Source organism: Bacillus sp. TH30, assembly GCF_016650875.1.
GTDB lineage: Bacteria > Bacillota > Bacilli > Bacillales > Bacillaceae_G > Bacillus_A > Bacillus_A mycoides.
Window position 1 is genome coordinate 3,147,672 of sequence record NZ_JAEKEY010000002.1, and the last position, 114,711, is coordinate 3,262,382.

At 36.3% G+C, this 114,711-nt stretch carries 125 protein-coding genes, 2 pseudogenes, 2 riboswitches and 1 other annotated feature (2 of these 130 running past the window's edge); of the genes and pseudogenes, 79 read left to right on the forward strand and 48 right to left on the reverse strand.

The genetic code is table 11. The features are described from left to right. Positions 1–393 carry the 5' portion of an AraC family transcriptional regulator gene (locus JFU20_RS18285; RefSeq protein WP_201038806.1) on the reverse strand. The gene continues 480 nt to the left of window position 1, outside the view, so the window shows 393 of its 873 coding nt (coding positions 1–393); its start codon is at positions 391–393; its stop codon lies beyond the left edge, outside the window. Between the two features lie 306 nt (positions 394–699). On the opposite strand from JFU20_RS18285, the gene JFU20_RS18290 reads away from it, so the two are divergent. Together JFU20_RS18290 and JFU20_RS18295 are read left to right on the forward strand one after the other, a co-directional pair. Next, entirely contained in the window at positions 700–1,470 is a 771-nt protein-coding gene (locus JFU20_RS18290; protein ID WP_002015790.1) for an ABC transporter ATP-binding protein, read from the forward strand. Next, on the forward strand, positions 1,457–3,406 hold the full coding sequence (locus tag JFU20_RS18295; RefSeq protein WP_033715964.1) for an ABC transporter permease: 1,950 nt from the start codon (positions 1,457–1,459) through the stop codon (positions 3,404–3,406). The genes JFU20_RS18290 and JFU20_RS18295 overlap by 14 nt, the downstream gene beginning before the upstream one ends. 65 nt (positions 3,407–3,471) lie before the next feature. Here the strand turns inward: JFU20_RS18295 and JFU20_RS18300 are convergent, their stop codons facing one another. Then, a complete protein-coding gene (locus JFU20_RS18300; RefSeq protein WP_002015788.1) occupies positions 3,472–4,038 on the reverse strand; it encodes a hypothetical protein in 567 nt (188 codons plus the stop codon). A gap of 199 nt (positions 4,039–4,237) precedes the next feature. Between JFU20_RS18300 and JFU20_RS18305 the strand changes: the two genes are divergently transcribed. The 8 genes from JFU20_RS18305 to JFU20_RS18340 all read left to right on the forward strand — a co-directional run bounded on the left by JFU20_RS18305 (position 4,238) and on the right by JFU20_RS18340 (position 12,117). After that, on the forward strand, positions 4,238–4,816 hold the full coding sequence (locus JFU20_RS18305) for a class I SAM-dependent methyltransferase (protein ID WP_002129619.1): 579 nt from the start codon (positions 4,238–4,240) through the stop codon (positions 4,814–4,816). Beyond that, positions 4,816–5,430, forward strand: coding sequence for a DedA family protein (locus tag JFU20_RS18310; RefSeq protein WP_002015786.1), 615 nt, complete (start codon positions 4,816–4,818; stop codon positions 5,428–5,430). Before JFU20_RS18305 ends, JFU20_RS18310 begins: the two co-directional genes overlap by 1 nt. 28 nt (positions 5,431–5,458) lie before the next feature. Then, complete coding sequence (locus tag JFU20_RS18315; RefSeq protein ID WP_002164891.1) at positions 5,459–6,160, forward strand: response regulator transcription factor; 702 nt, start codon at positions 5,459–5,461, stop codon at positions 6,158–6,160. Further along, positions 6,144–7,652 carry a sensor histidine kinase gene (locus JFU20_RS18320; protein ID WP_002164892.1) on the forward strand — a complete coding sequence of 503 codons (1,509 nt, stop codon included), beginning with the start codon at positions 6,144–6,146 and terminating at the stop codon, positions 7,650–7,652. Before JFU20_RS18315 ends, JFU20_RS18320 begins: the two co-directional genes overlap by 17 nt. A gap of 143 nt (positions 7,653–7,795) precedes the next feature. Beyond that, positions 7,796–8,158, forward strand: a complete 363-nt coding sequence (locus JFU20_RS18325; RefSeq protein WP_002164893.1) for a YxeA family protein — start codon at positions 7,796–7,798, stop codon at positions 8,156–8,158. A gap of 141 nt (positions 8,159–8,299) precedes the next feature. After that, on the forward strand, positions 8,300–9,070 hold the full coding sequence (gene mreC / locus JFU20_RS18330; RefSeq protein WP_002015782.1) for a rod shape-determining protein MreC: 771 nt from the start codon (positions 8,300–8,302) through the stop codon (positions 9,068–9,070). A 422-nt stretch (positions 9,071–9,492) separates the two neighbouring features. Continuing rightward, positions 9,493–10,254 carry an ABC transporter ATP-binding protein gene (locus JFU20_RS18335; protein ID WP_002015781.1) on the forward strand — a complete coding sequence of 254 codons (762 nt, stop codon included), beginning with the start codon at positions 9,493–9,495 and terminating at the stop codon, positions 10,252–10,254. A gap of 15 nt (positions 10,255–10,269) precedes the next feature. Further along, a complete protein-coding gene (locus tag JFU20_RS18340) occupies positions 10,270–12,117 on the forward strand; it encodes an FtsX-like permease family protein (protein ID WP_201038807.1) in 1,848 nt (615 codons plus the stop codon). A 217-nt stretch (positions 12,118–12,334) separates the two neighbouring features. On the opposite strand, the gene JFU20_RS18345 is transcribed toward JFU20_RS18340, so the two are convergent. Then, positions 12,335–12,514 (reverse strand): cold-inducible protein YdjO-related protein, encoded by a 180-nt coding sequence (locus JFU20_RS18345; protein WP_002015777.1) that lies wholly within the window; start codon positions 12,512–12,514, stop codon positions 12,335–12,337. 371 nt (positions 12,515–12,885) lie between these two features. Here JFU20_RS18345 and JFU20_RS18350 point away from each other — a divergent pair. From JFU20_RS18350 to JFU20_RS18360, 3 genes and pseudogenes are all read left to right on the forward strand, one after another. Further along, positions 12,886–13,056: pseudogene (locus JFU20_RS18350) on the forward strand (FtsX-like permease family protein); the annotation flags it as partial. A gap of 121 nt (positions 13,057–13,177) precedes the next feature. Beyond that, the gene (locus JFU20_RS18355; protein ID WP_002164894.1) at positions 13,178–13,432 is read left to right on the forward strand and encodes a hypothetical protein; all 255 of its coding nucleotides are present in this window, start codon (positions 13,178–13,180) and stop codon (positions 13,430–13,432) included. Positions 13,433–13,484: 52 nt separating this feature from the next. Next, the gene (locus tag JFU20_RS18360) at positions 13,485–14,249 is read left to right on the forward strand and encodes a hypothetical protein (protein ID WP_002015773.1); all 765 of its coding nucleotides are present in this window, start codon (positions 13,485–13,487) and stop codon (positions 14,247–14,249) included. Between the two features lie 39 nt (positions 14,250–14,288). Here the strand turns inward: JFU20_RS18360 and JFU20_RS18365 are convergent, their stop codons facing one another. Continuing rightward, on the reverse strand, positions 14,289–15,224 hold the full coding sequence (locus JFU20_RS18365) for an Rpn family recombination-promoting nuclease/putative transposase (protein ID WP_201038808.1): 936 nt from the start codon (positions 15,222–15,224) through the stop codon (positions 14,289–14,291). Between the two features lie 194 nt (positions 15,225–15,418). On the opposite strand from JFU20_RS18365, the gene JFU20_RS18370 reads away from it, so the two are divergent. Continuing rightward, positions 15,419–16,099, forward strand: coding sequence for a DUF7003 family protein (locus JFU20_RS18370; RefSeq protein WP_002015769.1), 681 nt, complete (start codon positions 15,419–15,421; stop codon positions 16,097–16,099). A gap of 78 nt (positions 16,100–16,177) precedes the next feature. Here the strand turns inward: JFU20_RS18370 and JFU20_RS18375 are convergent, their stop codons facing one another. Continuing rightward, positions 16,178–17,080: a diacylglycerol/lipid kinase family protein gene (locus tag JFU20_RS18375; RefSeq protein ID WP_201038809.1), complete on the reverse strand. Its 903-nt coding sequence runs from the start codon at positions 17,078–17,080 to the stop codon at positions 16,178–16,180. An 82-nt stretch (positions 17,081–17,162) separates the two neighbouring features. Further along, positions 17,163–17,690 (reverse strand): hypoxanthine phosphoribosyltransferase, encoded by a 528-nt coding sequence (gene hpt / locus JFU20_RS18380; RefSeq protein WP_201038810.1) that lies wholly within the window; start codon positions 17,688–17,690, stop codon positions 17,163–17,165. Positions 17,691–17,851: 161 nt separating this feature from the next. Here hpt and JFU20_RS18385 point away from each other — a divergent pair, with 161 nt between their 5' ends. From JFU20_RS18385 to JFU20_RS18410, 6 genes are all read left to right on the forward strand, one after another. Then, on the forward strand, positions 17,852–18,067 hold the full coding sequence (locus JFU20_RS18385; protein WP_000976189.1) for a hypothetical protein: 216 nt from the start codon (positions 17,852–17,854) through the stop codon (positions 18,065–18,067). Between the two features lie 184 nt (positions 18,068–18,251). Next, positions 18,252–18,584: a hypothetical protein gene (locus JFU20_RS18390; protein ID WP_000410949.1), complete on the forward strand. Its 333-nt coding sequence runs from the start codon at positions 18,252–18,254 to the stop codon at positions 18,582–18,584. A 186-nt stretch (positions 18,585–18,770) separates the two neighbouring features. Further along, positions 18,771–19,265, forward strand: coding sequence for an LPXTG cell wall anchor domain-containing protein (locus JFU20_RS18395; RefSeq protein WP_201038811.1), 495 nt, complete (start codon positions 18,771–18,773; stop codon positions 19,263–19,265). An 89-nt stretch (positions 19,266–19,354) separates the two neighbouring features. Then, a complete protein-coding gene (locus tag JFU20_RS18400; RefSeq protein WP_113938178.1) occupies positions 19,355–19,975 on the forward strand; it encodes a class D sortase in 621 nt (206 codons plus the stop codon). Positions 19,976–20,029: 54 nt separating this feature from the next. After that, positions 20,030–20,719, forward strand: coding sequence for a response regulator transcription factor (locus JFU20_RS18405; RefSeq protein ID WP_201038812.1), 690 nt, complete (start codon positions 20,030–20,032; stop codon positions 20,717–20,719). Continuing rightward, positions 20,716–22,569 (forward strand): sensor histidine kinase, encoded by a 1,854-nt coding sequence (locus JFU20_RS18410; RefSeq protein ID WP_201038813.1) that lies wholly within the window; start codon positions 20,716–20,718, stop codon positions 22,567–22,569. The genes JFU20_RS18405 and JFU20_RS18410 overlap by 4 nt, the downstream gene beginning before the upstream one ends. A 216-nt stretch (positions 22,570–22,785) precedes the next feature. On the opposite strand, the pseudogene thiT reads toward JFU20_RS18410, so the two are convergent. Beyond that, positions 22,786–23,445 (reverse strand): annotated as a pseudogene (gene thiT, locus JFU20_RS18415) (energy-coupled thiamine transporter ThiT); the annotation flags it as partial. 85 nt (positions 23,446–23,530) lie between these two features. Then, a riboswitch (TPP riboswitch) is annotated at positions 23,531–23,632 on the reverse strand. A gap of 194 nt (positions 23,633–23,826) precedes the next feature. On the opposite strand from thiT, the gene JFU20_RS18420 reads away from it, so the two are divergent. From JFU20_RS18420 to JFU20_RS18430, 3 genes are read left to right on the forward strand one after another with little or no spacing between them, the layout of a single operon-like run. Further along, the gene (locus JFU20_RS18420) at positions 23,827–24,054 is read left to right on the forward strand and encodes a FeoA family protein (protein ID WP_000060510.1); all 228 of its coding nucleotides are present in this window, start codon (positions 23,827–23,829) and stop codon (positions 24,052–24,054) included. Next, complete coding sequence (gene feoB, locus JFU20_RS18425; RefSeq protein ID WP_201038814.1) at positions 24,051–26,039, forward strand: ferrous iron transport protein B; 1,989 nt, start codon at positions 24,051–24,053, stop codon at positions 26,037–26,039. Before JFU20_RS18420 ends, feoB begins: the two co-directional genes overlap by 4 nt. 16 nt (positions 26,040–26,055) lie before the next feature. Beyond that, on the forward strand, positions 26,056–26,223 hold the full coding sequence (locus tag JFU20_RS18430; protein WP_033708410.1) for a FeoB-associated Cys-rich membrane protein: 168 nt from the start codon (positions 26,056–26,058) through the stop codon (positions 26,221–26,223). A gap of 34 nt (positions 26,224–26,257) precedes the next feature. Here the strand turns inward: JFU20_RS18430 and JFU20_RS18435 are convergent, their stop codons facing one another. Continuing rightward, positions 26,258–26,836 carry a lipoprotein BA_5634 family protein gene (locus JFU20_RS18435; protein WP_016095927.1) on the reverse strand — a complete coding sequence of 193 codons (579 nt, stop codon included), beginning with the start codon at positions 26,834–26,836 and terminating at the stop codon, positions 26,258–26,260. A 412-nt stretch (positions 26,837–27,248) separates the two neighbouring features. Here JFU20_RS18435 and JFU20_RS18440 point away from each other — a divergent pair, with 412 nt between their 5' ends. The 5 genes from JFU20_RS18440 to JFU20_RS18460 all read left to right on the forward strand — a co-directional run bounded on the left by JFU20_RS18440 (position 27,249) and on the right by JFU20_RS18460 (position 30,225). Continuing rightward, positions 27,249–27,914, forward strand: coding sequence for a PspA/IM30 family protein (locus JFU20_RS18440; RefSeq protein WP_002015754.1), 666 nt, complete (start codon positions 27,249–27,251; stop codon positions 27,912–27,914). Between the two features lie 230 nt (positions 27,915–28,144). Further along, complete coding sequence (locus JFU20_RS18445; protein ID WP_193662766.1) at positions 28,145–28,549, forward strand: DUF350 domain-containing protein; 405 nt, start codon at positions 28,145–28,147, stop codon at positions 28,547–28,549. Positions 28,550–28,570: 21 nt separating this feature from the next. Continuing rightward, the gene (locus JFU20_RS18450) at positions 28,571–29,077 is read left to right on the forward strand and encodes a DUF4178 domain-containing protein (protein ID WP_002015752.1); all 507 of its coding nucleotides are present in this window, start codon (positions 28,571–28,573) and stop codon (positions 29,075–29,077) included. A gap of 13 nt (positions 29,078–29,090) precedes the next feature. Beyond that, positions 29,091–29,909, forward strand: a complete 819-nt coding sequence (locus JFU20_RS18455; protein WP_002129590.1) for a DUF4247 domain-containing protein — start codon at positions 29,091–29,093, stop codon at positions 29,907–29,909. Positions 29,910–30,006: 97 nt separating this feature from the next. Then, complete coding sequence (locus JFU20_RS18460; RefSeq protein ID WP_002167505.1) at positions 30,007–30,225, forward strand: hypothetical protein; 219 nt, start codon at positions 30,007–30,009, stop codon at positions 30,223–30,225. Between the two features lie 138 nt (positions 30,226–30,363). Here the strand turns inward: JFU20_RS18460 and JFU20_RS18465 are convergent, their stop codons facing one another. Continuing rightward, positions 30,364–31,236: a YitT family protein gene (locus JFU20_RS18465; RefSeq protein ID WP_000738210.1), complete on the reverse strand. Its 873-nt coding sequence runs from the start codon at positions 31,234–31,236 to the stop codon at positions 30,364–30,366. A 202-nt stretch (positions 31,237–31,438) separates the two neighbouring features. Then, positions 31,439–32,473 (reverse strand): YdcF family protein, encoded by a 1,035-nt coding sequence (locus JFU20_RS18470; protein ID WP_002164908.1) that lies wholly within the window; start codon positions 32,471–32,473, stop codon positions 31,439–31,441. Positions 32,474–33,184: 711 nt separating this feature from the next. On the opposite strand from JFU20_RS18470, the gene JFU20_RS18475 reads away from it, so the two are divergent. Further along, on the forward strand, positions 33,185–33,418 hold the full coding sequence (locus JFU20_RS18475) for a spore germination protein (protein WP_002015747.1): 234 nt from the start codon (positions 33,185–33,187) through the stop codon (positions 33,416–33,418). A gap of 169 nt (positions 33,419–33,587) precedes the next feature. On the opposite strand, the gene cydB is transcribed toward JFU20_RS18475, so the two are convergent. Together cydB and cydA are read right to left on the reverse strand one after the other, a co-directional pair. Beyond that, entirely contained in the window at positions 33,588–34,616 is a 1,029-nt protein-coding gene (cydB, locus tag JFU20_RS18480; protein ID WP_002164909.1) for a cytochrome d ubiquinol oxidase subunit II, read from the reverse strand. Continuing rightward, on the reverse strand, positions 34,606–35,955 hold the full coding sequence (gene cydA, locus JFU20_RS18485; protein WP_002164910.1) for a cytochrome ubiquinol oxidase subunit I: 1,350 nt from the start codon (positions 35,953–35,955) through the stop codon (positions 34,606–34,608). Before cydA ends, cydB begins: the two co-directional genes overlap by 11 nt. 224 nt (positions 35,956–36,179) lie before the next feature. Here cydA and JFU20_RS18490 point away from each other — a divergent pair, with 224 nt between their 5' ends. Further along, a complete protein-coding gene (locus tag JFU20_RS18490; protein ID WP_002015742.1) occupies positions 36,180–36,743 on the forward strand; it encodes a beta-class carbonic anhydrase in 564 nt (187 codons plus the stop codon). Here JFU20_RS18490 and yidD read toward each other — a convergent pair. Further along, positions 36,740–36,976 (reverse strand): membrane protein insertion efficiency factor YidD, encoded by a 237-nt coding sequence (gene yidD, locus JFU20_RS18495; protein ID WP_002112460.1) that lies wholly within the window; start codon positions 36,974–36,976, stop codon positions 36,740–36,742. The two genes, JFU20_RS18490 and yidD, sit on opposite strands and share 4 nt — an antisense overlap. A gap of 128 nt (positions 36,977–37,104) precedes the next feature. On the opposite strand from yidD, the gene luxS reads away from it, so the two are divergent. Beyond that, positions 37,105–37,578, forward strand: a complete 474-nt coding sequence (luxS, locus tag JFU20_RS18500) for an S-ribosylhomocysteine lyase LuxS (RefSeq protein ID WP_001141371.1) — start codon at positions 37,105–37,107, stop codon at positions 37,576–37,578. 63 nt (positions 37,579–37,641) lie between these two features. Here the strand turns inward: luxS and JFU20_RS18505 are convergent, their stop codons facing one another. From JFU20_RS18505 to ytzI, 5 genes are all read right to left on the reverse strand, one after another. Next, a complete protein-coding gene (locus JFU20_RS18505) occupies positions 37,642–37,872 on the reverse strand; it encodes a YczI family protein (protein ID WP_002164911.1) in 231 nt (76 codons plus the stop codon). A gap of 25 nt (positions 37,873–37,897) precedes the next feature. Then, positions 37,898–38,131, reverse strand: a complete 234-nt coding sequence (locus tag JFU20_RS18510) for a hypothetical protein (protein ID WP_002138769.1) — start codon at positions 38,129–38,131, stop codon at positions 37,898–37,900. A gap of 367 nt (positions 38,132–38,498) precedes the next feature. Then, positions 38,499–38,729 carry a DUF3953 domain-containing protein gene (locus JFU20_RS18520; protein ID WP_002089156.1) on the reverse strand — a complete coding sequence of 77 codons (231 nt, stop codon included), beginning with the start codon at positions 38,727–38,729 and terminating at the stop codon, positions 38,499–38,501. A gap of 13 nt (positions 38,730–38,742) precedes the next feature. Beyond that, positions 38,743–38,973, reverse strand: a complete 231-nt coding sequence (locus tag JFU20_RS18525) for a DUF3953 domain-containing protein (RefSeq protein WP_048517047.1) — start codon at positions 38,971–38,973, stop codon at positions 38,743–38,745. After that, positions 38,966–39,115, reverse strand: coding sequence for a YtzI protein (gene ytzI, locus JFU20_RS18530; protein ID WP_002164912.1), 150 nt, complete (start codon positions 39,113–39,115; stop codon positions 38,966–38,968). Before ytzI ends, JFU20_RS18525 begins: the two co-directional genes overlap by 8 nt. A gap of 83 nt (positions 39,116–39,198) precedes the next feature. On the opposite strand from ytzI, the gene JFU20_RS18535 reads away from it, so the two are divergent. The 3 genes from JFU20_RS18535 (at position 39,199) to JFU20_RS18545 (ending at position 40,729) form a co-directional block, all read left to right on the forward strand. Continuing rightward, on the forward strand, positions 39,199–39,516 hold the full coding sequence (locus JFU20_RS18535) for a hypothetical protein (protein ID WP_002089150.1): 318 nt from the start codon (positions 39,199–39,201) through the stop codon (positions 39,514–39,516). Between the two features lie 84 nt (positions 39,517–39,600). Then, positions 39,601–40,080 carry an antimutator 8-oxo-(dGTP/GTP)ase gene (gene mutTA / locus JFU20_RS18540; protein WP_002015736.1) on the forward strand — a complete coding sequence of 160 codons (480 nt, stop codon included), beginning with the start codon at positions 39,601–39,603 and terminating at the stop codon, positions 40,078–40,080. A gap of 112 nt (positions 40,081–40,192) precedes the next feature. After that, positions 40,193–40,729: a DUF3267 domain-containing protein gene (locus JFU20_RS18545; RefSeq protein WP_002164913.1), complete on the forward strand. Its 537-nt coding sequence runs from the start codon at positions 40,193–40,195 to the stop codon at positions 40,727–40,729. A 69-nt stretch (positions 40,730–40,798) separates the two neighbouring features. Here JFU20_RS18545 and JFU20_RS18550 read toward each other — a convergent pair whose 3' ends face one another. Next, on the reverse strand, positions 40,799–41,476 hold the full coding sequence (locus tag JFU20_RS18550) for an HAD family hydrolase (protein WP_201038815.1): 678 nt from the start codon (positions 41,474–41,476) through the stop codon (positions 40,799–40,801). A 93-nt stretch (positions 41,477–41,569) separates the two neighbouring features. Here JFU20_RS18550 and JFU20_RS18555 point away from each other — a divergent pair, with 93 nt between their 5' ends. Together JFU20_RS18555 and JFU20_RS18560 are read left to right on the forward strand one after the other, a co-directional pair. Further along, positions 41,570–42,688 (forward strand): hypothetical protein, encoded by a 1,119-nt coding sequence (locus JFU20_RS18555; RefSeq protein WP_002129569.1) that lies wholly within the window; start codon positions 41,570–41,572, stop codon positions 42,686–42,688. A gap of 226 nt (positions 42,689–42,914) precedes the next feature. Further along, positions 42,915–43,142: a hypothetical protein gene (locus JFU20_RS18560; RefSeq protein WP_002129567.1), complete on the forward strand. Its 228-nt coding sequence runs from the start codon at positions 42,915–42,917 to the stop codon at positions 43,140–43,142. 34 nt (positions 43,143–43,176) lie between these two features. Here the strand turns inward: JFU20_RS18560 and JFU20_RS18565 are convergent, their stop codons facing one another. Genes JFU20_RS18565 through JFU20_RS18575 form a run of 3 tightly spaced genes read right to left on the reverse strand, consistent with a single transcriptional unit; the run spans position 43,177 to position 45,759 of the window. Beyond that, positions 43,177–43,983 (reverse strand): ABC transporter permease, encoded by an 807-nt coding sequence (locus tag JFU20_RS18565; RefSeq protein WP_002138764.1) that lies wholly within the window; start codon positions 43,981–43,983, stop codon positions 43,177–43,179. Then, positions 43,976–44,740 (reverse strand): ABC transporter ATP-binding protein, encoded by a 765-nt coding sequence (locus JFU20_RS18570; protein ID WP_002015726.1) that lies wholly within the window; start codon positions 44,738–44,740, stop codon positions 43,976–43,978. Before JFU20_RS18570 ends, JFU20_RS18565 begins: the two co-directional genes overlap by 8 nt. Positions 44,741–44,751: 11 nt before the next feature. After that, complete coding sequence (locus tag JFU20_RS18575; protein ID WP_002089139.1) at positions 44,752–45,759, reverse strand: ABC transporter substrate-binding protein; 1,008 nt, start codon at positions 45,757–45,759, stop codon at positions 44,752–44,754. Between the two features lie 120 nt (positions 45,760–45,879). Between JFU20_RS18575 and JFU20_RS18580 the strand changes: the two genes are divergently transcribed. The 3 genes from JFU20_RS18580 (at position 45,880) to JFU20_RS18590 (ending at position 47,195) form a co-directional block, all read left to right on the forward strand. Further along, a complete protein-coding gene (locus JFU20_RS18580) occupies positions 45,880–46,176 on the forward strand; it encodes a DUF3986 family protein (RefSeq protein WP_002129563.1) in 297 nt (98 codons plus the stop codon). Then, positions 46,131–46,418: a hypothetical protein gene (locus JFU20_RS18585; RefSeq protein WP_048517045.1), complete on the forward strand. Its 288-nt coding sequence runs from the start codon at positions 46,131–46,133 to the stop codon at positions 46,416–46,418. Before JFU20_RS18580 ends, JFU20_RS18585 begins: the two co-directional genes overlap by 46 nt. A gap of 198 nt (positions 46,419–46,616) precedes the next feature. Next, entirely contained in the window at positions 46,617–47,195 is a 579-nt protein-coding gene (locus JFU20_RS18590) for a YwbE family protein (RefSeq protein ID WP_002164915.1), read from the forward strand. A 43-nt stretch (positions 47,196–47,238) separates the two neighbouring features. Here JFU20_RS18590 and JFU20_RS18595 read toward each other — a convergent pair whose 3' ends face one another. Next, a complete protein-coding gene (locus tag JFU20_RS18595; protein WP_002015720.1) occupies positions 47,239–48,492 on the reverse strand; it encodes a glycosyltransferase family 39 protein in 1,254 nt (417 codons plus the stop codon). Between the two features lie 291 nt (positions 48,493–48,783). Here JFU20_RS18595 and JFU20_RS18600 point away from each other — a divergent pair, with 291 nt between their 5' ends. Further along, positions 48,784–50,850, forward strand: coding sequence for an LTA synthase family protein (locus tag JFU20_RS18600; protein ID WP_201038816.1), 2,067 nt, complete (start codon positions 48,784–48,786; stop codon positions 50,848–50,850). Positions 50,851–51,038: 188 nt separating this feature from the next. Further along, complete coding sequence (locus JFU20_RS18605; protein WP_265324911.1) at positions 51,039–51,287, forward strand: hypothetical protein; 249 nt, start codon at positions 51,039–51,041, stop codon at positions 51,285–51,287. Positions 51,288–51,336: 49 nt separating this feature from the next. On the opposite strand, the gene JFU20_RS18610 is transcribed toward JFU20_RS18605, so the two are convergent. Then, positions 51,337–52,146, reverse strand: a complete 810-nt coding sequence (locus JFU20_RS18610) for an alpha/beta fold hydrolase (RefSeq protein WP_002129555.1) — start codon at positions 52,144–52,146, stop codon at positions 51,337–51,339. A gap of 21 nt (positions 52,147–52,167) precedes the next feature. Continuing rightward, positions 52,168–54,195, reverse strand: coding sequence for a catalase (locus JFU20_RS18615; protein WP_201038817.1), 2,028 nt, complete (start codon positions 54,193–54,195; stop codon positions 52,168–52,170). Positions 54,196–54,367: 172 nt separating this feature from the next. Here JFU20_RS18615 and JFU20_RS18620 point away from each other — a divergent pair, with 172 nt between their 5' ends. From JFU20_RS18620 to JFU20_RS18635, 4 genes are all read left to right on the forward strand, one after another. Continuing rightward, complete coding sequence (locus JFU20_RS18620; RefSeq protein ID WP_201038818.1) at positions 54,368–55,597, forward strand: ATP-binding protein; 1,230 nt, start codon at positions 54,368–54,370, stop codon at positions 55,595–55,597. A 25-nt stretch (positions 55,598–55,622) separates the two neighbouring features. Further along, positions 55,623–56,840, forward strand: a complete 1,218-nt coding sequence (locus JFU20_RS18625) for an ATP-binding protein (protein ID WP_002015714.1) — start codon at positions 55,623–55,625, stop codon at positions 56,838–56,840. A 318-nt stretch (positions 56,841–57,158) separates the two neighbouring features. Then, the gene (locus JFU20_RS18630; RefSeq protein WP_002089124.1) at positions 57,159–57,482 is read left to right on the forward strand and encodes an iron-sulfur cluster biosynthesis family protein; all 324 of its coding nucleotides are present in this window, start codon (positions 57,159–57,161) and stop codon (positions 57,480–57,482) included. A 113-nt stretch (positions 57,483–57,595) separates the two neighbouring features. Continuing rightward, a complete protein-coding gene (locus JFU20_RS18635) occupies positions 57,596–58,501 on the forward strand; it encodes a DMT family transporter (RefSeq protein ID WP_002015711.1) in 906 nt (301 codons plus the stop codon). A 28-nt stretch (positions 58,502–58,529) separates the two neighbouring features. Here the strand turns inward: JFU20_RS18635 and JFU20_RS18640 are convergent, their stop codons facing one another. Next, the gene (locus tag JFU20_RS18640) at positions 58,530–58,751 is read right to left on the reverse strand and encodes a hypothetical protein (RefSeq protein WP_002015710.1); all 222 of its coding nucleotides are present in this window, start codon (positions 58,749–58,751) and stop codon (positions 58,530–58,532) included. Positions 58,752–59,040: 289 nt separating this feature from the next. On the opposite strand from JFU20_RS18640, the gene JFU20_RS18645 reads away from it, so the two are divergent. After that, entirely contained in the window at positions 59,041–59,424 is a 384-nt protein-coding gene (locus tag JFU20_RS18645; protein WP_002089121.1) for an ATP synthase subunit I, read from the forward strand. 279 nt (positions 59,425–59,703) lie between these two features. Here JFU20_RS18645 and JFU20_RS18650 read toward each other — a convergent pair whose 3' ends face one another. Both JFU20_RS18650 and pckA read right to left on the reverse strand, forming a co-directional pair. Then, entirely contained in the window at positions 59,704–59,901 is a 198-nt protein-coding gene (locus JFU20_RS18650) for a hypothetical protein (RefSeq protein WP_201038819.1), read from the reverse strand. Positions 59,902–60,197: 296 nt separating this feature from the next. After that, positions 60,198–61,784: a phosphoenolpyruvate carboxykinase (ATP) gene (pckA, locus tag JFU20_RS18655; RefSeq protein WP_002164920.1), complete on the reverse strand. Its 1,587-nt coding sequence runs from the start codon at positions 61,782–61,784 to the stop codon at positions 60,198–60,200. 228 nt (positions 61,785–62,012) lie between these two features. Then, positions 62,013–62,134: riboswitch (SAM riboswitch) on the forward strand. A 169-nt stretch (positions 62,135–62,303) separates the two neighbouring features. On the opposite strand from pckA, the gene metK reads away from it, so the two are divergent. Beyond that, positions 62,304–63,503, forward strand: coding sequence for a methionine adenosyltransferase (gene metK / locus JFU20_RS18660; protein ID WP_002015707.1), 1,200 nt, complete (start codon positions 62,304–62,306; stop codon positions 63,501–63,503). 192 nt (positions 63,504–63,695) lie between these two features. On the opposite strand, the gene JFU20_RS18665 is transcribed toward metK, so the two are convergent. Further along, a complete protein-coding gene (locus tag JFU20_RS18665) occupies positions 63,696–63,878 on the reverse strand; it encodes a hypothetical protein (protein WP_002015666.1) in 183 nt (60 codons plus the stop codon). Positions 63,879–63,884: 6 nt separating this feature from the next. Further along, positions 63,885–64,064, reverse strand: coding sequence for a hypothetical protein (locus tag JFU20_RS18670; protein ID WP_002015667.1), 180 nt, complete (start codon positions 64,062–64,064; stop codon positions 63,885–63,887). A gap of 238 nt (positions 64,065–64,302) precedes the next feature. Between JFU20_RS18670 and JFU20_RS18675 the strand changes: the two genes are divergently transcribed. From JFU20_RS18675 to JFU20_RS18700, 6 genes are all read left to right on the forward strand, one after another. Further along, positions 64,303–64,812 carry a MogA/MoaB family molybdenum cofactor biosynthesis protein gene (locus tag JFU20_RS18675; protein ID WP_002015669.1) on the forward strand — a complete coding sequence of 170 codons (510 nt, stop codon included), beginning with the start codon at positions 64,303–64,305 and terminating at the stop codon, positions 64,810–64,812. Further along, positions 64,809–65,411, forward strand: coding sequence for a molybdenum cofactor guanylyltransferase (locus tag JFU20_RS18680; RefSeq protein WP_002164922.1), 603 nt, complete (start codon positions 64,809–64,811; stop codon positions 65,409–65,411). Before JFU20_RS18675 ends, JFU20_RS18680 begins: the two co-directional genes overlap by 4 nt. Before the next feature lie 687 nt (positions 65,412–66,098). Beyond that, positions 66,099–67,958, forward strand: a complete 1,860-nt coding sequence (locus tag JFU20_RS18685; protein ID WP_201038820.1) for a GAF domain-containing sensor histidine kinase — start codon at positions 66,099–66,101, stop codon at positions 67,956–67,958. Then, on the forward strand, positions 67,933–68,571 hold the full coding sequence (locus JFU20_RS18690; protein ID WP_033715955.1) for a response regulator: 639 nt from the start codon (positions 67,933–67,935) through the stop codon (positions 68,569–68,571). The genes JFU20_RS18685 and JFU20_RS18690 overlap by 26 nt, the downstream gene beginning before the upstream one ends. A gap of 243 nt (positions 68,572–68,814) precedes the next feature. Then, positions 68,815–72,951 (forward strand): S8 family serine peptidase, encoded by a 4,137-nt coding sequence (locus JFU20_RS18695; protein ID WP_201038821.1) that lies wholly within the window; start codon positions 68,815–68,817, stop codon positions 72,949–72,951. A 217-nt stretch (positions 72,952–73,168) separates the two neighbouring features. Then, positions 73,169–73,768 (forward strand): TasA family protein, encoded by a 600-nt coding sequence (locus JFU20_RS18700; protein WP_201038822.1) that lies wholly within the window; start codon positions 73,169–73,171, stop codon positions 73,766–73,768. A 153-nt stretch (positions 73,769–73,921) separates the two neighbouring features. On the opposite strand, the gene JFU20_RS18705 is transcribed toward JFU20_RS18700, so the two are convergent. The 3 genes from JFU20_RS18705 to JFU20_RS18715 form a co-directional block, all read right to left on the reverse strand. Further along, entirely contained in the window at positions 73,922–75,064 is a 1,143-nt protein-coding gene (locus JFU20_RS18705; protein ID WP_033715956.1) for a glycosyltransferase family 4 protein, read from the reverse strand. A gap of 12 nt (positions 75,065–75,076) precedes the next feature. Next, positions 75,077–75,607, reverse strand: coding sequence for a phosphatase PAP2 family protein (locus tag JFU20_RS18710; RefSeq protein ID WP_002015677.1), 531 nt, complete (start codon positions 75,605–75,607; stop codon positions 75,077–75,079). Positions 75,608–75,752: 145 nt separating this feature from the next. After that, the gene (locus tag JFU20_RS18715) at positions 75,753–76,265 is read right to left on the reverse strand and encodes a gamma carbonic anhydrase (RefSeq protein WP_002015678.1); all 513 of its coding nucleotides are present in this window, start codon (positions 76,263–76,265) and stop codon (positions 75,753–75,755) included. A 74-nt stretch (positions 76,266–76,339) separates the two neighbouring features. Between JFU20_RS18715 and JFU20_RS18720 the strand changes: the two genes are divergently transcribed. Further along, entirely contained in the window at positions 76,340–77,143 is an 804-nt protein-coding gene (locus JFU20_RS18720) for an alpha/beta hydrolase (protein ID WP_002164927.1), read from the forward strand. Between the two features lie 40 nt (positions 77,144–77,183). Beyond that, positions 77,184–78,248 (forward strand): tetraprenyl-beta-curcumene synthase family protein, encoded by a 1,065-nt coding sequence (locus JFU20_RS18725; protein WP_002164929.1) that lies wholly within the window; start codon positions 77,184–77,186, stop codon positions 78,246–78,248. 153 nt (positions 78,249–78,401) lie between these two features. Here JFU20_RS18725 and JFU20_RS18730 read toward each other — a convergent pair whose 3' ends face one another. The 6 genes from JFU20_RS18730 to mnmL form a co-directional block, all read right to left on the reverse strand. Next, a complete protein-coding gene (locus tag JFU20_RS18730) occupies positions 78,402–79,703 on the reverse strand; it encodes a PepSY-associated TM helix domain-containing protein (RefSeq protein WP_002164930.1) in 1,302 nt (433 codons plus the stop codon). A 155-nt stretch (positions 79,704–79,858) separates the two neighbouring features. Continuing rightward, a complete protein-coding gene (locus tag JFU20_RS18735; protein ID WP_201038823.1) occupies positions 79,859–80,533 on the reverse strand; it encodes an aspartate/glutamate racemase family protein in 675 nt (224 codons plus the stop codon). Positions 80,534–80,557: 24 nt separating this feature from the next. Further along, positions 80,558–81,238: a hypothetical protein gene (locus JFU20_RS18740; RefSeq protein WP_002015687.1), complete on the reverse strand. Its 681-nt coding sequence runs from the start codon at positions 81,236–81,238 to the stop codon at positions 80,558–80,560. Positions 81,239–81,256: 18 nt separating this feature from the next. Beyond that, positions 81,257–82,090 (reverse strand): ABC transporter ATP-binding protein, encoded by an 834-nt coding sequence (locus tag JFU20_RS18745; RefSeq protein WP_002015688.1) that lies wholly within the window; start codon positions 82,088–82,090, stop codon positions 81,257–81,259. A 185-nt stretch (positions 82,091–82,275) separates the two neighbouring features. Beyond that, positions 82,276–82,848, reverse strand: a complete 573-nt coding sequence (gene mnmM / locus JFU20_RS18750) for a tRNA 5-(aminomethyl)-2-thiouridylate-methyltransferase MnmM (protein ID WP_002164931.1) — start codon at positions 82,846–82,848, stop codon at positions 82,276–82,278. Then, positions 82,845–83,804 (reverse strand): tRNA modification radical SAM protein MnmL/YtqA, encoded by a 960-nt coding sequence (mnmL, locus tag JFU20_RS18755; protein ID WP_002015690.1) that lies wholly within the window; start codon positions 83,802–83,804, stop codon positions 82,845–82,847. The genes mnmM and mnmL overlap by 4 nt, the downstream gene beginning before the upstream one ends. Before the next feature lie 261 nt (positions 83,805–84,065). Between mnmL and JFU20_RS18760 the strand changes: the two genes are divergently transcribed. From JFU20_RS18760 to leuS, 9 genes are all read left to right on the forward strand, one after another. Then, on the forward strand, positions 84,066–84,329 hold the full coding sequence (locus JFU20_RS18760) for a YtzC family protein (RefSeq protein WP_002089099.1): 264 nt from the start codon (positions 84,066–84,068) through the stop codon (positions 84,327–84,329). A 15-nt stretch (positions 84,330–84,344) separates the two neighbouring features. Then, positions 84,345–84,494 carry a hypothetical protein gene (locus JFU20_RS18765; RefSeq protein ID WP_001129345.1) on the forward strand — a complete coding sequence of 50 codons (150 nt, stop codon included), beginning with the start codon at positions 84,345–84,347 and terminating at the stop codon, positions 84,492–84,494. A 129-nt stretch (positions 84,495–84,623) separates the two neighbouring features. Continuing rightward, positions 84,624–85,385, forward strand: a complete 762-nt coding sequence (locus tag JFU20_RS18770; RefSeq protein ID WP_002015692.1) for an ABC transporter ATP-binding protein — start codon at positions 84,624–84,626, stop codon at positions 85,383–85,385. A gap of 17 nt (positions 85,386–85,402) precedes the next feature. Further along, positions 85,403–87,262: an FtsX-like permease family protein gene (locus tag JFU20_RS18775; protein WP_002164933.1), complete on the forward strand. Its 1,860-nt coding sequence runs from the start codon at positions 85,403–85,405 to the stop codon at positions 87,260–87,262. Positions 87,263–87,605: 343 nt separating this feature from the next. After that, the gene (locus JFU20_RS18780) at positions 87,606–88,172 is read left to right on the forward strand and encodes a tyrosine-type recombinase/integrase (RefSeq protein WP_002015694.1); all 567 of its coding nucleotides are present in this window, start codon (positions 87,606–87,608) and stop codon (positions 88,170–88,172) included. Between the two features lie 39 nt (positions 88,173–88,211). Continuing rightward, entirely contained in the window at positions 88,212–88,709 is a 498-nt protein-coding gene (locus JFU20_RS18785) for a cation:proton antiporter regulatory subunit (RefSeq protein ID WP_001026048.1), read from the forward strand. Between the two features lie 3 nt (positions 88,710–88,712). Next, the gene (locus JFU20_RS18790; protein WP_002015696.1) at positions 88,713–89,936 is read left to right on the forward strand and encodes a cation:proton antiporter; all 1,224 of its coding nucleotides are present in this window, start codon (positions 88,713–88,715) and stop codon (positions 89,934–89,936) included. Positions 89,937–90,126: 190 nt separating this feature from the next. Then, positions 90,127–91,320, forward strand: a complete 1,194-nt coding sequence (locus tag JFU20_RS18795; RefSeq protein ID WP_002089089.1) for an MDR family MFS transporter — start codon at positions 90,127–90,129, stop codon at positions 91,318–91,320. Between the two features lie 198 nt (positions 91,321–91,518). Further along, positions 91,519–91,737, forward strand: a binding site (T-box leader). 65 nt (positions 91,738–91,802) lie between these two features. Beyond that, positions 91,803–94,211 carry a leucine--tRNA ligase gene (gene leuS / locus JFU20_RS18800; protein ID WP_201038824.1) on the forward strand — a complete coding sequence of 803 codons (2,409 nt, stop codon included), beginning with the start codon at positions 91,803–91,805 and terminating at the stop codon, positions 94,209–94,211. A gap of 27 nt (positions 94,212–94,238) precedes the next feature. Here the strand turns inward: leuS and JFU20_RS18805 are convergent, their stop codons facing one another. Beyond that, on the reverse strand, positions 94,239–94,667 hold the full coding sequence (locus JFU20_RS18805) for a GNAT family N-acetyltransferase (RefSeq protein ID WP_002015699.1): 429 nt from the start codon (positions 94,665–94,667) through the stop codon (positions 94,239–94,241). Positions 94,668–94,825: 158 nt separating this feature from the next. On the opposite strand from JFU20_RS18805, the gene JFU20_RS30595 reads away from it, so the two are divergent. Beyond that, on the forward strand, positions 94,826–95,884 hold the full coding sequence (locus JFU20_RS30595) for a VrrB protein (protein WP_307838388.1): 1,059 nt from the start codon (positions 94,826–94,828) through the stop codon (positions 95,882–95,884). Between the two features lie 44 nt (positions 95,885–95,928). Here JFU20_RS30595 and JFU20_RS18815 read toward each other — a convergent pair whose 3' ends face one another. The 5 genes from JFU20_RS18815 to JFU20_RS18835 form a co-directional block, all read right to left on the reverse strand. Continuing rightward, complete coding sequence (locus tag JFU20_RS18815) at positions 95,929–96,351, reverse strand: pyrophosphohydrolase domain-containing protein (RefSeq protein WP_002015702.1); 423 nt, start codon at positions 96,349–96,351, stop codon at positions 95,929–95,931. Between the two features lie 97 nt (positions 96,352–96,448). Next, positions 96,449–96,634 carry a hypothetical protein gene (locus JFU20_RS18820; RefSeq protein WP_000038778.1) on the reverse strand — a complete coding sequence of 62 codons (186 nt, stop codon included), beginning with the start codon at positions 96,632–96,634 and terminating at the stop codon, positions 96,449–96,451. A 92-nt stretch (positions 96,635–96,726) separates the two neighbouring features. Further along, positions 96,727–97,806, reverse strand: coding sequence for a Ger(x)C family spore germination protein (locus JFU20_RS18825; RefSeq protein ID WP_002164936.1), 1,080 nt, complete (start codon positions 97,804–97,806; stop codon positions 96,727–96,729). Beyond that, positions 97,782–98,876 (reverse strand): spore germination protein, encoded by a 1,095-nt coding sequence (locus JFU20_RS18830; RefSeq protein ID WP_002015704.1) that lies wholly within the window; start codon positions 98,874–98,876, stop codon positions 97,782–97,784. Before JFU20_RS18830 ends, JFU20_RS18825 begins: the two co-directional genes overlap by 25 nt. A 16-nt stretch (positions 98,877–98,892) precedes the next feature. After that, complete coding sequence (locus JFU20_RS18835) at positions 98,893–101,076, reverse strand: spore germination protein (RefSeq protein WP_201038826.1); 2,184 nt, start codon at positions 101,074–101,076, stop codon at positions 98,893–98,895. 152 nt (positions 101,077–101,228) lie between these two features. Here JFU20_RS18835 and JFU20_RS18840 point away from each other — a divergent pair, with 152 nt between their 5' ends. Further along, entirely contained in the window at positions 101,229–102,353 is a 1,125-nt protein-coding gene (locus tag JFU20_RS18840; RefSeq protein WP_201038827.1) for a homoserine O-acetyltransferase family protein, read from the forward strand. 48 nt (positions 102,354–102,401) lie between these two features. Here JFU20_RS18840 and JFU20_RS18845 read toward each other — a convergent pair whose 3' ends face one another. Continuing rightward, positions 102,402–102,584 carry a hypothetical protein gene (locus JFU20_RS18845; RefSeq protein WP_002015640.1) on the reverse strand — a complete coding sequence of 61 codons (183 nt, stop codon included), beginning with the start codon at positions 102,582–102,584 and terminating at the stop codon, positions 102,402–102,404. 199 nt (positions 102,585–102,783) lie between these two features. Between JFU20_RS18845 and JFU20_RS18850 the strand changes: the two genes are divergently transcribed. The 6 genes from JFU20_RS18850 to JFU20_RS18875 all read left to right on the forward strand — a co-directional run bounded on the left by JFU20_RS18850 (position 102,784) and on the right by JFU20_RS18875 (position 108,911). Next, positions 102,784–103,089, forward strand: coding sequence for a rhodanese-like domain-containing protein (locus JFU20_RS18850; protein WP_000141214.1), 306 nt, complete (start codon positions 102,784–102,786; stop codon positions 103,087–103,089). A 77-nt stretch (positions 103,090–103,166) separates the two neighbouring features. Continuing rightward, positions 103,167–103,391 carry a spore germination protein gene (locus JFU20_RS18855; protein WP_000512595.1) on the forward strand — a complete coding sequence of 75 codons (225 nt, stop codon included), beginning with the start codon at positions 103,167–103,169 and terminating at the stop codon, positions 103,389–103,391. Positions 103,392–103,411: 20 nt separating this feature from the next. Then, positions 103,412–103,735 (forward strand): hypothetical protein, encoded by a 324-nt coding sequence (locus JFU20_RS18860; RefSeq protein WP_002015643.1) that lies wholly within the window; start codon positions 103,412–103,414, stop codon positions 103,733–103,735. Positions 103,736–103,856: 121 nt separating this feature from the next. Further along, positions 103,857–106,670, forward strand: coding sequence for a BclA-related collagen-like exosporium protein (locus tag JFU20_RS18865; protein WP_201038828.1), 2,814 nt, complete (start codon positions 103,857–103,859; stop codon positions 106,668–106,670). Between the two features lie 197 nt (positions 106,671–106,867). Further along, entirely contained in the window at positions 106,868–107,881 is a 1,014-nt protein-coding gene (gene moaA / locus JFU20_RS18870; protein ID WP_201038829.1) for a GTP 3',8-cyclase MoaA, read from the forward strand. Positions 107,882–107,897: 16 nt separating this feature from the next. Then, the gene (locus JFU20_RS18875; RefSeq protein WP_201038830.1) at positions 107,898–108,911 is read left to right on the forward strand and encodes a molybdopterin-synthase adenylyltransferase MoeB; all 1,014 of its coding nucleotides are present in this window, start codon (positions 107,898–107,900) and stop codon (positions 108,909–108,911) included. A gap of 42 nt (positions 108,912–108,953) precedes the next feature. Here JFU20_RS18875 and moaC read toward each other — a convergent pair whose 3' ends face one another. Beyond that, the gene (gene moaC / locus JFU20_RS18880; RefSeq protein ID WP_002129484.1) at positions 108,954–109,439 is read right to left on the reverse strand and encodes a cyclic pyranopterin monophosphate synthase MoaC; all 486 of its coding nucleotides are present in this window, start codon (positions 109,437–109,439) and stop codon (positions 108,954–108,956) included. An 83-nt stretch (positions 109,440–109,522) separates the two neighbouring features. Here moaC and JFU20_RS18885 point away from each other — a divergent pair, with 83 nt between their 5' ends. The 7 genes from JFU20_RS18885 (at position 109,523) to JFU20_RS18915 (ending at position 114,205) form a co-directional block, all read left to right on the forward strand. After that, the gene (locus JFU20_RS18885) at positions 109,523–110,812 is read left to right on the forward strand and encodes a molybdopterin molybdotransferase MoeA (RefSeq protein ID WP_201038831.1); all 1,290 of its coding nucleotides are present in this window, start codon (positions 109,523–109,525) and stop codon (positions 110,810–110,812) included. Continuing rightward, the gene (gene mobB, locus JFU20_RS18890; protein ID WP_002143449.1) at positions 110,776–111,297 is read left to right on the forward strand and encodes a molybdopterin-guanine dinucleotide biosynthesis protein B; all 522 of its coding nucleotides are present in this window, start codon (positions 110,776–110,778) and stop codon (positions 111,295–111,297) included. The genes JFU20_RS18885 and mobB overlap by 37 nt, the downstream gene beginning before the upstream one ends. Continuing rightward, positions 111,294–111,758 carry a molybdopterin synthase catalytic subunit MoaE gene (moaE, locus tag JFU20_RS18895; protein WP_002164944.1) on the forward strand — a complete coding sequence of 155 codons (465 nt, stop codon included), beginning with the start codon at positions 111,294–111,296 and terminating at the stop codon, positions 111,756–111,758. Before mobB ends, moaE begins: the two co-directional genes overlap by 4 nt. A gap of 2 nt (positions 111,759–111,760) precedes the next feature. Further along, complete coding sequence (moaD, locus tag JFU20_RS18900) at positions 111,761–111,994, forward strand: molybdopterin converting factor subunit 1 (RefSeq protein ID WP_201038832.1); 234 nt, start codon at positions 111,761–111,763, stop codon at positions 111,992–111,994. A gap of 99 nt (positions 111,995–112,093) precedes the next feature. Further along, positions 112,094–112,516, forward strand: coding sequence for a DUF3888 domain-containing protein (locus JFU20_RS18905; RefSeq protein WP_002089063.1), 423 nt, complete (start codon positions 112,094–112,096; stop codon positions 112,514–112,516). Between the two features lie 33 nt (positions 112,517–112,549). After that, positions 112,550–113,407 carry a glucose uptake protein GlcU gene (glcU, locus tag JFU20_RS18910; RefSeq protein WP_002015656.1) on the forward strand — a complete coding sequence of 286 codons (858 nt, stop codon included), beginning with the start codon at positions 112,550–112,552 and terminating at the stop codon, positions 113,405–113,407. A gap of 12 nt (positions 113,408–113,419) precedes the next feature. Next, complete coding sequence (locus tag JFU20_RS18915; RefSeq protein ID WP_002015659.1) at positions 113,420–114,205, forward strand: glucose 1-dehydrogenase; 786 nt, start codon at positions 113,420–113,422, stop codon at positions 114,203–114,205. Between the two features lie 74 nt (positions 114,206–114,279). Here JFU20_RS18915 and JFU20_RS18920 read toward each other — a convergent pair whose 3' ends face one another. Next, positions 114,280–114,711, reverse strand: partial view of a CarD family transcriptional regulator gene (locus tag JFU20_RS18920; protein WP_002143447.1) — the 3' portion only. It continues 48 nt past the right edge of the window; the window shows 432 of its 480 coding nt (coding positions 49–480); the start codon falls outside the window, past its right edge; its stop codon occupies positions 114,280–114,282.

Below are 114,711 nucleotides of genomic sequence, written 5' to 3' on the forward strand. Positions count from 1 at the left end.
TCGATAGTTCATTTCACTTCCTCCTTGAATAGATAATTGGAAGGTCATTGGTGAATAAGCCTTCAAAGAACGAATTGTACTTCGAGCTTCTGAAGGCGTTATTCCGTGCAAATTTTGAAATGCACGTGTAAATGAATCTGGTGAGTTGTATCCATATTTTATAGCGACATCAATGACTTTTGCATTGCTATCTTTTAGTTCAAAGGCAGCAAGGGTAAGACGTCTACAGCGAATATATTCTGATAGTGATATGCCAGCTAGAAAAGAAAACATTCTTTTGAAATGATATTCGGAGCAGAAAGCTATTTTTGCGACTTCTTTAAAATCAATTTCGTGTGTAAGGTTGTCTTCAATATATCGCATTGCCGCATTCATATTTTTAAGTGAATCCATACTATGACCTCCTTTGTATATAGAATAGCAAGAATGAAATAGCTCCATCCGACATTTCATGCACAACTTTGTAGGGGGCATTTTTAACCTTACAAAATTGTAATGTTCCTGTAAGGAGAATGAATGGATGGCATGATATCCCAATGTTATAGTAACAAAGTACTTTAGTACATTAGGTTAAATTCTGATGTCTTTACTTATGTGCCTTACATAACTGTCATGTTTGTGTAAGAAACATCGATAGTGGCAAGAGTAGAGAGTGTATATAGTTGAAAATAGAGAATAGAAGAAATGAGGGATGTCGAGATGAAAACAGTGTTAGAAGCAAAAAATATTGAAAAAGTATATGACACAGGTGGGAATAAATTTGCAGCTTTAAAAGGTATTAACTTACAAGTAAAAGAAGGGGAGTTCGTTGGAATTATGGGGCCTTCTGGTTCTGGGAAGACGACTCTTTTAAATGTCCTTTCTACAATTGATAATGCGACGGACGGTGAAATTTTAATTGATGGAAAAGATATCGTGAAGATGAACGATGATAAGCTAGCGTTATTCCGCCGCGATCATTTAGGTTTCATTTTCCAAGATTATAACTTATTAGATACGTTAACGGTAAAAGAGAACATTGCGTTACCTCTTGCGTTATCAAAGGTGAAAGCAAGTGAGATTGATCGCCGCGTTCTTGAAATCTCAAAGAAATTCGGTATTGATCATATTTTAAGTCAGTTCCCATATCAAGTGTCGGGCGGACAGAAGCAGCGCTGTGCAGCATCGCGCGCGATCGTTACAAGTCCTAGTATGATTTTCGGGGACGAGCCGACTGGAGCGCTTGATTCTAAATCAGCGACAGATTTACTTGAAAGTATGAAGTCGTTAAATGAATATGATAATTCTACAATTTTAATGGTAACGCACGATGCGTTTGCGGCGAGTTACTGTAAACGAGTTATTTTCATTAAAGATGGTGAGTTATATAAAGAATTGCACCGCGGTGAATCAACACGTAAACAGTTCTTCCAAAAAGTCGTTGACGTAATGTCTTCCATTTCTGGAGGTATGGCTGATGACCTTATCTAGCATTGCCCTCCGCAACATACAGCGGAACTTTAAAGACTACTTTGTATATTTTGCATCTATGATATTTAGTATCGTAATTTACTTTACATTTAAAGCACTGCAATATAATTCACAAATGGAAAAAGCAGCGGAAGCATCAAAAAAGATTAGCGGTGCATTCCAAGTTTCCAGTGTAATGCTAATCATTTTCGTAGCAGTGTTTATTATATATTCGAACGGTTTCTTTACAAGAAAACGTAAAAAAGAAGTTGGGCTATATTCGTTACTTGGTATCCGAAAAAGGCAGATCGGTAAAATGCTCTTTTATGAAAATATGTTAATGGGATTAATGTCTTTAATTATCGGGATTGCGATCGGTAGCGTCCTTTCGAAACTATTCCTTGAACTACTAGTAAGTATGATGGGATTAAACTTAAATGTTCATTTTGAAGTACCGATGGCTGCGATTATTGATACAGCAATTATTTTCTTTGTGATTATTTTATATACATCACTTCAAGGGTATCGTTTAATTTACCGCTTTAAGTTAATTGAACTTTTCCGCGCAGAACGTGAAGGAGAAGCAATGCCAAAAGGATCCGTAATTATGGCGTTAATTTCAATTTTCTTAATCGGTTCAGGTTATTTCTTAGCATTAATGTTTATGAAGGCAGTTATGTATGCAAACTTTATGGCAGTCGCACTTTATATATTACTTGCGACAGTATTAGGTACGTATTTACTATTTATGTTCTTTACAGTATTCGTATTGAAACGTGCAAGAAATAATAAATCATCGTTTTATAACGGTATGAATATGATAACGACGTCACAGTTACTATATCGTATTAAAGGAAATGCAAAGTCACTTGCGACAATTTCTATTTTAAGTGCAGTAACATTAACGGCGGTTGGTACGTCAGTTACGATGTATTACAACACATTTACACAATCAAAAGCAGTTGCACCATACAGCTACTCTTATGAGAAGAAAGATGCAGAACTAGATAAGAAAGTAAATGCGATTTTTGCTGAAGAGAAAGAGAATCACCCTGTAAAAGATCAATTTGAAGTTGAGATGGTTCCTGTAAAAGGAAAGTTTGAAGGAGCTAAAGTCGATTTCATCTTTAATATGAACTACAGTATCTCAGAGAAATATCAATTTATATCTCAATCTGAATTCAACAAACTTGCGAAAAAAATCGATGCGGAAACAGTGAATGTAGCTGCTGGTGAAGCATTTATATATGATAGTTCTTATATTGAAGGGTATGAGTTTAGCCCTGAATATAAAGGAAATAAAGCGGTATTCCAAATTGGAAATGAAACGAAGACATTGACGATCCAAGGTGCAAATAATAATGCAATTACGAACTTAGGTGAATTAGTTGTTGTCGTTCCAGATGAAATGTATGAACAGGCGAAGCAAGCATTTGGAACACGTGTTGTAAAAAATATTGATGTAAAAGATGAAAGAAACAGTAAAGTATTAACAGAAAAATTAACAAAAGTGATGCCAGCTAGTGAATCAGAAATGGCACCACCATTTAGAGACTTCTATACTGGTTTCCATATGGGACTTGAAGCAACTGGACTAATGATGTTCATCGGAATGTTCTTAGGACTTGTATTCTTACTAGCAACAGGTTCTATTATTTACTTCAAACAGCTAACAGAAGCAAGTGCAGATCGTGAGCGTTACGTTGTCCTTCATAAAGTCGGTGTAACGAAACAAGAAATGAAAAAAGCTATTGCAAAACAAGTGAGCTTTATCTTTGCAATTCCACTAGTAATCGGAATTCTACACAGTTTGTTTGCATTAAAAGGTTTAGGGAACATACTACCATTTGAAATTATGATTCCGCTTCTAATTAGTATCGGAGTATACAGCGTTATTTATATCGGATATTACTTCTTAACAGTTCGCTCTTATTATAAGATTGTGAGCGCGAAGTAATGAAAGAGTTGTTTTATCTTAGTAAAGAAGCATCCGACTAACATGTTAGTCGAATGCTTTTTTGTCTATACGTGAGCTTTATTTTCGTCCGAACTATCAAACATGTCCATTACTTTAAAAATACCTTCCAATAGCAAGGTACATAAAATAGCGAAAATTAATACGGCATGAGGTGATAATTCAACTGATGTGAAGTTAAGGTCTGCCAACCAAAAGTAACCTACATAAAAACTTAGAAATGTGCTAACAGCCGAAAGTGTACATCCTAAAAATCCTAATTCCTTTAATTTTTCCTCAGATAATTTACATAAACGTAAAACAATAGAGAAAAGAATTCCTACTATGAAAAATCCCATACATAATGCGAACAATGATATTATGCTTGGATACTTAACTTCATCGGGCATCCACTTTTTCATTCCCACTATTAAAAATGTAGGGACAAGAATAGGTAATAAAAGTGGTAGCACTATTTGTATAGCTGCAAATAATGCATTTGATTTATTATCGTTTTGATTATTCATAAAGCCTCCAAAAATGATTTCTATACTAATTTCAAATATCTTAGAGGATTCTAACATAAAAATAGTAACTTCGCTATACAAAATCGGAGTAGGATCATGATCATTCATGGTAAATAAACAAGATGCCTTATTCGTATATGTTCGAGTCGTTTATCCTTGTAATTCAATTTTCATATCTGCTTATAGTAAATAAGGAGATTTCCTTCATCTTCATAAAATCTTAAGAAATCTCCTCAATTTTTGTTAAGAAACGATAGTTATACTTAAACACAAGTTGAAAACTATTGAACGAATGGAGAGAAGTTACATGCAGCTCATAACATTCTTAAATGAATTTATTAAACATCCGAAACATACTGGTGCGATTGCGCCAAGTTCAAAGATATTAGCAAAGAAAATGGTAGATGTAATTGATTTTAATAGAGCGAAATGCATTGTAGAGCTAGGGCCTGGTACAGGAGCCTTTACGAAAGAAATTATAAAGAGAAAGAAGAAGGAGACAATATTTCTTCTTATTGAAATTAATGAAGTATTTTTCAAAGAGTTAAAGAGAAAATTTAAAGATGAGCAGAACGTGATTGTTATACACGGCTCAGCGGAAAATATAAAGAAGTATATGGAACAATTGAATATAGAATGTATTGATTACGTCTTATCGGGATTGCCTTTCACTTCTTTACCAGAAGAGGTTTCAAAGCGCATTTTAAACAGTGTAATGGAAACGATACATGAGAATGGAGAATTTATTACATTTCAATATTCACTTGTGAAAAAAGGATTTATACAGCATTTCTTCCCTGAAATTACACTAGAAAAAGTGTGGTTCAATTTCCCGCCAGCTTACGTCTTTAGCTGTAAAAAAGAGCTAAGGGGAGCATATGCATAATGGAGCTACATGAATTAATGTCATACATTGAGCAGTATGGTTATTGGGCACTATTTTTTTGTTTATGGCTTGGTATTATCGGTATGCCGATTCCAGATGAAATGATTGTAATGAGTGGTGGATTTGTATCATCGATGGGTATATTAAATTTGATTCCCGCCTTTCTATTAACGTATTTAGGCGTTGTATCCGGCCTTTCTTTAGGGTATATACTCGGGAAAATCTTTGGCATAAAAGTGCTTAATAAATTGATGAAAAAGAAAAAGATGAAGTATCTTCTAAAATCGCAAGAGATGATAGGGAAATATGGTCATTATGCATTAGTTATAAGTTATTTTATACCTGTTGTGAGGCATATTGTACCGTATTTAGTAGGAATGAATAACATGTCTTTTAAGACATATGCGATTTATTCATATGTAACAGGATTTGTCTGGACGTTAGTTTATTTTGTACTAGGTTCTATATTTGGAAAGCATATAGAAGTGATAGTAACCCTTGCGACCGAGTACGGTATATATTTTGGTGGCATCGTTATCATAGTTTCTAGTATTTCTTATGTGTATATGCATAAGAAGAATGCAGTAGTGAGTGAAATAAAGCAACATTCATAGTTTGGTAAATGATGCTGGAGGAGATTTTGTGAGTAAAGGAACGATACTTATCGTGGACGATGAGAAGGAAATTAGAAAACTTATCGCCATCTATTTGAAGAATGAAGGTTACGAAGTATTACAAGCTGGAGATGGTGAAGAGGGGTTAGAAATAGTAAGGAAAAGAGACGTGCATCTAATTGTACTTGATATTATGATGCCGAAAATAGATGGTATTCATATGTGTATGAAAGTGAGAGAAATAGCGGAAATGCCCATTATTATGCTGTCGGCAAAAACGCAAGATATGGACAAGATTTTAGGGTTAACAACTGGAGCAGACGATTACGTAGCAAAACCATTTAATCCACTTGAACTCATTGCTCGTATTAAATCACAACTTCGGAGATATATGAAAATGAGCGGGGCAAGTGTAAAAGATGAAAATGTATTTGAAGTTGGAGATATAAAGATAAATATAGCAACGCGGCAGGTCATTATTGCAAATGAAGAGGTGAAATTGACACCGAGAGAGTTTGAGGTATTAGAATTGCTTGCACGAAATCAAGGAATGGTATTAAATGCAGAGCAAATTTATGAAAGAGTATGGAAAGAGCAAGCTTTCCAATCCGATAATACTGTGATGGTACATATTCGGAAAATACGTGAAAAGATAGAGGCAATTCCAAGGAAGCCTCGTTACATTAAAACAATATGGGGAGTTGGCTACAAGATTGAGAAAGATATTTGAACCGATAATATGGATGAATCAAGTTTTAAAAAAAATGATAGGTAAAACAGGTAGTTATTTGCAAAAGAGTATACGTGTACAGCTAATTACTACATTTACTTTCTGTACATTACTTGGTGTATTAGTAGGGTGGTCTTCATCTTCCTTTTTCGAGGATGCGAATAAAATTTCTATCATTGATTATGCATCAGGTATGGAAGCCATTGATGGACAGACACAAAGGCTTGTTGAAAGTATGACAGAAGAGGGTAAGGAAATTAATATACAAGAACTGCTTGATCAATTGAATCATCAAAATCAATTGAAGGTTTTAATAATAGATGAGAATGGGAAAGTGGTTTATAAAACAAAGGGAGCACCGGAAGAACAGATTAATCTTCATGAGACGATGCGTAATGTAATGGATTTTAAAATGGATCAAGTACGATATGTAGAGGCACAGAATTTAATTCAAGATAGAGCTGAACAAAAGCGTAAGGAGTTTACAACCTTTTATCCAGTTACTGTTAATACGAAAAATATGTATATCATTGCAAGTGGTATACCACAAGGAAATGTAAAGTATGTAGTGAACGGTAGTAGTCCATTCCCATCTTTACTAGGTTTTATTACTTTTCTACTTTCTTTCTTTTATATAACGAAAAGGAAGATGAATCAGATTGAAGCAATGGCAGAAGGAGTAAGAGAGTTTTCGAAAGGGAACTTACAATACAAAATCAAACAGGCAGGTCAAGATGAAATAGGTGTATTAACTTCAAATATTAATCAAATGGCAGAAAAGCTTTTGGCTAATATAGAAAAAGAAAAACAAATAGAGAAACAAAAAAGTGAATTGATTACAAATGTATCACATGATTTAAGAACACCACTTACTTCTATTATGGGGTATTTACGCTTACTAGGTGATGCGAAATATGAAAATAAAGAACAGCATGATGAGTATATAAAAATTGCTTTTTCAAAATCAGAGCAGTTGAAGATGTTAATAGAAGATTTGTTTGAGTATACAAAACTAACAGATGAAAATATGTCGTTAGATTCGCAAGAAGTATGTATGAATGAACTACTTGATCAATTAATAGAAGAGCTAGTACCACAAGCGGAGGAGCATAATCTTTCTTTTGTGAAAGAATTTCAGGAAGATCGTATATATGCCGTTGTGGACTCGGAAAAAATGGTACGTGTGTTTGAAAACCTCTTAATAAATGCAATTAAATACAGTATAGATAAAGCAGAAATTCAAGTTTCACTTCAAAGAGAAGAACAGCATATCAAAATTTCTATAGCGAATCATAGTGAAGAATTTACAAAAACAGAATTGGAGAATTTGTTTGAGCGTTTTTATAAAAAAGATCAATCGAGAAGTAGAGCTGTAGAAGGTTCAGGCTTGGGGCTTGCAATTGCAAAAAGCATTGTTGAATTGCACAAAGGAGAAATTCGAGCAGAATATGAAAATGGGGTTATTCAATTTATTATCTTATTGCCAATTTAATTAGAAGAACATTAGAAATATCGGTTACCTTCTAATTAGGGAAGAATGAGTGATAGTGTTGCTATTGATTTAGAGAGAGTCTTATTCCATCATTCAGGTGGACGTTGATTAATAAAACAGAGAAGTGGAGAATCGAAAGTTATATGAAAAAATTAAGCGCGTTTATCGTATTGATTATAGTTGGAGTTACATTACTTGTAGTGAAAGGTGGACCGATTGTAGATCAACTCAATCCATTTATTAAAGAAGATGTTTATTATGCTGTTGTCGACAGTGATGGGGAATATGAAGTGAAAAGTAAAGGTTTTGGTAGATGGAGTTATAAATTTAAAGGGTATGATGAATCTGGAAAGGAACAAAAGATTATGCTGACTACTGCAAAACATTTAAGAATAGGAGCATATTTAAAGATTAAATCTAAAAGGACTTATGGTATGCAGTGGGAAGAAGAACAGCGTGAGGAAATACCGCCCAAAGCAAAAGAAAAAGTAACAATCAAGCCCTGAATATAGTAGCAGTATATGATAATTTCTAAAATTTTTATAAAGAAGATAAAGATTATCTGAACTTTATCTAAACTGCATTTCTTCTGTATACAACTACTAGTATTCTATATTGTGTAGATAAGAATGGTAAGGAGTAACAGGATGATTATGCAGGTTTCTAATAAGAAAATATTATTATTTCTTTCAATTATTCTTTTTGTTTTATTGATGATGTATGTATGCACGAATAATAGGCATGTACAAAATATTGTTCACAATATAGAAGACATTTATAAAGTATATAAAGAGAATCAAGTATTGAAAGAAAAAATCGAGCACCAAGAATCGTTAAAGAGTAAAGTACACATATTAAGTGAGGAGAAAGAAAACCTTACTAAGCTTATCAACAAGACGAGAGAATTAAAGGAACAAGGAAAATACAATTTAATTCAAGCTACAGTAGTAAGGCGCGTAGCAGAAGAGTGGTATGGAAAAATCACTCTTGATAGAGGGGCACAACATGGTGTAAAGGTTGATATGGCTGTTATTACAGTGAATGGTCTTATTGGAAAGATAGAGAGTGTAGATCAATTTACATCTGTTGTGAAATTAATTACGAAAGATGAACGAACAAATCGTTTAACAATCACCTTCCAAAATAATTCATCCATTTTAGGATTTGTTACAGGGTATGATAAGGAAAAACAAGCCCTTCGAATTGATAATATTCCATCAGATAAAGCGAAAGAAATAAAAATAGGTGATAGCATTATTACCTCTGAATTGAGCCAGAAAATACCACCTGGTCTTGAAGTAGCAGAGGTAATAGATCAAGAGCCGGATAAATATGGTCTTGCACATATTATTTATGCAAAACCAAAGGCGAATTTATATGATTTAGAAGATGTCATTTTAGTAGAACCTAAAGGGTAGCAAAGAATAGTGTCTATTAAAAGTGAAGAAGAGATGAATATCATTTTTTTTAGGTAGAGTAAGATTAAGAGGAATAAGAAAAAGTATGGAACAAAGAAAAAGAAGTTTTTGAAAAAGCACGAGAAGAAGTAAAATCAGTTCATAAATCTATAGATAAAATGGAAGATGCGGCTCTTCAGAAACAAGCAAAAATTAAGATTAAAGAGGAGAAATAAAGTCTTTATTTCTTACTCAAAAATAGAATATAGAAACCAAAAGTCCCAAGTACTAGCTTTGGGGCTTTTTCATATTCTTAAAGAAATATTAAGAATATCCACTGCTATTTATTAAGAAATGCTATCTATACTTAGAAATGGGTTAAGAGGTGCTCGGGAAATATGTAAGGAAAATAAAAGTAGGAAAAGAAGTGTAGGAGGATATATATGAAAACATCAGTTGTAGAGGTAAAGAATGTACAAAAGGTATACGGTAAAAAAGGTGAGAGCCAATCACATGCATTAAAGAATGTATCGTTCTCAATCCAAGAGGGTGAATTCGTTGGGATTATGGGACCATCTGGTTCAGGGAAAACAACATTATTGAATGTGATTTCTACATTAGATAAAGCGACAGGTGGAATTGTTGAAATTGCTGGAACAGATATTACGAAAATGAAGCAAGGGGAATTATCTGATTTTCGTTCAGAGAAACTAGGGTTTATCTTTCAAGATTTTAACTTACTTGAAAATTTATCAATCTATGAAAACATTGCATTACCGCTTTCTCTGCAAGGTGTTCATTCGAAAAGAATTGGATCAAAGGTGAAGAAGGTAGCAGAAATGTTAGGAATTTCAGAGATTCTTCAAAAATATCCGTCCGAAGTATCTGGTGGACAAAAACAACGTTCGGCGGCGGCTCGTGCACTTGTACATGAGCCAGCAATAATTTTAGGAGATGAGCCAACAGGAGCGCTTGATTCTAAAAATGCGAAAAGTTTATTAGAGGCGATGACCAACTTAAATGAAGAACAGGATGTTTCAATTATGATGGTTACACACGATCCATTAAGCGCAAGTTATTGCCGACGTATTTTATTCATCCAAGATGGAGAATTGTATAAAGAAATTCATCGCAGAGGTACTCGTGAAGAGTTTTATAAAGAAATTTTAGATGTGCTTGCAGATTTAGGCACACAAAAAGCATAAGAAAGAAGGTTCAACATGTTATTCAAACTTTCCATGTCGGGACTAAAAAGTAAACGAAAAGACTATATGGTCTTATTAGTTGGGCTTATTATGTCTATTTCAATTTTTTATATGTTTCAAACGTTAGCGTTAAATAAAACGTTTATCGAAGGGAATTCCATGGATGGAATTTTTTCAGTCTTCCAAACAGGATCATTTTTATTAGGTTTCATTACATTATTTTATATTTTATACGCCAATTCATTTTTATTATCACTTCGGCAAAAAGAATTTGGTATGTATATGGTATTAGGGGCAAAAAAGCATAAAATTACATTGCTTATGTTTATTGAAACAATTGTATTAGGAATAGTATCTCTTATAGTAGGTGTGATAGTCGGTATAATCTTGGCGCAAGGCGTTGGACATTTACTGATGAAGGAACTAGAATTTACTGGCGGTGGTTATCATGCATTTTATGTACCATCAATTATTGTTACTTTCATCTTTTTCATTGCATTATTTATGTTGTCCGCAATTATGAATGGTATGAAACTAGTGCGTAATTCGCTATTACAACTCGTTCACTCCAATAGTCACACAGAGCGTACGCCTACTAAAGGAAAACTAACGAATATAGTAGTACTTTTATCAATTATTTTATTAGCAGTTGGTTATGCTTCGATGATTTATATGAAAGAGTTAAAGGAATCAGGATTTATCATTGCTACAATTACAGTAACACTAGGAACTTATATGCTATTTGCATCATTCCTTCCCATTATTATTAACAAACTAAAAGCGAATAAAAATCGTAGTGAAAAAGGAATCAATGCGTTTACGTTTGCACAGTTAAGTTTTTCTATTAATAGTTTAACGAAAGTATTAGCGACAGTTGCTATGTTAGTGGCTCTCGGTGCGGGTGCAATTTCTAGTGGGATGGCGTTAAAAAATAATGTCACAAATATGGTGGAGAGTGCAGAATACTATGATGTCGAAATTAAAAATCCCACAGCAGAAGAAAAGAAAATATTAGATAGCATTACATTTAAAGAAAAGAATGAATATCGATACAAAGTAGATGAGCAGTTTATTTATCAATTGAAAGAAGATTTAGAAAGAAATCGTCCGCTAACACGTACTAGAAAAGACGAGAATAGTAGCCGATTTGTGCCTGTTTCGAGGGAGCTAATTGTGGGAGCCGTTTTAAGTCATAGGCAAGAAAAAAATGAGGATAATACCAATGTAATTCCAGAAGAGTGGGGAAATGTTTTAAGGTCTCTTCAAAAGACATATATGAATCCTAGTCAAAAGATACAAATTGTAGATCAAAAGATGTATGACGGGATACAAGGTAAAGAAGAAATTATAATACTGGGGAAAACGGACAATTTTATAACGTATAAAGAAGAATGGAAAAAAATTGATGAATTAGAGCTAGCTAAATATAAAGATATGAAGGACGTACATCTTTTGAGTAAATATATGCTGTATGAAGGATATTACAGTACTTACAGTGGAACAGTATTTATGGGATTTTTCTTAGGCATAGCTTTCTTAGCGATGCTGGCAAGCTGTTTAATGTTTAAAATTCTTTCTGGTGCTTCAAAAGATATTATTCGCTATCAAATGCTTCGTAAAATTGGTGTGCGTTATGAGCTATTAACGAAATCAATTTATAAAGAGTTACTTTTAGTTTTCTTGTTCCCAGCGATCGTAGGTATAATGCACGTATTAGTCGGAATGAGCATGTTCTCGTTCTTAATAGATAATCCATATTTCCGTATTTGGCTGCCGATTATTATTTTCTTAGTCATTTATGTGCTTTATTATTTCATTACAGTTCAATTGTATAAAAAAATTGTTCTTCCGAAAGAAGTGTAGTATGTAGTGAGTAAGGGGGATGATGAATAGAGATAAATTTAGGGGAATATCATATGGAATTTATAGCGATGAAGAAGTTATAGATTGAAAGAAGCAGCTATTCTACGTAATAGCTGCTTCTTTCATTATTTATAATTAGGAAGCAACTTGTACTGTAGATAAGGAGAAATAAAATCCTCTATCTTTTCAGTATATAAAAGATAAAGAGGGAAAGGTATTATAACTTCTGTAGTAATCGTTCGCCGCTTTTCATGTCGCCTTTACACAACGGACATTGTGGCTTATCTTCTAAAGAAAAGTTTTTACGCATCCATCCAAGGCAGTCGTCTGCTTCGCATTCCCACACAGCAATTGCTTCTGGTTCTTCTACAGGTTTATCATTTTTTCTCCAATACATGTGATCGCTCCTTTAAATTGAAAAGTTTTTTAGAAAAAACAAAAAAGGCTGTTAACGTTTTTGTTAACAACCTTTTATTTATTCATTATACTGTATTTTTTAAAAAATGCGAAGGTTAGTAATTGTTAAAGTATAGCGAAATAGCGATTATACAAGCTCAGGATTATAAATCATCGTTGAACGCCTTAGTAATAATTCAATTTGACACGGTGTATGCCGTCAACCTTCTCCGCATGTTTCTACCTCTTTTTCTTCTCTTATTTCAATTCAGATAAGCCTAAAGAACTATAAAGGAAAATGAGTATACTATCAAAAAAATTTTAAGAGAACTGAATTAAAATAGATTTAATATGAGTAATTGAGGAATATATCCATTAGTAGTTAGAGTTTCACATAGTTTATTTGTGCTAAAAGGCTTATCGGCAGTACTTCCGTATGAAATTGCAGTCCCGTTATTAATTAGTATTGGTCTGTATAGCACCATGTATATTGGCTATTATTTCTTAACGGTTCGTTCTTATTTTCGGATTGTTAAGGAATAAAAATAGTGATGAAATTTCTCGTGAAACGAAAGGAAACATAGTGGGAATTATGTTCTCTTTCGCTTTTTTATTAGTTAAAATGAAGTGTGTATGACAATGGTATTTAAATGGAGTGTTATAATTGGGGATTTTAATTATAGTAGGATGCCTATTAATAGGCATCATTTTGATTGGCCTAAGCATTTATAGATTTGTAAAAGAAATAAAAGAAAAAGATTCAAAGAAAGATAAATGGACAGTAGTGGCACAAAATATTCTAGAGCTATTTAGTGATCCGCTGCACGGAGCACCGTTCTACTTTTTAATTGGTGCGCTCTTTTTTGTAGTGGGGCTTTTATTTCTCTCTATGGGAATGGGCTGGGTTGAAATTAATTAGTTGGTACTAGAGAATTAATTATATAGTCGTAGCGTTAAGAAGGAGAGAGTAAATGCCAATTATAAGAGATATCCAATTAAGTTTTCTAAAAAGAAAAGAGAATATAAGTAGCCTAGAAGTATTACAATTAACATCCTCAAGCAATTATGAGGAAGAGATATCTTTTTTACAAGAAACGAGCTGTATTACTTCTTTATACGAGCGACATATGCCAAAGCTAAGAACAGACTATGAAAAAGGTATTTTGATTTACTGTGTGGATGATATTTCATTATTAAATCAGTGGGAGAAGAAATATCGAATTTTCCCTGAATATATGAATGCTTTTGTAGAGTATGGGAGTGAAAAGGATTTTTCGTATTTATTAGAGCGAGAGAAAAAAGAATTAGCTCTTCGTATTGTACACTCTGAAATGAAGAATTTAGCTGTGAAATATGATTGGGATATAGAGGCGTTAGAAAAAGCATACAATCAGATACTGGATTTGGATTATAAAAATGAACTTGCATATATAAAGAAGAGTAGTCCAAATAAAAAATATGTATGTAGTATAATTTGTCAGCATGAAGTGGCTTATGCTGATATTTACTTAGAAATAAGGGAGTATAGAACTAGAAGGTTAATTAGAAAAGACAAACTTATTAGAGAAGAAGACATGTATAAAATGTTTAATCATGTTAGTGACGTGGCTTGGAAGTTAAACCATAAAGTGATGTTGATGAACGACAAAGGGAAAAATATATGGATGTTAACCTTTTTAGAGAAAAATGAGCCAGCTAATTTAGTTTGGAAGACTGAAAGAATTGAGGAAAGTTGATGAAAAAGAGCTTGAAACCATTCAAGCTCTTTTTCATTATTATTTATGTCTTAACATGCGTTCAACTTCATGTACACTTAATTTGCTTGCTTGAGAAATCGTTTCAAGAGGGATACCAAGTTCATACATACCTTTAATCATTTGTATTTTTCCTTGTTGAATCCCTTTTTTCATCCCTTTTTTCATCCCTTTTTCCATCCCCTTTTCTATGCCTCTTTTCATTCCTTCTTTCTCTGCGTGGGCAAATTTTGCAGCCTCATCCATTAAAACCTTTTCCCTCGCTTCATAGGCTTGGCGAAAAGAAGAATCTTGACTCATACGTTCCCAATTATTTATCGCTTTTTGTAAAATAGGATCTTGGTTCATAGCAATATCCTCCAATGTTTTAGTTAAATGTTCATCCTCATTTGCTGAAAGTAATAAAAGCCAACGAACAAATGGATCTTTCCATGGATTTACTTTTTCTTCATGCCATTGTTCTGTTAACTTTGGGATTTCTACAATGTGAATTTCTATGTCGTCACTTAGGAGTTTCTGTTGTTGTGTATTCCATAATGTGCCCATTGTATGAAATTCTTTGTGATCTAAAAACATTATGAAGTTCAATAAATTAATGGTGATGGTTTTACGAAGTGCACTGTATGGCATGCCTTTTTGTAATTGAGATGTGTATAATTTTCCCCAATAATATAAACTGCGTTTCATCATATCGTGATTATTATTGAGCTGTATTTCTACATTTACTTTTGTCCCTGTGTTTAACGTAGCTGAAATGTCTAGAATTGATAATTTATCATTTGCGTGTTCCCGGTGTAAATGCGGATATTCTAGTTGTAGAGAAGCGATGGGTGATTCTAAAGAATCTTGTAACATGGCATTTAAAAATGCAATTAGAATATCTTCACTACCATTCGTACCAAACAATTGTTTAAATGCAAAATCAATGCGTAAATTAACTAACTGTTGGTTGAACACAGCTTTTCCTCTCCCTTGTATATCAGGTTGCCTCTTTCCCTCATTGTACCTAAAAAGAACTAGGCCATGCAAACAGACCCTTCTGCTATTTTATTAGTAGTATTATTAGAAAATAAAAGGCAAGTATGTCTATGTTATACTCTAGTGAAATCAAAAAAAAAATTTTTGTTTATATTGAGGAAAAGGTGATACATATGCAAAAAGATATTTTGAAGCTATTAGATAGAAAGCAAAGTAACTATGACTTTCCTGCCTTTGATAATGAATATATGGATATTTCGCAAGTGAAATTTTCTCTTTTCTTTAAAGATACTAAGGATTGGTTAATGGTGTTTCAAATTGTCGGTGTAGGTTCATTAGGTGTATTTAATGATATTCAAGTATATGGCGATAGAATGAATCATTCAATTGGTGATGACGGTATTTTGCAAGTAAAAGATGGAGATTATGAATTATTTGATAATAAAGGTGAATTTATGCCGGATATTCATAACGGTAGTTTAAAAATTCGCGATCATCATTTTGAATATCAATTTACAGAAGAAGATTATGCGAATAATGGAATAGAAGTGAAAACGAAAGAGTATTATCCGACATATTTCATGCGTATGCTTGCTGCTAATGACGAAGCTAGAAAGTTATTATGGTGGGATAAAGAAGAAATTTTAGAAGAGTTCGGTTTAAAAGGTGATTGGGAAGTAGCTTATGAAACGGAAGAGTGGCAACATGTTGAAGAAGAGAAAGTAAGTGAAAATGAATTCTTCCAATCAGTAGCTGCAGCGATAGAGAAGCAAGATCCAAGTGTTATTGTAGATAAGGATGCTAATACGCATTGGAAAAATTGGGTGGAGTTTGATTACGAAAACTCATATTAAAAATGAAAGAGTAGATCAAAGCGCATTTTTACTAAAAAAGACTATCCGAAATGTTAAAAATCGGATAGTCTTTTTTCATTAAACAACCGCAGGATTATAAATCATCGTAAAGTGCGCTTGTAACAACTCAATATGACACGGTGTATGAAGAGAGCTTTCACCATCTGTATCTACTTCTTTTTCTTCTTCTGTTTCAATATGAATGGATTTAGCTTTGACGTGGAAGATGTCATTTTCATTTGAGTCTTCAAATAGTTTCTTTCCGATATAATCTTTAAACGCTTGAATGCCTGTTGATTTGACTACGAAAATATCAAGTGTTCCGTCATCACATTTTACGTTCGGAATAAAGGATGGGATACCCCCGAGATATTCACCGTTTCCAACCATAACAAGGACAGCTTCGTCTTCATATACTTGTCCGTCGTAAGTAATTTTTACTGGGAATGTTTCAGCGTTTTTGACAGTTCGAATGGTACTTAAGTAGTAACCGATTTTACCAAGCTTTGCTTTCTCTTCTGCATCGATATTGTTTGATACTTCAGATACGAGTCCAATACCCCAAAAGTTTAAGAAATGTTGTCCGTTTGCTTTTGCGACGTCAACTGGTTTTACATGTTCCTTTGTGATAAGCTTTGCTGCTTCTGCAATATTTTGAGGAACACCGAGTGTGCGAGAGAAGTCGTTGCAAGTTCCGCCGGGAATAATTGCAAGTGTAGGTCTAGTTTCAAGAGGTGCTAAGCCGTTTGTGCATTCAAATACAGTGCCGTCACCACCAAAGACGATAATTAAATCTACTTTACTAGCAAACTCTTGGCAATATTTTGTTGCATCACCTTGCTTTTTCGTATGAAGGATATGTAAGTCAGGAAAAGCTGCCGCAAGAGGTGGTACGATTTTCGTTAAGTTCGTATGTAAATCGCCTTGCCCTGCTTTTGGATTTACGATGAGGAGTACTTTTTCAAATTTTGTTTTTGTCATTTTATTCTCTCCCTTTGTCTTTTACGAATCGTGATAGAAAATAAACTTCCATCAGTAATTGATGAAAGTTCATTCTATTATATTATTCCGTTACAACTGAAGCGATAAATGGTAAGTTACGATATTTTTCTGCGCAGTCGATACCGTAGCCAACGATAAATTCGTCTGGAATTTGGAAGCCAACATATTCAGCTTTTAAGTCTACTTTACGACGCTCAGGTTTATCAAGTAACGTACAGAATTTCAACGCTTTCGGTTGATGCATAAAGAAGTGATCTTTTAAGAAGTGAAGTGTTAAACCAGAATCGATAATATCTTCTACGACAATTACGTTTTTTCCAGTAATGTTTACGTCGATATCTTTTAATAGTTTTACTTTGCCAGTTGTTTCTGTTTGATTTCCGTAGCTAGATGCAGAAATAAAGTCGATTGTTACATCGTTTTTAATGTGACGAATTAAATCAGCAGCGAATACGAAAGATCCTTTTAATACAGCGATTACTACGATTTCTTCTCCTTCAAAATCACGTTCGATTTGAAGAGCTAGTTCTTTTACTTTTTCTTGTAATTGTTCTTCAGAAATTAAAGTGTCTTTTATTTCAATTTTCATTTGAATCCTCCTACAGTGTAAAACTTGTGAACATTTCGACTGTAAAGGATAGAAAGAAAAAAGTCAAAGAAGATATAAGGTTTTTACAGAAACCCCCACAAAATAATCAGATGATATGATATACTGATTACATTAAGAAAACGCTTCCATGAAGGGTGATTATGATGAAAAAGAAACAGTATACAAGTGTAACATTTATAAAAGCATTGCTTTTAACAATTGTTCTTGGTATGTTGGCTTACATAATTGATGTACCTGCAATTCGCATTTCACTAATTGGAATGACTTTAGTATTGGGCGCAATTTCCCACGGTATGATGTCGCAGCTGCAAGAGGCTGGACTTGATGATATGAAAGATTCTATAGATAAGAAATGAGAAACCTTCACGTATATAGAGTGAAGGTTTTTCGTTTCTTACAAAAATGTAAGGTGATTTGTAAGACAAATCGATAGTTGCATAGTAGTGTTTTGGATAAACTATAAGTGTAAGGTAAAGGGCAAGCATATTTTAGGTAAATTAAGTTTTAGGCACTCTATATGTGAAAAAGGAGTAGGAGGGCATGGAGAAACATTGGACGACCTTTTCTTTTTTAGCAACTAGTAACACCGTAATGCTAGCTGGAGAAATGGATTTTTTGCATACGTTTGATCGAGAAGACGATCATTCTTCTTCTAAATTTACAATGAAATGGAGTAAGTGGAGCGATAGTTGTAAATTGGAAGAAGAGGCCCCTAACGAAAGGCAAAAAATTATTTTAACAAATCCTATTAAAGCATGGGTCGTTCAATGTCGTAAGTGTAACGTCAAAAATCACTTCAAGAAAACTGAGCCGAGACAATTAGTTATCACTCCGGCCCTTTCTACTTCTCAATCACGCGAAAGTAACAAATAAATATCGAGACACACACCCGAAAAAACATCGTATATATTACGGTGTTTTTTTATTTTTCTAAAATGAAATCTTTAACAGAATTCCATTTCATCTGCATCTTATATTTACATCTCTTGTTTATTCTAGTAATACATCCGGTGCGACGTGATGTGTTACTAGAATAAAGTATAAAAGGAGAGAAATAAAATGAAAAAAAAACTATTACCAATTTGTGCAATGGCACTTTTAACAGTAGGATATTCTTCAGTAGCAAGCGCTTCTACTGGAACATTAACAAAAGAAGAAACGGCGCAAGTACAGCAAGATGCAGCTAAAAAAGAAGAAGCAATTAAGGAACAGCAAAAAAATGATGTAGAGAAAAAGCAAGCGGCACAAGTACAAGAAAAAAGTGATATGGCTAAAAAAGAGGAAGCAATAAAAGCAGGGCAAAAGAATGATACAGCGAAAAAAGAAGTAACACCACAAGTTCAAGAAAAGGAAGCTCTTGCAAAAAAAGAAGAAGCAATTAAGGCCGGGCAAAAAAATGATGCAGTAAAAAAAGAAGAAGCAAAGCCAGTTGTACAAGGTGAAAAATTACCAAACACAGCATCAAACAATGTAGCAATGATGGCACTAAGCGCATGCCTTGTAGGGATAGGGACATTATTTGGTTTGAATCGTCGCAATAAAGTTAAGGCGTAAATAAAATATTTTTCTATAAAGAATGGGATAATTTCATATATTAAAAATGGTAGGTTATTCCTACCATTTTTTGCATGGAGGGATGGAACGTGAAGTTACTCAATTATATCGGTATCATATTGATGGCCATAGGGCTATTCATGGGATCGTATTACGCTGTGGAATGGTATAAAGGAAAAAGCTCTGCTCGAGAATTAACGAAAGAAGAAATAAAGAGCTTTAAAAATATACAAGATAATCAACTTTCACATGAAACACCTGTAACTTCCCAAGTACCTTCTTCTCAAACCGAGCATAAAGAAGGAGAAAAGGTAGCAATGTTAAATATACCGAAAATAAAGAAGAAGTTTTCTATATATTGGGGAGCAAATGATGCAACATTGAAAAAAGGAGTCGGTATGTTTGTCAGTGATTTAACGACAACACCATCTGGAGGGGGACATACTGTACTGAGTGGGCATCGAGATACTGTATTTACAGATTTAGGAGAGTTAAAAGAAAAGGATAACCTTATTTTGGAGTATGATAATAAAATGTACACATACGAAATTCAAAAGACATGGATTACACATGCGGATGATCGCACTGTTATTGTAAAAAAAGAAGAGCCGACATTAACACTGACGACTTGCTATCCATTTGATTATATAGGGGATGCACCGGATCGATATATTATCGAGGCAAAGTTAATTACGAGCAATTCAAAATAAAATTATCAAGTACAAAATGCTAGCTACTTAAAATGAGAGGGGGAGACATAGATTATGTCAAAAAACATTTTAATTGTTGAAGATGAAGATATTTTACGCGAAATATTAAAGGATTACTTTTTGAGTGAACAATATAAAGTGCTTGAAGCGAGAGACGGGAAAGAGGCTTTAGTTTTATTTGAAGAAGAAGAGGTCGATTTAGTTATACTTGATATTATGTTACCAGAACTAGATGGATGGTCTGTTTGCCGAAGAATTCGTAAGACATCCCAAATTCCTATCATTATGTTGACGGCACGTGTTGATGAAGATGATACGTTACTTGGGTTTGAGCTTGGGGCAGATGATTATGTTGCGAAACCATATAGTCCGCCTATTTTATTAGCGAGAGCGAAAAGGTTGTTGGAAAGTAGAAAAGCAACAAAGAAACCTTTAGAGAATGAAGATGATACGTTATCAATTCACGGCATTCATGTCCATTTCCCGTCACGTACTGTTACTGTTGATGAGGCAGACATTAGTTTAACACATACAGAATTTGAAATATTAGTGTATTTCATGAAAAACCAAGGAATTGTACTAACAAGAGAGCAATTAATTTCAAGAATTTGGGGATATGAGTTTGCTGGTGATGATCGAACGGTTAATAGCCATATTCGTAATTTACGAAATAAATTAGGAGAGAAATCAAAGCACATTACAACTGTAGTGCGAACCGGTTATAAATTCGAGGGGAACGTATGAGAAAAGGGATTGTACTTAAATTATTTACCCTTACAACAGCTCTATGTATGTTGATTTTAGCGACGATATTTATTGGTCAAACGATATTTTTTAAACAATATTATGCGAACCGAAAAGTAGAAGATATTAAAGTGAATTTAAATTCCTTTGAGAAGAATTATTTGAATTATGCAGGAAGTGCAGAAGAAGTTCAGAAACTGGAGCAAGATTTTTTAAGAGAAAATAATACGTGGATTACGACGTTAGATCAGAATGGGAATTTAAAACATGTGGATGATTTTTATTTTGAAGTAACGATAGACCGTAGGCAACAAAAGAGCTTTGGACAACAAATATTCAAGATTCCCTTAGGTAATCTCGTCAATATAGAGGAGATTGATAATAAATTATCAGAGAAGTTTTTAGGACAAGAAATTTATTTTTCTGGAGTGAGAAAAGAAGAAAGTTTTATTCCATTCTCTTTTTCGTTAGGTAAACAAAATTTAAGTGGATCTAATAAACCGTTAGAAAAAGCATTTAATGAGAAAATGATTAAATTAGATCAGGAGAAAAAGAAAGCAGCTGAGGAACAAGTTGTTAAGGAAAAGAAGCCGGCCGTTCAGGAGCAAGCTGCTCAGGAATTAGATGCTTTCATAGTAGGACGTGTTACGAAAGTACAGTTCCCCGATGTAAAAGGTCCTGTGAATCCAATTTATAAAAATAGTTTATTCTTAGATAGCATAAAGGAATTTCAAACTGATTTATTATTAAAAGAGAATGATCATATACAGTATTCAACACAAATAATGGACTATGAAAAAAATGATATAAAATATAAATTATTAATTAAACCAAAAAAAGAAAAAGACGGATCGGTAACATATATATACGCGATGGCTTCTTTGCAACCTGTCGATGAGGCTGTACAAATGGTGCAAGATTATTACATCTATATTGTTGCATTTGTAGTCGTTCTAATTTTTCTAGCTTCGTTTTATTACTCAAAACAAATTGCAAAACCGCTACTAAAAATAAATGATACAACGAAGAAAATAGCTCATTTGGATTTCACAGAAAAAATTCCGATTACTTCAAAAGATGAAATTGGTGATTTATCGCAAAATATTAATACATTATCTAATAAACTACATTCACATATTGGACAGTTAGAACAAGATATTGAAAAAGAAAGAAAGTTAGAAAACACAAGGAAAGAATTTATTGCGGGTGTATCGCATGAACTAAAAACGCCGCTGAGTATTATGAAAAGCTGTATTTCCATTTTAAAAGATGGGGTAGCTGAACATAAGAAAGACTACTATTTTCAGGCGATGGAAAAAGAAGTAGACAAGATGGATATACTAATTTTGGATATGCTTGAATTAGCTAAATTTGAGTCTGGCGCATATAACATGAAGATGGATTCTTTCTATATAGATGGAGTGATTGAAGAAATATGTGAACAGCTTTCAGCGGAGATAGAGAAAAAAGAACTGAGTGTGCACAAACATATATGTCCAGCAGAAGTGATAGGGAATCAAAATAGAATTGAACAAGTAATTGTGAATTTTATTACGAATGCAATACGTTATACACCAGAAAAAGAAGATATTATTATTTCCACAATAGACGGGAAGGATCATATAAAAGTATGTATTGAAAATAAAGGTGCTCACATTGAAGAAGAACAATTAGATAAAATTTGGGATCGTTTTTATCGCGTGGATGCGGCAAGGAAACGTTCACAAGGTGGAACAGGGCTTGGTCTTGCAATTTCAAAGAATATTTTAGAATTGCACGATGCTGAATATGGGGTGAAGAATACCGAAGATGGTGTGTTATTTTACTTCTATTTACCGAAAAAAGCGTAGACAATACTATCTACGCTTTTTTAATTTATTTTCATATTATCTTTACCTAATCTTTATTTTGGAGCAGTATACTTTGAATAGAAAATGAGGTTATGTAAGGAGTCGATGAACCGTGCATAGCAATTGGCTAAGTATAATGGTATTTATTTTCTTTTGTGCATTTATTGTATTTTTAATTGATATTACGATGTGAAAAAAGAGCGCTAAGTTAAGCGCCCTTTTTTGTGTATTTATTTGATAAGCACTCATGCTTTTGAATAATCTTGGTGAAGTGATAAATAAAAATATAAGTAAAACGGTACATAGAATATAGGAGCCAATCATTGTGCTACCGTTAAATATTAAAGAATATAGAATAGCTGATTGACCTTTCGGTGCATATTGTCCCCAGAAAATAATACCGGCAATAAAGTGACAGAAGTAACGAGCTAGACTACCGATAAAAGTAGCAATGATAATGTATCCAATTACTTTCTTTCCTTGGTTTTGTTTTGATGAAGGCTTATCTTTACGGCTACTTAAGTTTGATTGTTCGTTTCCATTCTTATTAGATGCTAGAAGTGCTTTTTGAATTGGACGATAGAATAAACCAGCAAATCCAATGAATGCGAAAGCAACGAAGTATTCAATGATTACTTGAATTGGTGTGACGATAATGGCATCGCCTACGACAATTTGTAATAATCCCCAAATTAAGCCTCCTAAGAAAGCCATTTTGAAACCCCAGCGGTATGCGATAATAAAAATAGGTATCATAGCAAATGAAATGGAACCGCCTGTTGGAAGTTTAAGTGATAATGGTAAAATATCGATAATCAAGGCGAAGGCTGCAAGAATAGCAGATTCGATCATCGCTTGTAAATTGGTGTTACGCATGTTGTCTCCCCCTATATCCAAGTTGCACAAAAAAGAACATTATCATAGGAGGATACGAAATACGTAAATAAGAAAGAGGTATGTATTTCGGACGTTTGCACAATCCCTGCGATAGCATTAACTAACAGGTTCTAAGGGTCGGAACGAAGTGTTCCCTCTCAGCGATAAGGCTCCCCCTGCGATAACGAGATTCTTTATTTGCTATTGTTTATTGTAAGCGAAATGGATGAGAATGGCAAATGAACCTAGTATGACAATGTTTGAAATAGAATTGTAGCGAAATGTTAATAAATATGAAGCGAAAGGGTATAGTACAAGAGAAATAGAGTATGATATAATTTTTTTGAAAATAATTATCATTCTCTTCTGAGGGGGAAGGTTATGAGCTTAGTAGATATTAAAATTGGTGAGAAAGTGTTAGTAAAAAGTATTCAGTCGTTAGATCAGTTATTAAAGCGTAGACTAGCTGCTTTTGGTCTTGCGGAAGGAAGCGAACTTCGCATAAAACAGAAAGCGATGTTTAAAGGTCCTTGTACATTGGAGTGTCGTGGGCAGTTAATTAGTATTCGTCATTGTGACGCGAAAATGATAAAGGTGGAATTAGCGTGAATAAAGTTGCTTTGCTAGGGAATCCGAATACAGGGAAAACATCATTATTTAATGCACTTACCGGTTCTTATGAGTATGTAGGAAACTGGAGCGGTGTAACAGTAGAAAAGAAGGTTGGTAAATTAAAAGATAAGCAAGGAACATTAATTGATTTACCAGGCGTCTATGATTTGAATCCAGTTTCACGTGATGAAGGTGTCGTTACGAATTTTCTACTAACAGACGAATTTCATCATATGTTAAATATAGTGGATTCCTCGCAATTTGAGCGAAATATGCATTTAACATTGCAATTACTTGAATTTGGTAAGCCCGTTTCAATTGGTTTAAATATGGTTGATGTGGCAAAGCAAAGAGGAATTGTGATTAATGTAAAACGGTTATCAGAAATATTAGGTGTAACAGTCGTTCCTGTCATCGCAAGGACCGGAAAAGGCTGTGAAGAATTACTTACTACTCTTCATGAAGAGAAACAAAAAGAGAAAAAGCCATTTGTTATTTCATATGGTGTACAAATGGATGAAGAGATTGGAGAGATAATTGCTCTTTTAGAGACAGCGAATTATGAGCATCCGAGGTGGTTAACCCTTCAATTTTTAAGCAATAACGAAGTAGTAGAAAAAGAAATGAAAGCATTACCAATTTATAAGGAACTTATAGCCATTCGATCTCGTTTAGATGGAAAACTTGATTGTACGTTGGAGGAGCACATTTACAAAACTCGTGAAGCGTATATTGAAAAGTTAAAAACAAATGTTATGCAGCATGAGAAAGAAGGAAAAATTCCTTTTTCGGAAAAAATCGATAGGTTAATTACACATAAAATTTTAGGACTTCCAATCTTTTTAGCAGTTATGTTTTTTATTTTTCAGGTTACGTTTACGTGGATTGGTACACCTTTATCGGATATGCTTGATGGATTTTTTGGCGGACAACTTACTGATTGGGTTACAGCTGGGCTCACAAGTGTTGGCGCTTCTGACTTTATTCAAGCGCTCGTTACAGAAGGTATTATTGCTGGCGTTGGTGCGGTATTAGTATTCGTTCCACAAATCTTTGCACTATTCTTCTTCATTTCATTATTAGAAGACTCAGGATATATGGCACGAATTGCAGTTGTTATGGATAGAATTATGGAGTTTTTCGGTTTAAACGGAAAGGCGTTCATTCCGATGATTATCGGCTTTGGATGTAACGTTCCAGGTATTATGGCAGCGAGAACGATTGAACAAGAGAAAGAACGTTTACTTACAGTTCTTGTAACACCATTTATGTCTTGTTCAGCACGTTTACCTGTATATGCACTATTTGCGGGAGTTTTCTTCCCTAATAGTCAGGCAACTGTTGTGTTTTCTTTATACGTTGCAGGTATTGTTCTTGCGTTACTTGTTACAAAAATTATGTCTCTTACTATTTTAAAAGCGGAAAAATCTATTTTTGTCATTGAACTACCACCTTACCGTGTGCCGCAAGCGAAAACGTTATGGCTGAGCACGTGGGAGAAAGGTAAAGGATTTGTTCGTAAAGCGGGTACATTCATCTTCGGTGGTTCTGTTGTCATTTGGTTATTAAACTATGCAGGTCCATCAGGATTTGGTGTTGATATGGGAGACAGTTTCTTAGCGATGATTGGTGGATTTATTGCACCACTTTTTGCACCGCTCGGTTTTGGAACGTGGCAAGCTGCGGCATCCCTTTTAACAGGATTTTTAGCGAAAGAAGTTGTCGTTTCTACGATGGCAATTATTTATGCGGTTAAAGAAGATGTGCTAGGAAATGTAATGGGAGCACATTATACTGCGCTATCAGCCTATGCATTTATGTTCTTTATTTTATTATATGTTCCGTGCTTAGCGACAGTAGCTGTTATTAAACGTGAAACAGGATCGATGAAATGGACAGTTTTCTCTGTCGTTTATCCGCTCGTTGTTGCTTATGTATTAACGCTCATTATATACCAAGTTGGGTCCTTACTCGGATTCTAGAAGGAGATGTATCGCGGTGATGGTCAATATTATAATTGGAGCTATCATTTTTGGTTATGCAGCATATACGTTAGTTAATTTTGTAAAGAGAAGTAAAAAGGGAAAATGCGCAGCATGCTCTTTAAGTAAGTCATGTCAGTCGCAAACTTGTAGTCCAGATATGGAGCAAATTGCTCAGAAATAGAAAAAAGCTTTGCGAATTTCGCAAAGCTTTTTTATTATTTCTTAATTTTTACAAGTTGTGCTCCTTCTACACCATTTTTTCCAGGGAATTCTTTACTAGGGTCTTTATCAAATTTTAATACACCCACAGATTTTTCTTCACCTTTTACATTGCCGTAAGTTGCATCATCAACAATCGCGAACATATCTGCATATGCACGGCCACTACCGATAATTGTGTTACCTTCATATTTTAATTTCGCGCCATCAATTGTAGCATTCTCTATTTTATTTTTTGCGAATAACACGCCTTGTTCTGCTGTTACAGCTGGTAATTTATCAAGTGATTTCGTGTCGTCTTTTTCATCAACTTTTTGTAGTAATTCTTTCTTAACAAGTTCTTCACCAGTTTTCTTATCCATTACAAGAACTTTTTTATCTTCTAGCGTTGTAAGTTTCATTTTGTATACATCTTTTTCTTTTACTTCTTTTTTATTTTTATCTGCAATTTGCTGAACTTGCTCTTCTGTTCCGTATAATACAAAGCCGTTCGCTTTTTCTCCTAATAAAGAACAACCTGATAATGCTCCAAATGAAATTGCTGCTGCTAATCCGATTCCTACTAATTTTTTCATGATGATTTCTCCTTTTTATATGTTTTATAGTAAATACAGTTTCTGTATTAGTCCTTACATTATGAGAAGCTTTTTTGTTATTTCGTTGCTTCTGGTATTAGTGTATAAGAAATGTTGAAACGTAACTATCGAGTTAGCTTACAGTAACATTACAATTATGTAATTTAGTGAAATCGCGCAAAAATAAGTTGATTTTGGAGACAGAAATAATAAGGATATAGTAGGAATACAATATTATATCTGGAATGTCATATTATATTGGCTGTATTTTGGAAATAACATGTAAGGACATCTTAGTTTTGTTATAATAAACACATAGGTTGTAAAAATGAATATTCTTACTGAAAAGGGAGATTTTTAATTTTCCAAGTAGTGAATTTGAAATATGAGGTATATCATAGGAGGAATTTGGATGTCTGTATTTAAACGATTAAGAGATTTAACAATGTCGAATGTATATTCATTAATTGAAAAAGCTGAAGATCCAGTTAAGATGACGGATCAATATTTACGCGATATGCAAGCGGATGTACAAGAAGCTGAGAAAAGTGTAGCAGCTCAAATCGCACTTGAGAAGAAATTCAAAATATTATTTGAAGAGCAAGAAGCACTTGTGAAAAAACGTGAAGAGCAAGCACATATGGCTGTTCAAGCTAGCAACTTAGATCTTGCGCGCCGTGCTCTAGAAGAAAAACAAAATGCAGAGCAAAAGATGAATGAGTATAAAGCAAGCTATGAGCAAAACAAAGCTGCTGCTGATAACCTTCGCCTTAAGCTAGAAGAAATGCGTAAACAATTAACAGAGCTGAAAAATAAGCGTGAAACACTTGTAGCACGTGTAAATGCAGCGAAAGCACAAAAGAATATTAATCAGGCGATGTCTGGATTCGATTCAAATTCAGCAAAAGCTGGTTTAAGCCGTATGGAAGAGAAAGCACTTCAATTAGAGGCTGAAGCAGAAGCAAGCGGTGAAATTTACAAGAAAGAAAAGTCGTTAGATGATGAATTTGCAAGCTTAAACAAAAATTCTGTTGTTGACGATGAATTAGCTCGTATTATGAAGCAGTACGAGAAATAATATAGAATAGACAAAGAAACCGACATGTCTGAAGAGGATTCATGTCGGTTTTCTATTACCCCGCATTAACGGGCAGTAAGACTCCCACCTCAACATTTTGTGAAAGCAGAGAGGTTGGTGGGAGATCGACTGCCCGTAAATGCCCGATTGGTTCAACTAATAATCAGTAGGGGATGGAAAACTCCCCACTGATTAAAGTTTCACTTTACTTTTTTAGAGGAGGTTTTGTAATGACGTGGATGAATGTTTTAGCTATGCTTGTATGGACTGGAGCGAGTGCGGTACTTTTATTTGCAATTATGTGGGTTGATTCGATTTTTACAAAATACAATGATTTAAAAGAAATAAAAAACGGGAATACAGCAGTGACAACGCGTTTCGTTATGAAATTATTTGCGCAAGGGTACATTTTATCTCAATCTATAACGAAAGCGAATGACTTATGGCAAGCGCTTCTTGCCTCAGCAGTTTCATTCGTTATTTTATTAATTGTAGAAATGTTCATTGAGTTCGTGTTAAAGAAAATGTCTGGTTTAGATTTAGAAGAAGGAACGAAAGAAGGCAGCGTAGCGCATGCGTTGTTAGCTGGTTCATTACATATCGTTGGTGCACTTATTTTAGGTGCTTGTTTATAAAGAGAAAAGGAGGGGTAGATTGTGAGTTTATTTAAACGTATTAAAAATATAATGAAGAGTCCGGAGCCGCCGAAGCCAGAAAAGAGTCTTTTAACGTTGGCTCCTGGCGATATGATTGAAGTCTCGTTAGTCATGTACGAATTAACTGGGAAAACGAGCATGCATTCTCGCAAGGAGATTATTTTAACTTTGCAGGATGGGAAAGATATTCGTTATTTGAAAATCGAAGACCGTGAAAATACGTATTACAAATTGTATACACCGATTGATGGTCGTTTAGATTCAATCGATGAAATTCCGACGACGATTGAAATGGATGATATAGAGTATCATATGGAAGAACAATATAATGGACGTGTTGTTGTTATGGGGAAAACACCATTCGCTGCTTCAGAAGAACAGTACGTATGGGAATTCCAATCTGATAACCGCAAATTATTACGTGTTGAATGGCAAAATGGTCGCACAATGATGTATGAGGGAGAAGTAATTATTCCTGCTGATGTACAAATCATAAGAGCAACATAAGGGGGGCGTAATCATGTCAAACCGATTGTTTACCATGATTAAATCGTTCGTGATCCCTATACTTGCTATCGTTACATTACTTGTTATTGCCGGTTATGCTTTATCGGGCTGTCAAAGTGGTCAGGCGAAGTCAATTCAGGACCGTTACCCACTAGAGTCTGTCGCAAAGGATGGTAAACAAGAATCTTACGTGTATAGGGCCGCCAATCGGTCAGTTCCTGAAGTTGCAAAGGAACTTATAGCCGAAAGGAAACCGAAGCAAGCATCTAAAGAAGACGAAAATCAAATGTTCCTCGTTTATTCTGATAAAATGTATAATTTACAAAAGGATAAAGAGAAACCATCTGATACGTTAATTGAAATAAGCAATGAAGAATTTGTCCGTCAAAATTACCAACCATCCTTCTTACAAGGATATATCATGGGGAGTATATTAAACGATATATTCGGTTCACGCAAATCATCATACGGTGATTATCGCGGATATAATGACAGACAAAATCATAAACCGGTGATCCCGGAAAGACCACCTACGAAAGAGGAAAAGAAAACCCCGCCTCCAATTACGAAGGAAGGGAAAGGATCTATTATTAAGCGAGGCGATAATGTAGATCCGAAATCATCTGTAGGTGATAAAGGAAGTATTACGGAAAAAGGAAGTAAAACGACGCCACCGCCTTCTACCGGAAGCAAAGGGAAAATTACGAAAAACCCGGGTGGCTCGAGTGGATCTGATGTGAAGCCGAAATCATCCATTAAAACCCCACCAAAGAATACGTCGCCCCCGAAAACAAGGGTTGGCGGTTCAGGGAAAATTATGAAGAGAAGATAGTATAGAGATCGAAAAGTGGAATTTGCTTTTCGGTCTTTTTATTATGGGAATTAATTCCTTATAGCTGGTACAATTAAGTTATAAGGAGGAGATTATTATGAGTATATATAAAAGGTTTAGTTTGATTATGTTCCTCGTCTTATTCCTCAGTTTGTTTATTAGCACAACGATGAAATTTCACTTTATAGTAGGTATTCTATGGATACTGTGTACATGTACTCTCTTTCTATATGTTCCGCTTCGCTTTCAGCATGAAGTGCCCGCCTTTCAAAAGTACGTCGATTGGATTAAAAGCGGGGGAAGATGGGGGGAGTAAAATATATCAACGGTTTTTCGATTATATCTATCGTAGCTCAAAATATATCAACGATTCGAAAAGGAATATCGATTTACCAACTTCATAATAAAAAGAGGCTGCACCAATATTTTGGCACACCCTCTTTTTTCATAATGATTAATGAATATCACGTTTCTTAAAGTTACCGCCTTTTACTTCAGCTACGTCATAAACTGTAATAAAGGCATTAGGATCGATTTCATTAATCAGGTCCTTCATTTTACTTTCTTCTAAACGGTTAATTACACAAGAAATTTCTTTGAATTTCTCTCTTGAATAACCACCATATACTTCGTTATACGTTGCGCTTCGGCCTAAACGATCGCGAATTGTTTCTACCATTAATTCAGGCTCTTTCGTGATGATTTTAAATGTTTTCGAACCACTTAAACCAACTTCAACGATATGAATCACTTTCGAAGCGATAAAGTAAGCAATTGCCGAAAGGATAGCCCCTTGAAGACCAAATACTGTTGAAACAAAAATAAAGACAAACATATTTAAGAATAAAATAAGGTCACTTGTTCCAAAAGGTAACTTACGAGAAAGTAATACAGCTAGCATATCGATTCCATCTAATGCGCCGCCGTTACGTAAGGCTAGTCCCATACCGAAACCGATAATAATACCACCAACAACTGTAACGAGTAGTGTATCGCCTTCAATAATAGTTGGTATTCCGTGCATGACAACGGTACCTATTGCTAATGAAGCAATCCCGATGATGGAATAAATTGCAAAGCTTTTACCGATTTGTTTATATCCTAACCAAACGAAAGGAATGTTAATAACTGCGATTAGAGCTCCTAATGGCAATCCAAATAATCTTGAACTAACGATACTTAAACCAGTCACACCACCGTCGGATACGTTATTTGGAATTAAGACAGCTTCTAATCCGTACGCTGTGATAAATGCCCCAATAATAATCATCAAAGCTTTTGAAGCAATTTTCAGCTTATTGGGCTTACTCTTGATCATTTTTTTCATATAATTTCCTCGTTTCAAACTAGTTTCTTTTTCTTACATGTTTGCTAATCAGTTCGATTCATGCCTAACAACCATTTTAACATTATATTTGAAAAAATTCTCCTTTAATGGATGTATGCAGGGAATATTATCACCATAGTACCATTAAAATATTTTTGAAATTCGTATAAGAAATCCCATCCTTTTAAAGGATGGGATGTTGTTAAGAAAGTATAAAACTAACGACTGTTAGGAATAAAGCGAAACCTAAAATAGTTCCACATATTTTCATATGGCGCTTACGCCCCATAACGACAATTGCGACATATTCGCGAATCATTGCATTAGGCCAGTAATAAAAGGCTGTTTTTGATCCGATTCCTTGGCTATTAAGGCCAGCTTGTCTTGCATATATGCCAGCACGGAAAAGATGGAAATTATTCGTTGTAAAAATACTTTTATACTTACCTTCTGGTTTTAAAGAATCCATAATTTCTTTAGAGAACGACATGTTTTGATATGTGTTTACAGAACGATTTTCTTGTACCGTATGTTCAAGCGGAATGCCTTTTTCAACAGCATAATTTTGCATCGCTTCTGCTTCCGGAAGACCTTCATCAGGCCCTTGCCCACCAGAGAAAATGATTGTTGGTGGTGTATTCACAGCGGATTGCTTCCAATAAAAGTCGATTGCTTTATTAATGCGACTTGCAAGTAAAGGTGGCACTTTGTCATTAATTAAGCCGCTACCAAGAACGATGATGAAATCTTGATTACGTCTCGGTCTATTGAATTGGTATAGAAAATAAGCGCTTAAGAAGTTAGATAAATGTATAAAGAAATACATAGTTATAAGAGAAATCGCAGCAAAAATAAATTGAAAATGTGCAGAGAATAAACTTGCTGGATTTATGATAGAGAGCATTATAAGGAATAAAATCCCTAAAGCTGCGATTAAAGTTAAAGAATTTGTGAAGCGTCGTCCTTCTCTCTGCATTAAAATTTTTGCATTAAGAAATAGTCCAAACATTAAAGCGACTATAGCAAAAGGTATCATTACAATTAACGCTAGTATAGGAATAAGAACGGTAAAATGTAAATTGTTATTACCAGACGCATATGAGGCTATAGCACAAAAGAATAGAAATGAACAGAAAAAGGCATTAAATAAAAAGCCATTTATTATTTTCCGTGGATCTTTTAAGTAAGAGATAAGAAAAATAATAAACAATATAAGAGGAATAATTCCAAAATACATAAATATAGTACACCTCAATTTTTATAATGTTTTATTGCATCCTTAATATTACATGATTTTGAAGATGTTGATAAAAAAATAACGATTTTGAATTTTCTCAACAACCGATATAGTTAAATATGGTAAAATATATTCAAAGTGATATGTTAAAAGTAAAATGGTTTAGAGGGCACTCTGTAGAGTGTCTTTTTCTTTGAAATATGTAATTTTGCATATTTTGTTCCTTTTTAATGAAAGAGGATTAAAATATAAATTGTGGATACATGCTATAAAGCAGAATTGTATACAAACATTAGCCTCTACTCTTTTTGTACCTAACAATCTTGTAACAATTCATGATTCTGTTTTCTAGTGTGTGTTTACGAAAAGCGGATGGGGTTTATATAAACAGGGGAAAGGGCGTCTTTTTAAAAGGCGCCTTTTTGTTGTTTAGTGTATATAGTTATCACTGTTGATATAGTGGAAAATATCTATACTAAACATTAGCAATCTTCCGTATAAACATTATCAATTTACTATATATTCCAGCGATGTTAAGCTACATATGAAAGGCTTTCTTTTTCAAAATATTACCCCTAATAAATTTTTGGAAAAGTCAACTGTCTCCAAACTTGCCATTAATGCTTAGAGAAAAAGCACTCAATTTGAGTGCTTTTTCTTATTGAAACATGCTATTTTTGTAGGCGATGTTCATAAAATAAAAGTAACGAAATGAAAGTAGGTGATAAAATGCCAGCTATTGTGGAAGGGGTTATTATTGAGAACTGTAATGGGACAATTAACTTAGGTGATAAATATAACGTACATCCGATTGAAAAAACGAAAGCCTATAACGGATCAGGATCTTCAAATACGGGACTAAATGTGAGGACATTCAGTGGTATTAGTACGGCAGATGTAACGGATAACGATGTGTATGACCAAGTAATTCAATCTACGTTATAATTTTTATATGTAAAAATGCATAAAATGATGTGCTTGCCCTGTGATACAATTTAGTTGTGAGCTGTTAGTGATTCTTCTTTATCATAGTTGTTAGATTAGAAATGTAACATCTTATCGAAAATCATACGTAAAATAAAAAAGACACTTCGCTCGAAGTGTCTTTTTTATTTTAGTGATATCCTTTAGCAGAGTCTTTATGAATTTTATTTTTAAATATGCTGTAGCTCCAAAGCTGATATCCAATAACGATTGGTACCATGACGATTGCAACGAAGAACATAATTTTTAAGTTTAATTGACTACCAGCTGCGTTGTATAACGTTGTACTATAAGCGTCGTTAATACGAGATGGTAACATTCTTGGGAACATACCTGCAAAACCAGTTGTCATAAACATTGCGATTGTTAAGCAAACGAATGTGAATGCAAGGCCAATTTTATGTTTGTACACCATAATAAGTGTGAGTACACTCATTAACATTGCAAGTACTGGAAGAATGAATAGTACAGGATATTCCGTGAAGTTTTGGAATAAATTTGTACGATTTGCAGTTGCGACATAGAAGATAGCTAAAATGATAGCAGCTGCCATTGAAAATGGTCTTGCGATTTTATAAGCACGATCAGATACTTCGCCAGTTGTTTTAATCATAATCCAAAGGGCACCAGATACGACGAATATAGCAGTGAAGAAAAGACCACCTAAAATACCATAATGGTTTAGTAAGCTAAGTAAAGTTCCTTCATAACCATCTTTTCCGATTTGCAGCCCGTAATACAGGTTAGCGAATGTAACACCGAATAAGAAGGCGATTAGGAAACTACCAATTGTAAATGCCCATTTACAAGTTTTTTGCCAAATTGGTGAATCGTCTTTATGCATAAATTCAAGTCCAGCGGCACGAGCAAATAGTGCAAGTAATACTAAAAACAGTGGTGTATATAGGTAACTAAACATATTTGCATATGTGATTGGGAAGGCAGCAAATGTTGCGCCACCAGCTGTAATTAACCATACTTCATTACCACCCCAGAATGGACCAATTGCTTCTTGTAATTGATTTCGTTCTTGTCGGTCTTTCGCAACGAATGGGAAAATCATCCCGTTACCGAGTGCGTAGCCATCAAGAATGAAGTAAACTGTCCAAATTACGCCCCATAAACCGAACCAGATAATTGCAAGCATATCATGAGACATGAGCTGTACCTCCTTCAGTAGCAGGTTCTTCTAATGCAGCGGGTCCTTTTTTCGCGAACTTCAGCATTAAGTATACGTCTGCAATTAAGAGTAAAGTGTAGAACAATATTAAACTAATTAATGAGAACCAAATTTGTGGAACTGATATAGGTGACACGGATTCTGCTGTACGCATTAGTTTATAAACTGTCCACGGTTGACGACCTACTTCAGCGACAATCCAGCCAGCGTTAATTGCGATATATGGAAGTAAAACAGACCACATTGTAATTTTTAAATAACGTTTTGAGTTTTCTAGTTTTCCTTTTCGGTTTAAATAGAAACCGTACCAAGTTAATGCCATAAAGAACATGCCAAGTGCAACCATTAAGCGGAAGCTATAGTACACGAGGTTAACATTTGGACGATCTTCTTTTGGAATATCTTTTAAACCAACAATTTCTCCATCAAATGAGTTTGTATAGAAGAAACTTCCGAGCTTTGGAATAGTAAGGAATTCAAAGTTCTTTTCATTTTTTACATCAGGAATTTGAATGATTGAGAAACCTTGTCCTTTTCCAGTGTCCCAAACAGCTTCCATTGCAGCTCCTTTTGCTGGTTGATACTTAGCCGCTGATACACCAGATTGATGGCCCATAAATGGTGTAATTGTTGCTGCGAATAACCCTAACATTAAGCCAAACTTAAATGATTTTTTGAAGAATTCCACTTCATTTTTACGTAGTAAGTGATATGCACTAATTGCCATAACGAAGAAAGCACCGACAATATAACAACCAATTACAGTATGGAAGAACATATTCCATGCATATGGATTTGTAACAAGAGCCCAGAAATCATTTAATTCAGCGCGGCCGTTACGTACTACATAGCCAACAGGATTTTGCATAAAGCCGTTTGCTGTAATAATCCAAAGGGCAGAAATATTTGTTCCAAGTGCAACCATCCACATACAGAAAGCACGGAACTTTGGTGAGATTTTGTCTTTACCGAATAACCATATTCCCATGAAAGTAGATTCTAAGAAGAAGGCAACGAGTGCTTCGATTGCGAGAGGTGATCCGAAAATATCTCCCATATATTTGGAGTACTCAGACCAGTTTGTTCCAAATTGGAATTCCATCGTAATCCCAGTTATAATCCCCATTACGAAGTTAATTGTAAAAAGTTTTCCCCAGAAATTTGCCATTTTGCGGTATGTTGGATTCAATGTGCGGGCGTATTGAGTTTCCATACATGCTACTAAAATAACAAGTCCGATTGTCAAAGGTACAAATAAAAAGTGATAAAAAATAGTAATTGCAAATTGAAAACGACTTAGTAACAGAACGTCGGACATAATAAATATTCACTCCTTTTTTACATTATCTACAATCAGTTTATAGTGAAAAAACGTTTAAAGTATGTGAGACTTGTTACAAAGGTGTGTGTATAGTTTGAAAGAATTATGTCGATTATCTGAAAACATCCTATTTTTACTATAAAGCAATATCCTTTTTGAGTTTTTCAAATTTTGGTACACTACATATGTAATGTAAATGAGAGAAAAGAGGGTTCTTTACTATGAAGTCATTAGAAGAGATTTTACAATACAATGAAAAATTTGTTGAAGAGAAAAAATACGAAGAGTATGAAACAGGGAAATTTCCAAACAAAAAGATGGTAATTATCTCTTGTATGGATACTCGTCTTGTTGAATTATTACCGAAAGCAATGAATATGCGTAACGGTGATGTGAAAATTATTAAAGTAGCAGGCGCTGTTATTTCACATCCATTCGGAAGTATTATGCGTAGTATTTTAGTCGCTGTATATGAGCTTGGAGCTGATGAAGTATGTGTTGTCGGTCATCATGATTGTGGTATGGCAAAAATTCAAGCAAGCAGTACAATTGAAAAAATGAAAGAGCGCGGCGTAACAGAAGAGAAATTAGATACACTTCGTTATTCTGGAATCGATTTAGAAAGATTCTTACAAGGGTTCTCTAGTGTAGAAGAAAGTGTAGAACATAGTGTGTCAATACTCCGCAACCATCCGTTACTTCCGGAAGAAGTACCTGTTCACGGTCTTGTTATAGATCCTGACACAGGAAAATTAGATTTAGTTGTAAATGGTTACGACAATTAAGAATTTACTTTGTCATCCTTTTTATCTGGGACAGGATCAAATCCTCCTGGATGGAAAGGGTGACATTTTAATATACGCTTACATGTAAGCCAAAATCCTTTGAAGGCACCGTGTTTTTGAAACGCTTCTAATCCATAATGAGAGCAAGTCGGATGAAAGCGGCACGTTGGCGGTGTCATCGGAGAAATGAACTTTTGATAAAAGCGTATAATACCGATAAAAATCTGTTTCATAATGGTCTCCTTTTCAGCATAGTCTTAAAGTATTATAGCACGACAGTACATAATTCTTTACTAATGTCGATTTCCGTTATATCATATTGGATATAACGGAATTAAATTAAAAGCGGGAGAGATGTTGTATGCCATCAGTAGAAAGCTTTGAATTAGACCATACGATTGTAAAGGCGCCTTATGTAAGACATTGCGGAGTCCACAATGTAGGTAGTGACGGTATTGTAAATAAATTTGATATTCGTTTCTGCCAACCGAATAAACAAGCAATGAAACCAGATGTTATTCATACGTTAGAACATTTATTAGCATTTAATTTACGTAAATATATTGATCGTTATCCGCATTTTGATATTATCGATATTTCACCAATGGGTTGCCAAACAGGATATTATCTTGTAGTAAGCGGAACACCGACGGTTCGAGAAATCATTGATTTATTAGAACTAACATTAAAAGATGCGGTTCAAATTACAGAAATTCCAGCTGCAAATGAAACACAATGTGGCCAAGCGAAGCTTCACGACTTAGAAGGAGCACAACGCTTAATGAACTTCTGGTTAAGCCAAGATAAAGATGAACTTGAGAAAGTATTTGGATAAAAAGGAAAACTGCCTGTGAAAGGGCAGTTTTTTATTTTGTTAAGAGAAAACTTGCTCTTCTTTTTATGAAAGTATACTAGATACTCCAACATATAAAATAAAGGCAGAACAGAGAAAATAAACAAATGCTTTTGCTTTTTGTTGCTCTTTTATTTCATCAATTCCAAAAAGGATAAACATAATACTTAAAAGGATAAATACGAATGGTAAAAGCATAGAGAAGTTTGCAAAGAGGCTAAATAGGGCGAGAATAAGAGCGATAGTCGCTATTATAATTCGAATGTTTTTTAACATGAAATCCTCCTTAGTAGAAGTATTGTTATCGAGAGACAAGAATAAGAATGACAATAATTAAAGTAAAGACGCCAGAAAAGAAAGAGATTGTACTATTTACTTTCTGTTGTTTCTGTTTTTCTTCTGCGCTCATGATGAAAGCCATGATAGATAAGGCAATAAGCATATAGGGCATAATAACAAGCGGGTTTGTAAACATTCCATATAGAGCGAGAGCGATGACGATCAGAGCGGATATAATACGAAATACTTTTAGCATACTATTCTCCACCTTTTTTTGTTTAGGTTATCCTCAAATTTATTACCTGTTCGACAAAGCCAAATTGGTGAAAGGGAATAGTCAGTAGGTGATTAAAATTACATGTTACATGTAACGAAGGTAGTTCGATATTACAATGAAGAGCATAAGAATAGAAACGAGAAAATGCGAGATACCCATTGATTTTCTTCCGGATTTCAGTTCATTAATTCCTAGAAGAATAAAGAAACAACTGAGAGCAAATTGCATGTATGGGAGAAGTGTGAAATTATCGGTAGCAAGAGAATAAGTGCAAAGAGAGATTGTGAGAAGCATGAAAAAATAGCGTATTCCAGTTAGCATCGAATTCCTCCTTTAAAGAGACTATTTATCGAAATATTTCTGAGAAGCCAAGAAATAAAGCAACAGCTCCTGCTAACAGAGCAAGTATGCTACCACCTTTTTGCTGTTTTAAGATTTCCTCTATACTAATAATGAAAGCCATCCCCCCTAAAAAGATAAACATATAAGGCATGATTTCCCTATTACCAGTAAAAAAGCTATAGATTGCTATAGATAAAGCAATAAGTGATAAAGTAATCCGTAATCCTTTCAGCATAAAAGACCCTCCTCTATTTTATGTAGGTAATGATAAAAACAAGCCAAATGAAAGCACCAGCAACAATGCAAATAAATCCGGTTCCTGAATCCTTCTTTTTTATTTGCTCAATTGCGATGAGAAACATTAAAGCTCCTAATAGAAATTGTGAAAGTGGTAGAAAGTTATTTTGACCTGTCAGTAAACTAATAGCGGATATGATGATGACACTGAGTGCGATTAAAATGCGTAGTATATTATGAATGCTCTTTACTGTTTTTTGTATAAGGGTTATCTTCGGGCTTATCAACAGAATGTTTATATGCGTAGCCTTTATTAATCGTCATAACGGAGAGTACTAATATGATCAGTACGATTATAATGCCGATAATTAATATTTTGAGCATGAAATCCCTCCTTTTCTTTATTTTACATAATTTTGTAATTGATGAAAACAATAGAAATTAAAAGGATGAAAGAAGGGTGTTACATGGAGAATAAAAAAACATATTATATATCAGTTGGAAATGGTCAAATTTCGCAAGTGAAGACGGCGGATACGTATAATTTTGAAATTTATGCAAATGACGAAGAGATTACGGAGTTAAGAGAGTATTTTGATCAAGCGTATGAAGAGGACTTAGGTTCGTATGTACGCTCCCACGTTCCATTCGTTGAGTATCATCACGATTCGAATAATGATCGATATGATGAACAACTACAAAAAGCATATAAAATGATTTATGATCTAGGGAATCATGAAACGAAAGAATTAGTCGCGCAAATGGGAATAATCAATGGATTGTAATTGGATAATATTATGCAGAAAAGCGAGAATATGCTACAATTTGTGGTAGGAAAAACTTGTAATCATCAATAGGGGAGTAATGGCATGTACAAATTTAAAGATTATTACCACAACACTGTACAATTATCGTTTGAACGTTACCCATTTTCTCCTGAGCCAAAGCATGTTTGGGTTGTATGCCGGTACGGGGATCAATGGTTATTAACGCATCATTTACGCCGTGGTCTTGAATTTCCAGGTGGTAAAGTAGAACTCGGGGAAACACCGGAAGAAGCGGCAGTTCGAGAAGTTCATGAGGAAACCGGCGGCATAGTTTCTGATTTAACTTACTTAGGGCAATACAAAGTATCCGGAAAAGACAAAATAATCATTAAAAACATTTATTTTGCAACAATTAGTGCGGTAGAGCAGCATACGCATTACGAAGAAACGAAAGGGTCTGTTTTATTAAAAGACATTCCTGATAATATTAAAACTGATAGAAAATTTAGCTTTATTATGCGCGACGATGTATTAGCGCGTACGATGAAACATATAGAAGAAATCGGCTGTTTTACGAAGTAAAGTGGCCGGTTTCTTTTTTATGTTCAAGAATAAATGTAAATATATCTTTACATTATTTTGGGTATATTATACAATTTTGTAAAGATATATTTACATTTTAGGAGGTGAAAAGGTGGATAACAGAAAAGAAACAACTGTCTCTGTTTCGATGGTTAAATTAAATGTTTATTCATTTTTTATAATATTCGCTCTGGCGATTGGAATTAGTTATTTACATGCGCTTTTTTCAGGCGAGTTTCAAATTGAAATTACATTGCCGATTATGTTTCTTTTGATTATTGGAATGATTATTCTCGTTTGTATTCATGAGGCAATACATTTAATTGGATTTCGTTATATCGGAGGTGTTCCGTGGAGCGAACTAAAATGGGGTGTCAATTGGAAATTAGGTGTAGCATACGCTCATTCTAAAAAAGAAATTACAGTAAAGCAAATGAAGAAAGTTTTAATGTTGCCATTTTTACCAACTGGAATTTTGCCAATTGTAATTGGGTTAGCCATGAATGTTCAATCGATCTCATTTTTAGGGATTCTACTAACAGCAGGTTGTATTGGTGACATTGCTCTATATCAAAAAGTTTCAAAGTTTCCAGATGATGCACTAGTAAAGGATCATCCGAGTAAACCACAGTTTACAGTTTATGAATAATAAAGGAAGAGGAGTCGTTTTTGAATAACGGCCTCCTCTTTTTGGCGGTAAATCGCTCATATAATTTATTTAGTAGTATCTTGTTTTTATCTCTACCTCTAAAAACGAAAGAACATCTAATAAATCATCTATCACACGTGAATGTTCAAAGTCACCCCAAAATGAATCTCTCTTCCAAACGCCAAGAATCCCTACTTGTTCAGAACCAAGCACATCATTTTCTGGATGGTCTCCAACATAAAGGCATTCTTCTGCTTTTACGTTTAGCTTTTGTAAAGCCCGTTCGAAAATCTCAGGGTGAGGCTTTTTAATTCCTTCCGCTTCTGAAACGAGAATTGTGTTTGTATACGTATGTATGTTTAGTGCTCGAAGGTTGTTCATTTGGAAATCAGTAAAGCCGTTTGTAATAATACCGATTTTTATATTTTGCTGAGTTAGTCGTTGAAGTAATTCATGCATGTTTGGGAAAGGGATACAATGATATTGAAAATTTGTAATGTAGTCATGCAGCAGTTGCTCTTGCGTTAAAGTGGTAATGTTGTATTCGCAAAGGAGAGTGGAATATACCTTATCTTTCCACGTGTAACCATTATTGTCGAGTTCGAGAAAACGAGAGCAATACTCGAATTTTTCTATGTTTATCAAATGAAAGGCGAAGCGATTATATTGATCACGAATAAATTGCTCTAAAGATTGACGACGATCTAATAGTGTTCCATCTAAGTCAAATAAGACTGCTCGAATCATGGGAAACCTCCATACAGTTTTTATAATTAATTATCGCATATTCGTTAAAAAATGATTATGATATTTTTGTAGAATGGAATAATGGAGGGGCGTATGAAGAAACTGTATGGCAAGTTAATGTGTTTTATGATTTCAATGGGCTTAGTAGCTGGATGTGATATGTCGGAGCAAACTTCGAAAAGAGAGAAAAAAGATGTGTGCGAAACGACAGAAGAATGCACACAAATAGGTGATAAAACACTTCAAAAAGTATATAAAAAGATAGATGGACTTTCAGAACTTGAAGTACTAGAGGATTATGATTTAGAAGGACATTCAAGTAACGATATGAAAGAAGCAGAAATGAAAAAAAAGGATGATGAAAATTATTTCTTTTTAGCTTCTTATTATATTGATGGTGATGAAATTGTAGATCCTTATTTCGATAAACTAGATCGCAAACGATTGAATAAGGCTTTTGCGGAGGATAAGGACGCGAAAGAAGAAGTATTAAAGCAACGTCAAGATAGGGATTATCATGAATCGTTATGGGAGATGTATAGCACGCTTATTCCTGCTAAGTATCGCACTGACATAAAAGAGTTTGATATGGTAACAGATGGATACGATGGAATTGTCGCTCATGTTATGCCGAGTATGGAGTATCCGAAAGAGTGGACCATTAGCTTAGATACGCTTGATTCTGCAGTAAATATCGATCAAGTGATGAAAACATTAATACATGAGACGGCTCACGTATTGACACTGGGACATAAACAAATACCAGTAAATGAAAAGTACTTAAAGGCTTTTGAAGAAGATAAAGATATTTCATCATACCAAAATAAATGTAAATCTCTTTTCTTACAAGAAGGATGTGCGAAGGAGAGCTCTTATATAAATCAATTTTATAATTCTTTCTGGAAACCAATTGACCAGGAGTGGACAGAAAAGAAAGTGGAAGAAAGCGAAGAAGCTCAAATTGAATTTTTTAAGGAAAAGCATGGTGAGTTTGTTTCACTGTATGGGACGACAAATGTAGCAGAGGATATTGCGGATACATTTACAGCGTTTATTTTACAAGATTCAAAAAAGGTGAAAGAAGGAACAGAATTAAAATATAAAAAAATTGCCTTCTTCTATCAATTCTCCGAGCTTGTAAAAATGAGAGCGGAAGTGTTAGCTGGGTTATATAATGTGTCGAAAACGATGGAACAACCAAGTGGACACTAATGCGAATTATGTGTTCGATATATTTTAGCCAAGGGAAAACGTGAAGAATTGTAGTTCTTTGCGTTTCTTCATGTTGATAAAATTGAAAATTCTGTCTTTTTTCAAAAAAGAAGAAGGAACTGAATCATTAAAATAGAATTAGTATAAAAACGTCACAAATTAGACACAATTATAATGCGCATAGTATAGGGGCTATAAGTTTACTCTCGAGGAGGTAATGAAACGTATGAAAACGATTCTTGCTGTTGCTGGTCTCATTTGGGTAATGTCTCACGGTTTTCCGATTTTTGAAGGGGAGCAAATTCGTAGTGCATTAAATAAAGAGTTTAATGATTATCATATTATTGATCGAAAAGATAATGTCGTTACGGTGCGTGTGAAAGATTGTTTCCATACAGTTACGGTTGCTAATGGGAATATTGCAGACGATTCGAAAATGTGTGATAAAAGGTAAGAGAAAGAAGCTGACTCTAGCATATCGCTCTAAGTCAGCTTTTTTTTCGTTTTCCAATAAGGAGTTTTTCAAATGCCTCGACAAATACATACATAAGAGTTGCGAGGACGCAAGTGAGCAATACACTGAGCAAGACGAGTGTGAAGTTAAAGACTTGGAATCCGTAGCTAATTAAATAGCCAAGTCCTTGTTTAGAAACGAGGAGTTCCCCGAAAATAACACCGACCCATGATAAGCCAACATTCACTTTTAACGTTGAAATAATTGCAGGGAAAGATGAAGGGAGAATAACGTGCTTATAGCATTGCCATTTATTTGCGCCGAATGTGTCCATGACCTTAATATAGTTGGAATCGACTTCTTGAAATGCGCTGTAAATAACGAGAATGGTAATGATGATAGAGATGATTACCCCCATTGCGATAGAGGAAGAAATATTTGGACCGAAAATAACAATGATGATTGGACCGAGTGCAACTTTTGGCATTGCATTTAGGACGACGAGATAAGGATCAAGTACGCGGGCCAAAAGTGGCATCCACCAAAGGAGAGTAGCAATAATAGCTCCAAGTACAGTTCCGAGAATAAAACCTACTCCTGTTTCAAGTAATGTCGTCCATATGTGGACCCAAAGTGAACCGTCAATCCATTTCGTTAAAAAGAGATCCCAAATACTTGAAGGAGAACTAAAGAGTAAAGGATCAATCCATTCTTTTTTACTAGCTATTTCCCATAGTGCAAAGAAAAGAACAAGAAGTACAAGTTGTAAAGAGCGAGCTAACCATGCATGTTGTCTTTCTTTTTTTCGAAACTGTTCATGTAGTTGTTTTATATTATCCAAGTCGTTCCAGCTCCTTCCATATTTCTTGGAAGAGGGATGGGAAGTCATGGTGGTGGCGTGCTTCTAACGGCGATAAGGAACGGATACTTTCTGGGACGATGAATGTTTTTGCGATTTTTCCAGGGTTCGCCTGCAGTAAATAAATACGATCACTCATCGCAATTGCTTCTTCAATATCATGTGTCACAAGTAGGGATGTTTTCTTATAGTTACGTAGTAATGTGAAGACGAGATCTTCTAGTTTTAATTTTGTTTGATAATCAAGAGCGGAAAATGGTTCATCTAACAATAAAATTTTTGGGTCGGTCGCTAATGTTCGAACGAGTGCAGCACGTTGGCGCATACCACCGGATAGTTCACGAGGGTATTGCTGTTCTATATCATATAGGCCGACTTGTTTTAAAAGCTTTAATGTATGTTCTTTCGTATTTTCATCATAAACCTTCCGAATATGAAGTCCGAGCATAATATTTTCTTCAATTGTTTTCCACGGAAACAAGTAATCTTGCTGGAGCATATAGCCCATAGAGGGGGTCTTACTTGTAATCGGTTCACCATCTAAAAATACGATACCTTCAATTGGATCGAGTAGACCTGCGATGATGGAGAGGAGCGTTGTTTTTCCGCAACCACTTGGACCAAGGATTGAAATAAATTCGCCTTCGTCTACTTGCAAACTCATATCTTCAAGAATAAGTTTGGCATTTTCTTTTGCAAAAAAGCAGTGAGAAACGTTACGTATTTGTAAAAAGCTCATACACTTCGCCTCTATTTCTTAATAACGCTTTCGGCAATTTTTGTATTGACGAGCGCTTCATGTGGAACTTCTTTTTGTAATTCACCAGATTCTTTCATAATCGTTTGGAGTTGTTTCCATTCTGCATCATCTAATAATGGATTTGTCGCATAAGAATGTTGTTTTTTGTAGCGCTCAATTACTTTTACTGAAATGTCTTTTGAAGTGTCTTTAAATAGTGGTGAAACGGCATCGGCAATCTCTTCTGGACTATGTGTATCAACCCATTGCTGCGCTTTATATAGTGCGCGCGTGAATTTTTCAGCAGCAGCTTTATCTTTCTTTAAGAAACTTTCTTTTGCCATAAACGTTGTATAAGGGACAGTACCAGATTCAGCTCCGAAAGACGCGACGATATAACCTTTTCCTTCTTTTTCAAGTATACTTGCAGTCGGTTCAAAGAGCTGTACAAATTCTCCCGTACCAGATGCAAAGGCATTTGCAATATTAGCAAACTCGATATTTTGAATTAAGTTCGTATCTTTGCGAGGGTCAATGCCATTTTTCTTTAAAACGTATTCACCAACCATTTGCGGCATGCCGCCTTTACGCTGTCCTAAAAACGTAACGCCTTTTACGTCGTTCCAATTAAAAGAGTCTAATTTTTTACGGGAAACTAAAAATGTGCCATCTGTTTGTGTAAGCTGTGCAAAATTAATGACAGGATCTTTTGCTCCTTGTTGATGAACATAAATAGACGTTTCTGAACCAACGAGAGCAATATCAATTCCGCCAGATAAAAGGGTGGTCATCGTTTTATCTCCGCCAGCTGTTGTTTGTAAGTCAATATTTAAGCCTTCATCTTTAAAAAATCCTTTTTCAATTCCAACATATAATGGTGCGTAGAAAAGAGAGTGTGTAACTTCGCCAACGCGAATTTTTTGAGCTTGTTCTTTCGTACTTTCCTTTGTACTACTACAAGCAGCGAATGTGAAAACAGCTAGTAACATGATGCAAAAAACGGTTATTAATTTTTTCACTATATGACACCTCCTAGAAGTCAATCTACAAGCATAATATGTAGGTAAGTGCCCATATGTGAGTATATATAGCAGGAATTTTTTGGGTAGTAAAGAAGTACAAATATAAGGGGTGATAAAATGGATTACGAATACGATGATAGCGTACATTTACATCTTGATTATTTCGGAACTGAATGTGATATGGAATCGATTGCTTATAAGAGGAAGCATGAAGACGTGTGGGATGTGTATTTTAATTTTGGAGTATACGGTATTCAAAAAGATGATGTAGGGGCAGGGGTGTTTATGGACGAATATGCCGGTTATTACGTTTTTTCTGTACATGCTCGTGATTTGAGCTGGGAATTTGGAAGTGCTCAGTTTGAGGAATGGGTTTTGAAGAACCGTATAGTAGAAAGAACGCTTCAAAAATAGGGAGGAATTTTGTATTTGAATTTCTCATCTTATTGCTTATTTGCGTAATTGGAATTTACATCATGCAAGTGCTTACTTACCGATTCGCAAAGAAAAATATTCATAAATATAAGGAAATGAAATGGATTTATATGTGGCTAGACATGACTATGAAAAAGGGTCCGAGATTAGATTTGTTTGATTTTGTACTTATAGTAATCGTAAGTATCATATGGAAAATATGGATGCTTCCTCTTGTATAGTAAACATGCTAATCTAATCATCGTATCCTAATAAATAACGAGAAGAACCTGTCACACGACAGGTTCTTCTCTATTTGGAGCATGTAGTGTTACATGGAAAATCCAATATATACGACAAATTACGACAAAGGGATTCATACATATTTGTTATTCTATTAAAGGTCATTATTTGTAATGTATATATAGGAGGATTTTTTAATGTTAAAAAAATTATTATTATTTTTACTTACGGGCTTATGTGTAGTTGTTTTAACAGCTTGTAAAGATGAAGAGGAAAAGCTGAAGGTAGCGGAAGAACAGAAAATAGATGAGAAGAAAGTTGAAGAAGATAAGAAGGTAGAAGAGGAAAGCAAACAAGAAGAGCAGCAAAAGGAAGAGGAAGAAAAACGTAAGCAAGAAGAGCAACAAAAAATAGAAGAAGAAAAGCGTAAGCAAGAAGAGCAACAAAGAGTAGAGGAAGAAAAACGTAAGCAAGAAGAGCAGCAAAGAGTAGAGGAAGAGAAACGTAAGCAAGAAGAGCAGAAGGCTCAGCAACAGCAGTCGGCACAACAAGAGAGAACACAGAAACAAGAAAAAACAACAGAAGCAAGAGGTGGGAAACCGACAAGATCACAAATTTCGGTTGGTTCACATGTAGTTATTCAATTAGATAAAGATTATAGTAAAACAGTGAGCGGTGTTGTGAAAGATATTTTAACAAACACGGAAACACATACGTACGGAATTAAAGTCCGATTACAAGATGGACAAATTGGCCGTGTTCAAAGTGTTGGATAAATAAAAAAAGAGGTCGTCCATTTTTGGACGACCTCTTTTTTTATTATGCTTGACTAGTGCGGAAAAATGGAAGCTTCTGCACAGCGTAAACTAACCCGTATGCAAGAATTAAGCACATAAGAGGGTTAATGAAAAATCCGTAGCGATTAATCGCTAAGAATAAGTTTGAGAAGATGATGTAAATAACAGAACTTGCTACTAGCATCATAACGCGTTTATGTTTAAATGAATTTAGCATGCAGCAGAAACTGCTCAAGAATGTGCCTATGATGAAGACTTTATGACACATTTGCATAAATTTATGAATATGGTATTGGTCTACAGCAGGAGCTGTTTTGAATAATTCAATTGTTTTACCAACAGTGAACCACGAGAACCAATATGTGAAGTCCGTTTTAAATCCATTTTTGATTAAATCTTTTGCGTATGCATTTTTATCTTCTAAACCCTGGGCCTTCATTTGGTTAACTACATTTTCATAGCCGATTTTGTTAAATGGATCCGCACCGGCAATTAATGGATCCGCACCTTGCGTTGAGAATAAGATAAATTGATTGAACGCTAAATAGTTACGAACAACCCAGGCACCGATAATAAAGAACGGGCCAATGAGCCATAATAATCCAATTCGAATTGAGTCTTTAAATCCATATGTGAACAAGACGACAAGAACAGGAATGAGCATCATTGGAGCTGGATTTGGACGGAACATAAGTAAAATGGAAACGACAATTCCGAACCATATATGGAATTTCACTTTATTATATTTCCATGCGAGAACAAATACATATACACTTAACGTTAATAAGAATATTGAAGGAACTTCGGTTAATAACGTACGGAAGTATGTATAGTTACTTGGATAAATAGCATATAAAATACTTGCGACAATTCCATAAATATTCTTTTCAAATAACTCTTTTCCTATTAAGAATACTAATAACACTGTGCCGAGGTTCAGTATCATATTAATGACGGTTGCCACGTAATAGTAAGGAAGTGATGTAACATCAGAAATAATCATAGCGCCAGCTAATAATAGTGGCTGACCTGGTGTGATGTATGCATTTTTTCCAGGAACTTCACTAGGCTCCAAATAAACATATCCAAAGACACCGTGTTTTAATAGCTGTTCAGCTGTTAACGAATAGTTGAACGCATCATATGCACCATATGTTACTTTGACTACTTCTCCATTTAATCCTGGCTGTTTTACTAGACAAAAAACATGCAACAGGAAAGAAAGTGCCAAAATTACATATACCGCTTTAGGCAAATTTTTAAACTTATTTAACAAAAATGAGCATCTCCCTTTTTATTATTTCCTTCGTATTTTCATGATAAAACCATATTAGTATTAAGGTTTTCCAAAACATAGTTATTATATCATAAAGTGGAATGAAGGAATTTAGTTTTTTAAGAATGAATAGTTGGCATTCCAAAAATTAACTGTTGATTAAGGGAGAATTAAGAAACTACAGTTATAGTAGAATCCAGTGTGAAGACGAAATGCATGAAGTATGTTATCTTAATAGAAACTGTTTTTACGGTGCGGGGTGAAATTAATAAACAGAAAAGAGGGAGTGAATTGAGGGATAATTATTCATTTCATCAGCCAAGAAGAAGTATATTAATTTCAGCGGTTTTAAGTGGTTTAGTAACCTTATATGTTGTACCCACACTTTTCTTGATTTTAAAATATTTTAGTTTAGATGCGATGAAAGATATGTTAAATCAAAAAATTGTTTTAAGTATAATGACAATTTTGATGTGGGTTGCACTACTATATGTTGCGTATTTAAATAAAGGTATAGTTAATAAATTTAAACCGATTATTCGGATTTATATTAGAATGTTTTTAGTAGCTCATGCGGTTACTTTTCTTTTTATTTTTATGCAAAATAATATGAATCTCGTAAATACACTGAATTGGATTTACAATTATAACGCACAGTTTATATTTAGTTTAATTGTAATTTATGCAATATATGTTTTGGTGTACAACGTACTTGGAAAAGTTTTTTTGAGTACTATTTTGACAAGCATTTTGCTAATCATTTTGGCTATTGTAAATCACTTCAAAATTGTTTTTAGGGGAGACCCACTATATCCTTCTGATTTTACACAGATTGGACATATGCAATCTGTTATACCGATGGTGATGGAATATTTTAGTTGGAGTTATATTTTTGTCGTTATCGTAAGTATTGTAGCTTGTATTATAGCGGGGATATATATTAGAAAATATATTCAAAGTGTAAAGATTCATCCAGGAGTAAGAGCCTTATTAGTAGTAGGATCCGCTTTTATTTTATATGTGTATGGTAATTTTACGAATACGTTTATGAATAAATGGTTTCAAAAGTCGGGTATAGAGTTCGTTTTGTGGAATCAAAATGAAAATTATGCTTCGAATGGTTTTGTGCTAGGCTTTATAAGTAATTTAGATACGACAGTCATTGAAAAGCCGAAAGATTATTCAAAAGAAAATATGCTTCAAATAGCAAACGATATAAAGAAACAATATAGTAGCAATATAGAGGCGCAGAAGCAAAAAGAGAAACCGAATATTATTTTTGTAATGAGTGAATCGTTTTGGGATCCAACGAAGTTAACGAACCTGTCCTTTAGTGAAGATCCTTTACCTAATTTACATCATTATATAGAAAGTTTTCCTGGTGGACAAACTATTTCTCCTGCATTTGGAGGAAATACTGCAAACGTTGAATTTGAGGCATTAACGAGTTATTCAATGAGTTTGTTAAAACCAGGCTCTATACCATATCAGCAGGTCGTTACAAATAAGGTAGAAATTCCATCTATTCCTCGAGCGTTGAAAAAAGAAGGGTATTATACAAGTGCAATTCATTCGTTCGGTCGCTCATTCTTTAAACGGGATGATGTATATAAAGTGTTAGGGTTTGATAAGTTTAATGCACAAGATACGATGGAAAATGTAGAAATTGATGGAGATTATATTAGCGATTTATCTATGAGTAAAGAGATAATAGCTGAATTAGAGAAGCAAAAGAAACCTACGTTTGTTCATGCAGTTACGATGCAAAATCATTTTCCATTTACAGAAGGAAGATTTGGTGAAAATCAAATAGAGATTAGTGGATTAGAAAATGAAGAGTCGAAGGCTGAATTAGAGACTTATACAGAAGGGTTAAGACGTTCAGATGAAGCTCTTCAATATTTAATAGAGGAGCTAGATAATTTAGATAGACCTACATTATTAGTATTCTTTGGGGACCATCTCCCATCACTAGGAACAAATAAATCTCTTTACAAAGAGACTGGTTATATAACAAATGAAAAAACGCCAAGTGAACGATTAGCGATGGCGCAAACGCCGTTATTAATGTATGCAAATTTTGATATGCCAAATGACAATTTAGGTTTAGTAAGTCCAATCTATTTTTCAAATCTTGTCTTTGATTATGCTGGATTAAATAAGGTACCGTTCTATCAATTTTTATCTAAGTTATATGGAGAAATTCCCGTACTTCGTGATGAATTGAAGATAGGAAAAGACGGAGAAGCAATAAAAAGTTTAACAGAAAAACAAAAAGAAATGTTAAAGCAATATGAGTTTATTCAATATGACTTACTCATCGGAAAGCAATATAGTAAGGATATATTATTTAAATAGGCGACAAAAAAGAACTTGTATACGATACAAGTTCTTTTTTCATAGTATTTAACGGGATAATCAGACAAGCTAGGTTTAGGGAGTATTACTTGTACATTTAGTATAAATTAAAATAGAGTCGTTTTAATAATTGATTTGTGAGAAGTGTGTGAATTTTTCATCTAGTATATAATTGGACAATTTGTTTAATTTTAATAGAATCAGTTCCAGATTTATTATTAATTTTTAGTTTACAATTATTTGTTGTGTGGATTTATAAACAAACAGGATTTCGAGTTGTTAGTATTTATGCGTTTAACGATGAGCGTGTTTATTTTTTACCTATTCTTTGTATGACTATTGTTCCAACTCTTCATTTTTTCCGCATTATCGTTTTATTTTTAATGGAAGAGAAGAATAAGTCATATGTGGAATTTGCTCGTGCAAAAGGTAGTTAAGAAAAAAGAATTTGCCGTAAGGGCAAATTCTTTTTTTACTGTAAAGGAACTATGAATTTAAAAATTTTATCAGTTCCTTATTTAATTCATCCGCTTGATCGATTGGAGAGCCGTGGCCACTATTTGTAAGAGGATATAGTTCAGAGTTTTTAATTCGCTCTTTTGTTAGCTCAGCACTTTTATAAGGGATGAGTTGGTCGTGAACACCGTGGAATATTTTTGTTGGGACGTTAATTTTACTTAAGTCCTTCGTTACGTCTTCGTTTGCAGCGGCTTGCAAAATTTTGATGAGAGCATAAGAAGCGGACTGCATACCGAGATAAGAAAACCATTCTAACGTGGCAGCTCCTAAGTTTCTATTAAAAAATGATAAAGATACATCACTTAGAAACTTAGGTAAATTTACATACATTTGAGCAATCAGAGCATCTGCTTGTTCTTTCGGTACGCCGTAAGGGGATTCTTGGTTTTTCACGAAAGAAGGAGAGACAGCATCCACTAATGCAAGTTTGGAAATACGACGCCCATTATATCGTGACATATACCGAATAGAGAGAGCGCCACCGACTGAGAAGCCGACTAACGTAGCATTTTCTATTTGAAGTGCATCTAATACAATTGCGATATCATCAGCTAAACGATCATAAGTGTAACCAGTCCATGGTTTATCAGACTGTCCGTTTCCTCGTATATCCATGGCGATGCAGCGGAAACCATGTTGTGGTAAGATATTAAATTGATATTGGTACATTTGATGATTTAAAGGCCAGCCATGAACGAAGAAGACAGGTTTACTTCCAGGGCCTGGGTTAATATCCTCAACAAAAATGTGTACATCTTTTTCCACTGTAACGAACATGACGTATCCTCCTCATGTATTTTAATAGGCTCTTTCCCAAAATCGCTGTTTTGTCATTGCCTGAATAAATTCATTCGCAAGTAAGGTAGGATTTTGTTCTGTTATAACGCCAGGTTTTCCTTCGATGTTTAAAGATTGAACAATAGTAGTTCCATTTTGGAAAGCGCCAATTGGCTTAAAGTGATTATACGATTCTACGACGAATGAACTTGCCTTGTTAAGAAAATGATCATTAATATTTCCGCCAATAAGAAGTAGCCCATCATAAAGAAGTGGTGATCCTGTTAAGAAAGTATCATTCACTTCCCACTGTCCATTTTGAGAGCCTTGCACAAAACCTAATCGTTCGGAAATAATAACGGGCTGAAGACCGGCTTGTTTGAATTGATTTATAATATATTGTGCGTTTTGACCGTCATATCCGTTTGCGACAATGACGCCTACTCGTAATGTATTTGGGCTGAATGTTGAATGTTCCATACTTAGTGCTGGTGAGGATTTTGTAACATTTGATTCTTGAACATTTGGCACTGTTGCCCCGACTGCTTCAGCTACTAAAGTAGCTAATTCTGTACTTATATGACCAATCATACCTACGACTTGTTGGCGAACTGATTTACTTTTTACTTTTCCTAATTCAAAGGAAAAGGCCTGCATAATATGGATTTTTTCGACGTGGCTCATACTATTCCAAAATAAACGGGCTTGTGAGAAATGGTCTTTAAAACTAGCGGCTGTTTCTCTTGTTTTATGTCCAGAAACAGTAGAAGGATATGTAACGAAACCGCCTTTCGTACCAGGTACAGTAAAGGGAGAGTTATTAGCTAAAGAGTTATTATGGTAAGCGACTTTTCCTTTATCAATTATATATTTAGACGCACCATCTCTTTGATTGTTATGAAAAGGACATACCGGACGATTAATCGGTAACTCTTGATAGTTTGTACCGACGCGTGCTAATTGTGTATCTGTATAAGAAAATAGTCTACCTTGTAAGAGAGGATCATTTGTAAAATCGATACCGCGGACGATGCTTCCAGGGTGCAGTGCGACTTGTTCTGTTTCCGCAAATACGTTATCAACGTTTCGGTTTAACGTCATTTTTCCGATGATCTTAACAGGGAAGTCTTCTTCCGGCCAAATTTTTGTTGCATCTAATATATCGAAATCGTATTTAAATTCATCCTCTTCTTCTAAAATTTGAACGCCAAGTTCGTACTCAGGGTAGTTTCCGGCATTAATATTTTCCCATAAATCACGGCGATGATAATCTGGATCAGCGCCGCCTAGTTTTTGAGCTTCATCCCAAATTAACGAGTGAACGCCAAGCTTTGGCTTCCAGTGGAATTTTACGAATCGTGACTTGCCATGTTTATTAACTAAACGAAATGTATGAACGCCGAACCCTTGCATCATTCGAAAACTTCTCGGAATTGTGCGATCCGACATAATCCACATCATCATCGCAGCTGATTCTTGATTATTGGCGATAAAGTCCCAAAAAGTATCGTGTGCTGTTTGTCCTTGGGGAATCTCATTATGTGGCTCTGGTTTAAGAGCATGAATAAGATCCGGAAATTTAATACCATCTTGAATGAAGAAAATCGGAATGTTATTACCCACTAAATCGAAATTTCCTTCCTCTGTATAAAACTTAACAGCGAATCCTCGTACATCTCGGTTCGTTTCATTTGCACCTTTTGATCCAGCAACTTCAGAAAAACGAATAAAAATAGGTGTCTTTTTAGATGGGTCTTGTAAAAAATGAGCCATTGTTAAGTCTTCTAAAGAATCATATAGCTCAAAAACACCATGTGCTCCGTAACCGCGGGCATGAACGACTCTTTCAGGAATTCGTTCACGGTCAAAATGAGCGAGTTTTTCTCGCATCAGGAAATCTTCTAAAAGTGTAGGACCACGATCGCCGGCGGTTAAAGAATTTTCATCATTTGAAATTTTGACACCCGTATTCGTTGTCATCTCTTTTCCTTCATTGTTTTTCGTAAAGGATTGTAACTGTTCTATCTTCTTATTTTCACGACCGTCCATATAAAGCACCTCCCATATTATACGTATTATTGTTCATGGTTTTTATGCTTACATATGGTGTGGGGAAGTATATTATCTATGGATTGATTTTCCTCATTTGTTCAATTTATCTTTGTTTGTCTATGAAAATCATTTATTATAATAAATGGTATTCTTTTGAAGGGGTGTTGAAGTGGAAGAGAGTTTTCTATCAGCTAAAGAAGAAAAGAAAAACGCTAAGATTTTCTTATGGGTAATACATGTTATTTTAATTGTATACGAGGTTGCATACGCGATTATATTAGAAGATACAATGCCTTTAGCAAATTGGCATAAAGGGATATGGAAGCTTGCATATATTATGGCTATATTAGGTATTAGTGTTTACTTATTTGAGAGAGAAAAAGCATATTTAGTTAAATATACATATTTATTTGCATACATGATCGCAGAGACTTTTAATATTGGATGGTATGCTTTTCATAATACAATAGCATTTGATGAAGGGAATGTAATTGAATATATTTTCATTTTCTTCGTACCGATCTTTTTGAGTAAAAAATATTTATTTGTCTTAGCGCCATTCCTTATAGGGAAATATATGATATACCTATTTGTATTTGGAGAACTTAACCTGTTTATGTCTCTTGTTATAAATATGGTGTTACTTTTCGTGTCATTTATTATTTTAAATCGATTTTTACAATATCTTTCAGCAGTAAAGGGACGTATTGCAGAGGCAAGTCAGTCACAAAAATTGGCGGTTATCGGAAAAATGGCAGCGACAGTCGGACATGAAATTAAAAACCCACTTGCTTCATTAAAAGGGTTTACGCAATTACAAAAAGAGAAACACGAAAAAGATGCAACATATGAACAAATGATTCTCGAAATCGAAAATATGAATAACATGATTAGTGAATTAATGGAGGTTGCTACATGTAAACCTTCTGTTTATGAAAAACACATTGTAAGTGATGTTTTAGTACAAGCGGTAGAAAACATGCGCGGAAAAATGAATGAGTTAAATATAAATTGCACCTTTAATGAAGAGCAAAATAGAAGTGAAATTGAATGTGATAAACGAAAATTAAAAGGAGTATTTTTGTATGTTATTAAAAATGCTTTAGAGGCAATGGAACATGGCGGAACATTAAAAATACAAGTTGAAAATAAAAAAAGAGATTATGTAATAGTAAGTATAGTAGATAGTGGTTTTGGGATAAAAAAGGATAATTTAGGACGAGTTAAGGATGCTTTTTATACAACGAAGCAAGATAGAATTGGATTAGGTCTTACGGTAGCAGAGCGAATTGTGACAGAGCACCTTGGAGAATTACACATTTCTAGTGAAGTAAAGAAAGGAACGAGAGTAGAAATACTGCTCCCGAAAAAATGTGAGCGCAATGTGACACAAGATTAAGAGGTGTTGTTAAAGGAGTTATCATATGGAAAAAGGGAATATATTTGAAAAAGAAGAGATAAAGGCATTAATAATATTTTTAAGCTTATTCTTCGTTATATTTTTTGCGTATGATTTTGCTGAAAAAGTTATTGTCCTTTTATCAGATAAAAATCAAAAACTAGCAGATGCGTTTGGAGAAGGATTAGGTTTATGGCTATATAGTTTTATGGTTGGATTATTCTTTATAGGACTTTATTTTATGAAATGGAAAAAGCCGTATATTGTGAAGTATATTATTTTAATTGGCTATAATATATTGGATTTTATTAATAACTTCATTATTTATTACGGAAGTGATGCGGAATTTGATGGCGGGAATATAGTAGAAGGATTCTTTATTTTATTTGCACCGATATTTGTGAATAAGAGGTACTTTTGGTTAGTTGCCGGAACTATTGTTGGAAAATATGCACTTATGGGATTCGTTGTTCAATCCTTTATTGTTATTATCCCAATAGCATTATATAGCGTGTTTGTTATTATATGTTGGATTATATTTTTAAGATTCCAATCTTACGTTCGTACACTTGAAATGATGGATAAAGAAATACGAAATGTAGAGAAATTAGCAATGGTTGGGAAGATGGCGACAGTAATTGGCGATAAGATTAGAAGACCGTTAGAAAAATTGAAAAAACTTGTGAATAAGCAAGCGAAAAAATATCCAGAAGATAAAATTTATAGTGAAATTATGAGACAGGAAGTAGAGCGAATTCATACAATTGCTACAGAACTAAATGGGTTTGAGAAATCTAAATCGGTAGAATCCGAAACGCATAATATTAAAGAAATCATCTCTTATGTTATCAGGGTTATGGAAAAGCCAGCTTTAGAACAAGGGATAAAAATGCATGCTATTTATAGTAAAGATATACCATCAATTACATGTGAGGAAAAACGATTGAAACAAGTATTTTTTAATTTAATAAAAAATGCGATTGAAGCAATGTCAGTTGGCGGAACTATTACTGTAAAAGTTATAGTGGAAGATGTGATCATTGTTCAAATTATAGATGAGGGATGCGGCATTCCGAAAGATAAAATTCCGAAGCTAAATGAAGCTTTTTACACAACGAAAGAAACTGGAACAGGCTTAGGATTAGTAGTTACGGAAAAAATTATTAAAGATCACCACGGTAAATTGAACTTTGAAAGTGAAGTTGGAGTTGGAACGACTGTTGAGATTATGTTGCCGATTTAATGATAGTGTAAGAGATAAATAGAAAACATCACTTAATCAAAAGTGATGTTTTTTTAAATTGATTTATCTCGCGTTAGCAGGTAGTAAGACTCCCACCTCCAAATTAAGCTGGGACAAAGAAGTTAGGTGGGAGTCGGGCTGCCCGTAAAAGCCTGATTGGCGAGGGCTAATAATCAGAGGGGGATGGATACCTCCCTGATTAAAGTTTCACTTTATCACATATATTTTATAGTAGTCTTAATTTTCTGCATATAAGATTCAAGAAAAATGGTGGTACAATATATAAATGATACGAGAAGAGAGGATGTAGATTCACGCATGTACGTTACTGTAACAGAAGCAGCATATAAAAAGATTATGGATACGATTCCAAGTGAAACGAAATATATAAAGTTATTTTATGATAATGAAGGTTGCGGTTGTGTTATGAGCGGGATTATTGATTTAGTAGCCGTTTCAGAGAAAGATGAGCGCGATGTAGATATCGAATCAAGCGTACTAAACTTTATTGCAGATCGCACAAAGCTTGTATTTATGGATGATAAATTAACAGTTGATTGGCATGAAGTTGGAGGGACTTTCCAGCTGAAGAGCCCAAGCCAGTTTTATAATCCGAATATGAAGTTACATGTTCGAGTATAATGAAGAGAGAAGGAGTATATAATATGCTCCTTTTTCTTATAGATTTTTTCACATAATGAAATGTACATATAGTTGAATTTTCTGTATAATTCTCTTTGCGGAGGGGGTTGTGCATGAAAAGATGGGGAATTGAGTTATTAATTTTAAGTGTCGTTATTATTTGGGGGATTAACTATACGATTGCGAAATATGGACTTTTAGAATTTACAGCAATTGAGTTTACTGCAGTTCGAATGATGACAGCAGCACCACTACTGTTATTACTTACGTTCTTTATCGAAAAGTCACTTTATATGGAGCGAAAAGATATACCAAGATTAATCATTGTTAGCACGGTAGGTATTGTACTGTATCAAACGCTATTTATGGAGACTGTTAAATATACATCCGCTACAAATGCTTCGTTACTCATTTCTATTTCACCTATTTTTACAACTTTATTTGCGATTTTCTTGAAACAAGAAAAATTTTCTTCTCGAAAGTTAGTTGGTTCCATGATTGCCTTTGTTGGTGCTACATTAGTTTTAGTAGCGGGGCATTCACTCACTAGTTCTTTCTATGGAAATGGGATTGGACTAATTACATCGATATGTTGGGGGCTTTATCCTGTTTTAGCGGGACCACTAATAAAAAAATACTCAGCACTACGTGTTACTGCATGGTCGGCATTAGTTGGAGCGATTCCGCTCTTATTGTTAAGTGGTCCACATGTATTTGTCATGCCATTTCACATTACACACGGAATGACATTGTTTGCTTTACTATATTCTATTTTCTTTGTAACAGTATTTGGTTTAGTTATGTGGTATGTTGGCGTACAAAAAATAGGTGCGTCGCACACGATGGTATATATGTATATTACACCGCTTGTAGCGGTTTTGTTTGCAGCTGTATGGGCAAATGAATATGTATCGTTTCAACAAATAATCGGTGGAATCATCATTTTCTTCGGTCTATGGTTTGTGAAATCAGAGAAAGTAGAAGCTAATTCTATCGTGCAAGAACCTATATCAAAATAGGAAAACAGATCACCTATGATCTGCTTTCCTATTTTTTTATTTTTGGTAAAAATACGAGGAATAAAATGGCAGTAATAAGTGGGATTAAATTAAGAAAAGGAATGCGGAAGAGTGTAATTAGAATAATTCCTGGAAGAAGAACACCGAGGACAGCATAGAAAATACTATGTTTTTTCATGTACCAATATAATGAAAGTCCAATAAGTGCAGGAACAATGAGATGAATGAGAGCCATTAAAAAATAAATCATTAGACGCCCCCTTTATTTATGTGCTTATTACATCATATCCGTATGTTCATAGATTGATATCAATTTTTTCATAATTGGACGAAAATGTTTTGAAAAACGTCACATTTATGAGGGATTCTATATTAAAAATCTTGTATAATATTATTTCCTAAAAGCATTTAAAAAACATAAACATACTGTTTATGTTTTTTAAATTTAAGTGAAATGAATTTTTAGTAGTATGGACTCGAAAGAAATGAGTTATATAGCTTTGGTTGGATAGATAAAAACTATTGAAGGGGAGTACAACATGATTAGTATGTCATTAAGGTCGTTTAAAATTCAATCGTATTATCTACTAGGTATTCTGTTATTAGGCTGGATGTTAACACCGTTTTCAGCACATTTTCTAGGTGCAGGAATTGGACTTATTGTAAGCATGTATTGTGTTTGGATTTTAGGAAGGCGTATCGAAAAGCTTGGAGATAGTATAGTAAAGAAGACGAAAGCGCCGACGCTTGGTATGTTTAATCGCTTTGCAGCTGCAATTTTGGGTGCTATTATCATGTACGAAATTGAGCATCATATGGTAATGTGGGCATTTGCAGTAGGTATTCTGGGTGGTTATTTCTTAATCGTTATTAATTTAGGGTATTATAGTATGAAGGATGAGGAAGAATTAACGAAGGGCTGAAAAAGATGAAAAGCCTCTTTTTAGATGGAATAGAGGATCCAGCGGTGGATAGAAGCGGTCAGAGCCTTTTTTAGCCCCATGCGGTGTGAAACCAGAGCGAGGTAGTGAGCAGGAATATAATTTATATGTTCGAAGCCGTAATTTGTATATATGAAAATCTGGTTATTTAAATTGAAAATTGGCTTACTCTGGAATAAGGGATCCGGCGATGGATAGTACAACAGGAAGCGTAACTTTGTATAAAATATAGGTTTCCGCTTCCAATAAGTTAATATGAAATCACTTAGTAGTATGACTCTTAGGTTCTTTAAAAAAGTTGGATACAATACAACAAACTATTCTGATAATTAGAATAATGTATTTTATCGTTTCACTTGTATGCTCAAATAAATTAACGTTAAGCATTACAAGTCCCCAAAACATTTGAATCGCTCCATAACTGAATAAAATTTTTCCTGTACGAGAAAAATTTTTCATGGGTCTCACCCTTTCCTTTATATGTAAAATATATCATAGGAAACTACAAACGAATGATTATAAAATGAATTTCCTGTAAGTTTATGGGTATTGGTATGCAATAGATGAAGAGATTAAAGTTTCACTTTATATAAGATATAGAAAGAAGCTTACGTTTTTAACGTAAGCTTCTTTTTTATGTAAGTGTGTGTAACCGTTAAGCCGCATTGGGTTTTGTCGGTGAGTACGCGGAACTTTACGGTTACACGACACTTATTCATATGAGTAAAAGGGTTATTCCAACAGAAAATTTGTAATTAAGCGATTGGACCGCCTAAGTTAATAATAGCTTCAGAAACGCTATCGAATTTTTTGAAGTTTTCTTTAAATTCGTTTGCAAGCTCAATTGCTTTCACTTTGTAAGCATCTTTATCAGCCCAAGTTTGTTCAGGCATTAATACTTCATCAGGTACACCTGGAACATGACGAGGTACTTCAAGGCCAAAGATGTCGTGTTTTGCAGTTTCAGCTTTAGCAAGTTCACCGCTTAGTGCTGCTTGAATCATTGCACGAGTGTAACCTAAGTTCATACGTTTACCAACGCCGTATTCGCCACCAGTCCAGCCAGTGTTTACTAAGAATACTTTCGCATCATGTTTCTCGATTTTTTCACCAAGCATTTCAGCATAACGAGATGCATCAAGCGGTAAGAACGGTGAACCGAAGCAAGTAGAGAATGTAGCTTGCGGAGATGTAACACCGCGCTCTGTTCCTGCTAGCTTACTAGTGTAACCGCTTAAGAAATGGTACATAGCTTGCTCTTTTGATAACTTACTGATTGGAGGCAATACGCCAGATGCATCAGCAGTTAAGAAAATAATTGTATTTGGATGTCCTGCAACACTTGGCAGTACGATATTGTCAATCGCATGCATAGGGTATGCAGCACGTGTATTTTCTGTTAAAGTAGTATCGTTATAGTCAGCGATGCGTGTTTGACCATCAATGACAACGTTTTCTAAAACTGAACCAAATTTGATTGCATCGAAGATTTGTGGTTCTTTCTCATGAGAAAGGTTTACACATTTTGCATAGCAACCGCCTTCAATATTGAATACGCCGTTATCAGACCAACCGTGCTCATCGTCACCGATTAATTTACGGTTTGGATCAGCAGATAATGTTGTTTTGCCTGTTCCAGATAAACCGAAGAATAGTGCTACGTCGCCTTCTTCGCCTACGTTTGAAGAGCAGTGCATAGAAAGAATGTCTTGTTCAGGTAGTAAGAAGTTCATAATAGAGAAGATTGATTTTTTCATTTCTCCAGCGTATTCTGTACCACCGATTAGTACGATACGTTTTTCGAATGAAACCATAATGAATGCTTCAGAATTTGTACCGTCAATTGCTGGATCTGCTTTGAAGTTTGGTGCAGAAACAATTGTGAACTCTGATTCGTGATTTGCTAATTCTTCTTCATTTGGACGAATAAATAATTGATGTACGAACAAATTATGCCATGCATATTCGTTAACAACTTGAATTGGTAGGCGATAGTTGCGATCAGCGCCAGCAAATCCTTTGAAGATGAATAACTCTTCTTTTTCTTTTAAGTATTCTAAAACTTTTATATATAATTTATTAAAATGTTCTTCAGAGATCGGTTGGTTCACGGCTCCCCAAGCAATTTTGTCAGCAACCGATGCTTCCTTCACAATAAATTTATCCTTAGGAGAACGTCCTGTGTATTTTCCTGTTGAAGCAGAAACGGCACCAGTAGAAGTTAATTTCCCTTCGTTTCGCATTAATACTTTTTCCACTAATTGCGGAACACTTAATTGAATCTGTGCATTGCTTCCGTTCAATAATTCATGTAAACCAATTTGGACATTCACAGTACTCATATTTATATACCATCCTTTTCATTTAATGAAATATTTCTCGTAATCCCCATCAATAGTATAACACAATTATATAAATAATGTATACTATTTATTTATTTTTGTTTGTGTGAATGTATCATTTCCCTATTAATATTTCATTCTATGGGTATTGAGAAAAACTTTCAGGAAAATGTGAATATTAATTGACAAATGAATATCATTTCTTTAGTATAGGTTGGGACGGATACTCTCTTATCCCGAGCTGGCGGAGGGACAGGCCCGATGAAGCCCAGCAACCTCACTTGTAGTGGTAAATACAGGTGAATAGGTGCTAAAACCTGTGCGAGGCTAACGGTCTCGAACGATAAGAGCAAAGGGCAAAAAGCAGTATGCAAGTAGCAAATTAAACCTTTCCTCTATGTTAAGTAGGAAAGGTTTTTCTGTATGCTTGTGTGGGAGAATAAATGTATGTCGCAGTTTGTGGCAAATTAAGGATGAGTTCCGTACAATATATACAATTACTGTAGGGAGGTTTACCACATGACAAAAAAACGTCATCTGTTCACATCTGAGTCTGTAACTGAAGGACATCCAGATAAAATTTGTGACCAAATTTCTGATTCAATTTTAGATGCGATCTTAGCAAAGGACGCAAATGCACGTGTAGCTTGTGAAACAACTGTAACAACTGGTTTAGTATTGGTAGCGGGGGAAATTACGACTTCTACTTACGTAGATATTCCAAAAATCGTTCGTGAAACAATTCAAGGCATTGGTTACACACGCGCAAAATACGGATTCGATGCAGAAACTTGTGCAGTTTTAACATCTATCGATGAGCAATCTGCTGACATCGCTATGGGTGTTGACCAAGCACTAGAAGCACGCGAAGGTCAAATGACTGACGCTGAGATTGAGGCAATTGGTGCGGGAGACCAAGGTTTAATGTTTGGCTTCGCATGTAATGAAACACAAGAATTAATGCCACTTCCAATCTCACTTGCTCACAAATTAGCTCGTCGTTTAACTGAAGTACGTAAAGATGACACATTATCATACTTACGTCCGGATGGAAAAACGCAAGTTACAGTTGAGTATGATGAAAATGGTAAACCTGTACGTGTGGATACAATTGTAATTTCTACACAACATCATCCAGATGTTACGTGGGAAGAAATCGATCGCGATTTAAAAGAGCACGTAATTAAAGCTGTAGTTCCAGCAGAATTAATGGATGGAGAAACGAAATTCTTCATTAACCCAACTGGCCGCTTCGTAATTGGTGGACCACAAGGTGATGCTGGTTTAACAGGACGTAAAATCATCGTTGATACTTACGGTGGATACGCTCGCCATGGCGGTGGTGCATTCTCTGGTAAAGATGCAACGAAAGTTGACCGTTCTGCAGCATATGCAGCTCGTTATGTTGCGAAAAACATCGTAGCAGCTGGTCTTGCTGACAAAGCAGAAGTACAACTTGCATACGCAATTGGCGTAGCACAACCAGTATCAATTTCAGTTGATACATTAGGCACTGGTAAAGTATCTGAAGACGTATTAGTAGAACTAGTTCGTAACAACTTCGATCTTCGCCCAGCTGGTATTATTAAAATGCTAGACTTACGTCGCCCAATTTACAAACAAACAGCAGCTTACGGCCACTTCGGACGTACTGATGTAGATCTTACATGGGAACGTACAGACAAAGCAGCTACTTTAAAAGAGCAAGCTGGTCTATAATATATGAAAAAAAGCTTTGCGCTGTGTGCGCAAAGCTTTTTTTATTTGGTTTTATCCCGCATTAACGGGCAGTAAGCCTCCCACCTCAAAATTCGGTTGTAAAGCAAAAAAGTTAGGTAGGAGGCTAACTGCCCGTAAAAGCCCGATTGGTGAAGGCTAATAATCAGTGGGGAAGAACAAAATCCCCACTGATTAAAGTTTTACTTTATTTACTACTTGAATGCAAGAACTACAATAAACTTCCCCGTCTAGCTCAATATACTTCTTCATATTTGTCATACCACTTGCCGGAAATGGCATATGAATCCACGCTTTTTCATACGTTTGTATTTCCTTTTTACATGATTTACAAAGGATGGGTTTCTTACGGAACATAGACGGTCACCCTTTCGGTTGGCGTGCTTTTCCTGCGCAAAAAGCACTGCTCAGTAAAAATAGCGTTGCGAATATAATACTCACTAATGTGGCGTATGGAATTGCTCCTTTTAGAGAAAAACCGACAGTGATGGAAGCAACAAATAAGAGGATGAATGTTGTTGTTAATTTTTTGTATAGTTCCATAGTGAGTGAACCTCCAAATTATTTTATAATTTAAAATGAAATCTACTATGTAGAAAATATAAGGGGATTTAAAGAGTAGCTAATGGTGTGTAGTCCAGGCGTATAAGAAAGTATATTTTCCTTTTTGTGGTCGTATATACTTATATTGTATCACGGTGCATCATTGGCTTCATACAGAATTGTGTAAAGATATGTATGATAAAATGAAGAGAAGCTTTTAAGAAGGGGAAGATGAAAAATGAGTGTAACTGAACATAAAAAACAAGCGCCAAAAGAAGTGCGTTGTAAGATTGTAACGATTTCCGATACACGTACGGAAGAGACGGATAAGAGTGGTCAATTGTTACATGCATTATTAATAGAAGCAGGGCATAAAGTGACCTCTTATGAAATTGTGAAAGATGATAAAGAAAGTATTCAGCAGGCTGTGTTAGCTGGTTATCATAGGGAAGATGTTGATGTTGTGTTAACGAATGGCGGAACTGGTATTACGAAACGTGATGTAACGATTGAGGCAGTGTCAGTGTTATTAGATAAAGAAATTGTTGGATTTGGTGAGTTGTTCCGTATGATAAGTTACTTAGAAGATATCGGAAGTAGTGCGATGTTAAGTCGAGCAATTGGCGGTACTATTGGAAGGAAAGTTGTCTTTTCGATGCCAGGGTCTAGCGGAGCGGTTCGTCTTGCGATGAATAAGTTAATTTTACCGGAATTAGGTCATATTACATTTGAGCTGCATCGCCAATGAGTAAGTGGGCTGGAATTGTATTAGCAGGAGGTATGTCGAGCCGATTCGGTGAGCCGAAAGCGTTAGCAGGCTGGAAAGAGAGTACTTTTATTGAGCATATTGTGCAAGTAATGGAAAGTATTTTGCAAGATGTTGTTGTTATTAGTCATACTGATATAAAAGAGCGAGTGGAGCAATTAGTACAAGTTCCCGTTATAGAAGATATTCCGCATTATAAAGGAAACGGCCCGCTTGCTGGAATTGTATCAGGAATGGAATATATCGAAGCAGATTGGTACGCTATTATGCCTTGCGATGCACCAAATGTTTCGCAAGAGTGGTTTACTATTTTATTAGAACAAACGAGTGATGAGTGTGATGCGGTTGTGCCTATTATTAATGGAAGAAAACAACCGTTACTTGCAGCGTATAATAACCGCGTGAAAGAAAAGATTTATGCTTTGCTTCAAGAAGAAAAAAGAAGTATGGGCCAGCTTTTATCACAATGTAATGTGAAATATATTGCTGGTGAAGATGTACAAGCGAATGTAGATTGGTTTATAAATGTGAATACGAAAGAAGAATATGTACAGGTTCAAAAAAACCTTTCAAATGAATGAAAGGTTTTTTGATATACAGAAATTGGGGAACAATTACTGTATAAAGGTATGTGAGTAAGTTGATTTTAAGGGGAATTTCTTAAAATCATCATACAGTAAAAATACTGTATAACCATATTTTAATTTTTATGGTTTTTTATTACAAGTCTGTTTAGTTATATGTCTTTTTGGTATAATGAATATAGAAATAAAGCGATATTTCACTTTATGTATCATTTAGTAAACGAAATTTTATAATTGTGTAATAAACTCCCTTCACGTTGTAAATAGCCAGTAAAGGTCACGTTTGGTTGCGGAGCAGCTCCACACAAACAATTATGAAAGTGATTCATATACATCTTTAGTTCTATACGATAAACATAGAATATATTTACAAATATAACATTTGATGGGTAGCGGAATAGAGAGGCCTGTTTTATACTAATATTGTGTCACCCCTTCTAAGGGACAGCGCACAACCGGTTATTGGCTAATGGGAACATTCTCATTTTGCCAGTGCCGGTTTTTTAGTAGATAATGATGATAATAAAGTGAAACTATAATCAGTTGGGGTTTTGTTCATTCCCTACTGATTATTAGCCTTCACCAATCGGGCGTTTACGGGCAGCAGGGCTCCCACCTGACTTTTGAGGTGGGAGTCTTACTGCCCGTAAGTAGCGGGATAAATTTTTTGAGGGAGGGATCGTTTTGAAAAAGATAGATTTTACTTCTATGAGAGAGCAAGTAGCTAGTTTTTATATTTATTCTATCTCTTTTCTTGGTTTAATTGCTGTTATTATTTCCTTATTTTTAAGTGAAATGCCTTCCCATTTTATACTGCTTTTGTTGTTAATTATGTTTATGGGAATTACTGAGTATTTTCCTATCCGCATTTGGAGAGGTGGGATCACACTCAGCCTTACACTTATTTATACAATGAATTGGCAGTTTGGAATACATATAACTGTTGTTTCGTGTGTGTGTGTGATGTTATGTATCCAATTGTTTCGCCGCTTATCTATGCAAAGGACAGTATTTAATTGTGCGCAACTTGCTCTTAGTATCGTATTAGCAGAATGGCTTTCCAGTGAATGTTTCTCTCTTTTTATTTCTGGAATGAATCTTTCAGTTTTATATGAAAAATTCATAATTTTGTTTTTATTCAGCGCATTCCTTTGCCTTTTTAACGGTTTATTTTACGATCTTTTAATCATACTTCTTCCTCAGCCCTATCCGCTAGAAGAGTGGCGTAAAAAGAATATATTAGTACTCTTGAGTTTGAGTTTTTGTTTATTTTATTCTTCACTTATACATATTTTAGATTACCGATATCGCGGAGTGATGGATGAAATTATGGTTCTGTTCTTCTTTTTCCCGCTTGTGGCAATCTGTATCATTAGCTCTTTCGTTAGACAAATACGGGTGGAAAAAGAACGATTATATAAGCTTTTTTCCATTACGACGGAATTAAGTCGTGGACTATCTGCCGGAAACTTACAGCAGATGAAACAATCGCTGAAAGGATTTCTAGGAATACAGGCATATGTTTTATGGGCAAAAGATGAAGAGAACTGGACACTTTTATTAAAGGATGGAAAAGTACGTCGTGATATTTCTAATTATTCTGACCTGTATAAGGAGTTTGAAGAGATATCAGAAACTGTTGTTGTTACTGATTGGAAAACAGGTATGGCTCCAGGGGATGAAGTGTTTGAAAATACTATGCGCTCTCTTGTATATTTACCTCTTAAGGTAAATCATGAATTAGTTGGAATGTTTGTGGCAGGGAAAAGCAGGAGTGCGAGTTTTATTACTGAAGATGTACAAACTTTAGCTACGTTTGCTAATCAATTAGGCAGCTTGCTTAAAACGCGGACACTCGTCTCTGAACAGGAAAAAAGAACGATTTTAGAAGAACGAAATCGAATTGCTCGTGAAATCCACGATGGAATCGCACAAGCATTGGCCGGAGTGATATTTCAGATGGAGTCGGCTCAGAAAAAATATGCAGATCGACCAAAGGACATGCAGCAAGTGGTAGATACAAGTATAAAAAAATTACGGAAGAGTTTAAGTGAAGTTCGTTATTCTATTTATGCTTTAAAGCCATATCCAACACAAAGATTAGGACTAAAACAAGCAATTATAAATAAAATTCAATCCTTAAAACAAGAATATGGTCTAGCCATTACATATCATGAAAGAGGCCGTTCTCGAAAACTTAGTTTTACGAAAGAACGGGTTATTTTCGATACTCTGCAGGAGAGCTTGCAGAACATTATAAAGCATGCAAAGGCAGATAAAGTTGACATTTTATTAAGCTATCAACGGGAACATGTACTTTTAAAGGTAAAGGATAACGGAATTGGCTTTTCTCTTTTTGAATCTATGATTAAAGCAAAGCATGAGCCGCATTATGGTATATTACATATGAATGAACAGGCTGAACAGCTAGGGGCTGCCCTTCAGATTGATAGTTCAGCAGGAAAAGGTACAGAAATCACATTGTTAATTCCAGATTCAGAAATGGGGGAGGAATATCATGATTCGAATATTAGTAGTGGATGATCATACTGTTTTGCGTGATGGAATTCGAAGTATATTGGAACTCGAATCTGATATGCGAGTGGTTGGAGAAGCTGTTTCCGGGGATGAAGTAGTAAAAAAAGTGGAAGAGTGTAGGCCTGATTGTATCTTAATGGATATTAATTTACCAGGGAAAAATGGTATTGAGGCTACATCACTCGTGAAAGGGCAGTATCCGAACTGCCGTGTTCTCGTATTGACTATGTATGAACATGATGAATACTTGATGGCTGCTCTTCGGGCAGGTGCAGACGGTTATTTACTGAAGGATTCATCATCCGAGCAGGTAGTGGCGGCAATCCGAATGGTATTACAAGGAGATTCTGTGATTCATCCGCGTATGACTAAAAAGTTGATTACATATCATCAGCAAACGAAATCAGAATCAAATGAAAATGAACTAACAGAGCGTGAAAAAGAAATACTGTTTGAATTGGTTAAAGGTCTTAGCAATAAGGAAATTGCTGAAGCTCTATATATCAGTGACAAGACAGTTAAAATCCATGTTAATAAGATTTTCAGAAAACTAAATGTGAAAAGCCGTTCACAAGCAGTCATATATGCCGTGCGAAATCAGCTTGTTCCATTTTCTTAAATAGAAATCATTTAAAAGAACTACCCCGCACTTTATTATTTTACTCAAAATAATAAGGTGCGGGGTAGTTCTTTTGTACTATACGGTATAGAACTAATAACTAAAAAAATATTACTTTTTGATAATTTTCAGAAAAGTTTTAATTTAATAAGATAAGAAAGTAGAGTTGTAGTCTAATAGATTCGTAAATTTAAAGTTATGCAATGACTACAGATACAAATAAATATAAATGGGGGAACTTGTATGAAGAGAGGGAAATTTGGGAGGATTCTTACAGGAACGTTAGCTGTAGGTATGCTATTGTCACAAGGTATTCCGTATAACGTATTAGCAGAAAGTCCGGCTGAACTGAAGCCAGTTGATAATGCGGAACAGGTGTTGACGAATCTGTCTGCAGAACAAAGAAAAGCGTTGGAACAGTTAGATGTAAAGCCTGGCTTTACGATTTCACCTGATATTGATACGAATAGTCCTAAATTAGTTAACGTTATCGTGGAATTCAATCAAGCTCCAGCAAAAATTGAAGTGATGAAACAAGCGGCGAAAGGGAAGAAAATAGCCGCTACTACTGCGCAAGCAAAAGTGGATGAAGAACATAAAGTGTTTAAGCAACATGTCGAATCTTTAAAATCGAAGAAAGATGTTGGCACTTACGATACGAAAAAAGTAGAAATCACACGCGAATATAAGAATGCAATCAACGGTGTAGCGATGACTTTACCTGGTGTGGCTGTGCAGGAGTTGATCCAATCTGGAGTAGTAAACCGTGTCTTTAAAGATTACGAGGTAAAAGTAGAACCTCCAGTAGAAACACAAAAAGAAATCCAGCCAAAAATGGCGGACAGCATTCCGCAAATTGGTGTGGACAAGCTTCATGCAGAAAACATTACAGGTAAAGGGATTAAAGTCGGCGTTCTTGATACAGGTGTGGACTATAATCATCCTGACTTAAAAGATGCTTATAAAGGCGGATATGATTTTGTTGATAACGATGCAGATCCGATGGAAACAACGTATGAGGATTGGATAAAAGCTGGTAAGCCGGAATATCCAGGCTTAGTGTACTATACAAACCATGGTACACATGTAGCAGGAACGATTGCAGCCCAAAAGAAAAACAATGCGGATTATGCGGTGAAAGGTGTGGCACCTGAAGTAGATTTATATTCTTATAGAGTATTAGGCCCTTGGGGCGGAGGGAATACAGCGGGAATCCTTGCGGGAATCGATAAAGCGATTGCAGATGGTATGGATGTCATTAACATGTCGCTTGGTGCGCAGACGAACGATCCGCTATATGCTACTTCTGTTGCGACAAATAACGCTATGCTTTCAGGGGTAGTGACAGTTGTTGCTGCAGGTAACGCTGGACCAAACGAAAAAACGCTTGGTTCCCCGGGAACGGCAGCTCTTGGCATTTCGGTTGGGGCGAGTGATGTTTCTATGTCCATTCCTACATTTAGCGCAAGTGTATCTAACGAAAAATTTGAAAATATGCAGTTATTAGGGAAAGATTTTCCTGATAAGTTAGAAGATCTACAAGGACAATCGTTACCGGTTGTATTTGCGGGACTTGGTAAAGAAGCTGATTTTACAGGGAAAGATCTTAACGGAAAAATCGCGCTGATTCAGCGCGGGGAAATAACGTTTGATGAAAAAATTAAAAATGCTAAAAAGGCCGGGGCGAAAGCGGTTATCGTGTATAACAATGCTGACGGACAAATATCTGCCTACTTAGGTGAGGGTGTAGGTCTTATTCCATCTTTCCGTCTGTCAAAAGCAGATGGCGAACGATTAAAGGCGCTAGGTGAAGTATCTTTCAAATTCGAAACGCTGAGCAATACAAAAACGGAAGGTGATCACTTAGCTGATTTCAGCTCCCGTGGGCCGGTAAACGGAAATTATGACATTAAGCCAGATGTAGTCGCTCCGGGTGTGTCTATTTTCTCTACTGCACCGGAATATATTAACGATCCGCAGGACGGCATAAATTACGGTAATGCATATGTACGCTTGTCTGGTACTTCTATGGCTAGCCCTCACGTAGCGGGTACAGTAGCATTGATTTTGCAGGAGCATCCAGAATACACTCCTTTCGATGTAAAAGCGGCTCTTATGAATACATCTGATGATTTGAATGGCAAGAATTCCGTATATGAAGTGGGTGCTGGGCGCATCGATGCGTATCAAGCCGTCCATACGGACACATCCATTAAAGTATTAGACAAAACACAAAATGTCGAGAATGGCAAGGTTGTCGAAATTGATGAACAAACAGGTTCCATCGTGTTTGGCAGACATGTTAAGCAAGGTGATAAACCAATTGAAGCGAGCAAAAAAGTGAATATCCAAAACAACGGTAAGGAAGAAAAATCCTTTAAAGTAGAAGTGGAGTATCACGGTGAGCGTACAGGTATTCAAGATGCAGTAAAAAACGGTGTACAAGTTGAGGTGCCTGCCTCTCTTACAGTAGCCAGCGGACAATCACAGGAGCTGCAGCCAAAAATTACGATTCCTGCTAGCGCAGCGAAAGGCAGATATGAAGGATATATTCATGTAACGAATGCGAACAATCCAGCCGAAACGTATCAAATTCCATTCGCTGTCATGGTGACGGAAAAGGGATTTGAATATGCGAAAACGAGCAGTCCATCCGTGACGAATACGACGCCTTTCTGGCTATATATGTACCCGTTTGTTCATGTCAACATGAAGTTGAATAGCCCTATGAAAACCATTGATGTGCTTGTTAAGGATAGTGCAACAGGGAAAGCTGTAGGCTTTATAGGCACAGCGGATGCCAGCAGATTACTGATAGACGTAGACACGTTTCTTATGAATGCATTTAGCGGTACTGTATATCCATTTACAAATGATTCTTCTAAGCCAATTGGAGATCTTCCTGTAAAGCTTCCAGCAGGCGATTATATACTGGAATTGATTGCGCACGATGAGGAAGGGAAATCATATGTTGCACATAATCCGCTTATCGTGGACAATACAGCACCGGAAGTAAATATGGATAAAAAACCAGGTGTAATCGAGGTTAATGACTCCATGTTTACGGAAGAAGATGGACAGAAAGCAGTATGGGTGCATGGAACGGCTAAGGATGCGACAGTGGATCTATTGAAATCAAAAGGTTTAAACTATGACCAATCGTCCAACAGCATGGGTTACTCTGCAAACTCTGCATTCATAAATGGGTACTTCCCAATCCAAGCGAATGGAGATGTAAAATTCGGTATTGAGGAAAGTGATATTGCAACGAAGCCTCTAAAGTTGACTTTGACTACGTATGATATTGCAACGGCAATGGGTAAACAAAACTATGTTTTCGTAAAAGAAGGTACGGAATATACGACTTCTAGTTACGATAAGAAAGATGTAAAAGTTGGGGATAACGTTACAATGACACTTAGCCTCAATAATGTGAAACAGCTTGTATCCGGGGAATTCCAGGTCGGATTCATGAACGAGTTGTATAAGTTTGAGAATGTAAAACTGAACAATGCGGCAAACGAGTACGCGAAGGAAAAAGGCTTGGAAGTATCGCTGCAAGAACCTGTGGTGACAGAAGGAACTCAAACGAATACGGTGAAAGTCGGCGCAGCTATGAAAGGGAATGCATTTAGCGGTATGGACGGCGATATGCCTTTCCTTGATGTAACGTTCAAATTAGTAAGTGATGCATTTTTCGATAATGTCACCAAATTTAATGTACAACAGGCGTCTTATATGAAAGCGGGACAAGCAGCAACTACTGCTATTCCTTATCTCGATACGGAAAGCTTTAACATCATTCCAACGCATTCGAGAGTGCAGGGTTATATCGGTCCAGAAGCATTTTTAAGAAATGACGGTAGTTTGTCAAAAGGCGATTATACAAAAATCGGCGCTCAAGTATATGCGATGTCCCCAAAAGGTAAAAAATATCAGGGAACAATTGATAGTAGAGGGGAATATACCATTAAGGGTATCCCAGCTTCCAATGAAGCATACACAGTTGTTTTCGATGTTCCGGGACATCTAAAAGCGATGAAGAAATTCATTCCTGGATATTCTGTAAACGGTGAGATGCGCGGGCAACATGTTGGAGTACGTGCTAAAAATCTTGCGGGGGATGTGAATGGTGATAGGTTGATTGATATTCGCGATATGCAAAGTGTAGTTGAAGCATACGGCAAGAAGGATGCATCTATCGTGCCACAAGACATCAACCAAGACGGTGTCGTAGACGAGACAGATGTCCGGTTCGTTGAGAAAAACTTCTTGCAAAAAGAAGTCGGTGTTCCAGAAGTGGTTAAGCCGAAGGAAAAAATCGGTAAAAAAGGCTTGACAGATTTCTTGCGTCAGATCGGTCTAGAACCGAAGAAATAAAAATAGGGTGACCTAGGAGTGGCTGTTGATAAAAGAGGGGGAAATTTCATCTTCTGCAAATATCGATAGTCGGTCTTAAATAAACCACTAAGTTCTTTATTAAGAACTTAGTGGCTATCTAAAAGGCATCAAATAAGGAAACAATTCGTTTTTACCTCATATGGGCTTATCAGCTTTTTGGGAGTTTAAATATTATAAAAATAGGGGGATTATTAAAATGAATCTTAAGAAAAAACTTGGTATGGGTGTTGCATCTGCAGTTCTTGGTTTATCTTTAATCGGAGGCGGAACGTTTGCTTACTTCAGTGATAAAGAAGTATCAGAAAACACATTTGCGGCTGGTACGTTAGATTTGAGCATTGATCCACAAGTTATCATCGATGTTGACAAAATCAAACCGGGTGATCAAATAGAACGCGATTTCCACTTAATCAACAGCGGTACTTTGAAAATTAAGGACGTTCATCTTCTTACTGATTACACTGTAACAGATGCAAAAGGTGATAATGGAAATGCTGATTTCGGTGATCATGTCAAAGTGGAGTTTTTATGGAACATAGACAAGAACACAGTTCCTGTATGGGAAACTACTTTGTCTGAATTGAAACAAGCTACTGCTGATGGTAACTTTCCTGATCTTGTAGAAAAAGGTGTCGTAAACTGGGAAGGAAATGGACTTGCTCCAGGCAAGGATGACACTTTCTATGTGAAATTCATATTTGAAGATAATGGAGAAGATCAAAACGTATTCCAAGGAGATACATTGAAATTGAACTGGACGTTCGATGCGGCTCAGACAAAAGGGGAAGAAAAATAAGTTCGAATTTTATTCATTATATCTATGTACCAACTGAACCGCTAAATAAAAGCGCAAGATAAAAAGAGGTCACACTTCGAAGTGTGATCTCTTTTCCTATATTTTATACAATATAGGAGTTTCACTTGCAAATTGATGATACATAAGCTGCGTTTAAGCTAGCATTTCCGCTTTTCGACTTTGAATCACATCATCATAATGCATGAGTAAATTATTAGAAATTTCATCCCAACTTTGTGTAGCAGCATAGGATCGAGCATCTAGGCTCATTTGTTTACGCATTTCTTCATTATTTAACAATTCATAAATAGATGATAAAAATGAGTCTTCATTTTTGGGTTCGCATAGAACTCCCGTTTTTCCATCTGTAATAATATTTTTAACCCCGCCACTATTCGCACCAATGACAGGTGTACCACATGCAAGTGACTCCAGTACGACGTTCCCAAATGTTTCAGTAGTAGATGGAAATACCATTAGATCAGAGGAAGCATAGGCTTCAGCTAAATCCACGCCTTGTAAATATCCAGTAAAGGTTACATTTGTTTTTGGAACATTTTCATGCAGGCCCTTCGCGAGAGGACCATCTCCAGCGATGAGCCAATGAATATCGTCACGTTCTTTGTTCGTCGTTTGAATAAGTGTTTGAAGAGTGTCGATATCTTTTTCCGGAGCAAGACGTCCGACGTAGGAAAGAACATACTTCGCTGTAATATTATATTTTTTTCGGAATAGGTCTGTATTGTAAGTTGGATGAAAGAGAGTACAATCTACACCACGTCCCCAAATATAGAGCTGTTGAAATCCTTTCTTCTTTAATTGATGTAATGTTTCAGGAGAAGGAACAAAATTTTTTTGCATATGACTATGAAACCAACTTAAATAGTTCCATAGCATATTGGAGAGAAATTCGATTTTGTAATAGCGTAAATAGGCGTCAAAATCAGTATGATAAGAACCGACGACCGGGATATTTAACTTTTTGGCATAATATAATCCACAAAGTCCCATATTGAAAGGCGTAGCAATGTGAATGATATCAGGTTTAAAGGCAAGAAGTTCCCGTTTAATGCGCGGAGTAGGAAAGGCAAAGCGACATTCTGGATATAATATTGTTAACGGGATGCTTCTCATTTTATTCACATTCGTAACGAAATTATCTTCTGCCGTATGCTGAGGGGCGAAAACAGAATAGGCGATATTTTCTTTTTGAAAATATTTAGTTAAACGTTCCAAAGTTTTCGCCACACCGTTGACTTGTGGTGTAAATGTATCGGTAAATATGGCGACTCTCATCATATCGCTCCTTTACATGAGTGGAATGAATTGATAAAAAGAGATGATGCCAGAGCAAGTGCCAAGGCACATGCCTACAAATACATCTGACGGATAATGAAGCCCTAAATAAATACGGGAAATACCAACGCATAATGCTAACGGTAATAGAAAAGCAAGCAAGTTTGGATTATAGCAAATAAATGGAATGAGGACAGAGAAAACAGCCGTTGTATGTCCGGATGGAAAAGAATGATCTTTTAATGGATGAACTGGATATTTCGCATCCTGAATTGTTAAATAAGGACGTTTTCGTGGATACCATCTTTTTAATATTTGCACAGGAATATGGCTAATTGTTAAAGAAATAGCAGTTGCAATTGCAGCTTGATGCAAATTCCCTGTTGCGAAAATTAAAAAGAATAGGGTAAGTGCAATGGAAAAACTTGCACCACCGATATGGGTAATATTGCTGAAAAAGATGTTTAATGTTTTTTGATCAAAGTAGCGATTAATTCCTTTGAAGATGTAACATTCTATTTTATATAGTCCACTGACCTTCATGAGATTTTTCCTCCCTCATTTACATATATATGGAGTTATTAACTTCTATTTTAATAAGATTTTATTGAGGGGATAATAAGGTTTTGTAAAGAAAAAGTTAGATTTTTTCATAAAAAAAGCTGCCAGTCTTATGGCAGCGATAAAATCACTTTTGTAACGATTTATAATATTGTCCTTTTTCAACGTATTGTGTGCGGATACGTTCCATATCTTTACGGTCTTCTTCTGTTAATTCGCGAATGACCTTCGCAGGGCGACCGAAAGCTAACGTATTAGGAGGGATTTTCTTTCCTTGTGAAACGAGACTACCAGCACCGATGAAAGCTCCTTCACCAATTTCAGCGCCATCTAATATGATAGATCCCATTCCGATTAAAGCATCTTTTTCAATTTTGCAGCTATGTAAAATAACTTGATGCCCAACGGTAACGTCATCTTCTAAAATAAGAGGATACTGGGGGCTTTGGTGAAGTGTACATTGATCTTGTACATTTACTCTATTTCCAATTATCGTTGGTGATACATCACCGCGGATGACTGTATTAAACCAAATGCTAGATTCTTCGCCAATTGTCACATCGCCTGTAATGGTAACATAGTCAGCGATAAAAGCACTACTCGCAATTTTCGGATTTTTTTCTTTGTAAGGATATATCATGTAAAGCCTTCCTTTCCTAAAGACTAGTTTTAGTGTATCAAATTATGAGAAAGAGTGAAATGGAGGAGGTCCGTATGTGGAATTATGAAGCAGAGGAAGCGAAAGCTGTAGTCGTTATCGTGCACGGCGCAATGGAATATCACGGACGTTACGAAGCTATAGCGGAAATGTGGAATCATATCGGCTACCACGTTGTGATGGGAGACCTTCCATCACATGGAACGACTTCGAGAAATAGAGGACATATTGATTCATTTGATGAATACATAGAGGAAGTTAAATTATGGGTGAAAGAGGCAAGGAAGTATCGATTACCTATTTTTATATTTGGTCATAGTATGGGTGGTCTTATTGTCATTCGTATGATGCAAGAAACGAAGAGAGAAGATGTAGATGGTATTATTTTAAGTTCACCATGTTTAGGTGTATTAACTGGACCTTCTGCTCCGCTTCGAGCTGCCTCAAAAATATTAAATGTTGTTGCTCCAAAATTGCAATTTGCAACGAATCTTACAGTGGAAATGTCAACTCGTAATCATGAAGTGAGAGATGCGATGGAGAATGATTCATTGTTCTTGCGCAAAGTATCAGTACGTTGGTATAGTGAATTGATTAAGTCTATCGAGATTGCTCATGAGAAAATAGATGATTTTCCAGATGTTCCGCTCTTGCTAATGCAGGCTTGTGAGGATAAACTTGTAGATAAAACACGTGTCCGTACATGGTTTGATAATGTTAAAATTAGTGATAAGGCATATAAGGAGTGGCCTAATTGTTATCATGAGTTATTAAATGAGTATGAGCGTGATGAAATTTTGAATTATATTCAGTCATTTACTGAAATACGTGTCAATAATATAGTAGAAACAAACAAATAAATTATTATTTGTACATTTAATAGAGGAGATGAAGGAAGAAGTGAACGTACCGAGTAATCCCATAACGCTCATGGCGAAAGTATACCGTGATGTGTTTCCGGTAGTACACCATGAGCTAGCGATGTGGAAAGAGCGTGCCTACCATATTCCGAATGACGAGCTTCATAGTCAGGCAATCGCAAGTATTGAGAATAAAACGTTTCATTGCGAGGGCGGTGGCATTTTAGCGCTACTAGCAAATGAACACCGAGAGGAATGTATTCGTTTTATCGTAGCTTATCAAACGATTAGCGACTATTTAGATAATTTATGTGATCGTAGTACATCACTTGACCCGAAAGACTTTGCGGCTCTTCATGAGTCGATGGTAATGGCATTAAGCCCTGAAGTTGAAGGGGGCGGTAACTATTATCGTTATCGTGATGATCAAGATGATGGTGGTTATTTAGATGAGCTTGTTGAAACATGTCAGGATGTTTTAAAGAAAACGAAGCATTATGATAAAATTGCTCCAATTCTTCATGAACTTGCTTGTTATTATTGTGATTTGCAAATTCATAAACACGTGAAGTTAGAAGAAAGAGAACCACGCTTAAAAACATGGTTTGAAGCACATAAAGAAAACTTACCAGAGATGAGTTGGTTTGAATTTTCAGCATGTGCCGGTTCTACACTTGGAATCTTCTGTCTTGTCGCATATGCATTTCATGATGAATTACATGATGAAGATATTGCGAAAATTAGACAAGGATACTTCCCTTACGTACAAGGACTTCACATTTTACTTGATTATTTCATCGATCAAGAAGAAGACCGTATAGGCGGGGATTTGAATTTCTGTAGTTATTATGAAAACGAGCAAGCTATATTAGATCGTATGAAACATTTTGTAGAAGAAGCAGAGAAGAGCATTGATGATTTGCCTCATGCGAAGTTTCATCGTCTCATAAGCCGAGGGTTACTTGGTATTTATTTATCAGATCAAAAAGTATCAGCACAAAAGAATATGCACAAAATGGCACGGCGCATTGTAAAATACGGAGGGCTTACTTCACGATTTTTCTACTGGAACGGGAAGATGTACCGAAAGAAAATGGCGCAGTGATGAAGAGACCATCTCAAAAGGTATTTTGGGATGGTCTTTTCCTATTGTCGTATTTTGTAGTTAAGTCGATATAATTTCATGTGCTGTTGCAATTTTGCTCTATAATGAAAAAGGGACAGTCCAAAATTAGATTTTTTGGACTGTCCCTTTTTACTATGATCGTATTTTTAAAAATACATATATGAGAAGTTCAATCGCGAAAATAACTAAAACAGATAGTCCGAATAAAGGCATGACAGCGCCTAGTATAACCATCATGATAAAGAAAACGAATGTGCTTTTCTTATCTCTTTGCTTAGGAGGTGCTGCTAATTTTCCTTTCGGTTTTCTCGCTAACCACATTTTTACTCCGTAATAAATAAGAAGTAATAAAGATAACGTCGTTAGTAAGCATAATATTTTATTTGGCCATCCGAATAAATGTCCTTCATGAAGCGGGATACCGTAAGTGAACCATTGTGCAAATAATCCATAATCACGATAGTCTGTTTTTGAAATAAGTTTTCCGCTATATTGATCAAAGTAAGCTGTTATCTCTTCATTTGGTGCCACGTGCATGCCCGTAATGCCAGAACCGCTTGATTTCGAAACGGTGAATACACCTTTCGGATCAGCCGGTAGTGAGATAACATATGGCTTCTTTATTTCAATTCCTTTTTGTAATTCATCGACAGAAATTGCTTTTGGCTCATTTGAATTCGATTCAGGAGGAGCTTCTTTTCTAGTTGCCCACGGTAATTCTTTTACCTTCGATTCAGGCGGTGTCATATACAACTTTGGATATCCAATCGATTCATTCGACGATGCGATTTTATAAATTTGGTTACCCATAAATCCTGACCAAGGCAATCCAGATGCGACTAGCAGAACGAGTGGAATTGTAAATATAATACCGATAATAGAATGACGTCGTTTTGCTTTTTCTCGCTTATTGGATGCTGGTGTGTTTTTGAACTGGCGTATACTCATATACAATCCAGTCACAATTAAAAAGATTGTCCAGCACGCTGCAAGTTCTACTAAATAGTTGACGACAGTTCCACCAACTAAAAGGGAACTATGTAATTCTCGCATAATATTTGCGAACGTTTCATCTGCATTTTGATCCCCAACAATTTGGTTGTTGCTGTCTAAATAAACATATTTCTGCGTTCCTGTATATTCATTTGCGATTGTAAGTCTCGTATTATAATCCCCATTAAACTCACTAATTTTCGCCACACTATAATGCGGATATTTTTTCTCTGTTAATGAAATAGACTCAGACATCGAAATCGTTTCTGTTTGGGCGCTCTTCCCAAAATATAAATCTTTATAGATAAAATCCTCAACTTCTTCCCGAAATAAATACCCAATTCCGCTCAGTGACAAAGTAATAAGAAGCGGCGTAATAAAAAGCCCAGCATAAAAATGCCAACGCCAAAAAATGTAATGAAGCGAACGATTTTGTTTCATACTTCAGTTCCCCTAACCTTCCCTATATGAATAAACTACTTATTTAATATAGCGAGATTAAGTGTGATTACTTTGAAAGAATTGTGAAAAAAGTTAAAAGTTTTGGGGATTTTTATCAAACACAAAACACATTTCAAAAGGGATGTGTTCTATGTTTATGAAGACCTTTTTATATTTGATGCATACATCCTAACAACTGCTTTCGCAAGACATTGAGCGGAATCAACAAAGTCCTCACTCACCACCACATTCAAATCGGTATATGCGATAATAGCGGTATCTACTTCGTCTTTTAACTGTAAAACGAGCACACTCCATAATTTGCGAGCTTCCTCAATTTCTCCGCCTTTAATACAAGAAATAATTTGATTAATCATTTCTTGCCATTGTTCATTATGAACGTACTCTATATTACGTTTTGCAATCCCATCTTGATAAATACCTGCTTGAACAGTCGCTTCTGTTGCGATAATAGCGACTCTTTTTGTATTTTCAGGAATTGCTTTTAACGTCTCATCGACTATATTCAAAATAGGAATGGTAATAGAACGCTGTAATTCCTCGAAATAAAGATGCGCTGTATTGCAAGGCATAGCGATAAAGTCTACACCAGTACTTTCAAGTTTTTGTGCTCCTTCAATAATCGCTTTTTTCATCGCCTCGTGATCAATAGGGCGATCCATGTAAAACGGTGTTGGGCACGAATAAATCATCATATGAGGAAAGTCCATATCATGCTTTGCTCCGTATATTGTTTGACACTTTGCTACAACTGTATCGACGAATGGTCCGGTTGATTTTGGACCCATTCCTGCTAGTATTCCAATCATTGTTTAGTCCCCTTTAATATGTAATCAAAAACGTTTTCTGCGAACGAGAAAAAGAAATAAAGTAAGTAATAAAAATGAATATAAGATAGCCCAAGCTGTAAGCCATAGAGTGTGAGTAAGTATATTATATTTGTATTGTCCAAGCATTATAAAGCTTTCGACAGGTGGTAAAAACCATAGTAACTCTTTTTTTAACCGGATTGAGGCAATCGTCATAAGTAATATAAGTGTAAGACTAAGCCAAGCGGTGCTTGCTTTTTGAATAATATTTCTAGTAAATAATGTTGCGATTGAAATTCCTAGTATAGATAAAGACATGTGAGCGAGAAATCCGACTAGAAATAAAGAAGCTGTCATTTTTTCATTAAACATTTGCAAAATAATTGGATAGATTACGGATATAAAAGATAAAATAGTACAAATAAGAAGAGCCGTAATATATTTACCAACGTATAATGCCGAAATATTATTTGTATGTGAAATAGTGATTTGTTCTTGTACAGGATCTTCAGTATGAAAAATTGTGACTGTAATCCAGGCAGATAATAAATAAAGTGCGAGTGCTGTTTCTAAGTATGTCGGTACAATGGGAGTTGGTTTATATGTATATACAAAAAGTAAGCTTATGCAGTACATCGCAATAGGAGGAATGTACTTATACGATTTTGTGTAGTCGAGAAAATGGTAACGAATAAGCGCAAACATAATAAACCTTCTTTCGATTTAAAAATTAGGCTGTAGCAGTGTGATAGATGCTTTTTTATGTAATAAAAACTGAAGCATTTCGTTTGTATATTCCTTTTCGATTTGTAATTGAATGAGGTTTTGATTTGAATTGTGTGTAACTTGTATAAATCCTGATTGCTTTTGTAGTTCTATAGATGAAAATGTTTCGTGAACAATTGCCTCAATATAGACCTGTTCTGTTGATTTTTGCACAGAGGTATCTTCCGCAATTGTATGATTTGCTAATGTCACAATTCTATCGGCGAAGTTTTCTAGTAGTTGTTTTTCGTGACATGTGAAGAGTATAGATATGCCTTGTTGTTTTAATGAGAGTAAAATATGCTCTAATTCTTGCTGAGAGTTAGGATCGAGCCCAGAAAGAGGTTCATCTAGAATTAATAAATGGACGTCCGTAAGTAATGCTTGCATAATGCCTGTTTTTTGTTTCATACCTTTTGAAAAGTTTCGTACAACGTAATGCTTTGCATGATGTAGATGAAAAGATTCAAGGAGCATCGGAATTTTATTTCTTAAATATTTTGTTGATAAACCGTGAATGTGGCCGAGATGATATAAATAATCCTCTAATGTAAAACGAATTCCTTCAGGAAAATGTTCAGGGACATAACCGATTTGTATATGTTCTTTTCTTTGAAGTGTCCCTGCCGTAGGTGGAATAAAGCCTGCAATTATTTTGAGTAAAGTACTTTTTCCAGTCCCGTTCCCACCAATAATAGCGAGTGCTTCTCCTTCTGGAATGGATAAATCGATGTTGTCTAGTATAAGTGATTTGCCATACTTCTTTTGAATTCCCCTTAGTTCTACTAGCAAAGTTCTATCCTTCTTTCTTCAAATATTGTATACATCCATTATATAGGAGAATAAGAAAAAGACGTGCAATGAGTGCAAGTCTTTTTTTGTTATGTTTTGTCGAACAATCGATATATCTGAAAAATCGTTGATATAATTATCCCGCTATTTGCCGGACAGTAAACCTCACTGATTAAAGTTTCACTTTATCGCTTCTCAATCGCCACAATAAATGGCGGGTTATTTTGCTGGTTAATGAAGCCGTATCGCAAAACGTGAGCTTCTTTTTGATCTAGTTCTTCTGCAAATTTAAGTACAGCGTCGCGTTCTACTTGTCCTTCTGGGTGTCCGTGGTAAATGACAAGGACGATGATACCTTCAGGTGCCATTACTTCTAGTAGTTGTTCGATCGCCGAGATTGTTGAGTTCGGTTTTGTAACGATATGCTTGTCACCACCAGGAAGGTAACCTAAGTTGAAGATTGCTCCTGTTACTTTTCCCTTTGCATCTTTAGGTAATACGGATAAAAGTGTATCGTGACTATCGTGAACTAAAACAGTACGTTCAAAAAGTTCTTTTTCCTTTAGGCGGATAGTAGAACTTTCAATTGCATCTTTTTGAATATCAAATCCAAATACTTTTCCGTTATCTCCAACGATTTCAGCTAGGAAGCAAGTATCATGACCATTTCCAAGTGTTGCATCTACAGCGTAATCGCCTTCTTTTACTGCCGTTTGCAGCAGCGAGCGAGCAAACGGTAATACACGTTCTAATTTCATTTTTGTTTCTCCTCATTTGCATATTTTCCTTGCCAGCTTCCGCGGCGTACAAATTCTGCATCGATGGAATTTAATACTTCCCATTTATTTAAGCTCCACATTGGGCCAATCATTAAATCAGGCGGACCGTCACCTGTGATGCGGTGCACAATTACATCTTCTGGAATAATTTCAAGTTGGTCAACAACGAGACTTACGTAATCTTCAAGAGAAAGGAACTCGAGTTGTCCTTTTTCATATTGCTTCACCATTGGCGTTCCTTTTAATAAATGAAGTAAATGAATTTTAATTCCTTGTAAGTCAAGCTTCGCTACTTCACGAGTTGTTTCCATCATCATGTCGTAATCTTCAAGTGGAAGACCGTTAATAATATGAGAGCAAACTCTAATGCCATGTTTGCGTAATTTATTTACGCCTTCCACATAAGATGGATAATCGTGAGCACGGTTAATAAGATTTGCAGTACGTTCATGAACAGTTTGTAGTCCGAGTTCAACCCAAAGGTACGTACGTTTATTTAAGTCCGCTAAATATTCAACGACATCGTCTGGTAAACAATCTGGACGAGTTGCGATAGAAAGACCGACAACGTCTTTTTCTGCTAGAAGCGGTTCGAATTTTTCTTTTAACACTTCAAGTGGTGCATGTGTATTTGTGTAAGCCTGAAAATAAGCGATACATTTTCCGTCTTTCCACTTTGAGTGCATTTTTTCTTTCATTTCATGATACTGAGTTATAACATCATCGCGGCGATCACCAGCGAAGTCACCAGATCCAGCAGCACTACAAAACGTGCAACCACCGTAAGCAACCGTACCGTCACGGTTCGGGCAATCGAAGCCAGCATCTAATGAAACTTTAAAGATTTTTTCACCAAATTCATTTCGTAAGTGGTAATTCCATGTATGATAACGTTTATTGTCGTTTGTATATGGAAAAGGGTTTTGAACCTTCATTACTTTCCCTCCTAAGACGAGTCAAAATAAAGTGAAACTTTAATCAGTGGGGGATGTTCCCCCCACTGATTATTAGCCCTCACGAATCGGGCGTTTACGGGCAGTTGAGCTCCCACCTACCTTTTTTTGTTTCATCCAAATTTTGAGGTAGAGGTCTTACTGCCCGTTAATGCGGGATGAAACAAAATCCATTATAACATACTCATAAGGTTCATATGGAAGGGACACACTAAAGGGGAATTGAAGCAAGGAGGGACAATTATGGCAGAGCGTCAATCACTTGAAGAGTATATTACACAGGCAGAACAAGCGGTGGAATATGCGAAAGAACAATTAGACCAAGGCATGAGACAAGAGCATTACAATACGATGGAGTATTCGGATGCTCAGTTACAATTAGAACAAGCATATAACGACTTACAAACTATGCAGCAACATGCGAATGATGAGCAACGTGAGCAATTAAATAGAGCACGTATGGCAATTCGCCAATTGCAACATCAAATGATTATTACACCGCACTAATAAGGAGTGAATGTAATGGCGAAACGTTCAGATCAAAATAATCCAGAGCAAAAAACGCAAAATGGACATAACGCTGAATTTTCAAATGAACTTGATCCAGTTGTTCAAGTGAAACAGCGTAACAGTAAAAAAGGACAACCTCAAAGATCGAAGCAATCAGAGTAAACCAGGTCGAAATACGACCTGGTTTTATTTTATTACAAAAGTGTAAGGTAATTGTAATGTTAATAAATAGCAGTTCACCTCCAAAAGGCGCAAAATAGGTAATGGAAAAACAAGCGTAGGAGGATATATATGACGAAACCAGTTGTAGACGTGAAAAATGTTCAAAAAGTGTACGGTAAAAAAGGTGAGAACCAATCACATGCGTTAAAAGGTGTTTCATTCTCAATTCAAGAGGGTGAATTTGTTGGTATTATGGGACCATCTGGTTCTGGTAAAACGACATTATTAAATGTAATTTCAACGCTTGATAAAGCAACGGGTGGCGTTGTTGAAATTGCGGGTACGGACATTACGAAAATGAAGCAAGGTGAGCTTTCTGATTTCCGTTCGCAAAAGTTAGGATTCATTTTCCAAGACTTCAACTTATTAGAGAACTTATCTATTTATGAGAACATTGCACTTCCACTTTCACTTCAAGGTGTTTCATCACGTAATATTGGACCGAAAGTAGAGAAAGTAGCGAATATGTTAGGGATTACAGAAATTCTTCAAAAGTATCCAACTGAAGTATCCGGTGGACAGAAACAACGTTCAGCAGCAGCGCGCGCACTAGTGCATGAGCCGGCAATTATTTTAGGAGACGAGCCAACAGGAGCTCTTGATTCGAAAAATGCAGCAAGTTTACTTGATGCGATGACAAACTTAAATGAAGAACAAGGCGTATCTATTATGATGGTTACGCATGATCCATATAGTGCAAGTTACTGTCAGCGTATTTTATTCATTCAAGATGGTGAGCTATATAAAGAAATTCACCGCGGTGGTACGCGTGAAGAATTTTATAAAGAAATTTTAGATGTGCTTGCGGACTTAGGCACACAAAAAGCGTAAGAAGGGAGGTCTAGGGCATGTTATTTAAACTTTCCATGTCAGGGCTAAAGAGTAAGCTGAAAGATTATATTGTCTTACTTGTTGGTCTTGTCATGTCGATTTCAATTTTTTATATGTTCCAAACGTTAGCGCTGAATAAAGCGTTTATCGAATCCAATTCTGTTATTAAGTCTATTGGTTTCGTATTCCAAGCAGGTTCATTTTTATTAGCAATTATAACGTTCTTCTACATTTTATATGCAAACTCTTTCTTATTATCTCTTCGTCAAAAAGAGTTTGGTATGTACATGATGTTAGGTGCAAAAAAGCATAAAGTTACATTACTTATGTTTATTGAAACGATTGTATTAGGTGCTGCGTCTCTTGCGATTGGACTTACAGTTGGTGTAGGGCTTGCAGAAGGTATCGGACAGTTATTAATGAAACAATTAGAATTTGCTGGTGAAGGCTATAAGGCATTTTATCTACCATCTATGACTGTTACTTGCATTTTCTTCTTTGCATTATTTGTATTATCAGCAATTATGAACAGTATTAAGTTATCACGTATTTCAGTACTGCAACTTGTACATGCAGATGCACAAACAGAACGTGTTGCAGTAAAAGGGAAAATGACAGGTGTAGTTGCATTTCTTGCCGTTATTTTATTAGGTATTGGCTATGCATCTATGATTTATATGGACAAGTTAAGAGAAATGGGAATCCTTATTGCATTAATTACAACAACAGCTGGTACTTACATGCTATTTGGATCACTTCTCCCAGTTATTATTAAAAAGTTAAAGAGTAATAAAAAACGTAGTGAAAAAGGACTTAACGCTTTTACATTTGCACAATTAAACTTCCGTATTAATAGTTTAACGAAAGTGCTTGCAACGGTAGCGATGTTAGTTGCTCTTGGAGCGGGTGCAATTTCAGGTGGTATGGCGTTTAAAAATAACGTTATAAAAATGGTTGATGGTTTAGTAATATATGATTCAGTTATTCATAACCCAACAGCTGAAGAAAAGAAAATTTTAGATGGTATTACATTTAAAGAGAAAAATGAATATCGTTACAAAGTTGATAATAAATACGTTTATTATGTAAAAGAAGATTTAGAGAAAAAACCTCCTTTCGTACAAGATACAAAACAGATGGAAAGTATGAAGGATTTAGGAAAAATAAAGAAAGTTTCAGAGGAACTACCAGTAGGTGCAGTTTCTAGAGAAATGAATGAAAAAGATGCGAGTGCTAAAGAACTTCCAGAAGAATGGAACGAGGCTTTCAGAACAATTCAGCCATTTTATCTATATGAAGATCATGCAATTAAAATTGTAGATCAGAAAATGTACGATACTGTAAATGGTAAAGAAGGAATCGTAGTTACTGGAAAAACAGACGATTTTGTAGCATACACAAAAGAATGGAAAAAACTTGACGAGTTGCAGCTAGTTAAATATAAAAATGTAAAAGCTGAAAGATTAGATAGTAAATATCAATCTTACAATGGATTCTACGGCATTGCGAGTGGAACAGTATTTATGGGATTCTTCCTTGGAATTGCGTTCTTAGCAATGATGGCAAGTTGTTTAATGTTTAAAATTCTTTCTGGTGCATCAAAAGATATTACGCGTTATCAAATGCTTCGTAAAATCGGTGTGCGCCGTGAATTATTAACGAAATCAATTTATAAAGAGTTATTCTTAGTATTCTTATTCCCGGCAATTGTGGGTATTGCTCACGTATTAGTTGGTATGAATATTTTCGGATTTATTTTAGTCGATCCGTACTTCCGCATTTGGGTTCCAATCGTAATTTTCGTAGTAATTTATGCGATTTATTACTTCATTACAGTTCAATTGTATAAAGGGATTGTTCTTCCGAAAGAAGATTAATAAAAAACCGAGCGAAACTGCTCGGTTTTTTATATTTTCAGAAAAAACACTTTAATGTTACTGAAATATATAATATAATGTAAATAAGTAACATAATATGTGAGTATCAGCAACTGGAAAACGAAAGGAGGAATTCGATCTATAGAAAGAAGCTGAACTTGTATCCCCTATTTTTCTACCCACACCGTATTTGTACAATCATAAATTTCCAAATGAAAAATTGTCAGACCTAAGTCGTATATTGTGAAAATAATGGATAATACATGGAAATCTCATAGCATGATAAGGTAAAATGGACAGGATAATGAGAAAATTACCGTTCATAAGATGAGGAGATACATGTATGGAAGTTGTAGAGGCATTAAAAGATATAAGTCAAATTGAGGCTATGAAAAAGTATTTAAAAGAGCACTCGCAGCGAGATTATCTTTTATTTGTTATTGGAATTAACACTGGATTAAAGATTACTGAACTATTGAGTATTAAGTTTGAAGATGTATTAAATGAAGATGGAACTGTTAAAGAGTTTTATTCTCTTCCTGTGAAAGATGAAAAGTTTAAACAAGATATTTATTTAAATACAAAAGTAAAAGAGGCGCTTTTAGCGTACGTACAATCTTTTGATATTCAAAGAGAAAACTACGTATTTAAATCTAACAAAACAACAAATTCAATCTCACGCCAACAAGCGTATCGTGTTATCCATAGCGCAGCTGAAGCGGTCGGAATACTTGGTAAGATTGGAACGAACTCAATGCGAAAAACATTTGGATTTCATGCATATAAAAGAGGAATAGCAATCGCACTGTTGCAAAAACATTTTCATCACGCGACTCCGTCAGAAACGTTAAAGTATTTAGGGATATCAAAAGATGAGAAGTTTAAAACAGAGATTGATGTAGATTTGTAAAAGGAAAGAGCCGTAACTAAAAAATTAGGAGGCGGGAATATGAATATTAGAGAGAGTGAACTACCGGGCATTGGATGTAAATTCGAAGTGATAACAAAAGGTAATGAAAAAATGGTTATCGTTATTCATGATGATGGCCGAAGAGAAATGTATCATTTTGATGCGGATCACGATGAGAGTATTTCAAGCATTTCTCTTCGTGATTCTGAAGCGAGACAAATTGCGGCTATATTAGGCGGAATGGTATATAGGCCGCAAGCGCTAGACACAATTGAGATGGCTTTTGAAGGATTATCAATTGAATGGTTTAAGGTGGAGAATAATGCACCAGTAGTACAACAAACAATTGGTAGCTTACATGTCAGAAAAACGTATAACGTAACGATTATTGCTATTTTGAAAAAGAATATGAAGAAATTCTTTAATCCAGGTCCAGACTCTATTATTGAAGCTGGCGATATGCTCGTATTGTCGGGTGAAAGACATGAAGTGAAAAGAATTATTAATGAATTGCTTTCAGCAGGAGGTGATTCATAATCGATGGATACTTTAATTTTGGAAGTTGGAACTGCGTTAGTATTAGTAGCTTTTGCAGCTATCCTCGCTGCGAAGTTAAAGTTCTCGATTATTCCGTTTCTCATTATACTCGGTATGTTAGTGGGGCCTCATGCCCCAGATTTAGGACTTATCGATTTAAGGTTTATTGAAAGCGGAGAAGTTATTTCCTTCCTCGGCCGTGTAGGCGTCATATTCCTCCTATTCTATTTAGGCTTAGAATTCTCAATAAAAAAATTAATTAAATCAGGAAAGTCGATTGCTTTTGGGGGTAGTGTTCATATATCGCTTAATTTCATATTAGGTTTACTTTATGGATATGTTATGGGATTCCCCTTACTAGAAACATTAATTATTGCTGGAATTATTACAATCTCATCGAGTGCAATTGTAGCGAAAGTAATCGTTGATTTAAGAAGATCTGGTAATAAAGAGACAGAGCTAATTTTAGGAATCATTATGTTTGATGATATCTTTTTAGCTGTATATTTATCAGTTGTTTCAGGATTAGTACTCGGAGGTGCAACATCATTTGTAGGTGCTCTTACATCCGTACTAATCGCAGTAGGATATATGTTACTATTCTTTGTAATCGCTAGAAAAGCTACGCCGTTCCTAAATAAAGTATTAGATATTTCGTCAAACGAAATTTTTATTATCGTAATATTCGCTATTTTATTCTTTGTAGCAGGATTTTCAGAAACAATTCATGTTGCGGAAGCGATTGGGGCCTTATTGTTAGGACTCGTCTTTTCAGAAACAGAGCATAGTGACCGGATCGAGCATCTCGTCGTCCCGTTTCGTGATTTCTTTGGAGCTATATTTTTCTTCAGCTTCGGTTTAAGTATAGATCCGTTTTCGCTTGGAGGAGCAGTATGGTTGGCATTAGGAGCAGTTTTCATTACTCTCATCGGTAATTTTACAGCTGGAATGATTGCAGGGCGTAAAGCCGGGTTATCGCATAAGGCTTCTACGAATATCGGTTTAACACTTATATCACGTGGGGAATTCTCCATTATTGTCGCGAATCTCGGAATAGCGGGTGGCTTAATGGCAACGATTAAACCATTCTCAGCTTTATATGTTTTAATATTGGCGTCGCTAGGGCCATTATTAACGAAGGAGTCTGGGAGAATATACTCTCTACTAGACAAAATATTTAAATGGAGTGCTAAAGAAAGTGCAAAACGTAAAAAGGAAGTTGGATAACCTTTCGCGAGGGAACGATTCTATTATTTATAGATTAATATTTTACAAAGACGATTAGAATACATTCTAATCGTCTTTGTGCTATTATCTGAATTTCATCAACTATTAATCAGTTGCCTTCCTATTTAAAAACGACTACAATTTTACTGTTATATATATGAACGAAAAAAAGAGAATAGGAGGGGAGACTATGCCAAGGAAAGTATGGCTATTAGTAGCTGGGATGATTATTAATGTCACGGGTGCTTCTTTTTTATGGCCTTTTAATACAATTTACTTACATGATAGTTTAGGGAAATCTTTATCAGTAGCCGGAATGGTATTAATGATCAACTCGCTTACTGGTGTAATCGGAAACTTGCTCGGCGGTGTTTTATTTGATAAATGGGGCGGTTATAAATCAATTTTAGTAGGGATTGTCATTACACTTGTATCGATTTTAGGTCTTGTATTTTTCCATGGTTGGCCATTATATGTTGTGTGGCTAGCATTAATCGGATTCGGTTCTGGAATGGTGTTTCCATCGATGTATGCGATGGTCGGTACGGTTTGGCCAGAAGGCGGGAGACGAGCGTTCAATGCAATGTATGTTGGACAAAACGTTGGGATTGCGATTGGAACAGCGTGCGGTGGATTAGTTGCGTCTTATCGTTTTGATTATATTTTCTTAGCGAACTTTATTTTATATTTTATTTTCTTCTTAATTGCGTTTATTGGATTTCGTGGTATGGAAGCAAAAAAAGAGCAAGAGGTACAAAAAGAAGCCGAAACGAAAAAAGGTTGGTCACTTACACCTGGCTTCAAAGCGCTTCTAATCGTATGTGTAGCATATGCTTTATGCTGGGTTACATACGTACAGTGGCAAGGGGCAATTGCGACTCATATGCGAGAATTAGATATTAGCCTCCGCCATTATAGTTTATTATGGACGATAAACGGAGCGATGATTGTTTGTGCGCAGCCACTTGTTAGTATGTTAATTCGCTGGATGAAGCGTTCTTTAAAACAACAAATTATGATTGGAATCGTCATTTTTGCGGCGTCGTTTATTGTTTTAAGCCAAGCGCAGCAATTTACGATGTTTCTCGTTGCGATGGTGACATTAACAATTGGTGAATTATTCGTATGGCCGGCAGTTCCGACCATCGCAAATATACTTGCACCGAAAGATAAGCTAGGATTTTATCAAGGTGTTGTAAATAGCGCAGCGACTGTAGGGAAAATGTTCGGACCGGTCGTTGGCGGAGCGATTGTTGACTTATACAATATGGAAGTATTGTTTATTGCGATCATGGTAATGCTTGTAGTAGCGCTTATAGCAACGAGTATTTATGATAGACGAGTAAAAGTAGAAGAAACAGTTGAAGAAAAAATTGCAGTTTAGTTTGACGGAACATGCAACATGTTTTAGAATATATTTAAATAAATAGTAATAAAATATCCTTTGGAACAAGGGAGTTAGCTCGGCTGTCCTAAGACGAATTCGTTAGTTAGCAAGAGTAACGATTAACCGAGAAGCCCTCGCTTCAAGTAAGCTCTTAAGAGATACTAAGTGGTGGGTAGTTCACATTAACTCATATTTGTAATAACAGTGAGAAGGAGTAGTAGTAATAGAAGCTGGTTTAGAGAGTTGACGGTCGGTGCAAGTCAATCCACGTTTCGTTATGAACTCGCCTTTGAGTTGCAGTTGTGAAATCATTAGTAGCAATTGCCGTTAATCCACGTTACGGATCTAAGCGAATGTATTTATTACATTAATTTAGGGTGGTACCGCGGGAATCTATAACCTCTCGTCCCTTTCTAGGGATGAGAGGTTTTTTGTATTTTGGGCGGTGAAAATAAATAGAATTTCAAGGAGGGTATCTCATGAGCTTTAATCATCAAGAAATTGAGAAGAAGTGGCAAGGGCATTGGGAAGAGAATAAAACATTCCGTACGCCAGATGAAACAGAAAAACCAAAATTTTATGCACTAGATATGTTCCCATATCCATCAGGTGCAGGCTTACACGTAGGTCATCCAGAAGGTTATACAGCGACAGATATTTTATCTCGTATGAAGCGTATGCAAGGATATAACGTTCTTCATCCAATGGGATGGGATGCATTCGGTCTTCCAGCAGAGCAATATGCACTTGATACTGGAAACAGCCCGGCAGAATTTACAGAGCTTAATATTAATACGTTCCGTAATCAAATTAAAGCATTAGGCTTCTCTTACGATTGGGATCGTGAAGTAAATACAACAGATCCAACCTACTACAAGTGGACACAATGGATCTTCCTAAAACTATTTGAAAAAGGTTTAGCTTACGTTGATGAAGTACCTGTAAACTGGTGCCCAGCACTTGGTACAGTACTTGCAAACGAAGAAATCATTGACGGTAAGAGTGAGCGCGGGGGACATCCAGTTGAGCGTCGTCCGATGAGACAGTGGATGTTAAAAATTACAGCTTACGGAGATCGTCTATTAGAAGATCTAGATGAGCTTAATTGGCCAGAAAGCTTAAAAGACATGCAACGTAACTGGATCGGTCGTTCTGAAGGTGCAGAAGTACACTTCAACATCGACGGTACAGATGAGAAGTTCACAGTTTTCACAACGCGTCCTGATACACTATTTGGTGCAACATACTGTGTACTTGCTCCGGAACATGCGCTTGTTGCTGAAATTACAACAGCAGATCAAAAAGAAGCTGTAGAAGCTTACATTAACTCTGTTAAAATGAAGAGCGATTTAGAGCGTACAGAACTTGCGAAAGAAAAAACTGGTGTATTCACTGGTGCTTACGCAGTTAACCCAGTAAACGGTGAGAAATTACCAATCTGGATCGCTGATTATGTTCTTGCAACTTACGGAACAGGTGCTGTAATGGCAGTTCCAGCTCACGATGAGCGTGACTATGAATTCGCATCAGTATTCAATCTTCCAATGAAGGAAGTTGTAAAAGGCGGAGATATTACGAAAGAAGTGTACACAGGTGATGGTGCACACGTAAATTCAGCATTCCTTGATGGTTTAAATAAAGAAGAAGCAATTGTAAAAATGATTGAGTGGCTTGAAGTAACAAGCGCAGGAAATCAAAAAGTAACGTACCGTCTACGTGACTGGTTATTTAGTCGCCAACGTTACTGGGGTGAGCCAATTCCAGTAATCCATTGGGAAGATGGTACAATGACAGCTGTGAAAGAAGAAGAATTACCATTAGTTCTTCCGAAAACAGAGAATATTCGTCCTTCAGGTACAGGTGAATCACCACTTGCAAACATTGAAGAGTGGGTAAATGTTGTTGATCCTGAAACTGGTAAAAAAGGTCGTCGTGAAACAAATACAATGCCGCAATGGGCTGGTAGCTGCTGGTACTACCTACGCTACATCGATCCAAACAACAGCGAAGCACTTGTAGACCCTGAAAAAGTAAAACAATGGCTTCCAGTTGATATTTATATCGGTGGAGCAGAGCACGCTGTACTTCACTTACTATATGCTCGTTTCTGGCATAAAGTATTATATGATATCGGTGTAGTTCCAACGAAAGAACCGTTCCAACAATTATTCAACCAAGGTATGATCTTAGGTGAAAACAACGAGAAAATGAGTAAATCAAAAGGTAACGTTGTAAACCCGGATGATATCGTAGCAAGCCACGGTGCAGATACACTTCGTCTATACGAAATGTTCATGGGACCATTAGATGCTTCAATCGCTTGGTCTGAAAATGGTCTTGACGGAGCTCGTCGTTTCCTAGACCGCGTATGGCGCCTATTCATTCAAGATAACGGTGAATTAAGTGAGAAAATTACTGATGCACCAAACAAAGATCTTGAAAAAGCTTACCACCAAACAGTGAAGAAAGTAACAGAAGACTATGCAGAGCTTCGCTTCAACACAGCGATTTCTCAAATGATGGTATTCATCAACGATGCATACAAAGCTGAAACACTTCCGAAAGAATATGTAGAAGGTTTCGTAAAAATGATTGCACCAGTTGCACCTCACATCGGGGAAGAACTATGGAGCAAGCTTGGATACACTGAAACAATCACATATGCAAGCTGGCCAACATTTGATGAGTCTAAACTTGTAGAAGATGAAGTTGAAATCGTTGTTCAAATTATGGGCAAAGTTCGCGCAAAATTAACAATGAGTAAAGACGCATCAAAAGAAGAAATGGAACAACTTGCACTTGAGGAAATCAAAGAACAAATTGAAGGGAAAACAGTTCGTAAAGTAATTGTTGTTCCTGGAAAGCTTGTTAACGTTGTTGCAAACTAATTAATTATTAATAAAAGCTCAGAGCGTTTATGCTCTGAGCTTTTTTGCATGAAAAATAAGCTCAGGATCACCTTCATCTAAGTTTTCGATCATTCCACTACGCATAAATCCATTTGCTTTAAAAACTTTTTGCATATTTGTATTCGATTTGTTCGTTGAAGAAAATATTTTTTGAGTAGGAGAATGTCTTAACATATATGAGATTAATGAGCTTGCATGACCTTGTCTTCTTTTCGTTGGCGAAACAATAATTAATGAGAGGAAAGTATAACCAAAGAAATTTGTATCGTATGTTAGAAAACCAGAAATGGAATTGTCCTCTTTTGCAATGATGCAGGTTCCTTCATCAATAGCGTGTTTAATATAATCTCGTCTACTATCGTCTCCGATTACATCAACATCTATATGTAAGATTGAATCTAAATCGTCGATGGAAGCTTTTGCTACGTTCTCCAACGAAAACGCCTCCTTTGAAAAAATAATCAGTTAATTTAGTTTATCATGAATGAAGAACGAAGAAAAAGGCGCGGAATTCCCATATAGACAAACACCTATTCTTCTATAGAAAATATGATAAAAAAGGTAGGTTAAATTGAACAGAAGAGGTGAAAGGAATGAAAGGGATGGACAATAATGCACCACATGGCTTCTTCGGAGGTGGATCGGATAGTTATGGACAAATGATGTTCATGGGAGGAGATGGTCAACACGGATATGGCGGAATTCCAAGTTGGATGGGAGGAGCAGCTGGAGGATTTTCGACGTCAGTGGCGGGTGTACAAACAGGATTTCCAACGTCAGTAGCTGGAGCGCAAACCGGATTTCCGGCACTAGTAGGAGGTACACAAGGAGGAGTGCCTGTAGGTATGCCAACTACATTCCCATCTTTCGTTGGAGGCGTACAAACAGGATTTCCTGTACCTGGCGTTGGTGTTGTAGCTGGTGGAATCGGCGGCTTCCCTCAAGGTGTTCACGGTCATCATGAGCATCACGGCCATCATCATCAACAACACGGTCATCATCAGCACCACGGTCATCATCAGCACCACGGTCATCATCAACACCACGGCCATCATGGTCACCAAGGCCATCATCAGCACCACGGTCATCATCAACAACAAGTACATCATCATGGTCATCATCAAATTCATCCGCAGGCTGTCCTTTATCAAACTCATCATCATGGTCACCAAGGCCAGCATCAACACCATGGTCATCATGGTCACCAAGGCCAGCATCAACACCATGGTCATCATGGTCACCAAGGCCATCATCAACACCACGGCCACCATCAGCAACAAGTACATCACCAAGGTCATCATCAAATTCACCCGCAGGCTGTCCTTTATCAAACTCATCAAGGTCAACATCATCACCAAGGCCAACACCATCACCAAGGCCAACATCATCACCAAGGTCAACACCATCACCAAGGTCAACACCATCATCAAGGCCAACACCATCACCAAGGCCAACACCATCATCAAGGCCAACAGCATCATCAAGGTCAACAGCATCATCAAGGTCAACAACAGCATCAGGGTCAACAACAATACCAACAGTATCAGCAACAACAACAGCCTTGGGCAGGTGGAATTGGAGCAGGGACTGCAGCAGGAGCAGCAGCTGGTACTGCAGGAGCAGCTGGACACGCGGGACACGTGGGTCATTAATAGACCAAAGGAAAAAAGACATAATAAAAAACTGCTAGGAAATCCTAGCAGTTTTTTTCAGCTTCTTGGCGCTGACGTTCAATTTCAGCACGAAGTTGTGGTTCTGGTGCTTGCCAGCCTTCTGGTTTTAGAATTTTGCCGTCGCCTTCACGGAATCGAGGTTTCCCATCAGGGAATAGTTTTGCCATGTTTGCGTTGTTTACAATTTCGAATCCTTTATCTGGACGTACGCCCATTTCTGCAAATGTTCCAAATGCAAAGTAAATAAGGTCAATAAGTGCATCATATTGATCTTCAACAGTCGTTGCTTCTAGAAATTCTTCTAGCTCTTCTTGCATAAAGCTAGCACGAATTTTTGCACGCTCTTCTGTTAGTTTTGTTGGAATACTTGTCACAGGATGTCCGAATTCTTCATGCATTTTTGCAACAAGTTCGTATCCTTTATCTAAACCTTTTTCGTTTGTCATGTTGTTTCATCCTTTCTCATTTTGTGCCGAAGTTTATTGTAACATAAGGTGATTGTTTAATAAAAAGAACATCTTATAGAAATAAGATGTTCGCTCTTTATTCTTCTTTCTTAATTAAAATGGATAAAATAAGATCGATGCCAAACATTCCGATGAGTAGCATTGGTATAACGACAAGTAAATAACGTGTGAAGGAAACATTTTTTAAGTATGTATGAGCAAATAAAAAGACGCCGAGAAATAAAATACCATTTAAAATAGGTTTTACTAATTTTTTAGACATAAGCTCCCCCGTAAATATCCCTTTTCTCTATTTAAAAATAAAAACTCCCTTCTCCGTTGTACCATGCCAGAGAGGGGAGTTCAATCATTAACTTATTCAATTACACCAGAATTTGTAATATTTACGGTGTATTTTACTTTAATAGGGACATCTTTATACATTTTTCGCCACTCTTCTAATTTGAATGGGCGATAATGTTGTCTATATTTTGCTCCGAGTCCAAGAGGATCAACATTTAGAGATTTAAATTGTTTAATTAGTTTTGTAGCTTTCGCATCTAATTGTTTCTCAATTGATTTCGCTATTTTTTGCGTGTTCTTTTCATTTTCTAAGTTGAATTTTTGAGATAATTCTTGAATACGAGCTTCCATTTTTACATGAATATAGAAAGAAGGTTTTCCATTTTTTATGTTTACTTCGTAGGTAGGAATGGAAAGGATATTATTAATCATTGCATAGCCAGGATTGGTTTTAAATTCATGTGAGTCTAAGCGGTGCTTTTCTAGTAGTCCTTTGAAAACAAACATATCTTGGTACTTGATTGTTCCAACTAACTTATCCTTTTTTAAGAGACCGATACCAGTAATTTTTATTTTATCTCCATGTTTTTTCAGGATAGGCATATAAGAATCTTGTCCTTCACGGTAGTACCGAAAAGCACCTAAATATAAATTGTCAGTTGGTAAAGGGCCGGTTTCCATATTATGTTCTAACATTTTTTTTATATAAATTGCAACATTATAAGATGTACTGTATTTTCCTTTAAATAGTTCAGTACCACTTCCTTCTAATAGTCCCACATACAGTGAATTACCAATATTCACATCACGAATTAATGTGTCAAAGGAGGTGGATAATCCTTTTTTAGCAACCTTTGTTGTGAATAAGGCAACACGCATTTGACCGCTTGCGAACGGTTGCGAAGATTCTAAAGATGTATCTGCCTTTACTTGTTTTACTGCGTTTCCTGTTCCCTCATAAACTTGAACTTTATTGCCCTTTTTTTGTATAGGACAAACAAATGTAACTTTTACTTTATTATCTTTTGCTGTATCGAAGACAGTTCCTTGAATGAGTTGAACATCATCAATAATATTTTTTTGTAAGCAACCAGTTAGACTGAAGATACTGATGCAAATAAGAAGTATTAATTTTCTTTTGGTTTTTTCCATTTTCTTTTCACCCACACAATAATAAATAGAATTGGGATGTATACATATATAAGCCAAAAACTAACTTTAGATGTATTGCTAATAAAATCATTAATATCATGCCTGTTCGTTAAAAGTTGTGAAACAACTAAGGTGATAAGCATAAAGGCGATTAAAATGCTACGTTGCTTAACACGAAAGATTTCATGAGTTCCTCTAGTAGCAGCCCATAAAGGTAGAATAAAGCTCGTAACAATAACGAGAGCATAAGCGGAAATAGCAATATACTCAAGTCGCTCTATAAAAGGAAGCTTAATAACTTGTGTCATTGAAAGTTGAGACCAAATTGTTTTGAGTAGTTGTTTTTCACTAAAGAAAGTAAAAGCGAGAATAGTACTAAACAAATATAAGCAGTTAGAGAATAATGCCCCATATTGTGCGAATTTATGGGACTTCTCTGGCTCTTTAACAAACGGATAAACCATAAGAAAAATTTCAAACCCTGTCATACTATAAATAGATAGTTTGGCCGCTTTCAAAATATCGGTAAAAGAATGTGAAAACATCGGAAGTAAATTATCCCAATGTGCGAATTTCAAAATAAAAAGACTTAGAAAAAGATATCCTAAGGTCCCGCCAACAGAAATGACACAAATGCCTGTAATGACGCGGAAGCCTGATGAAATAATGTAATAACTTATTAAGCATAAAAAGAATGTGAGCATCCAGGTGGATGCACTAGGAAACATCCATACTTGAATAATTTCGACATATGTTCTAACTACAGAAATACTTACAATAAAAAAATAAGCCATAAAGATGATACTAATGCCGTTTCCTAGCCATTTCCCAAATGTTTGCCGATGTAAATCAATTAAATTTCCGTTTGTTTCTTTTAATAAGAAATACATCATCCATATAAGAATATGGATACCGATTCCTGTAATTAAAACTCCCATCCAGCCGTCGTATCCAGCTGCCTTTGCAATGATTCGAGCGAATCCGAGAACACCAGCACCAAATTGTGCACCGTGAATTAAAAAGAAAACGAAGACGGGTGATATTTGGTGTTCTGCTTTAATTTTACTCATCGATGCACCTCATTTCTTAATCATCAAAATCTGACGTATGTTTTGTAGAAATTCCATTAGTTGCTTTCTTTACGTGTTGCGGTCTTGCTTGAACATCTCGAGTATCAATCATTGTTAATGGAAAACGAATCCAAGAATCTTTAAAGGATTGTTGTCTAGTTGGATAAAAAAGTGCGTACGGTTTACGTAAAGAAGTTAGTCTAAAAAGATGGGTAAATAAAAAGATAAATCCAAGAGAGATACCAAATAGACCACCTATTTCTGCAAAGGCGAGAAATGGGAAACGCAGTAAACGAACGGCGTTACCCATTTTATAAATGGGCGTAATAAAGGAAGCTAACGCTGATAAGGCAACGATAATTAATAAAATATTACTCGTTAAACCAGCTTGTACAGATGCTTGTCCGATTACGATACCGCCTACAATACCAAGTGTTTGACCAACTTTCATTGGTAATCTCGCACCAGCTTCTCTTAATAAATCAATGGCAAGTTCTAAGAAGAGTGCTTCAATTAAAGGTGGAAACGGTACTTGCGCCCTTGATAAAATTAACGTTTCCAATAAATCACTAGGAACTAATTCATAGTGATAGTTTAAAGTGGCAACATATAATGGTGTCGCGCAAATTGAGAATAAAACAGCGATTAGCCGTAAAATCCTTGAGAATGTAGCGTATAACCAAGAAACGTTATAGTCTTCTGGTGAAATGAAAAAATCAAAATATGATACAGGAGTTAAGAGGACACTTGGAGAACCATCAACAAAAATAGCGATTTTGCCATCGATAAGTGCCTTTGTAACTCTGTCAGTACGCTCTGTATTTATATAGAGCGGAAAAATAGATTTTTCCCCCATTAATTCTTGTATATATGCACTATCGTTAATTTGATCATATTCAAGAGCGCGTAATGACTCCTCTAGAAAATCCACATTATCTTTTTCAGCGAGGTTGTCTAAATACATCATGACAACCTTTGTCTTTGAAAACTCCCCGATAATCATCTCTTTTGTTTGTAGCTCTAAAACAGGAAGGCGTTTTCGTACTAAATTAATATTCGTATCAATAGCTTCTACGAAACCTTCCTGAGGGCCAATAACTGTTGATTCATTTAATGGAGGACTGGGCGCCCGGTAAGTATCAATTGCAATGTTTGCAAGCATACATTTTTGATCTTGCTGGTTCAATTGAATAATCGCATGTCCCTTTAAAACCATATCCTCGATTTTTTGTAAATCGTTTGTAATTGTAATGCCGCTTATCGGAATATGTTCTTTTAATTCTTCGAGTGAAGCGCAAGGTCGTTCTAAAAGTGTAGGCATTAAATACTTTTGTAGCTTTTCCCCATCAAGTGAAGGACGATAGTAAGAAATCCAATAAGGCATTATTTCATCATCAGATGTATGATAATTAACAAAATCACTAGACTCTTTTAGTTTCGTTATTAAGTCTTGTAGAGAATGAATGTGGTCCCTCTTTGGTTTACTAAAGTCATAAATGCTGTTACTTCCTGAACTTTGTTGTTTGTTTTGAGAATTATCCTCTTGTTTAGAATTTTGTTGTTTGTTTTGAGAATTATCCTCTTGTTTAGAGCTTTGCTGTTTGTCTTGAGAAGAACCCTCTTGTTTAGAACTTTGTTGTTTGTTTTGAGAATTATCCTCTTGTTTAGAATTTTGCTGTTTGTTTTGAGAAGAATCCTCTTGTTTAGAATTTTGTTGTTTGTTTTGAGAATTATCCTCTTGTTTAGAATTTTGCTGTTTGTTTTGAGAAGAATCCTCTTGTTTAGAATTTTGTTGTTTGTTTTGAGAATTATCTTCTTGTTTAGAATTTTGCTGTTTGTTTTGAGAAGAATCCTCTTGTTTAGAATTTTGTTGTTTGTTTTGAGAATTATCCTCTTGTTTAGAATTTTGTTGTTTGCTTTGAGAATTATCCTCTTGTTTAGAATTTTGCTGTTTGTCTTGAGAAGAATCATCTTGCTTAGAATTTTGCTGCTTGTTTTGAGAAGAATCATCTTGCTTAGAAGGTTCCTCAGTTTGTTCCATATTTTTTTGCTGGCTATTCTTATCTTTGCTCTGTTTCATGCTTCTAGTTTGCTTTGTGTTATTGTTCTCTTGATCGTTAGGCTGTTGTTCCGATTCATTTGTCTCTTTTGCTTCTGCTGTATTTGAGTTTTTTTTCTTACGTAACCAATTCCAAATCATATGTATGCCCTCTTTGATCTTGTAATATAGTGCTATTTTGTGGCTATTTTTGTATATTATTCATTTATTTATGAAAAGAAGAAGGAGAATGCTTTCCGTAGAAAAAATCCTTTAGTAAGGAGTTTATAATATGACGGGAAGAAGGCGAGTCTGTGCAAATTGTAAAAAAGGAGAAGTTTGTTTTAAAAGAGTTTGTGTTTGAAAATGGTAGGGAAATTCCTGTTCAAATGGGGTATGAGACGTATGGTGCTTTAAATAGAGAAAGATCAAATGCGATTTTGGTTTGTCACTATTTTAGTGCAACAAGTCATGCGGCAGGAAAATATACAGAGCATGATGAGGAAGCTGGTTGGTGGGATGGATTAATTGGACCTGGGAAAGCAATTGATACAAATAAATATTTCGTTATATGTACTGATAACCTTTGTAATGCACAGGTGAAGAACCCCTACGTGATTACAACGGGACCAAAATCGATAAATCCGATGACTGGTTTTGAGTATGCGATGGATTTTCCAGTTTTCACATTTTTAGATGTAGCACGTATGCAATATGAGTTAATAAAAGATATGGGGATTGTTAGATTGCATGCTGTAATGGGGCCATCAGCAGGAGGGATGATTGCGCAGCAATGGGCTGTCCACTATCCGCATATGGTAGAACGAATGATTGGAGTTATTACGAATCCGCAAAATCCAATTATAACGTCGGGCAATGTAGCGCAAAATGCGATTGAAGCAATTCAGCTTGATCCAAATTGGAAAGGTGGAAAATACGGAGAGGAGCAGCCAACGAAGGGACTTCATTTAGCAAATCGAATGATGTTTATGAATGCGTTTGATGAACATTTTTATGAAACGGCATTTCCACGGAATAGTATAGAAATGGCACCTTATCAGGAATTTTCTGCATTAACATCATTTGAGAAAGAGATTAATAAAGTGACATGCAAAAGTATAGATTTAGTAGATGCAAATTCGTGGATGTACACTGCGAAAGCAGTCTTATTACATGATATTGCGCATGGATTTTCTTCTTTAGAAGAGGCTCTTTCTAATATAGAAGCGAATGTACTTATGATTCCGTGCAAACAAGATTTACTTCAGCCACCTCGTTATAATTATAAAATGGTAGACATTTTGCAAAAACAGGGGAAATATGCAGAAGTGTATGAGATAGAAAGTATAAATGGGCATATGGCTGGGGCATTAGATGTTCATTTATTTGAAAAGAAAGTTTATGAGTTTTTAAACCGGAAAGTATCTAGTTTTGTGTAGGAAATAATTAATGTGGAAAGGTGCATGATTTATAGTAGGCACCTTTTTTTACATGATTTGCAGACGGAAAATATATGAAGCGACTGATAAACCGAAGAAAGCTATACTAAGTAATAGAAATAAGAATGACATTTCTTGAGGGGATTTTATCTTTTTATTATTTTTCATACTAAGAGCAATAACTGCAAAAACTAAGAAAATGATGCCCATAATGAAAAGAAAAAGTGTCATTTTAACTGGCTCCTTTCATCAAACAAGTATATTGAGGATACAATGCGCCAGTTATGTTTGTAAAGAATAAGTTTTGCGGGGAAATTGAGAAATAAATGTTCCATTCTTTGCGTTCCTTCCTTCGCATGCTAAAATTGATGAGAAATGATTGTTTAAAGAAGAAACTGAAGGTTTTATTGTATATAAGGAGGAACTACATATGACAGAAGTAAAAACAATTACTACAGAAGAAGTGCAAGAGCGTTTAGAAAATGGAGAAACATTATTTTTAGTAGATGTAAGGGAAGATGAAGAAGTTGCGGCAGGGAAAATTCCGGAAGCTGTACATATTAAAATGGGCGATATTCCAAATAAAGTAGATTTCTTTGAGAAAGAGAATGAATATATCTTTATTTGCCGTTCGGGAATGCGTAGTGAAAACGTATGCCATTATTTAAATGAGCAAGGATTTAAAACGGTGAATATGGTTGGCGGTATGCTTCAATATGAAGGTGAAACGAAATAGTTAATTGTTAAAAACTTGAAACGAGTCTGTTTCAAGTTTTTTTCTTTTGCATACAGTATACAAAAGGGGGAGGCGAAATGGGAATTAACATGCGTAAAGTAAAAATTATAAATAATACAGGAGCTGTTAATGTTGGCGACTGTTATGATATCTCACCTTTAGCTGTGGCAAAAATATATGCTGGTGCTGGAGGATCGAGTGCGGCTGTTTTTTTAAATGGGAAACGACAGCCAGAAGCTGTGATTAGAACATCAGTGTTTCTTCCGCCATTAGCGACGAGTACACGTACATTAGGTGCATAAAGGAAAGGTAGAGTGTAAGTATGCCTGCACGTATTAAAGAATTTATTATCGTTAATAATACTGGGAATATATTTACAGGGGATAATTTGAGTGATACTTCATTTACTGCTTCGAAATCGTATAGTGGTTCAATGGGGTGCACTTGGATTGACGTTGTTACAGTAATAGGGACGGAGACGAAGCTTTGTTTACAACCGGGAGATTCGGTGACGACAACCTATACACGAGGTACCCCTGCTGGTACTGTAACGGGAACAAATATGGGGCAAGGTGCAAATGTGTCGAGTATATCGCAAGCTGTCCCTAATACAGATAATATGGATTCAATTGCTGGACTCCCTTAAGGAATTAAGGGAGTTTTTATTATTTAGAATAAAAATAGTCTTTGAGATTGTTTTTGTAAATACATATTAAGAAGAAGAGGTTTGTTTAAAGTAAAAAAGATGGTGTTTAGGTGGTGAAGGTGTGAAAGAGCGCGATAGACAAAATTCATTAAACTCTAATTTCAGAATTTCACCGAATCTTATTGGACCTACTTTTCCTCCCGTTCCAACGGGATTTACTGGCATTGGGATTACTGGTCCAACCGGTCCACAAGGCCCGACTGGCCCACAAGGACCAAGGGGATTTCAAGGTCCGATGGGGGAGATGGGCCCGACAGGACCTCAAGGAGTGCAAGGGATTCAAGGACCAGCTGGACAAATGGGTGCAACAGGACCAGAAGGACAGCAGGGACCACAAGGATTAAGGGGACCACAGGGAGAAACTGGAGCGACAGGACCTCAAGGAGTGCAAGGGTTACAAGGTCCAATTGGTCCGACCGGAGCGACTGGGGCACAAGGTATACAGGGGATACAGGGATTACAGGGGCCGATTGGAGCTACCGGGCCAGAGGGACCTCAAGGAATTCAAGGAGTGCAAGGGGGACCGGGTGCAACAGGTTCACAAGGAATACAAGGAGCTCAAGGGATACAAGGCCCACAAGGACCGAGTGGAAATACGGGAGCAACAGGAGCGACTGGTCAGGGGATTAGTGGTCCGACTGGAATAACAGGTCCAACAGGGATAACTGGCCCATCTGGAGGACCTCCAGGTCCGACTGGAGCAACTGGTGCGACAGGGCCAGGAGGTGGACCGAGTGGAAGTACAGGTGCGACGGGAGCGACTGGAAATACTGGAGTAACTGGAAGTGCGGGAGTGACTGGAAATACAGGTCCGACTGGAAGTACAGGAGAAACAGGAGCACAGGGCCTGCAAGGAATACAAGGGGTTCAAGGGCCAATTGGACCAACGGGTCCAGAAGGTCCGCAAGGTATTCAAGGTATTCCAGGTCCGACAGGAGTAACTGGTGAACAAGGAATCCAAGGGGTTCAGGGAATTCAAGGGATAACGGGGGCAACTGGAGATCAAGGTCCGCAAGGTATACAAGGGGCCATAGGACCTCAAGGTATAACAGGAGCAACAGGAGATCAAGGCCCACAAGGAATACAAGGGGTACCTGGTCCAACCGGGGACACAGGCTTACAAGGAGTCCAAGGAATTCAAGGGCCAATGGGTGATATAGGACCAACAGGCCCAGAAGGCCCAGAAGGACTTCAGGGTCCGCAAGGAATACAAGGAGTGCCAGGACCAGCTGGAGCAACAGGTCCAGAGGGCCCACAAGGAATCCAAGGAATTCAAGGACCAATAGGAGTAACAGGTCCAGAAGGTCCACAAGGCATTCAGGGAATACAAGGGATTCAAGGTATAACAGGAGCAACCGGAGCACAAGGAGCAACTGGAGTTCAAGGTGTTCAAGGGAATATAGGAGCAACAGGTCCAGAGGGCCCGCAAGGAGTGCAAGGTACTCAAGGGGATATAGGTCCAACAGGTCCAATGGGTCCACAGGGAATTCAAGGAATCCAAGGAATTCAAGGGCCGACGGGTACGCAAGGGGTGCAAGGCCCACAAGGAATTCAAGGAATCCAAGGGCCGACAGGAGTAACTGGAGATACGGGTACAACAGGGGCGACAGGGGAAGGGACTACAGGGGCAACTGGAGTAACGGGTCCATCAGGTGTAACGGGTCCATCAGGAGGCCCAGCCGGACCGACTGGCCCAACAGGTCCATCAGGTCCGACGGGAGTGACAGGTCCATCCGGTGGACCACCTGGTCCGACAGGAGCGACAGGTGTAACGGGAGGAGTAGGAGATACGGGAGCAACAGGGGCGACGGGTGTGACCGGAGCAACTGGAGTAACTGGTGCAACCGGAGCAACAGGGCTGCAGGGTCCACAAGGAATACAAGGAGTACAAGGAGACATAGGCCCAACCGGTCCGCAAGGTGTTCAAGGTCCACAAGGGATCCAAGGTATAACGGGAGCAACGGGAGATCAAGGGCCGCAAGGAATTCAAGGCCCGCAAGGAATTCAAGGTCCAACCGGTCCTCAAGGAATCCAAGGAGGTCAAGGCCCACAAGGGATACAAGGGGCAACGGGTGCAACAGGAGCACAAGGCCCACAGGGAATTCAAGGGATACAAGGAGTGCAAGGTCCGACTGGTCCACAAGGCCCAACCGGAATACAAGGTGTGCAAGGAGAAATAGGTCCAACTGGTCCGCAAGGTGTGCAAGGTTTACAAGGTCCACAAGGCCCAACCGGGGACACGGGTCCAACAGGAGCGCAAGGCCCGCAAGGAATTCAAGGTCCAACGGGAGCAACAGGAGCGACAGGTTCACAAGGAATTCAAGGTCCAACGGGGGCAACAGGAGCGACAGGTTCACAAGGAATTCAAGGTCCAACGGGGGCAACAGGTTCACAAGGAATCCAAGGTCCAACGGGAGCAACAGGAGCCACTGGAGCCACTGGAGCGACCGGGGTGACTGGAGTTAGTACAACTGCAACGTATTCCTTTGCAAATAATACTTCAGGAAGTGCCATTTCCGTGTTGTTAGGCGGTACGAATATACCATTACCGAACAATCAAAATATTGGACCGGGAATAACAGTTAGTGGTGGAAATACTGTGTTTACCGTTACAAATGCAGGTAATTATTATATAGCCTACACAATTAATATAACGGCAGCTTTACTTGTAAGTTCGCGTATAACTGTAAATGGCAGTCCGCTTGCGGGAACGATAAACTCCCCGGCAGTGGCTACTGGTTCATTTAGTGCACCAATAATTGCTAACTTGCCTGCTGGAGCTGCTATTAGTTTACAGTTATTTGGATTACTTGCAGTGGCTACATTATCTACGACAACGCCAGGAGCTACTCTAACTATTATTAGATTAAGTTAATAAGCAAAAAAACCTTGGAACTTTTATGTTTCAAGGTTTTTTATCCCTCTATTTGTGGGCTAATAATCAGTGGGGATGGACAAAACCCCCAGTGATTAAAGTTTCACTTTATTCACTTGAGCAAAAACATCGCGGTTCAAAAATATATTATAATAGAATGAAGAGAGGTATAAATTTGGCAGAAAGGGAGAGTGGCGATGCAGGAGAAGGTTAAAGATTTTTTCGGACGTCCACTTCAAGATTTACGCATCTCTGTCATTGATCGTTGTAATTTACGGTGTACGTATTGTATGCCAGCGGAAGTGTTTGGTCCTGATTATGCTTTTTTGAAAGATGAGTTTTTACTGACATTTGATGAAATAGAGCGATTAGCAAAAGTATTTGTTAGCATCGGTGTACGGAAAATTAGACTTACTGGTGGCGAACCCTTGCTCCGTAAGGACTTAACAAAACTTATCGAACGTCTCGTGAAAATTGACGGTTTAGTAGATATAGGATTAACGACAAATGCGATTCATTTAACGAAGCAAGCGAAGGCGTTAAAAGAAGCTGGGTTACACCGAGTAAATGTTAGTTTGGATGCGATAGATGATAATGTGTTCCGCGCAATTAATGGCCGGAATATGAATACGAAGCCAGTGTTAAAAGGAATTATGGCAGCGAAAGAAGCAGGCCTTGAAGTGAAAGTAAATATGGTTGTGAAAAAAGGAATGAATGATCATCAAGTACTTCCGGTTGCTGCGTATTTTAAAGAACAAGGAATCACGCTTAGGTTTATTGAGTTTATGGATGTTGGCAGTACGAATGGATGGAATTTTGATCAAGTTATTACGAAACGAGAATTAATTGATATGATTCATGGGGTGTATCCAATTGAGCCAGTTGAAGCTCATTATTTTGGTGAGGTTGCGAAGCGGTATCGATACGTTGGAACGAATGTAGAGGTTGGTTTTATTACCTCCGTTTCTGAGTCATTTTGTTCTTCTTGTACGAGAGTAAGAATTTCAGCAGATGGAAAGTTTTATACTTGCTTGTTTGCGACAGAAGGAATGGATTTAAGGAAACTTCTCAGGGAAAACCTTTCGGATAATGAGTTATTAAAAGCTATACAATATGTATGGGAGAATAGAAAAGATCGATATTCAGATGAACGGACAGAAGAAAGTGCGGAAAATCGTCCGAAAATTGAAATGTCTTATATAGGAGGATAAGAAAGGGGGATGTCGTATGCAAGAGCGATATTCAAGACAAATGTTATTTTCTGGTGTTGGGGAAGAAGGGCAACGGAAAATAAGAGGGAAGCACGTGCTCGTCATCGGTGCTGGTGCGCTTGGAGCAGCGAATGCAGAAGCAATTGTTAGAGCAGGTGTTGGAAAAATTACAATTGCGGATCGTGATTATGTAGAATGGAGTAATTTACAAAGGCAACAATTATATACAGAAGAAGATGCGAAGCATTATAAGCCGAAAGCGATAGCGGCAGCAGAACATTTAAAGGCAATTAATTCCGAAGTAGAAATTGTACCGGTTGTGACTGATGTAACGGTGCAAGAAATGGAAGAGTTAATTAAAGGTGTAGATTTAATATTAGATGCGACAGACAATTTTGAAACGCGCCTTCTTATTAATGATATATCCCAGATGTATAACGTTCCATGGATATACGGAGGATGTGTTGGAAGTTACGGAGTAACTTATACAATCTTGCCAGGAAAAACGCCGTGTTTTCGATGTTTAATGGAACATCCGGCGAGCGGAGCGACATGTGATACGGCCGGTATTATACAGCCAGCGGTGCAATTAGTAGTTGCACATCAAATAACGGAAGCCTTGAAAATATTAGTAGAAGATTTTGAGGCACTTCGTGAAACGATGCTATCATTTGATCTTTGGAATAATCAACAGATGGCATTTAAAGTGAATAGGCAGAAAAAGGATACATGTTTATCCTGTGGAAAGTTACGTACATATCCGAGTTTAACATTTGAAGCACAAACGAAAACAGAAGTATTATGTGGGCGAAATACAGTTCAAATCCGTCCAGGTGTGCGTCAGGGTTTTAATTTAAAAGAAATTAAAAAGCGCTTACAAAAAAGTGTGGATGTAAAAGCAACGCCGTATTTATTATCATTTCCAGTGGAAGAATATCGTTTTGTTTTATTTACAGATGGCAGGGCGTTTATTCATGGTACGAATGATATGAATGTTGCGAAACGACTATATGCAAGATATATAGGTTGAACCTAAAGGGGAATCCTTTAGGTTCAAATGGAAAAGGTAGGATTAAGAATTTCTAATATAATCTCCATTTTTTCCGCCCGTTTTTTCAAGTAAGTACGTTTCGCCAATAATCATACCCTTATCAACGGCTTTACACATGTCATATACAGTAAGAGCGGTAGCGGAAGCAGCTGTTAAAGCTTCCATCTCAACGCCGGTACTACCTTCTGTTTTAACTTTTACTTCAATAAGTAGCCGATATTGTTCTTCTGACTGTTTCCAATCGAAAGAGACATCAACACCTTTTAATAATAAAGGATGGCACATTGGGATAATATCAGAAGTACGTTTTGCAGCCATAATACCTGCGATTTGTGCGACGGCTAATACGTCACCTTTACCAATTTCGTTGCGTGAGATTTTATCAAAAATTTCTTTTGTAACGAGAATGCTAGAGCATGCTATTGCTGTTCGAACGGTTATTTTTTTGTCACTTATATCAACCATTTTAGCGCGCCCTTGGTCGTTGAAATGTGTGAATGAAGACATGGAATTCCTCCTTGAAGTACTTGCGATTTAATATATAAAGTGTAATCGAGATTAGATATTTTGCAAATATGAGGTGAGAAACAATGGTAGAAAAACGAATCCCGATTCAAGTTGCTGAGGCTGTAGAGCGGGTTATGAAATATGCTAAGCATGGTGAAGTAGAAGAAGTTTCTATTACAGAAAGTTATGGGAGGATTCTTGGAGAGGATGTTGTCTCAGATCACGACGTTCCTCACTTTGATCGTTCTCCTTACGATGGTTTCGCAATTCGAGCAGAAGACACGAAGGAAGCGAGTCAAGAGCAGCCGATTGAATTTGAAGTAATAGGAGAGATCGGAGCAGGATCTGTTTTTACAGAAGAAGTAGGGGCTTTTCAGGCGGTTCGTATTATGACAGGAGCAGCTATTCCAGAAGATTGCAATGCAGTCGTAATGCTAGAACTGACGGAAGGATTCGAGAGGAACGAAAGTACATATATGAAGTTAAAACGTCCTTTCCAAAACGGTGACAATGTGTCATTTAAAGGAGAAGATATAAAACAAAATCAAGTCCTCGTTAAGAAAGGTGTCTTAATCAATCCAGGTGTTGCCGCATTATTAGCGACGTTTGGATATAGCACTGTGAAAGTTGTAAAACAGCCTGTTGTCGGTATTGTAACGACAGGAAGTGAATTACTAGAAGTGCATGAGGCGTTAGAGCCAGGGAAAATTAGAAATAGTAACTCTTACATGATTGCCGCTCAAATTATGAAAGCTGGCGGGAAAGTGCGTTACTATGGGCAACTTGCCGATGAGTTAGATGCATGTTTTACAGCTGTTAAATCAGCGATGGATGAGGTTGATATTTTAATTACAACGGGCGGTGTTTCAGTAGGGGATTACGACTATTTGCCAGCTATTTATGAAAGGTTACAGGCGAATGTACTCTTTAATAAAATAGCGATGAGACCTGGAAGTGTAACGACAGTAGCTGAAGTTGATGGAAAGCTACTCTTTGGTTTATCAGGTAATCCATCAGCTTGTTATGTAGGTTTCGAATTATTTGTGCATCCAATTATGAAAACGTATTTGCATGTGAAGGAGCCTCACGTATATAGAACTGATGCTATTTTACAAAAAGATTTTCCGAAACCAAATCCGTTTACTCGTTTTGTAAGAGCGAAAGCGAGTATTGTTAATGGGGCACTACAAGCGATGCCAGTCGGTTTAGATAAATCGAGTGCGGTCTCTTCACTTGCGGATGCAAATGCTTTTATCGTGCTGCCTGGAGGAACGAGAGGATTTGAAGCAGGAATGAAAGTGTCTGTATTATTGTTAGAATGCTCTGAGGGAAGTGATTGGCCGTGGGCAAAGCCTCTTCAATCTTACAAATAGTAGGGTATCAAAATAGCGGGAAAACAACACTTGTAGAGAAGATGGTACATGCATTAGCTGAAAGAGAAATGAAGGTTGCTACAATTAAACATCATGGTCACGGGGGCTTTCCTGAAGTAGCGCAAAAAGATAGTGAAAGACACCGAAAAGCTGGTGCTGTAGTAAGTAGTGTAGAAGGTGCTGGATTACTATCTTTGTCCTCTTTGCGAGATGAATGGTCCTTGCAAGAAATTATCCGCTTGTACGAATTTTTTGAAGTAGATACGATTTTAATAGAGGGCTATAAAGCTGAGAACTATCCGAAAGTAGTGTTACTTCGTTCTGCGGAAGACGCTGAACTTTTACATAAAGTAGAAAATATAGCGGCAGTTATTACGTGGTATGATGCTTCGTCAAATGTACGAGAAGAATATAAAGTATTTCATATAACAGAAGAAAAATTGTATATAGACTGGTTTTTACAAACAGCTAGGGGTGCAAAATGATAAATACGTATTATGAAGTAATTGATACAGAAATCTCGATTGAAGAGGTGACAAAGAAAGTAGTTCGCCGTGAATGTGGTGCTGTTACAACATTTATCGGGACAGTTAGGGAGTTTACGAAAGGGCGTCGTACACTATACTTAGAGTATGTAGCTTATAAGACGATGGCAGAAAAGATGCTACAGAAAATTGGGTCAGAAGTGAAGGAGAAGTGGCCCGGTACACATGTTGCGATTACGCATCGCATCGGCACGCTGCAAATTTCTGATATAGCGGTTGTTGTTGCTGTATCAACGCCTCATCGCAAAGAGGCTTATGAAGCGAATGAATATATTATGGAGCGTATTAAGAAAATTGTTCCAATTTGGAAAAAGGAGTTTTGGGAAGATGGTGACTCATGGATTGGTGACCAATTAGAAAAAACACCATATCCAGCAGGAGAGCCTGGGAAGGAGTTATAAATATGATTCGAGTATTGTTATTTGCGAACTTGCAAGAAGAAGCAGGAAAGAGTGAATTACAAATAGAGAAAGAAGATATTACTGTTGCAGAGTTAAAAGATATTGTTGCGAAAGAATATAATGTACCAGTTTCAGCGCCAATTATGGTTGCGATTAATGAAGAGTACGCAAATGAAGATGACACGATACACACTGGTGATGTAGTTGCACTAATACCACCAGTGAGTGGTGGTTAATATTGGATTTATGCTATGAAAAACGACTTTCCTAAATAGGGAAAGTCGTTTTTTTATGGCATTTTGGAGAACACTATCTTATAGGAAAAGGAGGAAGTTATGAAAAAGATATGTGTAATGATTGCAATGATATGTTCTGTTTTTTTCTTTTCTCCAAGCAATTCTTTGGCAAAAGAATCGACGGAACAGCTTTTAGAAAGTGCGTTACTGAATCGATATTACTCGGTTATAAGGCAAGTGACAGAAGATCAGTATGAATGTGACTCAGTTACAAATATAAAGCGTCTAGGCAAGAAAGATGAGTTTGTTCCTAGGTTTGAAGTTACGATACAATTTCTTACATTTCAAGGGGCACATAATCCGCCGAATGATAAAGTTACACTTACTTTGGAAGACAATTTAGATCACATAAAGATAAAGAAAGTGGAGCGAGAAAAGAATGTTTCTGGTGCTATTGTAGAAAAGATTTGTGCACGAAAAAACGAAAAAATAAAAGCTCACTCTAATGATTTAGAGCGATAACCTATGACATTTTGTAGAGAAAGGTAATGAGCGATGGATATACTTTTAGCGATTTTACCAGCTATATTTTGGGGGAGTATTGTGCTATTTAACGTGAAACTGGGCGGGGGACCGTATAGTCAAACGCTCGGTACAACGTTCGGTGCACTTATCTTCTCAATTGTTGTTTATATTTTTATGAAGCCGGTATTAACTCCGACCGTTATTGGAGTTGGAATTGTATCTGGCTTATTTTGGGCACTTGGTCAAGCGAATCAATTAAAAAGTATTGATTTAATGGGTGTTTCTAGGACGATGCCGATTTCAACGGGGCTTCAATTAGTCGCGACAACATTATTTGGGGTTATCGTGTTTCATGAATGGTCAACGACGATATCGGTCGTTCTTGGAGTTTTGGCGCTCGTTTGTATTATTATCGGGGTTATTTTAACATCGCTGCAAAGTAAAGAAGAGAAGAATGCAGAGCAAGCAGGAAATTTTAAAAAAGGAATTATTATTTTATTAATTTCAACAGTCGGTTATTTAGTTTACGTAGTAGTTATCCGGTTATTTAACGTGAACGGTTGGTCGGCTTTATTACCACAAGCGGTCGGTATGGTATTAGGCGGGATTTTACTCACATTTAAACATCATCCATTCAATAAATATGCGATTCGAAATATTCTTCCAGGATTGATTTGGGCAGCTGGAAATATGTTTTTATTCATTTCGCAGCCAAGAGTTGGGGTCGCAACAAGCTTTTCCCTTTCACAAATGGGAATTATTATTTCGACGCTTGGCGGGATCTTTATATTAGGTGAAAGGAAAACGAAGCGTCAATTAATTGGGATTGTTATTGGTATCGTTTTTATCATTGCAGCTGGAATTATGCTGGGGATTGCGAAAAGTTAAGGAGGTATTAAAATGTATAGTGATTTAGAAGGGAAAGTCGTCGTTATTACAGGATCAGCAACTGGTCTTGGAAGAGCCATGGGAGTAAGATTTGCTAAAGAGAAGGCGAAAGTTGTTATTAACTATCGCTCAAGAGAGTCAGAAGCGAACGATGTATTAGAAGAAATAAAAAAGGTAGGTGGAGAAGCGATTGCTGTCAAAGGTGATGTGACGGTCGAGGCAGATGTTGTGAATCTCATTCAATCTGCTGTGAAAGAGTTTGGTACGCTCGACGTTATGATTAATAATGCAGGGATAGAAAACGCGGTACCGTCGCATGAAATGCCGTTAGAGGATTGGAATAAAGTAATTCATACAAATTTAACAGGTGCTTTTTTAGGAAGTCGTGAAGCGATTAAATATTTTGTGGAACACGATATTAAAGGTTCAGTTATTAATATGTCTAGTGTTCATGAGAAAATTCCGTGGCCATTATTTGTGCATTATGCGGCTAGTAAGGGGGGGATTAAGCTTATGACAGAAACGTTAGCGCTAGAATATGCACCAAAAGGTATTCGGGTAAATAATATTGGGCCTGGTGCAATTAATACGCCAATTAATGCTGAAAAATTTGCTGACCCGAAAAAACGTGACGACGTAGAAAGTATGATTCCAATGGGTTACATTGGAAAACCTGAAGAAATCGCAGCAGTAGCAACGTGGCTTGCTTCAGCAGAGGCAAGTTACGTAACTGGAATTACGTTATTTGCAGATGGTGGAATGACTTTATATCCATCGTTTCAAGCGGGGCGTGGGTAATATGAAAGGCCAAAGAGATTTAACTCTTTGGCCTTTTTTACGCAAAAAAAAATAGCGGTCGGCTATTTTTAAAATTAATGATTGATTGTATCTTGAAGAAATTCTGTTGCTTGATGTTCTGAAACATTCTGTACGAGCGCAACTTCACTAATAACCATTTTACGCGCATTATCTAGCATTTGTTTTTCGCTCGCATTTAATGCTCTTTCTTTATTGCGACGAAGTAAATCACGAACAACTTCTGCACTATCTTGAAGATTGCCGTTCTTCATTTTTTCCATATTCATTGTATATCTTTGTTTCCAAGAGAGTGAGGGGTCTGATTCCCCATGATGAAATTCAAGAAGTATACCATCTAAAGTACCTTTATCGACGATATAACGTATACCTGATTTTTGTAATTGATTTATCGGAAGCATTACTTGCATATCTTTACTAATGATGCGTATAACACAATATTGACGCGTAGTGCCTAATATTTCTTTCTCTTCAATTGCTTCGATGAT

What these genes read in the sequence shown, in the direction of transcription:
- JFU20_RS18680 (WP_002164922.1), top strand. Translation starts at nt 64,809, where the DNA reads ATGAGTAAGTGGGCTGGAATTGTATTAGCAGGAGGTATGTCGAGCCGA.
- JFU20_RS18875 (WP_201038830.1), top strand. Translation starts at nt 107,898, where the DNA reads ATGCAAGAGCGATATTCAAGACAAATGTTATTTTCTGGTGTTGGGGAA.
- cydB (WP_002164909.1), bottom strand. Translation starts at nt 34,616, where the DNA reads ATGTCTCATGATATGCTTGCAATTATCTGGTTCGGTTTATGGGGCGTA.
- JFU20_RS18455 (WP_002129590.1), top strand. Translation starts at nt 29,091, where the DNA reads ATGTCAAACCGATTGTTTACCATGATTAAATCGTTCGTGATCCCTATA.
- pckA (WP_002164920.1), bottom strand. Translation starts at nt 61,784, where the DNA reads ATGAGTACTGTGAATGTCCAAATTGGTTTACATGAATTATTGAACGGA.
- JFU20_RS18390 (WP_000410949.1), top strand. Translation starts at nt 18,252, where the DNA reads ATGGAGAAACATTGGACGACCTTTTCTTTTTTAGCAACTAGTAACACC.
- JFU20_RS18845 (WP_002015640.1), bottom strand. Translation starts at nt 102,584, where the DNA reads ATGACACTTTTTCTTTTCATTATGGGCATCATTTTCTTAGTTTTTGCA.
- JFU20_RS18535 (WP_002089150.1), top strand. Translation starts at nt 39,199, where the DNA reads ATGGAGAATAAAAAAACATATTATATATCAGTTGGAAATGGTCAAATT.
- cydA (WP_002164910.1), bottom strand. Translation starts at nt 35,955, where the DNA reads ATGTCCGACGTTCTGTTACTAAGTCGTTTTCAATTTGCAATTACTATT.
- JFU20_RS18905 (WP_002089063.1), top strand. Translation starts at nt 112,094, where the DNA reads ATGAAAAAGATATGTGTAATGATTGCAATGATATGTTCTGTTTTTTTC.
- JFU20_RS18635 (WP_002015711.1), top strand. Translation starts at nt 57,596, where the DNA reads ATGAAAAGATGGGGAATTGAGTTATTAATTTTAAGTGTCGTTATTATT.
- JFU20_RS18850 (WP_000141214.1), top strand. Translation starts at nt 102,784, where the DNA reads ATGACAGAAGTAAAAACAATTACTACAGAAGAAGTGCAAGAGCGTTTA.
- JFU20_RS18790 (WP_002015696.1), top strand. Translation starts at nt 88,713, where the DNA reads ATGGATACTTTAATTTTGGAAGTTGGAACTGCGTTAGTATTAGTAGCT.
- JFU20_RS18395 (WP_201038811.1), top strand. Translation starts at nt 18,771, where the DNA reads ATGAAAAAAAAACTATTACCAATTTGTGCAATGGCACTTTTAACAGTA.
- JFU20_RS18305 (WP_002129619.1), top strand. Translation starts at nt 4,238, where the DNA reads ATGCAGCTCATAACATTCTTAAATGAATTTATTAAACATCCGAAACAT.
- JFU20_RS18555 (WP_002129569.1), top strand. Translation starts at nt 41,570, where the DNA reads ATGAAGAAACTGTATGGCAAGTTAATGTGTTTTATGATTTCAATGGGC.
- moaD (WP_201038832.1), top strand. Translation starts at nt 111,761, where the DNA reads ATGATTCGAGTATTGTTATTTGCGAACTTGCAAGAAGAAGCAGGAAAG.
- JFU20_RS18510 (WP_002138769.1), bottom strand. Translation starts at nt 38,131, where the DNA reads ATGCTAAAAGTATTTCGTATTATATCCGCTCTGATCGTCATCGCTCTC.
- JFU20_RS18490 (WP_002015742.1), top strand. Translation starts at nt 36,180, where the DNA reads ATGAAGTCATTAGAAGAGATTTTACAATACAATGAAAAATTTGTTGAA.
- JFU20_RS18915 (WP_002015659.1), top strand. Translation starts at nt 113,420, where the DNA reads ATGTATAGTGATTTAGAAGGGAAAGTCGTCGTTATTACAGGATCAGCA.
- JFU20_RS18855 (WP_000512595.1), top strand. Translation starts at nt 103,167, where the DNA reads ATGGGAATTAACATGCGTAAAGTAAAAATTATAAATAATACAGGAGCT.
- JFU20_RS18795 (WP_002089089.1), top strand. Translation starts at nt 90,127, where the DNA reads ATGCCAAGGAAAGTATGGCTATTAGTAGCTGGGATGATTATTAATGTC.
- glcU (WP_002015656.1), top strand. Translation starts at nt 112,550, where the DNA reads ATGGATATACTTTTAGCGATTTTACCAGCTATATTTTGGGGGAGTATT.
- moaA (WP_201038829.1), top strand. Translation starts at nt 106,868, where the DNA reads ATGCAGGAGAAGGTTAAAGATTTTTTCGGACGTCCACTTCAAGATTTA.
- JFU20_RS18715 (WP_002015678.1), bottom strand. Translation starts at nt 76,265, where the DNA reads ATGATATATCCTTACAAAGAAAAAAATCCGAAAATTGCGAGTAGTGCT.
- JFU20_RS18590 (WP_002164915.1), top strand. Translation starts at nt 46,617, where the DNA reads ATGTTAAAAAAATTATTATTATTTTTACTTACGGGCTTATGTGTAGTT.
- JFU20_RS18740 (WP_002015687.1), bottom strand. Translation starts at nt 81,238, where the DNA reads ATGTTTGCGCTTATTCGTTACCATTTTCTCGACTACACAAAATCGTAT.
- JFU20_RS18785 (WP_001026048.1), top strand. Translation starts at nt 88,212, where the DNA reads ATGAATATTAGAGAGAGTGAACTACCGGGCATTGGATGTAAATTCGAA.
- mnmL (WP_002015690.1), bottom strand. Translation starts at nt 83,804, where the DNA reads ATGAAGGTTCAAAACCCTTTTCCATATACAAACGACAATAAACGTTAT.
- JFU20_RS18580 (WP_002129563.1), top strand. Translation starts at nt 45,880, where the DNA reads ATGGATTACGAATACGATGATAGCGTACATTTACATCTTGATTATTTC.
- JFU20_RS18505 (WP_002164911.1), bottom strand. Translation starts at nt 37,872, where the DNA reads ATGTTAAAAAACATTCGAATTATAATAGCGACTATCGCTCTTATTCTC.
- JFU20_RS18560 (WP_002129567.1), top strand. Translation starts at nt 42,915, where the DNA reads ATGAAAACGATTCTTGCTGTTGCTGGTCTCATTTGGGTAATGTCTCAC.
- JFU20_RS18340 (WP_201038807.1), top strand. Translation starts at nt 10,270, where the DNA reads ATGTTATTCAAACTTTCCATGTCGGGACTAAAAAGTAAACGAAAAGAC.
- JFU20_RS18375 (WP_201038809.1), bottom strand. Translation starts at nt 17,080, where the DNA reads ATGACAAAAACAAAATTTGAAAAAGTACTCCTCATCGTAAATCCAAAA.
- JFU20_RS18640 (WP_002015710.1), bottom strand. Translation starts at nt 58,751, where the DNA reads ATGATTTATTTTTTAATGGCTCTCATTCATCTCATTGTTCCTGCACTT.
- JFU20_RS18360 (WP_002015773.1), top strand. Translation starts at nt 13,485, where the DNA reads ATGCCAATTATAAGAGATATCCAATTAAGTTTTCTAAAAAGAAAAGAG.
- moaE (WP_002164944.1), top strand. Translation starts at nt 111,294, where the DNA reads ATGATAAATACGTATTATGAAGTAATTGATACAGAAATCTCGATTGAA.
- JFU20_RS18550 (WP_201038815.1), bottom strand. Translation starts at nt 41,476, where the DNA reads ATGATTCGAGCAGTCTTATTTGACTTAGATGGAACACTATTAGATCGT.
- JFU20_RS18665 (WP_002015666.1), bottom strand. Translation starts at nt 63,878, where the DNA reads ATGTTCCGTAAGAAACCCATCCTTTGTAAATCATGTAAAAAGGAAATA.
- JFU20_RS18710 (WP_002015677.1), bottom strand. Translation starts at nt 75,607, where the DNA reads ATGAAGGTCAGTGGACTATATAAAATAGAATGTTACATCTTCAAAGGA.
- JFU20_RS18670 (WP_002015667.1), bottom strand. Translation starts at nt 64,064, where the DNA reads ATGGAACTATACAAAAAATTAACAACAACATTCATCCTCTTATTTGTT.
- JFU20_RS18730 (WP_002164930.1), bottom strand. Translation starts at nt 79,703, where the DNA reads ATGAAACAAAATCGTTCGCTTCATTACATTTTTTGGCGTTGGCATTTT.
- JFU20_RS18765 (WP_001129345.1), top strand. Translation starts at nt 84,345, where the DNA reads ATGGCGAAACGTTCAGATCAAAATAATCCAGAGCAAAAAACGCAAAAT.
- yidD (WP_002112460.1), bottom strand. Translation starts at nt 36,976, where the DNA reads ATGAAACAGATTTTTATCGGTATTATACGCTTTTATCAAAAGTTCATT.
- JFU20_RS18465 (WP_000738210.1), bottom strand. Translation starts at nt 31,236, where the DNA reads ATGAAAAAAATGATCAAGAGTAAGCCCAATAAGCTGAAAATTGCTTCA.
- JFU20_RS18440 (WP_002015754.1), top strand. Translation starts at nt 27,249, where the DNA reads ATGTCTGTATTTAAACGATTAAGAGATTTAACAATGTCGAATGTATAT.
- luxS (WP_001141371.1), top strand. Translation starts at nt 37,105, where the DNA reads ATGCCATCAGTAGAAAGCTTTGAATTAGACCATACGATTGTAAAGGCG.
- JFU20_RS18705 (WP_033715956.1), bottom strand. Translation starts at nt 75,064, where the DNA reads ATGAGAGTCGCCATATTTACCGATACATTTACACCACAAGTCAACGGT.
- JFU20_RS18520 (WP_002089156.1), bottom strand. Translation starts at nt 38,729, where the DNA reads ATGCTGAAAGGATTACGGATTACTTTATCACTTATTGCTTTATCTATA.
- JFU20_RS18290 (WP_002015790.1), top strand. Translation starts at nt 700, where the DNA reads ATGAAAACAGTGTTAGAAGCAAAAAATATTGAAAAAGTATATGACACA.
- JFU20_RS18435 (WP_016095927.1), bottom strand. Translation starts at nt 26,836, where the DNA reads ATGAAAAAATTAGTAGGAATCGGATTAGCAGCAGCAATTTCATTTGGA.
- JFU20_RS18405 (WP_201038812.1), top strand. Translation starts at nt 20,030, where the DNA reads ATGTCAAAAAACATTTTAATTGTTGAAGATGAAGATATTTTACGCGAA.
- JFU20_RS18770 (WP_002015692.1), top strand. Translation starts at nt 84,624, where the DNA reads ATGACGAAACCAGTTGTAGACGTGAAAAATGTTCAAAAAGTGTACGGT.
- JFU20_RS18610 (WP_002129555.1), bottom strand. Translation starts at nt 52,146, where the DNA reads ATGTTCGTTACAGTGGAAAAAGATGTACACATTTTTGTTGAGGATATT.
- JFU20_RS18615 (WP_201038817.1), bottom strand. Translation starts at nt 54,195, where the DNA reads ATGGACGGTCGTGAAAATAAGAAGATAGAACAGTTACAATCCTTTACG.
- JFU20_RS18675 (WP_002015669.1), top strand. Translation starts at nt 64,303, where the DNA reads ATGAGTGTAACTGAACATAAAAAACAAGCGCCAAAAGAAGTGCGTTGT.
- JFU20_RS18760 (WP_002089099.1), top strand. Translation starts at nt 84,066, where the DNA reads ATGGCAGAGCGTCAATCACTTGAAGAGTATATTACACAGGCAGAACAA.
- JFU20_RS18820 (WP_000038778.1), bottom strand. Translation starts at nt 96,634, where the DNA reads ATGTCTAAAAAATTAGTAAAACCTATTTTAAATGGTATTTTATTTCTC.
- JFU20_RS18625 (WP_002015714.1), top strand. Translation starts at nt 55,623, where the DNA reads ATGGAAAAAGGGAATATATTTGAAAAAGAAGAGATAAAGGCATTAATA.
- JFU20_RS18885 (WP_201038831.1), top strand. Translation starts at nt 109,523, where the DNA reads ATGGTAGAAAAACGAATCCCGATTCAAGTTGCTGAGGCTGTAGAGCGG.
- JFU20_RS18825 (WP_002164936.1), bottom strand. Translation starts at nt 97,806, where the DNA reads ATGGAAAAAACCAAAAGAAAATTAATACTTCTTATTTGCATCAGTATC.
- JFU20_RS18410 (WP_201038813.1), top strand. Translation starts at nt 20,716, where the DNA reads ATGAGAAAAGGGATTGTACTTAAATTATTTACCCTTACAACAGCTCTA.
- JFU20_RS18720 (WP_002164927.1), top strand. Translation starts at nt 76,340, where the DNA reads ATGTGGAATTATGAAGCAGAGGAAGCGAAAGCTGTAGTCGTTATCGTG.
- JFU20_RS18860 (WP_002015643.1), top strand. Translation starts at nt 103,412, where the DNA reads ATGCCTGCACGTATTAAAGAATTTATTATCGTTAATAATACTGGGAAT.
- mnmM (WP_002164931.1), bottom strand. Translation starts at nt 82,848, where the DNA reads ATGAAATTAGAACGTGTATTACCGTTTGCTCGCTCGCTGCTGCAAACG.
- JFU20_RS18695 (WP_201038821.1), top strand. Translation starts at nt 68,815, where the DNA reads ATGAAGAGAGGGAAATTTGGGAGGATTCTTACAGGAACGTTAGCTGTA.
- JFU20_RS18310 (WP_002015786.1), top strand. Translation starts at nt 4,816, where the DNA reads ATGGAGCTACATGAATTAATGTCATACATTGAGCAGTATGGTTATTGG.
- JFU20_RS18650 (WP_201038819.1), bottom strand. Translation starts at nt 59,901, where the DNA reads ATGAAAAATTTTTCTCGTACAGGAAAAATTTTATTCAGTTATGGAGCG.
- JFU20_RS18335 (WP_002015781.1), top strand. Translation starts at nt 9,493, where the DNA reads ATGAAAACATCAGTTGTAGAGGTAAAGAATGTACAAAAGGTATACGGT.
- JFU20_RS18830 (WP_002015704.1), bottom strand. Translation starts at nt 98,876, where the DNA reads ATGAGTAAAATTAAAGCAGAACACCAAATATCACCCGTCTTCGTTTTC.
- JFU20_RS18385 (WP_000976189.1), top strand. Translation starts at nt 17,852, where the DNA reads ATGATGAAAAAGAAACAGTATACAAGTGTAACATTTATAAAAGCATTG.
- JFU20_RS18735 (WP_201038823.1), bottom strand. Translation starts at nt 80,533, where the DNA reads ATGATTGGAATACTAGCAGGAATGGGTCCAAAATCAACCGGACCATTC.
- JFU20_RS18475 (WP_002015747.1), top strand. Translation starts at nt 33,185, where the DNA reads ATGAAAGTAGGTGATAAAATGCCAGCTATTGTGGAAGGGGTTATTATT.
- hpt (WP_201038810.1), bottom strand. Translation starts at nt 17,690, where the DNA reads ATGAAAATTGAAATAAAAGACACTTTAATTTCTGAAGAACAATTACAA.
- mutTA (WP_002015736.1), top strand. Translation starts at nt 39,601, where the DNA reads ATGTACAAATTTAAAGATTATTACCACAACACTGTACAATTATCGTTT.
- JFU20_RS18780 (WP_002015694.1), top strand. Translation starts at nt 87,606, where the DNA reads ATGGAAGTTGTAGAGGCATTAAAAGATATAAGTCAAATTGAGGCTATG.
- JFU20_RS18300 (WP_002015788.1), bottom strand. Translation starts at nt 4,038, where the DNA reads ATGAATGATCATGATCCTACTCCGATTTTGTATAGCGAAGTTACTATT.
- metK (WP_002015707.1), top strand. Translation starts at nt 62,304, where the DNA reads ATGACAAAAAAACGTCATCTGTTCACATCTGAGTCTGTAACTGAAGGA.
- JFU20_RS18445 (WP_193662766.1), top strand. Translation starts at nt 28,145, where the DNA reads ATGACGTGGATGAATGTTTTAGCTATGCTTGTATGGACTGGAGCGAGT.
- JFU20_RS18835 (WP_201038826.1), bottom strand. Translation starts at nt 101,076, where the DNA reads ATGATTTGGAATTGGTTACGTAAGAAAAAAAACTCAAATACAGCAGAA.
- JFU20_RS18645 (WP_002089121.1), top strand. Translation starts at nt 59,041, where the DNA reads ATGATTAGTATGTCATTAAGGTCGTTTAAAATTCAATCGTATTATCTA.
- JFU20_RS18630 (WP_002089124.1), top strand. Translation starts at nt 57,159, where the DNA reads ATGTACGTTACTGTAACAGAAGCAGCATATAAAAAGATTATGGATACG.
- JFU20_RS18295 (WP_033715964.1), top strand. Translation starts at nt 1,457, where the DNA reads ATGACCTTATCTAGCATTGCCCTCCGCAACATACAGCGGAACTTTAAA.
- JFU20_RS30595 (WP_307838388.1), top strand. Translation starts at nt 94,826, where the DNA reads ATGAAAGGGATGGACAATAATGCACCACATGGCTTCTTCGGAGGTGGA.
- JFU20_RS18370 (WP_002015769.1), top strand. Translation starts at nt 15,419, where the DNA reads ATGCAAAAAGATATTTTGAAGCTATTAGATAGAAAGCAAAGTAACTAT.
- mreC (WP_002015782.1), top strand. Translation starts at nt 8,300, where the DNA reads ATGATTATGCAGGTTTCTAATAAGAAAATATTATTATTTCTTTCAATT.
- JFU20_RS18815 (WP_002015702.1), bottom strand. Translation starts at nt 96,351, where the DNA reads ATGACAAACGAAAAAGGTTTAGATAAAGGATACGAACTTGTTGCAAAA.
- JFU20_RS18570 (WP_002015726.1), bottom strand. Translation starts at nt 44,740, where the DNA reads ATGAGCTTTTTACAAATACGTAACGTTTCTCACTGCTTTTTTGCAAAA.
- leuS (WP_201038824.1), top strand. Translation starts at nt 91,803, where the DNA reads ATGAGCTTTAATCATCAAGAAATTGAGAAGAAGTGGCAAGGGCATTGG.
- JFU20_RS18775 (WP_002164933.1), top strand. Translation starts at nt 85,403, where the DNA reads ATGTTATTTAAACTTTCCATGTCAGGGCTAAAGAGTAAGCTGAAAGAT.
- JFU20_RS18690 (WP_033715955.1), top strand. Translation starts at nt 67,933, where the DNA reads ATGATTCGAATATTAGTAGTGGATGATCATACTGTTTTGCGTGATGGA.
- JFU20_RS18420 (WP_000060510.1), top strand. Translation starts at nt 23,827, where the DNA reads ATGAGCTTAGTAGATATTAAAATTGGTGAGAAAGTGTTAGTAAAAAGT.
- JFU20_RS18460 (WP_002167505.1), top strand. Translation starts at nt 30,007, where the DNA reads ATGAGTATATATAAAAGGTTTAGTTTGATTATGTTCCTCGTCTTATTC.
- ytzI (WP_002164912.1), bottom strand. Translation starts at nt 39,115, where the DNA reads ATGCTCAAAATATTAATTATCGGCATTATAATCGTACTGATCATATTA.
- JFU20_RS18585 (WP_048517045.1), top strand. Translation starts at nt 46,131, where the DNA reads ATGGGTTTTGAAGAACCGTATAGTAGAAAGAACGCTTCAAAAATAGGG.
- JFU20_RS18325 (WP_002164893.1), top strand. Translation starts at nt 7,796, where the DNA reads ATGAAAAAATTAAGCGCGTTTATCGTATTGATTATAGTTGGAGTTACA.
- JFU20_RS18470 (WP_002164908.1), bottom strand. Translation starts at nt 32,473, where the DNA reads ATGTATTTTGGAATTATTCCTCTTATATTGTTTATTATTTTTCTTATC.
- JFU20_RS18700 (WP_201038822.1), top strand. Translation starts at nt 73,169, where the DNA reads ATGAATCTTAAGAAAAAACTTGGTATGGGTGTTGCATCTGCAGTTCTT.
- moaC (WP_002129484.1), bottom strand. Translation starts at nt 109,439, where the DNA reads ATGTCTTCATTCACACATTTCAACGACCAAGGGCGCGCTAAAATGGTT.
- JFU20_RS18345 (WP_002015777.1), bottom strand. Translation starts at nt 12,514, where the DNA reads ATGTATTGGAGAAAAAATGATAAACCTGTAGAAGAACCAGAAGCAATT.